This is a genomic window from Bradyrhizobium sp. IC3195 (assembly GCF_020193585.1).
GTDB classification, from domain to species: Bacteria; Pseudomonadota; Alphaproteobacteria; order Rhizobiales; family Xanthobacteraceae; genus Bradyrhizobium; species Bradyrhizobium yuanmingense.
Genome location: NZ_JADYVG010000011.1, coordinates 112,373 through 227,715, shown reverse-complemented (window position 1 = coordinate 227,715; position 115,343 = coordinate 112,373). Strand labels below are relative to the sequence as shown.

91 protein-coding genes (1 of these 91 cut by a window edge) are annotated in these 115,343 nt (G+C 64.6%); 45 read left to right on the top strand and 46 right to left on the bottom strand.

What is annotated here, in order from left to right; all coding sequences use genetic code 11:
- A protein-coding gene (locus tag I6F09_RS22070; protein WP_225189035.1) for a hypothetical protein crosses the window boundary here: on the top strand, positions 1-132 show its end. 639 nt of this gene lie to the left of the window's left edge; only the last 132 of its 771 coding nucleotides appear in the window; the start codon falls outside the window, past its left edge; the stop codon is at positions 130-132.
- Positions 133-312: 180 nt separating this feature from the next.
- On the opposite strand, the gene sseA is transcribed toward I6F09_RS22070, so the two are convergent.
- The 3 genes from sseA to I6F09_RS22055 all read right to left on the bottom strand — a co-directional run bounded on the left by sseA (position 313) and on the right by I6F09_RS22055 (position 3,028).
- Positions 313-1,170 (bottom strand): 3-mercaptopyruvate sulfurtransferase, encoded by an 858-nt coding sequence (sseA, locus tag I6F09_RS22065; RefSeq protein ID WP_036028518.1) that lies wholly within the window; start codon positions 1,168-1,170, stop codon positions 313-315.
- Positions 1,171-1,308: 138 nt separating this feature from the next.
- Positions 1,309-1,722 carry a rhodanese-like domain-containing protein gene (locus tag I6F09_RS22060; protein WP_036013188.1) on the bottom strand — a complete coding sequence of 138 codons (414 nt, stop codon included), beginning with the start codon at positions 1,720-1,722 and terminating at the stop codon, positions 1,309-1,311.
- A gap of 130 nt (positions 1,723-1,852) precedes the next feature.
- A complete protein-coding gene (locus I6F09_RS22055) occupies positions 1,853-3,028 on the bottom strand; it encodes a VWA domain-containing protein (protein WP_225112151.1) in 1,176 nt (391 codons plus the stop codon).
- A 123-nt stretch (positions 3,029-3,151) separates the two neighbouring features.
- Here I6F09_RS22055 and I6F09_RS22050 point away from each other — a divergent pair, with 123 nt between their 5' ends.
- A complete protein-coding gene (locus I6F09_RS22050; protein ID WP_036028526.1) occupies positions 3,152-3,397 on the top strand; it encodes a GlsB/YeaQ/YmgE family stress response membrane protein in 246 nt (81 codons plus the stop codon).
- Between the two features lie 105 nt (positions 3,398-3,502).
- Positions 3,503-4,345 carry a MoxR family ATPase gene (locus I6F09_RS22045; RefSeq protein WP_036013181.1) on the top strand — a complete coding sequence of 281 codons (843 nt, stop codon included), beginning with the start codon at positions 3,503-3,505 and terminating at the stop codon, positions 4,343-4,345.
- 1,351 nt (positions 4,346-5,696) lie between these two features.
- Here the strand turns inward: I6F09_RS22045 and I6F09_RS22040 are convergent.
- The 4 genes from I6F09_RS22040 to I6F09_RS22025 all read right to left on the bottom strand — a co-directional run bounded on the left by I6F09_RS22040 (position 5,697) and on the right by I6F09_RS22025 (position 9,969).
- The gene (locus tag I6F09_RS22040) at positions 5,697-7,343 is read right to left on the bottom strand and encodes a GMC family oxidoreductase N-terminal domain-containing protein (RefSeq protein ID WP_225189034.1); all 1,647 of its coding nucleotides are present in this window, start codon (positions 7,341-7,343) and stop codon (positions 5,697-5,699) included.
- Positions 7,344-7,359: 16 nt separating this feature from the next.
- A complete protein-coding gene (locus tag I6F09_RS22035) occupies positions 7,360-7,953 on the bottom strand; it encodes a GNAT family protein (protein ID WP_225189033.1) in 594 nt (197 codons plus the stop codon).
- A gap of 119 nt (positions 7,954-8,072) precedes the next feature.
- Positions 8,073-8,999, bottom strand: a complete 927-nt coding sequence (locus I6F09_RS22030; protein WP_225189032.1) for an SMP-30/gluconolactonase/LRE family protein — start codon at positions 8,997-8,999, stop codon at positions 8,073-8,075.
- A gap of 136 nt (positions 9,000-9,135) precedes the next feature.
- Positions 9,136-9,969, bottom strand: a complete 834-nt coding sequence (locus tag I6F09_RS22025) for an AraC family transcriptional regulator (RefSeq protein WP_225189031.1) — start codon at positions 9,967-9,969, stop codon at positions 9,136-9,138.
- Positions 9,970-10,141: 172 nt separating this feature from the next.
- Between I6F09_RS22025 and I6F09_RS22020 the strand changes: the two genes are divergently transcribed.
- Positions 10,142-11,245, top strand: a complete 1,104-nt coding sequence (locus I6F09_RS22020; RefSeq protein WP_225189030.1) for a mandelate racemase/muconate lactonizing enzyme family protein — start codon at positions 10,142-10,144, stop codon at positions 11,243-11,245.
- Positions 11,246-11,254: 9 nt separating this feature from the next.
- Here the strand turns inward: I6F09_RS22020 and I6F09_RS22015 are convergent, their stop codons facing one another.
- Positions 11,255-11,611, bottom strand: a complete 357-nt coding sequence (locus tag I6F09_RS22015) for a hypothetical protein (protein ID WP_036028535.1) — start codon at positions 11,609-11,611, stop codon at positions 11,255-11,257.
- A gap of 183 nt (positions 11,612-11,794) precedes the next feature.
- Between I6F09_RS22015 and I6F09_RS22010 the strand changes: the two genes are divergently transcribed.
- On the top strand, positions 11,795-12,019 hold the full coding sequence (locus I6F09_RS22010; protein ID WP_024339451.1) for a hypothetical protein: 225 nt from the start codon (positions 11,795-11,797) through the stop codon (positions 12,017-12,019).
- A 280-nt stretch (positions 12,020-12,299) separates the two neighbouring features.
- Here I6F09_RS22010 and I6F09_RS22005 read toward each other — a convergent pair whose 3' ends face one another.
- Positions 12,300-12,956 carry a glutathione S-transferase family protein gene (locus I6F09_RS22005; protein ID WP_109144728.1) on the bottom strand — a complete coding sequence of 219 codons (657 nt, stop codon included), beginning with the start codon at positions 12,954-12,956 and terminating at the stop codon, positions 12,300-12,302.
- A 165-nt stretch (positions 12,957-13,121) separates the two neighbouring features.
- Between I6F09_RS22005 and phaZ the strand changes: the two genes are divergently transcribed.
- Entirely contained in the window at positions 13,122-14,345 is a 1,224-nt protein-coding gene (gene phaZ, locus I6F09_RS22000) for a polyhydroxyalkanoate depolymerase (protein ID WP_081492994.1), read from the top strand.
- A 31-nt stretch (positions 14,346-14,376) separates the two neighbouring features.
- Here phaZ and I6F09_RS21995 read toward each other — a convergent pair whose 3' ends face one another.
- The 11 genes from I6F09_RS21995 to I6F09_RS21945 all read right to left on the bottom strand — a co-directional run bounded on the left by I6F09_RS21995 (position 14,377) and on the right by I6F09_RS21945 (position 32,589).
- Complete coding sequence (locus tag I6F09_RS21995; protein ID WP_225189029.1) at positions 14,377-16,281, bottom strand: diguanylate cyclase; 1,905 nt, start codon at positions 16,279-16,281, stop codon at positions 14,377-14,379.
- A 172-nt stretch (positions 16,282-16,453) separates the two neighbouring features.
- Positions 16,454-18,646: a glycosyltransferase gene (locus I6F09_RS21990; RefSeq protein ID WP_225189028.1), complete on the bottom strand. Its 2,193-nt coding sequence runs from the start codon at positions 18,644-18,646 to the stop codon at positions 16,454-16,456.
- A gap of 12 nt (positions 18,647-18,658) precedes the next feature.
- Entirely contained in the window at positions 18,659-19,939 is a 1,281-nt protein-coding gene (locus tag I6F09_RS21985; RefSeq protein WP_225146884.1) for an HlyD family secretion protein, read from the bottom strand.
- Between the two features lie 316 nt (positions 19,940-20,255).
- Positions 20,256-23,585, bottom strand: a complete 3,330-nt coding sequence (locus I6F09_RS21980) for an adenylate/guanylate cyclase domain-containing protein (protein WP_225189027.1) — start codon at positions 23,583-23,585, stop codon at positions 20,256-20,258.
- Positions 23,586-23,888: 303 nt separating this feature from the next.
- A complete protein-coding gene (locus I6F09_RS21975; RefSeq protein WP_225189026.1) occupies positions 23,889-24,404 on the bottom strand; it encodes a hypothetical protein in 516 nt (171 codons plus the stop codon).
- Between the two features lie 442 nt (positions 24,405-24,846).
- Complete coding sequence (locus I6F09_RS21970; RefSeq protein WP_085972359.1) at positions 24,847-26,715, bottom strand: ABC transporter ATP-binding protein; 1,869 nt, start codon at positions 26,713-26,715, stop codon at positions 24,847-24,849.
- Positions 26,716-26,724: 9 nt separating this feature from the next.
- Entirely contained in the window at positions 26,725-27,651 is a 927-nt protein-coding gene (locus I6F09_RS21965) for a glyoxylate/hydroxypyruvate reductase A (protein WP_225189025.1), read from the bottom strand.
- A 7-nt stretch (positions 27,652-27,658) separates the two neighbouring features.
- Positions 27,659-28,987: an FAD-binding oxidoreductase gene (locus I6F09_RS21960; RefSeq protein WP_225112140.1), complete on the bottom strand. Its 1,329-nt coding sequence runs from the start codon at positions 28,985-28,987 to the stop codon at positions 27,659-27,661.
- A gap of 52 nt (positions 28,988-29,039) precedes the next feature.
- Positions 29,040-29,915 (bottom strand): ABC transporter permease, encoded by an 876-nt coding sequence (locus I6F09_RS21955; protein ID WP_225189024.1) that lies wholly within the window; start codon positions 29,913-29,915, stop codon positions 29,040-29,042.
- A gap of 4 nt (positions 29,916-29,919) precedes the next feature.
- Positions 29,920-30,870 carry an ABC transporter permease gene (locus I6F09_RS21950; protein ID WP_036013130.1) on the bottom strand — a complete coding sequence of 317 codons (951 nt, stop codon included), beginning with the start codon at positions 30,868-30,870 and terminating at the stop codon, positions 29,920-29,922.
- A 27-nt stretch (positions 30,871-30,897) separates the two neighbouring features.
- Positions 30,898-32,589 (bottom strand): peptide ABC transporter substrate-binding protein, encoded by a 1,692-nt coding sequence (locus I6F09_RS21945; RefSeq protein ID WP_225189023.1) that lies wholly within the window; start codon positions 32,587-32,589, stop codon positions 30,898-30,900.
- Positions 32,590-32,808: 219 nt separating this feature from the next.
- Between I6F09_RS21945 and I6F09_RS21940 the strand changes: the two genes are divergently transcribed.
- On the top strand, positions 32,809-33,441 hold the full coding sequence (locus I6F09_RS21940; RefSeq protein WP_225142245.1) for a cupin domain-containing protein: 633 nt from the start codon (positions 32,809-32,811) through the stop codon (positions 33,439-33,441).
- A gap of 29 nt (positions 33,442-33,470) precedes the next feature.
- Here I6F09_RS21940 and I6F09_RS21935 read toward each other — a convergent pair whose 3' ends face one another.
- Positions 33,471-34,496, bottom strand: coding sequence for an AraC family transcriptional regulator (locus I6F09_RS21935; RefSeq protein WP_225189022.1), 1,026 nt, complete (start codon positions 34,494-34,496; stop codon positions 33,471-33,473).
- A 188-nt stretch (positions 34,497-34,684) separates the two neighbouring features.
- Here I6F09_RS21935 and I6F09_RS21930 point away from each other — a divergent pair, with 188 nt between their 5' ends.
- The 6 genes from I6F09_RS21930 (at position 34,685) to I6F09_RS21905 (ending at position 43,455) form a co-directional block, all read left to right on the top strand.
- Positions 34,685-35,134, top strand: a complete 450-nt coding sequence (locus I6F09_RS21930) for a cupin domain-containing protein (protein ID WP_036027225.1) — start codon at positions 34,685-34,687, stop codon at positions 35,132-35,134.
- A 97-nt stretch (positions 35,135-35,231) separates the two neighbouring features.
- Positions 35,232-36,722 carry an NAD(P)/FAD-dependent oxidoreductase gene (locus I6F09_RS21925; RefSeq protein WP_225189021.1) on the top strand — a complete coding sequence of 497 codons (1,491 nt, stop codon included), beginning with the start codon at positions 35,232-35,234 and terminating at the stop codon, positions 36,720-36,722.
- A gap of 82 nt (positions 36,723-36,804) precedes the next feature.
- Positions 36,805-37,878, top strand: a complete 1,074-nt coding sequence (locus I6F09_RS21920; RefSeq protein ID WP_225142243.1) for a hypothetical protein — start codon at positions 36,805-36,807, stop codon at positions 37,876-37,878.
- A 67-nt stretch (positions 37,879-37,945) separates the two neighbouring features.
- The gene (locus tag I6F09_RS21915) at positions 37,946-38,926 is read left to right on the top strand and encodes an NAD-dependent epimerase/dehydratase family protein (protein WP_225189020.1); all 981 of its coding nucleotides are present in this window, start codon (positions 37,946-37,948) and stop codon (positions 38,924-38,926) included.
- Positions 38,927-39,093: 167 nt separating this feature from the next.
- Positions 39,094-40,290, top strand: a complete 1,197-nt coding sequence (locus tag I6F09_RS21910) for an efflux RND transporter periplasmic adaptor subunit (RefSeq protein ID WP_057026060.1) — start codon at positions 39,094-39,096, stop codon at positions 40,288-40,290.
- Positions 40,291-40,302: 12 nt separating this feature from the next.
- Complete coding sequence (locus I6F09_RS21905) at positions 40,303-43,455, top strand: multidrug efflux RND transporter permease subunit (protein ID WP_225142238.1); 3,153 nt, start codon at positions 40,303-40,305, stop codon at positions 43,453-43,455.
- Here I6F09_RS21905 and I6F09_RS21900 read toward each other — a convergent pair.
- Positions 43,452-45,719: a cation:proton antiporter gene (locus I6F09_RS21900; protein WP_225189019.1), complete on the bottom strand. Its 2,268-nt coding sequence runs from the start codon at positions 45,717-45,719 to the stop codon at positions 43,452-43,454. The two genes, I6F09_RS21905 and I6F09_RS21900, sit on opposite strands and share 4 nt — an antisense overlap.
- Positions 45,720-46,110: 391 nt before the next feature.
- Positions 46,111-47,283: an MFS transporter gene (locus I6F09_RS21895; protein WP_225189018.1), complete on the bottom strand. Its 1,173-nt coding sequence runs from the start codon at positions 47,281-47,283 to the stop codon at positions 46,111-46,113.
- 61 nt (positions 47,284-47,344) lie between these two features.
- On the opposite strand from I6F09_RS21895, the gene I6F09_RS21890 reads away from it, so the two are divergent.
- Together I6F09_RS21890 and I6F09_RS21885 are read left to right on the top strand one after the other, a co-directional pair.
- Complete coding sequence (locus I6F09_RS21890; protein WP_036027245.1) at positions 47,345-48,196, top strand: helix-turn-helix transcriptional regulator; 852 nt, start codon at positions 47,345-47,347, stop codon at positions 48,194-48,196.
- Positions 48,197-48,420: 224 nt separating this feature from the next.
- Entirely contained in the window at positions 48,421-49,773 is a 1,353-nt protein-coding gene (locus I6F09_RS21885) for a malonyl-CoA decarboxylase (protein WP_225189017.1), read from the top strand.
- Between the two features lie 308 nt (positions 49,774-50,081).
- Here I6F09_RS21885 and I6F09_RS21880 read toward each other — a convergent pair whose 3' ends face one another.
- The 6 genes from I6F09_RS21880 to I6F09_RS21855 form a co-directional block, all read right to left on the bottom strand.
- On the bottom strand, positions 50,082-50,369 hold the full coding sequence (locus I6F09_RS21880) for a GIY-YIG nuclease family protein (protein ID WP_036007372.1): 288 nt from the start codon (positions 50,367-50,369) through the stop codon (positions 50,082-50,084).
- Positions 50,370-50,728: 359 nt separating this feature from the next.
- Positions 50,729-51,898 (bottom strand): D(-)-tartrate dehydratase, encoded by a 1,170-nt coding sequence (gene tarD / locus I6F09_RS21875; protein WP_225189016.1) that lies wholly within the window; start codon positions 51,896-51,898, stop codon positions 50,729-50,731.
- 161 nt (positions 51,899-52,059) lie between these two features.
- A complete protein-coding gene (locus I6F09_RS21870; protein ID WP_036007363.1) occupies positions 52,060-52,302 on the bottom strand; it encodes a DUF3297 family protein in 243 nt (80 codons plus the stop codon).
- Between the two features lie 11 nt (positions 52,303-52,313).
- A complete protein-coding gene (locus I6F09_RS21865; RefSeq protein WP_036007360.1) occupies positions 52,314-52,790 on the bottom strand; it encodes a glutathione peroxidase in 477 nt (158 codons plus the stop codon).
- A 2-nt stretch (positions 52,791-52,792) separates the two neighbouring features.
- Positions 52,793-54,193 (bottom strand): amidase family protein, encoded by a 1,401-nt coding sequence (locus I6F09_RS21860; RefSeq protein ID WP_225123999.1) that lies wholly within the window; start codon positions 54,191-54,193, stop codon positions 52,793-52,795.
- Between the two features lie 232 nt (positions 54,194-54,425).
- Positions 54,426-54,683: a hypothetical protein gene (locus I6F09_RS21855; protein ID WP_036007354.1), complete on the bottom strand. Its 258-nt coding sequence runs from the start codon at positions 54,681-54,683 to the stop codon at positions 54,426-54,428.
- A 262-nt stretch (positions 54,684-54,945) separates the two neighbouring features.
- On the opposite strand from I6F09_RS21855, the gene pqqA reads away from it, so the two are divergent.
- The 10 genes from pqqA (at position 54,946) to I6F09_RS21805 (ending at position 64,940) form a co-directional block, all read left to right on the top strand.
- Positions 54,946-55,026 carry a pyrroloquinoline quinone precursor peptide PqqA gene (pqqA, locus tag I6F09_RS21850; RefSeq protein WP_007595659.1) on the top strand — a complete coding sequence of 27 codons (81 nt, stop codon included), beginning with the start codon at positions 54,946-54,948 and terminating at the stop codon, positions 55,024-55,026.
- A gap of 130 nt (positions 55,027-55,156) precedes the next feature.
- Positions 55,157-56,086 (top strand): pyrroloquinoline quinone biosynthesis protein PqqB, encoded by a 930-nt coding sequence (pqqB, locus tag I6F09_RS21845; protein WP_225189015.1) that lies wholly within the window; start codon positions 55,157-55,159, stop codon positions 56,084-56,086.
- On the top strand, positions 56,083-56,862 hold the full coding sequence (gene pqqC / locus I6F09_RS21840; protein ID WP_036007348.1) for a pyrroloquinoline-quinone synthase PqqC: 780 nt from the start codon (positions 56,083-56,085) through the stop codon (positions 56,860-56,862). The genes pqqB and pqqC overlap by 4 nt, the downstream gene beginning before the upstream one ends.
- Positions 56,863-56,874: 12 nt before the next feature.
- On the top strand, positions 56,875-57,186 hold the full coding sequence (pqqD, locus tag I6F09_RS21835; RefSeq protein ID WP_025034414.1) for a pyrroloquinoline quinone biosynthesis peptide chaperone PqqD: 312 nt from the start codon (positions 56,875-56,877) through the stop codon (positions 57,184-57,186).
- Entirely contained in the window at positions 57,183-58,364 is a 1,182-nt protein-coding gene (gene pqqE / locus I6F09_RS21830) for a pyrroloquinoline quinone biosynthesis protein PqqE (protein ID WP_225189014.1), read from the top strand. The genes pqqD and pqqE overlap by 4 nt, the downstream gene beginning before the upstream one ends.
- On the top strand, positions 58,354-59,340 hold the full coding sequence (gene pip, locus I6F09_RS21825; RefSeq protein WP_109144748.1) for a prolyl aminopeptidase: 987 nt from the start codon (positions 58,354-58,356) through the stop codon (positions 59,338-59,340). Before pqqE ends, pip begins: the two co-directional genes overlap by 11 nt.
- 13 nt (positions 59,341-59,353) lie before the next feature.
- A complete protein-coding gene (locus tag I6F09_RS21820) occupies positions 59,354-60,031 on the top strand; it encodes a DUF4286 family protein (protein ID WP_225189013.1) in 678 nt (225 codons plus the stop codon).
- Positions 60,032-60,271: 240 nt separating this feature from the next.
- Positions 60,272-62,071, top strand: coding sequence for an FAD-dependent oxidoreductase (locus tag I6F09_RS21815; protein WP_036007315.1), 1,800 nt, complete (start codon positions 60,272-60,274; stop codon positions 62,069-62,071).
- Positions 62,041-63,888: a 2-oxoacid:acceptor oxidoreductase subunit alpha gene (locus I6F09_RS21810; RefSeq protein WP_225112121.1), complete on the top strand. Its 1,848-nt coding sequence runs from the start codon at positions 62,041-62,043 to the stop codon at positions 63,886-63,888. The genes I6F09_RS21815 and I6F09_RS21810 overlap by 31 nt, the downstream gene beginning before the upstream one ends.
- Positions 63,885-64,940, top strand: coding sequence for a 2-oxoacid:ferredoxin oxidoreductase subunit beta (locus tag I6F09_RS21805; protein ID WP_036027279.1), 1,056 nt, complete (start codon positions 63,885-63,887; stop codon positions 64,938-64,940). Before I6F09_RS21810 ends, I6F09_RS21805 begins: the two co-directional genes overlap by 4 nt.
- On the opposite strand, the gene I6F09_RS21800 is transcribed toward I6F09_RS21805, so the two are convergent.
- Complete coding sequence (locus I6F09_RS21800) at positions 64,941-65,387, bottom strand: DUF4399 domain-containing protein (protein ID WP_225134507.1); 447 nt, start codon at positions 65,385-65,387, stop codon at positions 64,941-64,943.
- Positions 65,388-65,404: 17 nt separating this feature from the next.
- On the bottom strand, positions 65,405-66,970 hold the full coding sequence (locus I6F09_RS21795) for an SUMF1/EgtB/PvdO family nonheme iron enzyme (RefSeq protein WP_225134506.1): 1,566 nt from the start codon (positions 66,968-66,970) through the stop codon (positions 65,405-65,407).
- A 305-nt stretch (positions 66,971-67,275) separates the two neighbouring features.
- On the opposite strand from I6F09_RS21795, the gene I6F09_RS21790 reads away from it, so the two are divergent.
- The 6 genes from I6F09_RS21790 (at position 67,276) to I6F09_RS21765 (ending at position 70,062) form a co-directional block, all read left to right on the top strand.
- Positions 67,276-67,908 carry a hypothetical protein gene (locus I6F09_RS21790; protein ID WP_225189012.1) on the top strand — a complete coding sequence of 211 codons (633 nt, stop codon included), beginning with the start codon at positions 67,276-67,278 and terminating at the stop codon, positions 67,906-67,908.
- Positions 67,909-67,947: 39 nt separating this feature from the next.
- Positions 67,948-68,397: a DsrE family protein gene (locus I6F09_RS21785; RefSeq protein ID WP_225189011.1), complete on the top strand. Its 450-nt coding sequence runs from the start codon at positions 67,948-67,950 to the stop codon at positions 68,395-68,397.
- 221 nt (positions 68,398-68,618) lie between these two features.
- Positions 68,619-68,942: a metalloregulator ArsR/SmtB family transcription factor gene (locus I6F09_RS21780; RefSeq protein WP_225189010.1), complete on the top strand. Its 324-nt coding sequence runs from the start codon at positions 68,619-68,621 to the stop codon at positions 68,940-68,942.
- A complete protein-coding gene (locus I6F09_RS21775) occupies positions 68,939-69,367 on the top strand; it encodes an SRPBCC domain-containing protein (RefSeq protein WP_036007293.1) in 429 nt (142 codons plus the stop codon). The genes I6F09_RS21780 and I6F09_RS21775 overlap by 4 nt, the downstream gene beginning before the upstream one ends.
- A 39-nt stretch (positions 69,368-69,406) precedes the next feature.
- Positions 69,407-69,610 carry a hypothetical protein gene (locus I6F09_RS21770; RefSeq protein ID WP_036007290.1) on the top strand — a complete coding sequence of 68 codons (204 nt, stop codon included), beginning with the start codon at positions 69,407-69,409 and terminating at the stop codon, positions 69,608-69,610.
- A gap of 11 nt (positions 69,611-69,621) precedes the next feature.
- On the top strand, positions 69,622-70,062 hold the full coding sequence (locus tag I6F09_RS21765) for a DUF1801 domain-containing protein (RefSeq protein ID WP_225189009.1): 441 nt from the start codon (positions 69,622-69,624) through the stop codon (positions 70,060-70,062).
- A gap of 213 nt (positions 70,063-70,275) precedes the next feature.
- On the opposite strand, the gene I6F09_RS21760 is transcribed toward I6F09_RS21765, so the two are convergent.
- The 3 genes from I6F09_RS21760 to I6F09_RS21750 are packed head-to-tail and all read right to left on the bottom strand — an operon-like array spanning position 70,276 to position 75,062.
- Entirely contained in the window at positions 70,276-71,814 is a 1,539-nt protein-coding gene (locus I6F09_RS21760; protein ID WP_225112114.1) for a SpoVR family protein, read from the bottom strand.
- Positions 71,811-73,088, bottom strand: a complete 1,278-nt coding sequence (locus tag I6F09_RS21755; RefSeq protein WP_193374965.1) for a YeaH/YhbH family protein — start codon at positions 73,086-73,088, stop codon at positions 71,811-71,813. The genes I6F09_RS21760 and I6F09_RS21755 overlap by 4 nt, the downstream gene beginning before the upstream one ends.
- Positions 73,089-73,118: 30 nt before the next feature.
- Positions 73,119-75,062, bottom strand: coding sequence for a PrkA family serine protein kinase (locus tag I6F09_RS21750; RefSeq protein WP_036007284.1), 1,944 nt, complete (start codon positions 75,060-75,062; stop codon positions 73,119-73,121).
- Between the two features lie 851 nt (positions 75,063-75,913).
- On the opposite strand from I6F09_RS21750, the gene I6F09_RS21745 reads away from it, so the two are divergent.
- Genes I6F09_RS21745 through I6F09_RS21720 form a run of 6 tightly spaced genes read left to right on the top strand, consistent with a single transcriptional unit; the run spans position 75,914 to position 83,399 of the window.
- Positions 75,914-78,763, top strand: a complete 2,850-nt coding sequence (locus I6F09_RS21745) for a bifunctional transaldolase/phosoglucose isomerase (protein WP_225189008.1) — start codon at positions 75,914-75,916, stop codon at positions 78,761-78,763.
- A 13-nt stretch (positions 78,764-78,776) separates the two neighbouring features.
- The gene (gnd, locus tag I6F09_RS21740) at positions 78,777-79,775 is read left to right on the top strand and encodes a phosphogluconate dehydrogenase (NAD(+)-dependent, decarboxylating) (protein WP_057026081.1); all 999 of its coding nucleotides are present in this window, start codon (positions 78,777-78,779) and stop codon (positions 79,773-79,775) included.
- A gap of 28 nt (positions 79,776-79,803) precedes the next feature.
- Complete coding sequence (gene zwf, locus I6F09_RS21735; protein WP_036007281.1) at positions 79,804-81,315, top strand: glucose-6-phosphate dehydrogenase; 1,512 nt, start codon at positions 79,804-79,806, stop codon at positions 81,313-81,315.
- The gene (gene pgl / locus I6F09_RS21730; RefSeq protein ID WP_225112110.1) at positions 81,315-82,064 is read left to right on the top strand and encodes a 6-phosphogluconolactonase; all 750 of its coding nucleotides are present in this window, start codon (positions 81,315-81,317) and stop codon (positions 82,062-82,064) included. Before zwf ends, pgl begins: the two co-directional genes overlap by 1 nt.
- Positions 82,051-82,590: a gluconokinase gene (locus I6F09_RS21725; protein ID WP_225189007.1), complete on the top strand. Its 540-nt coding sequence runs from the start codon at positions 82,051-82,053 to the stop codon at positions 82,588-82,590. Before pgl ends, I6F09_RS21725 begins: the two co-directional genes overlap by 14 nt.
- Positions 82,587-83,399 carry a Cof-type HAD-IIB family hydrolase gene (locus I6F09_RS21720; protein WP_225189006.1) on the top strand — a complete coding sequence of 271 codons (813 nt, stop codon included), beginning with the start codon at positions 82,587-82,589 and terminating at the stop codon, positions 83,397-83,399. Before I6F09_RS21725 ends, I6F09_RS21720 begins: the two co-directional genes overlap by 4 nt.
- 209 nt (positions 83,400-83,608) lie before the next feature.
- On the opposite strand, the gene I6F09_RS21715 is transcribed toward I6F09_RS21720, so the two are convergent.
- Positions 83,609-85,411 (bottom strand): glycoside hydrolase family 15 protein, encoded by a 1,803-nt coding sequence (locus I6F09_RS21715; protein ID WP_225189005.1) that lies wholly within the window; start codon positions 85,409-85,411, stop codon positions 83,609-83,611.
- Between the two features lie 30 nt (positions 85,412-85,441).
- Positions 85,442-87,403: a 4-alpha-glucanotransferase gene (gene malQ / locus I6F09_RS21710; RefSeq protein WP_225189004.1), complete on the bottom strand. Its 1,962-nt coding sequence runs from the start codon at positions 87,401-87,403 to the stop codon at positions 85,442-85,444.
- A 204-nt stretch (positions 87,404-87,607) separates the two neighbouring features.
- On the opposite strand from malQ, the gene I6F09_RS21705 reads away from it, so the two are divergent.
- The 6 genes from I6F09_RS21705 to treY are packed head-to-tail and all read left to right on the top strand — an operon-like array spanning position 87,608 to position 101,608.
- A complete protein-coding gene (locus I6F09_RS21705) occupies positions 87,608-89,554 on the top strand; it encodes a maltotransferase domain-containing protein (protein ID WP_225189003.1) in 1,947 nt (648 codons plus the stop codon).
- A gap of 11 nt (positions 89,555-89,565) precedes the next feature.
- Positions 89,566-92,859 carry a maltose alpha-D-glucosyltransferase gene (gene treS / locus I6F09_RS21700; RefSeq protein WP_225189002.1) on the top strand — a complete coding sequence of 1,098 codons (3,294 nt, stop codon included), beginning with the start codon at positions 89,566-89,568 and terminating at the stop codon, positions 92,857-92,859.
- Positions 92,852-94,990: a 1,4-alpha-glucan branching protein GlgB gene (glgB, locus tag I6F09_RS21695; protein WP_036007258.1), complete on the top strand. Its 2,139-nt coding sequence runs from the start codon at positions 92,852-92,854 to the stop codon at positions 94,988-94,990. The genes treS and glgB overlap by 8 nt, the downstream gene beginning before the upstream one ends.
- A gap of 3 nt (positions 94,991-94,993) precedes the next feature.
- Positions 94,994-97,072, top strand: a complete 2,079-nt coding sequence (gene glgX, locus I6F09_RS21690; protein WP_225189001.1) for a glycogen debranching protein GlgX — start codon at positions 94,994-94,996, stop codon at positions 97,070-97,072.
- The gene (gene treZ, locus I6F09_RS21685; RefSeq protein WP_225189000.1) at positions 97,069-98,820 is read left to right on the top strand and encodes a malto-oligosyltrehalose trehalohydrolase; all 1,752 of its coding nucleotides are present in this window, start codon (positions 97,069-97,071) and stop codon (positions 98,818-98,820) included. Before glgX ends, treZ begins: the two co-directional genes overlap by 4 nt.
- A 1-nt stretch (position 98,821) precedes the next feature.
- Positions 98,822-101,608 (top strand): malto-oligosyltrehalose synthase, encoded by a 2,787-nt coding sequence (gene treY, locus I6F09_RS21680; protein ID WP_225188999.1) that lies wholly within the window; start codon positions 98,822-98,824, stop codon positions 101,606-101,608.
- 2 nt (positions 101,609-101,610) lie between these two features.
- Here the strand turns inward: treY and I6F09_RS21675 are convergent, their stop codons facing one another.
- Entirely contained in the window at positions 101,611-101,928 is a 318-nt protein-coding gene (locus I6F09_RS21675; RefSeq protein WP_036007246.1) for a polyhydroxyalkanoic acid system family protein, read from the bottom strand.
- 180 nt (positions 101,929-102,108) lie between these two features.
- On the opposite strand from I6F09_RS21675, the gene I6F09_RS21670 reads away from it, so the two are divergent.
- Positions 102,109-102,273 carry a DUF3309 family protein gene (locus I6F09_RS21670; protein ID WP_009798696.1) on the top strand — a complete coding sequence of 55 codons (165 nt, stop codon included), beginning with the start codon at positions 102,109-102,111 and terminating at the stop codon, positions 102,271-102,273.
- Between the two features lie 131 nt (positions 102,274-102,404).
- Here the strand turns inward: I6F09_RS21670 and ligD are convergent, their stop codons facing one another.
- On the bottom strand, positions 102,405-105,080 hold the full coding sequence (ligD, locus tag I6F09_RS21665; RefSeq protein WP_225188998.1) for a DNA ligase D: 2,676 nt from the start codon (positions 105,078-105,080) through the stop codon (positions 102,405-102,407).
- A 118-nt stretch (positions 105,081-105,198) separates the two neighbouring features.
- On the opposite strand from ligD, the gene I6F09_RS21660 reads away from it, so the two are divergent.
- Positions 105,199-106,083, top strand: coding sequence for a Ku protein (locus tag I6F09_RS21660; protein WP_036027319.1), 885 nt, complete (start codon positions 105,199-105,201; stop codon positions 106,081-106,083).
- A 120-nt stretch (positions 106,084-106,203) separates the two neighbouring features.
- Here the strand turns inward: I6F09_RS21660 and I6F09_RS21655 are convergent, their stop codons facing one another.
- The 8 genes from I6F09_RS21655 to I6F09_RS21620 form a co-directional block, all read right to left on the bottom strand.
- Complete coding sequence (locus I6F09_RS21655; protein ID WP_036027320.1) at positions 106,204-106,893, bottom strand: response regulator transcription factor; 690 nt, start codon at positions 106,891-106,893, stop codon at positions 106,204-106,206.
- Positions 106,890-109,613, bottom strand: coding sequence for a sensor histidine kinase KdpD (locus I6F09_RS21650; RefSeq protein ID WP_225188997.1), 2,724 nt, complete (start codon positions 109,611-109,613; stop codon positions 106,890-106,892). Before I6F09_RS21650 ends, I6F09_RS21655 begins: the two co-directional genes overlap by 4 nt.
- 40 nt (positions 109,614-109,653) lie before the next feature.
- The gene (locus I6F09_RS21645; protein WP_109144773.1) at positions 109,654-110,259 is read right to left on the bottom strand and encodes a K(+)-transporting ATPase subunit C; all 606 of its coding nucleotides are present in this window, start codon (positions 110,257-110,259) and stop codon (positions 109,654-109,656) included.
- A gap of 111 nt (positions 110,260-110,370) precedes the next feature.
- Positions 110,371-112,488, bottom strand: coding sequence for a potassium-transporting ATPase subunit KdpB (gene kdpB / locus I6F09_RS21640; RefSeq protein ID WP_225188996.1), 2,118 nt, complete (start codon positions 112,486-112,488; stop codon positions 110,371-110,373).
- A 24-nt stretch (positions 112,489-112,512) separates the two neighbouring features.
- On the bottom strand, positions 112,513-114,216 hold the full coding sequence (gene kdpA, locus I6F09_RS21635) for a potassium-transporting ATPase subunit KdpA (RefSeq protein ID WP_225188995.1): 1,704 nt from the start codon (positions 114,214-114,216) through the stop codon (positions 112,513-112,515).
- Between the two features lie 113 nt (positions 114,217-114,329).
- Positions 114,330-114,419: a K(+)-transporting ATPase subunit F gene (locus tag I6F09_RS21630; RefSeq protein WP_035698142.1), complete on the bottom strand. Its 90-nt coding sequence runs from the start codon at positions 114,417-114,419 to the stop codon at positions 114,330-114,332.
- Between the two features lie 11 nt (positions 114,420-114,430).
- Positions 114,431-114,586 carry a hypothetical protein gene (locus tag I6F09_RS21625; RefSeq protein ID WP_156446730.1) on the bottom strand — a complete coding sequence of 52 codons (156 nt, stop codon included), beginning with the start codon at positions 114,584-114,586 and terminating at the stop codon, positions 114,431-114,433.
- Positions 114,587-114,750: 164 nt separating this feature from the next.
- Positions 114,751-115,332: a TetR/AcrR family transcriptional regulator gene (locus I6F09_RS21620; protein ID WP_036007209.1), complete on the bottom strand. Its 582-nt coding sequence runs from the start codon at positions 115,330-115,332 to the stop codon at positions 114,751-114,753.
- Between the last annotated feature and the right edge of the window lie 11 nt (positions 115,333-115,343).

The window sequence follows — 115,343 nt, the reverse complement described above, 5'->3', positions numbered from 1 at the left end:
CGCAAGGCGAAAGCCAAGAAGCGAGCCCGCGTGGTGCGGCGCCCGCCGCCTCAGCAGTTGCAGCAGCAGCTCGATCCGTTCGGTCAGCAGCAGCCGGCCTTCGCGACAACGACGACCGCACGCACGCGGTGATCTTACTTCTTCACCTCTCCCCGCTTGCGGGGAGAGGTCGGAATTTCGCGCGTCGCGCGGATTCCGGGTGAGGGGGTACAGGTCCGTCGATAGTCTCATCGTGTGGAGAGAGGCCCCTCACCCCAACCCTCTCCCCGTAAGAACGGGGCGAGGGAGCGCACCGTCATCGTGGCTGCAACCTCAAGCCGGGCCGGTCGCGATGGCCGGGCCGCCGGCCTGGCCCCATTCCGACCACGAGCCGTCATAGAGCGCGGTGTCGGTGATGCCGAGGCGGTAGAGCGCGAGCGTCAGCACGCCGGCCGAGACGCCGGAGCCGCAGCTCGTCACGATCGGCGCATCCAGCTCGACGCCGGCATTGGTGAAGGCGGCGCGGAGCTCGTCGAGCGGCTTCATCTCGCCGGTCGCGGCGTCGAACAGCAGATTGTAGGGCACGTTGCGGGCGCCGGGGATGTGACCGGAGCGGATGCCCGGGCGCGGCTCGGGCGCGCGGCCTTCGAAGCGATCGGCGGCGCGCGCGTCGATCACCTGCTCGTTGCGGCTTTCGACATTGGCGATCAGTTGCTGCATGCTGCGCACGCGGTTTGCGTCATAGCTCGCCGTGAAGGTCGTCGGCTTCGGCTTGACCTCGCCGCTCTCGGTCGCGCGTCCCTCAGTGCGCCACTTCTTCAGACCGCCATTGAGAATGCGCACGTTGCTGTGGCCATAGGACAGGAACATCCACCACGCACGCGGCGCTGCGACCCAGCCGCCGGCATCATAGAGCACGACGGTGTCCGCGTTGGAGATGCCGAGATTGCCGACGTCGCGGCCGAACTGCTCGGCGCTCGGAAACATGTGCGGCAGCGGGTTGGAATGATCCGACACCGCATCGACGTCGAAGAACACGGCGCCCGGCAGATGCGCGGCGAGATAGTCGTCCTTCGGCAGCGGCAGCACGCCCGGCAGCTTGAAGCTGGCGTCGAGGATCTTGACGTTGGCATCGCCGATGTGAGCGGCGAGCCATTCGGTGGAGACGAGGGGGTCGGTGGCGGTGGTCATTGAAGCATTCTCCGTTGGTCATTCCGGGGCGTGCGAAGCACGAGCCCGGAATCCATCGTGCCTCAGACTCTGTGGATCAATGGATTCCGGGCTCACGCTTCGCGTGCCCCGGAATGACGGGTGGAGAGGGCAAGGCCCTCACCCCTTCTTCTTCGGCTCCCACTTCTCCGTGGGCCCGCCGGCATCGCGCCAGGCGGCGTAGCCGCCGGCGATGTGGGCGACGGGCTTGAGGCCCATGTCCTGCGCGGTCTTGGCGGCGAGCGCGGAGCGTAAGCCCCCGGCGCAGTGGAACACGAACTTCTTGTCTTCCTGGAAGATCGGTTTTGCGTACGGGCTCTGCGGGTCGATCCAGAATTCGAGCATGCCGCGCGTGCAGGCAAAGGCGCCGGGGATGCGGCCGTCGCGCTCGATCTCGCGGGGATCGCGGATGTCGACGATGACGACGTCGCCGTTCCTGGATATCTCGATGGCGTCCTTGGCGGTGAGCGTCTCGATCTCGGCATTGGCCTCGTCGATCAGCGCCTTGATGCCGCGGGTGATGGTCTGGGGCACGTGCTTCTCCCTCTTGTTGTCATTCCGGGGCGCGCGTAGCGCGAGCCCGGAATCTATTCCTCTACATGCACTGCGGCCCGATGGATTCCGGGTTCGCCCTTCGGGCGCCCCGGAATGACGACGGGAGGCATCAATGCGTCAATTCCTTCATCGCAGCTTCCAGCCCCTCGATCGTGATCGGATACATCCGATTGGCGAAGATGCGCTTGATGATGGTGGTGGATTCCGAATAGTCCCAGTGCTTCTGCTGCACCGGGTTCAGCCACACCGTATGCGGATAGGTGCGGATGATGCGGTCGAGCCAGACCGAGCCGGGCTCCTCGTTGACGTGTTCGACCGAGCCGCCGGGCACCATGATCTCGTAAGGCGACATCGAGGCATCGCCGACGAACACGACCTTGTAGTCGTGCGGGTATTTGTGCAGCACGTCCCAGGTCGGCGTGCGGTCGGTGAAGCGGCGCTTGTTCTGCTTCCACACGCCCTCATAGAGGCAATTGTGGAAGTAGAAATACTCCATGTGCTTGAACTCGCTCTTCGCCGCCGAGAACAGCTCCTCGACCTGCTCGATATGCGCATCCATCGAGCCGCCAATGTCGAAGAACACCAAGAGCTTCACTGCATTGCGCCGCTCGGGGCGCATGTGCACGTCGAGGTAGCCGTGATTGGCGGTCTCGCGAATGGTGGTGTCGAGATCGAGCTCATCGGGCGCGCCGGTGCGCGCGAACTTGCGCAGGCGCCGCAGCGCCACCTTGATGTTGCGGATGCCGAGCTCGACATTGCCGTCGAGATCCCGAAACTCGCGCTTGTCCCACACCTTCACGGCGCGGTTGTTGCGGTTCTTCTCCTGGCCGATGCGCACGCCTTCGGGGTTGTAGCCGTGCGCGCCGAACGGCGAGGTGCCGGCGGTGCCGATCCATTTCGAGCCGCCCTGGTGCCGGCCCTTCTGCTCCTCGAGGCGCTTCTTCAAGGTCTCCATGAGCTTGTCCCAGCCCATGGCCTCGATCTGCTTCTTCTCTTCTTCGGTCAGGTATTTCTCGGCGAGCTTCTTCAGCCACTCCTCGGGGATCTCCGCCTTGTCCATGGCCTCGAGCAGGCTTTCCAGCCCCTTGAACACCGTGCCGAAGACGCGATCGAACTTGTCGAGGTTGCGCTCGTCCTTCACCAGCGAGGCGCGCGACAGGTAATAGAAATTCTCGACCGTATAGTCCGCAAGGTCAGCGTCGAGCGCCTCCATCAGCGTGAGGTATTCGCGCAGCGTCACGGGGACCTGCGCATCGCGCAGAGAGGTGAAGAATTGCAGGAACATGGGTAACAGATTGCCCGTCGGGTGGCGAACGTCAAGGGGCGCAGACCGTCGCGGGACGCTGGACCGGCAGGCTTTTTGCTCTAGAATTGGCGACAATGAGGGGTTGTTTGGGGGACGTTTGCAATGGGAATTCTCGCAGCGCTGATCATCGGTGCCATCGCCGGCTGGCTTGCGGGCAAGATTGTCCATGGGGCGGGATTTGGGCTGATCGGCAACATCGTCGTCGGCATCATCGGCGCGCTGGTGGCGAGCTGGGTTCTGCCACAGCTGCACATCCAGCTGGCAACGGGCACAATCGGCGCCATCGTCGATGCCACGATCGGCGCGGTGATTGTGCTCGTCATCCTTTCGCTGATAAAACGGGTCTGAAAGCCTGACCGAACCAGGAACGGCCGCCTCGAGCGGCCGTTCGCTTGTCGTGACCAGGGCATGAAATTGGCGATGCCCGGCGACGACGACCAACAAGGACGAGCAATGAAGTTTACCGGCACCAAGGACTATGTTGCGACCGACGATCTCAAGGTCGCCGTGAATGCGTCGATCGTGCTCGAGCGTCCGCTCCTGGTGAAGGGCGAGCCCGGCACCGGCAAGACGGTGCTGGCGGAGGAAGTGGCGAAGGCGCTGAACGCGCCGCTTCTGACCTGGCACATCAAGTCCACCACCAAGGCGCAGCAGGGCCTCTACGAATACGACGCGGTGTCGCGCCTGCGCGACAGCCAGCTCGGCGATGCGCGCGTATCCGACATCCGGAACTACATCAAGCGCGGCAAGCTGTGGGACGCCTTCACCAGCGAGCAGCGCCCGGTGCTCCTGATCGACGAGATCGACAAGGCCGACATCGAATTCCCCAACGATCTGCTGCTCGAGCTCGACCGCATGGAATTCCATGTCTACGAGACCGGCGAGACGATCAAGGCGAAGCAGCGCCCGATCATGATGATCACCTCCAACAACGAGAAGGAGCTGCCCGACGCGTTCCTGCGCCGCTGCTTCTTCCACTACATCAAGTTCCCCGACGCCGACACGATGGGCCGCATCATCGACGTGCACTTCCCCGGCATCAAGAAGCGCCTGGTCGAGGAAGCGCTGCGCATCTTCTTTGAGGTGCGCGAGGTCCCGGGCCTGAAGAAGAAGCCGTCGACCTCGGAGCTGCTCGACTGGCTCAAGCTGCTGCTCAACGAGGACATGAGCGCCGAGCAGCTGCGCGAACGCGACCCGCGCAAGCTGATTCCACCGCTGCACGGCGCGCTGCTCAAGAACGAGCAGGACGTGCATCTGTTCGAGCGGCTGGCGTTTTTGAGCCGACGGGAAGTGTAGGCTGGGGCTCACTCACGATAACGCTCCGCTGTCGCTCAAAACATTGGTGTCATTCCCCGCGAAGGCGGGGAATCCAGTACGCCGCAGCCTTTCGATTCCATCCCAGCCGCCTCTGGAATACTGGATCGCCCGGTCAAGCCGGGCGATGACAGTGAGAATGTGGCACGCACCTGCTTCCACATCGTCATTGCGAGCGCAGCGAAGCAACCAGAATCCCTCCGCGGAAACAGTCTGGATTGCTTCGCTGCGCTCGCAATGACGGAGCAAGGAGCAACGGCGTCGTTCTCCGCTGGCAATTCAATTTGCAGACACACCTTCGCAGCCTCGCGGCTCATCTCGCCCGAGCTTTGCTTCATTCCGTCGCCCCAAAAGAAAGAGGGCGCAGGGAAGACCGGGTGCCGACGGGCACCCGCGGTCCGCTGCGCGAAAAGCACACGCAGAGAAACCGCACAGCAGCATACAGGTGTCGCCGATCACTCGGCCTTCCCTGCGCGATGGTCGGACGGCTTATGCCGTGCTCTCCCGGGAGCCGAATTCCTTCTGGCCTCCCTCGCCCCGCGAATTGACGATGCCGTCCGCCCGGTTGGGCTCGCGCGCATCTCCGCGGCCAGCTTGACCGTAGCAACGACGGCCAGGACCACACGGTTTTGCCGTACGCAGCTCATCCGGCTTCGCCAAGAGGCTTCGCCGGACTTCAGCGCCGTTCGTCTGCACGCGGCCTCGGGCTCACAGGGACTACCCGCCCTGCCCGCACCCATCGTGCCGACGCTGCCGCGTCCACCGCAACCCGGCCCGCGTTTCGAACGACTCGCGAACCGCCCCTCTTTCGTGAGCCGGGCTGGTTCGATCTATGCCGCAATTCCGAATTTCGGTAAAGCGGAATATTTTATGGAGAGGGGTTGACGGGGTGACGGGGTGTTTTGCCCGACGGGCTACGGGCCGTGAAGCGTCGCCGCCCACTCCAGCGCCGGCAGCACCGTGCCTACGAGCAGACCATATGAGAAGGCCTTTTGAACTGGTGTGGGCCGAGGAAACCATCCTATTCCGCCCATGAAGTACATTATCGCCCAGAGGCCGGCAAGGAGGGTCCAATCGCGCCAGCCCACGCGGAGCAGCAGACCGAGCGGAATAGCGGTGCAGAGAAAGACGATGCCGCAGATGGCAATCTGGCCAACGGATTGCCGCTCAGCGCCGGATTGGGGCATTTGGCGTTTTGCCTATCGGTGAAGCGCGTAGGGCGGATTGGCCGAAGGCGTAACCGCCACGGCTCGTTTTCACATCGAAAGAAACGGTGGGTTACGCCTACGGCCGCGCTTCGCGCCGCCGCTGGCTAACCCACCCTACGAAGATATCACGCCACCGCTGCGTCCGGAATCCTTGCGGCTTCCAGCGGCTGCTTGCCGCGGATGAGGTCGGAGGCGCGGTCGGCGATCATCATCGTCGACGCATTCAAATTCGCCGAGATCATGCGCGGCATCACGGAGGCGTCAATGACGCGGAGGCCTTCGAGGCCGTGGACGCGGAGCTGGTCGTCGACGACCGCCCACGTCGAGTCCGCCGGGCCCATGCGGCAGGTGCAGCCGGGGTGGAAGGTGGTGGTGCCGCGTTGGGTGGCGGCGGCTAGGAATTCGTCGTCGGTGTTGACGTTGGGGCCGGGGAAATCCTCGTAGGCGTAATAGGGCGAGAGCGGCGCACTCTTCAAGAGGCGCCGCGCCAGCTTCATGCCGCCGACGATGACGCGGCGGTCGAGCTCGGCGTCGAGATAATTGGTCTGGATGATCGGCGGCGCGAACGGATCGCTGGAGCGGATCCGGACATAGCCGCGGCTCTCGGGACGCTGCTGCCAGGACGCCACGGTCATGCCGGGCTCGTCCTCGAGCTGGCCCTGCACGCCTTCTTTGTAAGAAGCCGGCGTGAAGGTGAGCTGCAGGTCGGAGCTCTCGGCGCTCTCGCCGGAATGCCAGAAGCAATAGACCATGGTCGGCGACAGCGACAGCAGGCCCTTGCGCTGGGTCGCCCATTTCAACGCCTCGATCCACAGCGAGAAGCCGCGGCGGAGCTCGTTGATGGTCTTGATGTCCTTGACGCGCGCCACCGTGCGCGGGGCGTAATGGTCCTGCAGGCCTTCGCCGACCGGCAGCGCGTGACGCACGGCAATGCCGTGCTGCTGCAATAGGTCCGGCGAGCCGATGCCGGAGAGCTGCAGCAGCTGCGGCGAATTATAGCTGCCGCCGGACAGGATCACCTCCTTGTTGGCGCGCACTTCGACCGGCTGGCCGCCGCGGCCGCCCTTCATGTAGCGCACGCCGACGGCGCGCTTGCCCTCGAAGATGATCTCGGTCGCGTGCGCATGGGTGTGCACATGCACGTTGGGCCGCTTCATCGCCGGCTTGAGGAATGCGGTGGCGCCGGAGACGCGCAGGCCGTTGTTGATGGTGCGCTGGCAGTAGGAGACGCCTTCCTGGGTCTTGCCGTTGTAATCGGGGTTGCGGGGAATGCCGAGCGAGACCGCCCCTTCCATGAAGGCCTCGCAGAGCGGATCGCGCCAGTTCATGGTGGTGACGATGAGGTTGCCGTCGCGGCCGCGATAGGTGTCCTCGCCCTCGCCGATCCGCTTCTCCAGTCGGCGGAAATAGGGCAGCACGTCGGCATAGCCCCAGCCGCGATTGCCCATCTGCGCCCAGGTGTCGAAATCCATGCGCTGGCCGCGATTGTAGATGTGGCCGTTGATCGAGGACGAGCCGCCCAGCGTCTTGCCGCGCGGCGCATAGATGCTGCGCCCGCCGGTCCACGGACCGGGCTCCTGCTGATAGGCCCAGTTGATGCTCTTCATGTGGAAGGTCTTGATGAAGCCGGCCGGCAGATGGATGTAGGGGTGCCAGTCGGACGGGCCCGCCTCGAGCACGCAGACACTGGTGTTCGGATCCTCGCTGAGCCGGCTGGTGAGCACGCAACCGGCGGAGCCCGCGCCGACGATCACATAATCAAATCTATCCATGGTCCCTCGGCCGCCCCTAGCGCGGCTTGTCGTTGAGTTGAAATTCGAGATGCGCCTGCACCGTCGGCCATTCGGCCGCGGTGATGCTGTAAACGACGGTATCGCGCAGCGTGCCGTTCGGCGCGATCTGATGGCTGCGCAGGATACCGTCCTGCTTGGCGCCCAGGCGCTCAATGGCGCGGCGGCTCTGGTGGTTGAAGAAGTGCGTGCGGAACTCGACCGCTATGCAGTTCAGCGTCTCGAAGGCATGGCGCAGCAGCAGCAGCTTGCACTGCGTGTTGAGCGGGCCGCGCTGCGCGCTCTTGCCATACCAGGTCGAGCCGATCTCGACGCGGCGGTTGGCGGCGTCGATGTTCATGTAGGTAGTCATGCCGACGATCCGGCCGCCGGCATCGAACACGGTGAAGGGCAGCATCGAGCCCGCGGCCTGCAGGCCTAAGCGGCGGTCGATCTCCTTGCCCATGTTCTCCGGCAGCGGGATTGCGGTGTACCACAGCTTCGACAGCTCGCCGTCCTTGACCGCCTCGACCAGCCCTTCGCGATGGTCATGCGACAGCGGCTCGAGACGGGCATGCTGTCCGCGCAGGGTGACGGGATCGGGCCAGGGCATTCTGTCGTTCCTTATGATTGTCATTCCGGGGCGGCTTGAAGAGCCGAACCCGGAATCTCGAGATCCCGGGTTCTATGCTCCGCATAGCCCCGGGATGACAATCGCGTTTTACGCGATTGTCACTTGCTCAGAAAATTCAACGGCAATCCGGCGCGCGGCCAGTCCATGGCGATCAGCTCGCCCTTGCCCGACAGCGTGATGTAGGCGGTCTTCAGCTCGGGGCCGCCGAAGGCGATGTTGGTGGTGACGCGGTCGCCGGTCGGAACCTGTTCCACCAGGGTGCCGTCGGGCGCGATCACCGAGATGCAGCCGGAGACGAGCGTGGCGACACAGACATTGCCGTTCGCTTCCACCGCGAGCGAGTCGAACATCTGGTAGCCGCCAAGGCCGCAGATCGGCTGGCCGCGCTCGCCGCGATAGATCGGATCGCGCGGCTTGAGCGTGCCCGGCGCCGAGAGCTCATAGGCCCAAAGCCGCCCGGTCGGCGTCTCCGCGATGTAGACCGTATTCTCGTCCGGCGACAGGCCGATGCCGTTCGCCGGCAATACGCCATGCACGATTTCGACGATCTCGCTCATGCCGGGCTTGAGGTAATACATGCCGCCGACATCCATCTCGCGCGCGCGCCGCTTGCCGAGGTCGGAGAACCAGAGACCGCCGTGCTTGTCGAAGACGAGGTCGTTCGGCCCGCGCAGATCGTGCGCGCCACATTTGGTCACGACGGTCTCGACCTTGCCGGACTGCAGGTCGACGCGCTGGATCGCGCCGCCGAGATAATCGTCCGGCTGCGGGCCGGGCATGATCATCTTGCCGGCCGGAATCCAGGAGAAGCCGCCATTGTTGCAGACGTAGATCTTGCCGTCGGGTCCGAGCGCGGCGCCATTCGGGCCGCCGGGAATCTTCGCCACGATCTCCTTGCGGCCGTCGGGATAGACGCGCGTCAGGCGCTGTCCCCGGATCTCCACCAGCACCACCGAACCGTCCGGCATCACGACCGGCCCTTCGGGAAATTCGAGGTCGGTGGCGAGAACGCGGACGCTGGACATTGGAGACCCTCCCGGCGGCTTGTTATGGCTTGCACGGGATGTCCGGCTCGGGCCCCCGCAGGCAAGATTTGCCTGCGGTTATGGCAAAGTCGCCGGGGCTTGCCAAGCAAGCGGGACGGTATGCCAGCGTTGCGTGTTATTCTCGCACCGGTATCCAGATTTCAAAGCCGCCATGGCCGGTCGCGGGATCGAATTTCTCGTCATAGCGCTCGAAGTTGGGCGCGTCCGCGGCTTTCAGGCCAGACGCTGGCAGCCATTGATTCCAGATCGTGTTGACGGTGCGCCGGATCGAGGCGACGTGATCCTTGTGCGTGAACACCGCATAGCGCTGCTCCGGAATGCGGATGCGACCGAAGCGGCGCGGCAGGTCGGAGAAATCGGCGACCTCGACGCCGGCAATGTAATCGAAATTGCCGGCATCATCGCCGTTGCAGCAGACGCCGTAGGCGACGTGACCGACCCGCGCGGGGATGTCGGCGACCTCCTGATTGAAGCGCTGCCACAGACCAGGGATCATGGCACCGTTGTCGCAGGAGATGCGCTCGGCGGGGCCGGCGACGAGGAAGGCCTTTGCGGTCTCGAAACGCGGTGGGGCAAGATGGTCGAGCATGGTGGAATCCATGAGGATCGGCTCCTGTAGCCTGAGCTGGTTGACGCACGCTGCCGCCCTCACCGCTTCGGGCGTGGTGCCGAATTGGTCGCGGAACGCGCGGGTGAAAGCTTCGTGCGAGCCGTAATCCGCCTCCAGTGCCAGCGACAGGATGTCAGGTGCGCCCTTTGCCAGACTGCGCGCCGCCTCCGTCAGCCGCCGCGCGCGCACGTAGCGCATCACCGGCAGACCGACGGCTGCGGCAAACGCACGCACAATGTGGAACCGCGACACGCCCGAGATCGCAGCGATCTCGTCCAGCGTCATCGGCTCGGCCAGATGGCTCTCGATATACCAGAGCGCGCGCTGGGCTGGATTCATGGCGGTTCAGGCTCTCGTTCGTAGCGCGGTGATGATGCGCCGATCGGCATCACTTTGCTTGATCGGCATTGCTGTCGTTTGCATGAGGATAGCCGGTCAATGGAAGCTGGCAACGCCCCGGTGTTCGTGGCTACACTCGCCGAAACCGCTCACGAGAAAGAGGAACCGGGTCATGGAAATCACCGATGTGCGGGCGCACCATATCCGCATCCCCTATGATGCCGGTGTCGCGAGCTTCCGCCAGGGCGCGTCCGCCATCACCGCACTCGACATGGTCCTCGTCGAGGTCACGACCGATGCCGGGCTGACCGGCTGGGGCGATGCTTTCGCCTATGTCTGCCCGCGCACGACGCGCAGCGCCGTCGAGGAGATGATCGCACCGCAGGCCCGCGGGCTGGAGGTGCCCGATGCGGCCGGCATCCCCGCCGTGATGGAGCAGATCCAGCGCAATTTGCATCTGTTCGGCCGCTACGGCATCACCATGTTCGCGATCTCCGGGCTCGATATCGCATTGTGGGACCTCGCCGCGAAGGTCGCGGGCGTGCCGCTGCACCGCCTGCTGGGCGAGATCAGGCGCACGGCGATCCCGGCTTACGCGAGCCTGCTCCGGATCGGCTCGCCCGACAACATCGCCGCCGAATGCAGGAAGGCGCTCGCGCTCGGCTATGGCGCGATCAAGCTGCACGAGACCACGACGCCTGCGGTGCTTGCCGCGCGCGAAGCGATCGGTCCGAGGATTCCACTGATGGTCGACATGAACTGCCCGCTGACCGGGGACCAGGCGATCGCGTTCGCGGCGACATGCCGCGACGCGCAGCCGATGTTCCTGGAAGAGCCGGTCTGGCCGCCGGAAGACTTCGCCACGCTTGCCGAGGTGCGCAGCAAGAGCGGGCTCGGAATTGCCGCCGGCGAGAATGCCTGCACCGAATATCAATTCCGCCAGATGATGGAGGCGGGCGCGGTCAGCCACGCCCAGCCGTCAGTCATCAAGGTCGGCGGCATCACGGAATTCCTGAAGGTCGCAGGCTTGGCCGACCGGTCCGGCGTCAAGATCGTGCCGCACTCTCCTTACTTTGGCCCGGGCCTGCTGGCGACGCTGCATCTGCTCGCGACACGCGACGACGGGCTGGTCGAGATGTTCTATTTAAAGCGCGAAGCCTGCCTCTGGGGCGGCCGCGCCGATGTCGATGCCAGCGGCCATGTCGCGGTGCCGGCGGGACCCGGACTCGGCTACGAGCCCGATCGTGGCGTGATGGAGCGCTATCGCGTGGCGTGATCGGCGCGCCTATTTCGCAGCATCCTTCGCCGGCGGCGCGTCCTGCTTCTTCTTCAGATCCTCAGTGGTCTTCGCCTGCGCGGCCTGGAGATCGAGAAGCGTCTTCTGCAGGCCGGCGATGGCTGTCTTCAGCGCATCGATCTGGCGATTGGCAACATCCAGCTTTTGCTGATGGTCGAGGCTGAGCTTGGTGATCGTCTTCTGCAGGAAGTCGACATTGCTCTGGAGGCAGCTGGTGCGGCGCTCCATGGTTTTCTCGACCGTGCAGATCTCGATGCCGGGCACGTCCTGCGCGAGCACCGGCAGAGGCGCCAGCGTGGCGAGCAGCAACATTGCGAAACAAATTCCGGCGTTTCGAAGCAGCATGAAAGTTCCTCGGCCAGTCGATCACATCAATGTGCGCTGTTTGCGCGCTGCAGCGTGAGGCTACCACACTCGCACCGCATTCTCGCGTTGAGCTTGGGCCCGTTCCCCTGGGACGGGGAGCAGTGAACCGCATGCGGGAGAAGTGGGCGCTCTCCGCGGCTTTGTTTAGGGGAGATTTTTGGAATGGCAACGCGCGATAGACGTTTGGCGGAATTCGACGGCGCCGGAGAACCACCGCCGGGCCTGCCACTTGAAGTGCTGTGCGAGGATCACAGCGGGACGTATCAACTGCCGTTCGCCTGCCGCTATGTCGAAGGACGCTGGCAAAACCACGAGGCCGGGATTGCGGTGGAAGCAACCGTGATCGGCTGGCGCCTGCCGCGCGTGAAGCAGCGCGGGGCCGCCTGAAGGCGGTGTCTGTTTCAAAACGCGACGGGGCCGCGCTGCGCTTTAACCTTCGGAACGCGGCCCGAACGAATCACGTCCGAATCAGCCGAAACGCCTTGTACGCACCTGTTCACGGCTAGATCTCGCTGCGGTTCGGCAGGCGCGCACAATATCTGCGCAGCCGGCCGGATCGCAGGCGCCTGTCGCCGGGTCCAAAGGTTAATTGTTGCAAGGGCATAGCGCCGCGGTCCGCAGCGGAGGGCCGCCGCCCTCGAAACAGGCACAGCCGTGCAACGCCTGCCTAATATTCGACCTCGAGCTCCTCGATCTCGGCCGGCTCCTCCTTCGCCGCCGCGACCCATTCCTGCATCTCGGGCATGGCCATGATGGTGTCGGCATAGGCCTTGAGCGGCGGTGCGAGCTTGACGTCATAGGTCACGAAGCGCGTTACGACGGGAGCGTACATCGCGTCCGCCATGGTGCGCTTCTCGCCAAACAGGAAGGGACCGCCCGATTTCTCCAGGCAGTCGCGCCAGATGAACCAGACCCGGTCGATATCGGCCTGCGCCCGCGACCAGATCTTGAAGCCGGGAAAGTGCCCCTTCAGGTTGACCGGCAGCGAGGCGCGCAGCGTGGTGAAGCCGGAATGGATTTCGCCCGAGATCGAGCGGCAATGGGCGCGCTGGATGCGGTCGGCCGGCAACAGGTCGGCGTCCGGCATGACCTCGTTGAGATATTCGGCAATCGCCAGCGTGTCCCAGACCACGGCGCTCTCGTGCCGCAGGCACGGCACCAGGATCGAGGACGACAGCAGCAGGATCTCCGCACGCGCCGACGGATCGTCCGGCGCGGTGACGATCTCCTCGAAATCGAGCCCGGAGAATTTCGTCAGCAGCCAGCCACGCAGCGACCAGGACGAGTAGTTCTTGCTGCTGATGGTCAGTGTCGCCTTCGCCATAGAGCCCTTCCCTCACGCCTGGGCAACGCACCGCCGCGCGTGCGTGCCCGTGATCTGTGCCTACCCGACCGGGGCGCAGCAAGCGACGTGCCAATTTTCCGGGCGGTCCGGCTCCCGTCTGGCTTCGATATTGCATCACGACAGGAGGCAAGTGGGCGCTTCAGTATGATGTCGATGTATTATCAGGCTTTTCAGAACCACATGGACCTGACGGCGCCATGGCGCGCGGGGGCTTCGTCCGCACTCAAATTCCTCAATCTGGTGCCTCAGGGCTCATCGGACCAAGTGGTCGGCCGGCTTTCGGCCGCGCTGGAGCTGATCTCGCGCTCCACCCTCACCTATGACCGTCCCGCCTACGGCATCGACAGCGTCATGGTGGGCAACCGCGACGTCGCGGTCAGCGAGGAGATCGCCTACGCGACGCCGTTCGGCTCGCTGCTGCACTTCAGGAAACACGGCGTGGCCGAGCAGCCGCGCATGCTGCTGGTTGCGCCGATGTCCGGACACTTTGCCACGCTCCTGCGCGGCACCGTGAAGACGCTGCTGCAGGACCACGACGTCTACATCACCGACTGGCACAATCCGCGCGACATCCCGCGCAGCGAGGGCCGCTTCGGGCTCGACGACTACACCGAGCACCTGATCGACTTCCTCGGGCAGCTCGGGCCGCGCCCGCACATGGTGGCGATCTGCCAACCGTCCGTCTCCGCGCTCGCGGCCGCCGCGATCATGTGCGAGGACAACCATCCCTCGCGCCCGGCGACGCTGACGCTGATGGCCGGCCCGATCGACACGCGGATCCAGCCGACCAGGGTCAACGAATTCGCCAAGAGCAAGCCGATCGAATGGTTCGAGCGCAATCTGATCAACTACGTGCCGGTGCAGTGCCGCGGCGCTCTGCGCAAGGTGTATCCCGGCTTCGTGCAGCTCACCGCCTTCGTCTCGATGAATCTCGAGCGCCACATCAAGCAGCATCTCGACCTCGCCAACCACATCGCCAAGGGCGAGAAGGAGAAGGCCGCGACCATCAAGACCTTCTACGACGAATATTTCGCCGTGATGGATCTGCCGGCCGAATTCTACATCGAGACCGTGCGCGACGTGTTCCAGGAGCATCTCCTGCCGCAAGGCAAGCTGATGCATCGCGGCCGTCCGGTGAACACCAGGGCGGTCAGCCGCATGGGGCTGATGACGGTCGAGGGCGAGAAGGACGACATCTGCTCGATCGGCCAGACGCTCGCCGCCCAGGACCTCTGCACCGGCGTACGCGCCTATCGCCGCGTCCACCACATGCAGGCCGGCGTCGGCCATTACGGCGTGTTCTCCGGCAAGCGCTGGAACAACGAGATCTATCCGCTGCTGCGGGATTTCGTGCACGTGAATTCGTGAGGCGCACGCCGCGGCGCACGAGAGCTACTCTTCAAGCTCGTATCGCGCTGGGCCACGCGATGACTTGCCCTGACATCACAAGGCGGTTGCGCCCGCTCTCCTTGGCGGCGTAGAGCGCCTTATCCGCGGCCGCTATCAACGACGTGAAATCAGCATTATCGCCGAACGACATATGTGTGGCGCCACCAATACTGAGGGTGACCTGCTTGGATGGCGGGTTGAGCGCGTGCAGGATGCCGAGGTCTTGAATCGCTTGCCGGATTCGCTCGCCGACCTGCTCGCACCCTCCCGTGTCCGTATTTGGTAGCAGCAAGGCGAATTCCTCACCACCATACCGAGCGGCCAAGTCTGCTGGTCGCCGGGCCTGTTCTGCCAGGACCCCGGCGACCGAGCGGAGACATGCATCGCCCGCCTGATGCCCGTACTGATCATTGAAACTCTTGAAATGATCGACATCCATCAGCAACAGTGACAGAGGCCTTCCTTCGCGCCTGGCTCGATCCCATTCCGCCTCTAGCCGCTCGTCGAAGTGTCTGCGGTTTGCCAAGTCCGTCAGGCCATCCGAACTGGCGAGAGCCGCCAACTTATCCTCCAGGTCCTTACGTTCGGTCATGTCGCGCGAGATCGCCACCACGCCGTTGATGTCTCCACTCTGCGCACTCCTGGCGACGCGCAGCGCGGTTTCGATCCAGACCTCGCCTTTCTCGCGATGCCGAGTGCGATAAGTGATTCTCGCCTCCTCGGCTTCGCCGTTCATCAACGCGGAGATCGTCTCCTCAACCCGCGCCAGATCCGCCGGATTTATGCCGGCGAGGGCCGACGTATCCACCAATTCGTTCGGAGCCCAGCCGAGGACTCGCGCGCTGGACGGCGACGTATAGAGAATCCGTCCATCGACCGCTATACGCATGACCATGTCTCCCGACTGCTCCGCGAGGAGACGAAAATCCGCCTCCTTGGCGATCAGAGCAGCGGCCATCTTCTGCCGCATGTGCAACTGGCGCACCAGCCAAACCCCCGCAACAGCGAGCCCTCCTATCAGTCCCAGCACCGCAACCACGCGCGTCAGCGCCGCTTTGCGCCAGGGGGCCAAGACGTCGTCTTCCGATTCCGTCGCAACCACGACAACAGGGTAGCGACTGCTGAGTTGATAAAAGCTCAGACGCCGAACGCCGTCGAGAGGCGACGTGAAGTAGTAGACGTCCGCACTTGGCCGCTCGCGGAAATTCCTAAAAAGCGGTGCATTCGACAGATCGCGACCCGTATATCCGTTGTCCGGGCTACGCGCGAGGACAACGCCCTTCGCGGTCGCCAGTGCAATTGAGCCGTTCTGGCCAACGTCGAATCCGCGATAGAATTGCAAAAAATAGTCGACATCGATCGTGGTAAGAGCCACTCCGGCAAAACTGCCGTCAGGATGATCGAAGCGCCTTGACGCTGTGATGATCCATTGCCCCCCCGATCTGCTCCTCACTGGACCCCCAATGAAGGTTCCTCGCTCAGCCACGGCGCGATGATGCTGGAAATACTCGCGGTCGCTGTTGTTGAGGCCGGCGAAATCCACGGGCTCGCTGGTTGCGAGCCAGCGGCCGGTCTCGTCATAGACGAACACAGCTCGAATCCGGTTCGCGGCTTTGCGCCGGGAAAGAAAGGTCTGAATCTTCGCGATCGCCGCCGGGCTGGTCCCCTCGAGTTCGAGTTGGCCGACCACCACATTGAGAACGGTGTCCGCGAGTTCGAACGTATCGTCCGCGTGTTGCGTCACCGACCGGGCCAGATTGGCCACGTCTGTTTCGGAGCCCTTCAGCAGCGTCTGTCGCTGGGACCACTCCCGCCAGCCGCTGAGCGCGACAATCGCCAAGCAAGCGACCGCCACGAATGCGGAGGCCCAGAGCGTCAGACGCCCCTTCCGAAGATCGCTGCGGTGATCGATCAAGAGATGCTCCCTGCACCCTCAACCCCGTAAACGCCTTGGGCTAAAGGATGGTTGCTCGTTCCGCTTGTGATTTTTTGGGAGAACACCGGAAGGAGATTGACGGCATCGATGAGCGGCTTGACCGTCGATCGATAGCGCATGGACTGGTCCGGCGAGAAGGACAACACAGCAATCAACTCGGCGCGACGGCTTCGATTACTGTGCCGGCCACTCGGCCAAAGCCAGGTTCAGTAAAACTCGTCGGATGCAGGCTTCGAGCTCCGGCAAGAAGTGCAAAATCGTCTGTCCGCGGTTGAGGCCGAATGACCATGCTCTCTGCCGGCAGACGCTCGGTCGGCGAGACCGACGCGGGCTTCGCGCCGCCTGCAACAATGTGGGGCAACGGTGCGGCCATCAACCAGATGTTCTTAAGCATCGCCCTATTCACCGAGCACGCGACGACACCTTTCCGCTTCAGACGGGCGACGGTAAAGAGCTTGCGGATCAGCAGGTCTCGTTCAAGCGACTGCGGCAATTTGAACTGCACCCCGATGAGCCGGCCCCTTTGTTGCGCAATCACCGCATCGACCCATCCGACCTGCATGATGTGCACGCGCAGCGGTTCTCCGGCGCGAGGAAAGTCAATACCGGAGCCAAGCAGAACGCCGGCGCCAGAGAGGGAGATGTTGCTCACGCGTCCAGAAAGCTGCTCGCCGGTCACGGTCTGGATCAAGATAGTTTCGTCGATGTCGAAACGCTCCTCGGTACGTCCCATCCGCGCCTGCAGCGAGGTCATGCAGACGAAGAAAAGCACGACGATGTTCACGACCGACCAGAAGGCGACCATCGGTAGAGCGGCCGGATGATCGATGATGCGCCATTCCGGGATCGTGTTCAGAACCACACCGACAACCGTCAACGCCATCAAGACCGCCGACGGCCAGAATATCTCCGCAGCGTAACTTGCGCGCCGCGCGGCAGCCCCCTTCGGCGTCACCCTGAACGCATGTCCCGCCGGCTTGACGAGAGTCCCCAGCACCGTCGGCAATATCTTGAAGCTCTGGATCGTCGCCGACACCTGAGCGGCGAGCGGAAAATGCACGTGCGGCGCGAACCAGGAGATGCCGCCGTTGAGCGCCAGGATCGCGGGGAACAAGTAGTAGAACACCGATTCGGGGGTGACATCGACGACAGGCGCCAAGCCGGTCCACATGAACACGATCGGAACCACCACGACCATGAGCGCCCGCAAGCCCAATGAGAGCCAATGCGTCGGAAAGAAGAGGAGCCGATGCATCAAGCCCAGTCCGGGGCCGAGCGGACCGGCGGCGAGGTACAGCGTCTGAATCGCGCCACGCGCCCAGCGTTGCCGCTGCACGAAAAAGGCATCAAGGCTTTCCGGCGCCAGTCCAATCGCCAGCGGTTCGCAGAGATAGCGGGTGACGTATCCCTTGCGCAGCAGGACGAGCGTCAGCAGGATGTCTTCCGTAATGGACTGGGTCGGCAAGGCATCGCCTACCGCGCGGAGTGCTGCGCGACGCGTGACGGAGTTGGAACCACAACAAAAGGCACCATCCCAGCCGTCGCGCGCGGGCATGATGGAATCGAAGAAGAACCGTTGCTCGTCCGGCAATCCCCTGTGCAGGCCGAGATTCGCCTGCATCGGGTCCTCATTGTAGAAGGCGTGCGGGATCTGAACGATTCCGACCTTTGGATCAGCGAAGAAGCCCATCGTGCGCATCAGGAAATTGCGCTGCGGCACGAAATCCGCATCAAAGATCGCGAAGAACTCGCCGCTCGTCTTGGTCAGGGCATGATTGATATTGCCGGCCTTGGCATTCAAATTGTCGGCGCGCGTGAGATAGCCGGCGCCCTTTTGCGTGCAGAGTGCCCTGAGCCAAGGCCTGCGACCATCATCCAAGACCCACACCTGGACGTTCGGATAGTCCAGGCACAGCGCGCCGGTGATCGTCTTTTCCAGCACCTCGAATGGCTCGTCGTAGGTCGGAATAAAGACGTCGACCGAGGGCAGCTCATCATCCGGCAGGCTGCGAAGCCGACGCTCGTGCTGATCTGCTTCGCTTCGGCGATCGGTCCTGCGAAGGAACGTCAGATAGAGAATGAACTGATCTGTGAAAGTCAGAAGCTCGACGAACAGACAGAACCAGATCCAGCCGACCTGATACCAGGTCCCGCTTGCCGGGAGCACGGTGCTGAAAATACGCCATTCGAGATAGTGGGCCACCACAAGCCAAACCACAACAAAGACCGCAAGACGCGCCCAAGGGCGCGCGACCGGAAAGGTCGGCGCCAACAGATACATCGCAGCAAAGATGCCCAGCATCGGCGCGAACAGCTGAGAGAGAGGCAGAGTCATGGCTTGCATGGACCATCTCGCTCACAGGGGCGATTGGTCGAGTTCCAGGCGAGCGGTCAGCCATTTCAACTTCGAGCTGACCAATCGTAGCAGGCCGTCGGCTCTGCGCTCGAAGCGCACCTCAGCCAATCGTCCGATATCGCAGGAGCCGTTGCGGTCGGCCGACGTCTCATTGGGCGGAAGCGAAATCTCAATGGTAATGTTGCCCGGATCAGGCCGCGGCACCCGAGCCGCAAGCAGCCGATCATCGCCGTACGCGGCCGATCCGCGGACCTGCCGGATCTGGCCGCTCTTCCATTCGCGACTCCCAATCAGACGGACGGTAGCCGCATCTCCGGCCTTGATCTTCTCGAAATCGCGCTCGGGTAGTTCAACGACGATAAACCGGCGTTTGCAATCTGCGAAATCGAAGACCGACTGCCCTTCCGTGACCATCGAGCCCGGGCTGGCCGCGACCGACCAGACCACATGGGCTGCGGGCAAGGACAGATCGTAGTGATCGAGACGATCAAGTCGAGTGCGTTCCTCTGCAATTTCCGCGGCCAACTGCGCGGCACGTGAGCTGTTCTGCAACAGGTCTGTCTCGAGCTCCTGGCGGCGGAGGACAAGCCGCTCGCGCTGCTGCTGAGAATAGGGCACGTCGTTGGCATCGCCACGAAGATAAATGCCCTTGTCGGCCGCCCCCAATTCCGTCTTGAGGCGCCGCAGGCGTTCATCGGCCATCTGGCACCGCGTTGCGGTTGCCTCCTGCGAGGCCTGGGCCTCACCGGAGCGGATCTGCGAACTGATGCCGAGCTTCACGAGCCTCTCCATCCGGCCCGCGACATCGTTCCGCTGCCGCGCCTCAGCGAGACAGCCGCCTTTTTCAACTTCCGTTTCACCTATCTCGTGGCGCAGGCGCGCTACCATCCCCGAACGATAGTCCTCGCTTCGCTCGCGGAGCTTGCGATCGAGCTCGGCGATTTCCTCGAGTTGCCGGCGTGCGAGCTCGGCGCGTTTGGTGGACATGGCCAGCTGCTGATCAAGGTCCATGAGGTGCCGGCGATCCGGCGAACGCGCCTCGACCAGCGGCACCATCCGGGTGTGCTCGAAATATTCGCCCTTGCGGGGAAGATCTGACGAGAGCTGACCCGCCATCGGCGCAGTCACCCGCATGAGCTCGGCATTGACATAGGCGGAGGGCGCGATTCGGTAGGTCACATACGGCAACAGGGCCCATCCGCTGAGAGCGATGATCCCGAGCGCCAGGGACCGCCGAGCGATCCGGCTGCGAATGAAACGTTCGACATGCAGGCGAACCACGACTGGATCTCCAAATGGGCTTTGGTCGCTCCGCCTGCCCTTGCGAAGGCAAGCCTATCACCGCATGGCCCAGGTGTTGGCATGAAGCCTGCGCCTTGAGACAATGAGCAATCCGACAACAGCTGCTTGCCGAAATCAGGATTCGCCGCCGCAGCAGACTCCCCCTCGCAACCACGAGAAGCATATCTAGCTTTCACCACAGCAGGTTAAGACGTGTCAAAACCGGAGAACTACGGCTCGGGAATCGAGAACAAGATGCCGACCTATTCTGGCTTGAAGTCGGCGCGGCGCTTGTACTGATCGAATGGCGGCGCGGCTAACGCCCATTCCTAAGCAGCTCTTTCGCTTCCGCGAATTCGGGAAGACCATGCTCCGCCTCGAATTGAGCGACCACGGGCGCAAGCACTTCGGATAGCGTACGCGCTCGGCCATTTGTCTTGTACAGGCGTGCAAGTTCAAGAGCGCTGCGCAGCTCAAAGGTCTTGGTCTGCTGATGTTGTGCGATGTCCAGCGCCCGCTTGAGGGCGTCTTCGGCACTGGATTCGTCCGAAGGATTATGGCGCGATAAGAGTTTACCGCGGACACGATGCAGCTCGGCATCAAGCCAATGCTGGCCGGATTGTCCCGTCCCGGCGATCAATTCGTCCAGGATTTCCAGCCCGGTCTCGACGTCGCCTAAATCTGCAATCGCCAGGGCGACATGCATCCCCCAGAACGGTTCGCAGAGGTAGCAATCGTTCTCGTGCAGGAAGGTCCAGCCGTGACGCATGTCCGCCAGTCCGGTCATTCGGTCTCCCGCACGCCACTTGGCGAGGCCGTTCAGGTAGGTGCCGGCGGCCACGTACAGCGGCATCGTGTGGTCGCGCGCGAGACCGAGCGCCAGGATCGTTTCTGTCTGCTGCAACATGCCCCCGCATACTCCGTCGAACACCGCGCGATGAACCAGCGCATTGGCCTGGGACAGCGCCCGTTTTTCTCCCGGAGTACCCACCGCTTCCGCGGCGAGCTTGCGCGCACGAGCGATGTCGCCAAGCGGCCAGAGCACCAAAGCGAGAAATCGCATGATCACGAACGGGAGATCCAGCGCCGAAGCCCTGAAGGTCGCGGGATTCGGTTCGGCCCGATAGATCGCCAGCGCCCGCTCAAGATGCGTACGCGCGTTCAAATACTCGCCGGCGAACCAGCAGGTCACGCCCCCAGTCCAATGGGCCACGACGGCGGCCACCGGCGAGTCCGGCCGTCGCTCAGCGGCGCTCCTGATGGCATCCGCCAGCTCCCGCATCGGAGCAAGTTCGCCATGGGTCAGGCAGGCATTGAAGAGGCCGGAATGGACCGGCGCAAGTTCAACGGGATCATCGATACCGGTTCCGAATTGTCGCGCGCGCGTCCATGCGGCGACCGTTTCCGGAGCACTGTGGCCGAGGCTGCCCCGCAAGGCACGGCCATATGCGATTTGAAGATGCAGCCTGCTCATCATCCGGTGGGGCTCGCCAGGCAATTGATCGGCGATCGCGATGGCCTTGCCGAGATGCGCGATCGCCTCGGAATAGGCCGAGCGTTTCAACGCCTGCTGGCCCGCCTTGCGCCACCATTCGAGGGCGATCTCGCTCAGCCCCGCCTCGGTGAAGTGGTGCGCGAGAACTTCCGGCTCGGTCTCGGCGACGATTGGAAACTTGTCGCGCAGGACATCGCCAATCCGTGTGTGAAGCACCTGCCGTTTGCTCTTGAGCAGGCTCTCGTAGGCCGCTTCTTGAACAAGGGCATGCTTGAAACTGTAATTTGCTTCGGGCGGTGTCCCACGACGCAGCAGCAGTTCGGCCTCTTCAAGTTGTCCCAGCGCCGCGCCCAGCGTCAGATCGTCGCGTCCCGCCACGGTTTTCAGCAGCGCGTACGAGAAGTCGCGGCCAATGGCGGCTCCTATCTGGGCCACCTCCTTGACCGGAGCGAGCCGATCAAGCCGCGCCATCAGCGAATCCTGCAGCGTCGCAGGGATAGCAAGCGGCGGCAGCGGATTATTCAGGCGGTAGCGCCCGGCATCCTCAACGAGCAGCCCGGACTCCAGCACCATCTTGGTCAATTCCTCGACGAATAGCGGAATGCCATCGGTCTTGTCGATGATCTGCTCCATCATCTCGCGTGGCAGCTGGCGACCGACGACAATCTGCTCGACGAGCGCGCGCGTGTCCTGCCGATCGAGCCGGTCGAGCCGCAACAGACTGACGTTGGCAAGGCCCGACCAGGAGGGCTCGAACTCCGGCCGGGACGTCAAGAGCACGAGTATCGGCAGTCCCCTGATCCGATCGACCGCGAGATCGAACAGTTCAAGTGTCGTGGCATCGGCCCAATGCATATCCTCGCAGATGATCAGCAGCGGCTGGCCTCGCGCCAGTCCCTCAAGCTGATCGAGAAGGGCGGCAAAAGTCTGCCGCCGCTGCTGCGCCGGGCTCAAGCCGAGGGGCGGGCAATGGTCGCCGGTGGGAATCGAAAGCAGAGCCGCAATGAGCGGTGTTGCCCGGGCGACCTGCTGGGTTCCTATTGCGAGCATTGCCTCGAGCTTGTCGAGTTTTTGATCCGCCGTGTCGTGCGAGCGAATTCCGGCGGCGCGCTCGAGCTGCGCGACGAAGGGATGAAGCGCACTATTGGTGTGGTAAGGCGAACACTGATATCGCACGCGACGGTGCAACCCCAACGAGGGGCTTTCCGACAGCGTTGCCACAATACGGGACTTGCCGATGCCCGCTTCGCCGGAAATCAATACGAACTGGCGCCGCCCCTGCCATGCCTCCCGCTGGCGCGAGAGGATGAACTCGATCTCGTTCTTGCGGCCGACAAAGCCGATCGAGCGCGCGGCACGGACTGCCTCGAAGCGACTCTCGGATGCGGTCACGCCTTCCACCGCCCAGACCGCGATGGGGTCTGCCATTCCCTTGACCTCCCGACGGCCGAGATTGCGCAGGGAGAACAGATCGCCAAGCAGCCGGCGCGTCGATGAAGCAACGACGACGACCCCCGGCTCCGCCAGGCTCTGGAGCCGGGCGGCGAGGTTTGGTGTGTCGCCGATGGTTGCGTGCTCCTCCGACGCATCTCCGCTGATGAGGTCGCCGACCACCACAAGTCCGGTCGCAATTGCGATCCGCAGTTCAGCTCGTTCGTCGGTCCCTGTCTTGAGCTGGCGTATCGCGGAGATCATGTCGAGGCCGGCGCGCACCGCGCGCTCGGCATCATCTTCGTGGGCGCGCGGATAGCCGAAATAGACGAGTATTCCGTCGCCGACGAATCTGGCTATCCTGCCATCATAAGCAGCAACCACGCTCGCGCAGGCAGCGCGATAGGCCCGGATCACCTCCCACATATCCTCGGGGTCCAGACGCGCCGAGAGCGCAGTCGAGCCGACCAGATCGCAAAACATGACCGTGAGGTGACGCCGCTCGGCGTCCTGAGGACGAGCGGGAGATGCGATCAACGCGGCCGGATCGAGGTCAGCGATAGCACGCAGCATCTTGCGGCGATGGCCGAGCAGGACTCCGAGCTTATCGAAGTCCTCATCCATCAGTTCGGGAAGGACGCCTATGTCGATCCCATTTTGGGCAAAGCGCTCCGCGTATTGCGCAAGCCCCAGCTTCTCGAGCCACTCCGCAATCTGCATTGGCTCCACCGATCGTGTGGTTAGCAGTTAGCAGAAGTTTTGGACCACGGCGCACGGGAACAATATACCAACACCACCATGATGGCACGTCTTGTTTGTTGCGCGATAACCTGGGTTTCTCAATGCCGATATCGCTTTCAAGCGGTGACACTGCTCGATGCGAACGGCTTTGCTACCAAACATCGTTAGCGCGCAGCATTGGACGGCAGAGGTTGCGAAGAGTCGTCGCGCTCGTTTCGAACCGGAACCGAACCAACACTGCGGCTTGTGCCGAGCGGATTGTTATCCGCGACCGGAGCTCCTTCATTGCTCGCTGACAGGCGCTTCATAGCTGCGAGCCATCGTGCCCGCCGCAACCTGGAGCGAAGAACCGATTACCCAGCAGCCGGCAACAAAGCCGATCAGGCCGTTAGGCAGATTTTGATCAAGGACAAGAATGCTGACGGACAGAGTCGCAGCGATTGCCGCACCGAACGTGCCAGCCGCACTCATAATCTCGACCGGCTCGGAACCGTTCCATTCTTCCGAGATGCTCGATGTCGACCTCTGTGCGCCATGGCCAGCCATATCAATTCCGACGTAATAGCCGACAGCTCCGTAGAGCATTGTTATCAGGACGATCCAGCCGCTTTCGAATAGTCCGGCTTTCTGACGTAACAGGGCCGCCCCAACATAGAGGCCGCCAGATGCACCAACGGCGGCCAGCCCGATTCTTTCAAGAAGATGAGCCGATTTGATCAGACTTGAACGGGCGATCCGAAGATTGCCGACGCGCCTTGTTGCAGAAAAGGCGCTGAAAATTGCGCTGCTTATCTTCATAGGAGCTCCTTCTGAGTAAGTAGCAGCCTACCGGCCGACCCCGAACAGAAGCTGCGTGAGTTGCGCGATGCCCTTTCATTCCAATTTCTGAAGAATCTTTGCTGAGTGATGGGACTGGCTTTGCTCGTGAGCGAGACGGAACCAATCCAAAGCTGCGAGCATGTGGCTGCGCAGGCATTGCATCTCACCCGTGTTTCAAATGATCCGGGTGCGGCAATTTTCGTTGCGAGAGTGGTAATTCAGAAAGAGAGCGAGCGCGTATGAAGCGGTTCACACACGGTCCTCCCTGTCGCTCTATTCGGTCACAATTTCCGAAGGACGCATCTCATTTCGCGATAACGGACGGCGAACATGCTGGATCTGCAACGCGCGGTTGGTCAGCACGCTGCCCGCGTCTGGCCGAAATCAAAGATACGCGCTTGGTTTCGTGAAGCTCGCAGCCTCAGGCCGACCATTCCTCGCCCCACATCTGCACGACGTGACCGGGCGACACTTCGCGATAGCGCCGCACGGGGGGCTGATAATCCGGCGCGCGGACCGGGCTTCTGATCTCGTCGTTGGAGGTTGGACGCGGCGTGCCGCGGCGTGACGGATCGGGCACCGGCACGGCGGCCATCAGCTTTTTGGTGTAGGGGTGCTGGGGGTTGCCGAACACCGACGCGCGCGGGCCGATCTCGACGATCTCGCCGAGAAACATCACGGCGACGCGGTGGCTCATGCGCTCGACCACGGCGATGTCGTGGGAAATAAAGAGATAGGCGAGGCCCATGCTGGCCTGGAGGTCGAGCATCAGGTTCACGACCTGCGCCTTCACCGAGACGTCGAGCGCGGAGACAGCTTCGTCGGCGACGATCAGCTTCGGCCCGAGCGCGAGCGCGCGCGCGATGCAGATGCGCTGCCGCTGGCCGCCGGAGAATTCGTGCGGGAAGCGCGCGGCCATGTCAGCGGAGAGGCCGACGCGGACGAGCAGGTCGGCGACCTTGTCGCGCGCCTGCGACGCCGTTGCCAGTCCGTTGGCAAGCAAAGGCGCAGCGATCGCCGTTCCCACCGACATGCGCGGATTGAGGCTCGCGAACGGATCCTGAAACACGATCTGCATGTGCTTGCGGACATCGCGCAAAGCCCGGCCGTTCATGGCCAGCACATCCTGGCCGTCGATCAGGACGGTGCCGCTGTCCGGCTGCGTCAGCTTCAGGATGGAGCGGCCGGTGGTCGACTTGCCGCAGCCGGATTCGCCGACCAGCGCCAGCGTCTCGCCGGCGCGCAAGGTGAAGGAGACGTTCTCGACCGCATGGACGCGGCCCGAGACCTTGCCGAACAGGCCCGAGCGGATCGGAAAGCGCGTCGTGAGGTTTGAGACTTCCAGCAGAGGCCGCTCGGCGGGCGAGACGGTATCGGGCGTCTCGGCCGGCTCGTCCGACGTGCCCGTCACCTTGTCGACGATCGGAAACCGCATCGGCCGCATCCGCCCGTCCATCGAGCCGAGCCGCGGCACCGCCGCGAGCAGCGCGCGCGTATAGGGATCCGCAGGCGCAGCAAAAATGCGCGCGGTGGCGTCCGTCTCCACCGCCTGCCCGCCATACATCACCACGGTGCGGTCCGCGATCTCGGCGACCACGCCCATGTCGTGGGTGATGAAGAGGATCGACATGCCCTCCTCCTGCTGAAGTTCTTTGAGCAGTTCCAGGATCTGGGCCTGGATGGTGACGTCGAGCGCGGTGGTCGGCTCGTCCGCGATCAGAAGCTTCGGCTTGCAGGCCAGCGCCATCGCGATCATCACGCGCTGGCGCATGCCGCCGGAGAAGCGATGCGGGTGCTCGTGGAAGCGCGACGCCGCCGCAGGGATGCGGACGCGATCGAGCAGGCGGACGGTCTCCGCCTCCGCCGCCGCGCGCGACAGGCCGCGATGCTGGATCAGCGCCTCCGCGATCTGGAAGCCGATGGTGAGCACCGGATTGAGGCTCGTCATCGGCTCCTGGAAGATCATGGCGACGTCATTGCCGCGGATATCCTTCATATCAGCCTCGGGCAGCGCGAGCAGATCGCGCCCCGCCAGCATGACGCGGCCCTCGACCCGGCCGATCTCGCTCGGAATGAGCCGCATGATCGACAGCGCGGTGACGCTCTTGCCCGAGCCGGACTCGCCGACGATCGCGACGGTTTCGCGGGCTGCGATGTCGAACGAGACCTTGCGAACGACGGGAATCCATTGCCGCTCGAGCATGAAGGAGGTGGTGAGGCCGGAGACCGAAAGCACGGAGGACTGTGCTTCGGCAACGGCCTGATCAGATCTTCTTCTGTCGATGCTCATGCGATTGCCCTAATAGCCCCGCCTGCGATCGACCAGCCCCGGCAGCTCCTCGCCGCGGCGGTGACGCGCGATGACGTCGAGCACGAAATCGACGGCCGTGTCGGGCGTGGTCATGCTGGCGTTGTGCGGCGTCAGCAGGATACGCGGATGGCTCCAGAACGGGTGGCCTACCGGCAGCGGCTCGGGATCGGTGACGTCGAGCACCGCACCTGATAGCGCGCCGCTGTCGAGGGCTGCGAGGAGATCGGCCTCGACGAGATGCGGGCCGCGTCCGACATTGACGAGCCCTGCCCCGCGCGGCAGGCGCGCGAACAGCTCGGCATTGAGAATGCTGCGCGTTTGATCCGTCAGCGGCAGCAGGCAGACGAGAATGTCGGCCTGCGCCAGAAATTCTGGCAAGGCATCGGCCCCCTCATAGCAGGTGACGCCTTCGATCTCGCGCGGCGAACGATTCCACCCAAGAAGCGGAAAGCCGAACGTCTTGAGCCGTTCCAGCACGGCCTGGCCGAGCTGGCCGAGCCCCATCACGCCGACGTGCCGGCGCCTGGCCGGCGTGATCCGGATCTCGCGCCAGACCTGCTGCCTCTGCTGGCTAATGAAATCGAGGAGATCGCGATGCAGGGCAAGCACGGCCATGGTGACGTATTCGACCATGGTCTCGGCAATGCCGGGCTCCAGCATGCGGACCAGCGGGATGTGCGCCGGGACTGTCGTGGTGTCGAACTGATCGACGCCCGCGCCCACCGAGAAGACCAGCTCGAGATTGGGAAAGGTCGTCGTGATGTCATCCGGCGGCACCCAGGCCACGAGATAACGCACCGCGGCGGGATCGCCGATGTCGGGCCAGAGCCGGAACGGCACATCAGGCGCGCGCTCCGCGAAGAAGCGCGCCCACTCGGCGCCGCGCACCATATTGGCCTTGTAGAGAACCGTCATGCCGCCCTCAGAACGGGCTGACTGGCGCGAGCCGGCGGCCGTCGATCATGCGCTTGTGGCTGTAGGCGGCCGGATCGACAAGCGGCGTCGCGCCGGTCACGAGGTCGGCGGCGAGCTTGCCGGCGGCGGGACCGATGCCGAAACCGTGGCCGGAGAAGCCGGTCGCGAGGAAGAAACCCGGCAGCGCATCGACCGGTGAGATCACCGGTATCGTATCGGGCGTGCAGTCGATGGTGCCGCCCCAGGCTTCGGCGATCTCGATGTCCTTCAATTCCGGATTCGACTTGATCAGCGCCGCCAGCGCCGAGTTGACCAGCGACATGTCGGGCGCCGGATCGCGCACGCGCTCGGCCTCGAACGGCGATAGCTTGTCGAAACTCCAGCTGGTGCCGCGCATGAGCTGATCGAAGAACGACTTGCCGAACGAGAGCTTCAATCCGTTCTTGCGATGCTGATAGGTCGGCCAGAACGTGCGCGCGTAACGGAACAGGTCCGGCGACAGCTCGACCGTGCCGCGGTTGCGCAGCGCCAGCGTGAAGCCGCCGTCGAGGCGGCGGCGGATGCAGTAGAAATCGGTGCCGAGCGCGCCGGAGGTGATCTCCGGTCCCGGCGTGGTCCGGCACGCGGTGGCGTTGACGAGGCCGATCGGCAGCTCGATGCCGTGGCGGCGGCAGAACAGCGATGACCACGCGCCGCCCGCCAGCAGCACGGATTGCGTGCGGATGGTGCCCTTCTCGGTGACGACGGCGCTGACCCTCCCGCCCATCGTCTCCAGCCCGCGCGCGGCGCAGCCCTGGTGGATGGTGACGCCGTGCTTGCGTGCGGCGGTGGCGAGCGCAGGGACGGCCATCGACGGCTCGGCGCGGCCATCGCTCGGCGTGTGCAGGCCGCCGACCCATGTGTCGGCGTTGCCGGGCATGCGCTCGGCGACCTCGGCCGGCGTCAGCACGGTGGAGTGAACCTGCATCTCGCGCGCGACCGCGGCCCAGCGCTCCCAGCTGGCGAGTTCGTCCTTGCTCTTGGTCAGGAACAACACCCCGGTTCGCCGGAAGCCGGCATCGACGCCGGCATCGTTCTGCATGTCCTCCCACAGAAGCAGCGCCTCGCGCGCGAGCGGGATCTCCTCGCGTGCGCGGCCTTGCTGGCGGCACCAGCCCCAATTGCGGCTCGACTGCTCGCCGCCGACATGGCCCTTCTCGACCAGCGCGACGGAGTGCCCCTTCTTCGCCAGATGATAGGCGGCCGAGACGCCGATGACGCCGCCGCCGATGACGACGACATCTACCTGCGCCGGCAGGCGTTCGTCGCTGTTGATGCGGTTGAGCGGCGGGGACATGGGGCACTCCTGGAGTTCAGTTCGAAGTCTTGCGCGTCAGAGGTCTTGCGCGTTACGGGATGTTCATGCGCGGATCGAGCGCGTCGCGCAGGCCGTCACCGAGAAAGTTGAAGCTGGTCACCGCGAGCGTGATGGCGACGCCCGGCGCGATCGCAAGCCAGGGCGCGCTGGTTAGATAGATCTGCGCGTTGTTGAGCATGTTGCCCCAGCTCGCCGCCGGCGGCTGGATGCCGTAGCCGAGATAGCTGACATAGGATTCGAGCAGGATCGCCTTGGCGACGTTGAGCGTCGCGGCAACGACGATCGGTGCGATCGCGTTGGGCACGAGCTCGCGGAACATGATGCGCAGGTTCGAGGAGCCGAACGCGAGCGCGGCCACCGCGAATTCCCGCTCGCGCAACGAGCGCACCTGGGCTTCGACGACGCGCGCGACCGCCATCCAGGCCGTCGCCGCGATCAGCACGGTGGTGGTGACGAGGCCGGGCTCGGTGAGCGCTGCGAGCGCCAGCAGCAGGAAGATGGTCGGAAAGCACAGCACGGCGTCGACGAGCCGCATCAACACCGCGCCGACCGCGCCGCCATAGAACCCGGCAAAGGCGCCGACGACAATGCCGACCGCCATCGCGATCACCATCGCGACGATGCCGATCGAGAGCGAGACCCGCCCGCCCATCATCAACCGTGCCAGCACGTCGCGGCCGAGCTCGTCGGTGCCGAGAATATGCGCGCCGGAGAGCGGCGGCGCGAACCGCTTCATGATGTCGATGTAGGTGTCGTCGAACGGCAGCAGGTAGGGGCCGAACGTCGAACCGAGCACGAGCACGAGGATGATCAAGGCGCCCGCGAGCGCCAACCGATGCCGGCGAAAGCGCCGCCACGCGGCCTGGCCGGGCGCGAGCTGAACGGTGGAGAGGGCTGCGGTCGCCATCGCTTCAGCCCACCCGGATGCGCGGATCGACGACGGCATAGAGGATGTCTGCCAGCAGCGAGCCGATCAGCACCATCGTCGCCGAGAACATCAAGATGCCCATCACCACGGGATAGTCGCGGTAACCAATCGAATCCAGGAACAGGCGGCCCATGCCCGGCCAGGTGAACACGGTCTCCGCCACCAGCGCACCGCCCAGCAGCGTCGGAAACTGCAGGCCGGCGACCGTGATCATCGGCAGCAGCGCGTTGCGAAGCGCGTGCACCGTGAGAATGCGCCATTCCGGCATGCCCTTGGCGCGTGCAGTGCGGATGTAGTCCTGGTTGATGACCTCGAGCATCGAGGAGCGCATGAAACGGCCCCACATCGCGGTCTCGACCAGCGCCAGCACCATGGCCGGCGCGATCAGATGATGCAGCAGGTCGAGGAAGGAGCCGTCGCCAATGGTGTGCCGGTTGCCCGCCGGCAACCAGCCGAGCTTGACCGAGAAGACGTAGATGGTGACGAGGCCGAACCAGAAGGTCGGGATCGACAGCGCGATCATGGCGCCGACGGTGGCAAGCGTATCGAACAGCGAGTAGCGGCGTAGCGCGCCAAGGATGCCGATCCAGCAGCCGAGCAGCACGGCGATGATGGTCGCCGTCGCCATCAGCTCCAGCGTGGCGCCGAGATGCGAGGAGATCACCGACAGCACCGCCTCGCCGTCGCGATACGACTTGCCCCAATCACCCCGCACCATGCGGCCGAACCAGTCGAGATATTGGACCAGCAGCGGACGATCGAGGCCGAGCTGCCTGGTGACGCGGTCGAGATCCTCCTGCGTCATCTGGCTTGAGACGGCAAACTGCGACAGCGGCCCGCCGGGCGCCAGATGCAGGATGGCGAAGCCGATCCCCGAGACGATCACCAGCAGCATGATCGCCTGCGCCAGGCGATTGACGACGTAGCGGGCCATCTCAGGCGATCCGACCAGCCCGAGACATCAGGCCCAATACCATTCGCGGATGTTCCAGCAATTGATGGAGGTGTTGATGTTGGGACGGAAGCCTTGCAGCCCCTCCTTGATGCCCTCGGCGATGAAGCCCTGGAACAGCGGCAGGATGGCGAGGTCGTTGCGGATCAGCTTTTGCAGCTCGCCATAGGTGGCCTTGCGTTGCGCCAGGTCGAATTGCTTGGCGCCTTCAGACAACAGCCGGTCGGCCTGCGCGCTTTGATATTGATAAGTGTTGAAGCCGCGGCCGCCCTTGGCGGGAATGGCGCCGGAGCCGAAGCGCGGCGTCACGTCGGGGTCGCTGCCCAGCATGAAGTTCACGCCGACGATCACTGAATTGAACTTCGATTGCTGCCAGAAGTCGCCCCAGATCACGGCCGCCGGCATGTTGCTGACGCGCATCGCCGCGCCAATGGCCCGCCAGTCCTGGATCAGGAGCTGCTGGCACTGTTCGCGCACGGCACTGCCCGCCGTCGTCGAGTTGGTGAATTCGAGCTTGACGCCGCCCTTCTCGCGAATGCCGCCGGAGCCGCGAACCCAGCCCGCGGCGTCGAGCAGCGCGTTGGCCTTGGCAGGATCGTATTTGTGCTGCGGCAGACCCTGCTGGAACGACCAGGCCTGCTGCGGCACGAAGCTCTCGGTCTGCGTCGGCAGACCGTAATAGAGCGCGTCGATGATCGCCTGCTTGTTGATGCCGAGATAGAGCGCCTCGCGCACGGCACGATCAGTGAAAGGGCCAAAATCCAGGTTCGGCGCGATATGCTCTACCGAGGAGGTCGAAGAGACGAAGATCTTGCGGCCCTTCAGCGTCTTTGCCTCCTGCACGAAGTTCGGCAGGATGCCTTGCAGGCCGGTGTAGTCGACCTGACCGGTGCGGAACTGGGTGTAGAGCACGGTGAGATCAGGGATGTATTTGAAGACCACGCGTTCGAGGTACGGCCCCTTGCCATGATAGCCGGTGTGGGCGTTCAGCTGGATATGGTCGCCGGGCACGCGCTCGCCCCAGCGAAACGGGCCGGTCCCGACAGGCGCATTGTGGAACGGTGAGGCATTCGGATCGGACACCTTCTCCAGGATGTGCTTGGGCACGATGAAGGTGAACGACGCCAGGATCGACATATAGGGCGAATAGGGCGCTTCCATTCGCCAGTGGATCTCGTCGGACGCCACGACGGTGATGTCCTTGACGAGGCTATGGCCGACCCGGCTGCGCGCACGGAATGCGGGATTGTTGATCAGCTCGATGGAGAATTTGACATCCTCCGCCGTGAACGGCGTGCCGTCGTGCCACTTCACGTTATTGCGCAGCTTGATCTTCCAGGTCAGGCCTTCGGCGGAGAGGCCGCCATTCTCGATGGTCGGGACTTCGCGGGCGAGGTCGGGGACGAACTTGCCATCGGGCTCGATGTACCAGAGCGGCGAGAACACCTGCCACCAGATGCCCTGATCGACCTCGATGCCCGGCATCAAGGGATGAAAGACGGTCGGCTCTTGCGACAGCGCCGCAATCACTTGGCCACGCGGCTTGCCCGGCGGATTGGTGGGACGTTCGGTCTGCGCGGAAGCGTTCCCTGAAAGCGTCCAGCCTGCGGCCGCGCCCGCGCCGAGCTGGAAGAATTGACGGCGATTCGGAATGCCGAGATGTCCTGCCCCAACGCCGAACTTGCCGGTGTCGTCCGCCATGACCCACTCTCCGTTTCCGCACGCGGCACCGTCTCCCGCGCCCCCGAGACCCCGGCAAAGGGACAGGAGTGGGCTTTAGTGCTTCTAAATTTTTCTCCCAAAAGTTCATCACGACTAAATACAGCTGTCAATCGCATTGCTAGAATGCGCCAGCTTTTCACTCTGACTGAAGGCGCGGGGCTCGATCCCCGACGCTGAGATGATGCATGGGAGAGCGACATGGATGGTCGCGGCGACACGAACAGTCTGAAGGACGCTCCGACGACCGAGGCCGAAGATGCGGTCGACCAGCGCCTGGGTGAAACAGTGCGGCTGCTGCGTCAGCGCGCCGGCCTCTCGATCCAGGACGTCGCCAACAAGACCGGCCTGTCGACCGGCATGATCAGCCAGCTCGAACGTGCGCGCGCGATGCCGTCGATCCGCACGCTGCGCCTGCTCTCAATCGCGCTCGACGTTCCCATCTCCTATTTCTTCGAGAGCAGCGATCCTGCCGAAGCGCCGCGCTACACCGTGCGCAAGAACGCCAGGCGGCTGCTGCGGCTCACCGCCAGCGGCGTCGTCAAGGAAGCGCTGACGCCGGAAGGCAATGGCCAGCTCGAGCTCTACGAGCTCACGCTCAATCCCGGCGCCTCCTCCGGCACCGACTTCCTGCAGCACACCGGCGAGAAGGCGGGCTACATCCTCTCGGGCAGCCTGCGGCTGTGGCTCGACAACCAGGCCCATGTGCTGGAAGCCGGCGACAGCTTTCGTTTTCCGAGCATCGTGCCGCACATGTTCGACAACCCGACCCAGCAGGTGGCGCGCGTGATCTGGGTGACGACGCTGCGCCAGACCGACTCGCCGGCGGGTTGAGTCCGGCATCAAGGTCTGGCGAGACGGATCTAGCTCATCCTTCGCCGCAGCGTGGCTGACGGCGTCTCGCCGAATTTCTCGCGGTAGGCGCCGGCCATGCGGCCGAGATGGGTGAAGCCGAGATCGAAGGCCATCTCGGTGATGGAAACATCGGGTGCGGCTTGCGCGAGGCGCGCATTGAGGCCGGCGAGGCGCATGTCGAGCAGCATCTGCGAGATCGACACGCCGAAGTGACGGCGGAAGCCGAGCTGCAGCGCGCGGATGCCGATGCCGGAGGCGCAGGCGAGCTGCGCGAGGTCGAGCGGCTCGCCGGCATGGTCGGCAAGGTGGTCGCGCGCGGCGCGAAGGGCACGCGGCAAACGCTCGGCCTGTCCTGAGAAAGTTTCAATCGCATCCGACAGGCCATGCCGCTGCCGGTTGAGCAGATGATCGAGCAGCGCTTCGCGCCAATCGGCCATTGCGGCCGGCGACAGCCGGCCTGATGGTCCGAGACGCTCGGCGAGTGTCATCAGCTCGGCGAGCCTCGTCTGCAGGGCCCGCCCGGACGGCGCATCCAGCTCGATCACCGGATCGAACTCGACCACCCCGGTCGCCCTGCCCGACAAGGCCGCGGCGCGCTGCTCGACCATGCGGCGATCGAGCAGCAGGATCGCCTGCGCACAATCGCTCCACATCATCCGGGTCGGAATTGTCGGCGACAGCAGCGACGCGATCCGGTCCGGGGCCGCATCGAGCTCACGGCGACCGGCACGAATGCGGGCGCTGCCAGCAAGCGGGACCTGCACCAGGAAGAAGCGCTCGAGGCAGCCCGGATGGATGCTGACCGCTCCGCCATAGGCGACGTAGTTGATGGAGAAACCCTCGAACGCCGCGCAATTGTGCCGGGCCGAGAAGCCGGCCGCGCGCGCCTGTGTCGGCTTGAGTTCATGCGGGCAGAAGATGCGCCCGATCTGCTCGGCCGCCTCGTCGACGTCATCAGTGGTGACGCGGGCGAAGGCCGCAAGCCGTTCGGCTGCAGAGGCTGTTGCGCTCATTTCCAGCTCGGCTGCGGACATCGTCGACCATGCTTCGCGCCCGGAATTCCTTTAAGCCTATAATAGTTCCGCGGGGGCGAAAAGGGCCGGAGCTCGCAAATTCGTCGTGCTGCATGGCAATAGGTTCATCCGGATTCGTTTAGCGGATAGACAGGCGGTCCGTCCTCGGACGATGCTCCGTCCCCGCCGGAATCCATGAGGAGCAAGCCATGACTGCACTCGAAAAAGGCATCACCGCGAACGGGAAAGGCTACGGCGGCAAGAGCTGGAACATCCTTGGCCAGGTCTATTTCCCCAAGGCCGTCACCGACTCCACTTTCGCGTTCGAGACCAACAGCGATCCCGGCCAGTTCGTGCCGGTGCATATCCATCCGACCCAGGACGAGTTCATCCTGGTGCAGGAAGGCACGCTCGATCTCAAGCTCGACGGTCAATGGGTCAAGGCCAATGCCGGCGACCTCGTGCGCATGCCACGCGGCATCCCGCACGGCTATTTCAACAAGTCCGACAAGCCGTGCCGCGCGCTGTTCTGGGTCTCACCGATGCAGAAGCTGGAGGCGCTGTTCAACCAGCTGCACAATCTGACCGACCCGGCCGAGGTCGTGCGCATCTCGGCGCTGCATGAGGTCGACTTCCTGCCGCCCGAGGCCAACGACTAGCCGTCGCCGCTTCCTCCGCTTCCATCGGCTTGCAGTCCGGCCGGCCGCGCCTTGCGGCCGAACGCGGCCGCTTGCGCGCAACACATCGAGCAAACCCATGGTCAGCCCAAAACATGTCTGCGTGATCGGCGCCGGCGTCTCCGGCCTTGCCGCCGCGAAAGCATTCTCCACCCGAGGCCACCGCGTCACGATCGTCGAGCGCAGCTCGGATCTCGGCGGCGTCTGGGAGCCGGCGCGCTCCTACCCCGAGGTGCAGACCCAGAGCCCGAAGGAGCTCTACCGCTACACCGACCGTGCCATGCCGGATGCCTATCCGGAATGGCCGACCGGGCCGCAGGTCCACGCCTACCTCGCCGACTATGCCAAGAGTTTTGGCCTCGAGCGCATGCTGCGGCTCAACACCGAGGTCGCCGGCATGGCGCGCCGTGCTGACGGCAGGCGGGGATGGACGCTCGCCTTGAAGGACAAGAACGGCACGACCACGAACGAGGATTTCGATTTCGTTGCGGTCTGCACCGGGCAGTTCAACGAGCCGCGCGAGCTGCATTGCCCCGGCGAGGACGGCTTTCTGGCGCAGGGCGGCCAGATCCTGCACTCGTCGAAATACGGCGATCCGACCCTGGCGAAGGAACGCCGCGTCGTCGTGCTCGGCGGCTCGAAGTCCGCAACTGACATCGCCGTGAATGCGGTGAAGTCAGGCGCGCGCGAGGTCACCATCGTGATGCGTGAGCCGGTCTGGCGCATTCCCTATTTCATCGGCGGTCTCGTGAACTTCAAGCGCATCCTCTACATCCGCGCGCAGGAGGAGATGTTTCCGGGTTGGGGCATCAGCACGATGGGACGGCTCGCGCACCGCCTCGCCGCGCCGCTGGTCTGGGCCAATTGGCGCGGGCTGGAGAGCCTGTTGAAGGCGCAGCTCAAGCTCGGCCGCTGCAACATGGTGCCGAAGGAGCGCATCGAGGACGGCGTCAACTGCTCGGTGCCCATCGCAACGCCGGGCTTCTACCCGATGGTCGCCGACGGCCGCATCAAGGCCGTGTTCGGCACGTTCGACCATTATGAGGGCGACAGCATCGTGATGAGTGGTGGCGAGCGCGTGGGCGCCGACGTCGCCGTGCTCGCGATCGGCTACAAGCTCGGCGTGCCGTTCCTGCCCGAGGCCTACCGGCAGAAACTGGTCGATGCCGACGGGCAGTACCGGCTCTATCGCCTGATCGCCAATCCGGATCTGCCCGAGCTCGGCTTCGTCGGCTTCAACTCCTCGTTCTGCACCGTGCTCTGCGCCGACCTCGCGGCGAACTGGCTGGTGCGTTATGCCGACGGCCAGCTCGCGAACCAGCCGACGGCACAGGCGATGCGCGACAACATCGAGATGATGCTGCACTTCAAGCGCGTCGAGCGGCCGGCCGCGGGCGTCTATGGCGGCCTCTGCGTCGCCCCTTATCACTACCGCCATTTCGACGAGCTGATGGCCGATATCGGCGCGAAGAACCAGAAGACCGGCGGGCTCAAAGGACGCTTCCAACCTCCGGATGCGGATGCTTACGGCAAATTCCTCGCGACGGCGCCGGACTATCGGGCGGCGTGAGAGGAGAATTGCGGCAGCTCGCCTCCGGAGTCTACGATCTCGCTGGCCATCGAATCGACGGGAACCAGCCACAGGATCGGTCATGGGATCGAGACGACTTGCCGCCGCGGCCCTTGCGGCTGTTGCCATCTTCGGCGCGGTGCCCACCGTTGCGCAAAAGGCGGCGCCGACGCCACAGCAATCGGAGGCGCTCGCGGCTTACGAGCGCGCGCTCGGCGACTTCAAATCCATCCTCACTGAGCGGCGGCGCCAGATCGAGGCGAAGGAGCCGCTGCCGAACCTGCCGGGACAGGCGCTCTATCTCGCGCGCGTCGCTGTGATCAGCAGCTACAAGGACCTCACCGACGTCATGCCGTCGCGGATCGGCCGGCCGAACAAGTTCGAGATTCCTCCGGCCTATTTCGATGCCGAGATCGAGCCGCTGGTCGAGGAATACGGCAGGCTGTTCGACCTCATGGAGGCGCCGCCTGCCAACGCGCAGAGCTCGCCGACGCCGTTCGAGGACGTCGTCGATCTTGCGGTCGCGATTGCGCGCGCCAAGGGCCTCGCTCCCGAACACGCCGAAGCTGCCGGGCGGATCAGCCTCGGGCTGTTCTTTGCGGAGACCAACGGCAAGCAGAATGTCCGCAATGCACGCTCGAACACCTATATGGGCAGCTTCCAGACAGGCCCCTCCGAAGACCGCAACGGCCGGCGGAAATGGGAGAAGATCAAGGGCGACGTAGCTGCGATCGACCCGGGCTTGAGCGCGCGAGACGACAAGGAGGAGGCGCGTGCCCGCGGCACCGATCAGCGCTTCAACCACTGGACCAACGTCCGCAACGGGTTGATGAACGCGCACTCCGATCTGTTCCGCGAGATTCCGGGTATCGTCAAGACGCTGCCTGATACGATCGACCAGATGAAGCTTTTCCAGCTGATCCAGATCGTTCCAACCCCGACGCGGTCCGCGCTCAAATCGGGCGATCTCCTGAATTACCGGGTGTCAAGCCCCAGAATCATGGGATACCTGCGCAACAACAGCATCTTTGCCTTCGGACGGGCCGACCGGGCGAAAACCTCGGCAAGCTATCGCGAAATCTTCGCCGCGATGTGGCTGTTCAACCGGAAGTTCGAGAAAGCGATGGCGAAATACGCCGAGATCAGGACACGCTGAGAAAGCGGGTTGCAACTGCCAGCGCAGGTTGTAGTCTCGCGGTGGCATCGACCCCACGGACCATTTCATGCGCATTCTCGTTCTCGGCGGCAGCCAGTTTCTCGGCCGGGCGATCGCAAGCCATGCCTCCGCTGGCGGGCATGACGTGACCTGCGCGGCCCGCGGCCTTGCGGGGCCGATTGCCGCCGGCGCCCGCTTCCTGCGGATCGACCGCGACGTGGCCGACGGACTTGCGCCGCTCGCGGGTGAGACATTCGACGCCGTGGTCGATGTCTCGCGTCATCCCGGCCAGGTCCGTCGCGCAGTCGCCGCGCTGAAGCGGCCGGGCGTGCATTGGACCTTCGTCTCGACGATCAGCGTCTACGCCGACAACCGCATCCCGGGGCAACGCGCCGACTCCGCGCCGCTGCGCGAGCCTGTTGCGGGAGAGATCGAGCACAGCACCGAGGCGATCTACGGCGCAGCCAAGGTCGCCTGCGAACAGGCGGTCGGCGATGATGCCTTCATCTGCCGCGCCGGACTGATCGCAGGCCCCGAGGACCCGACCGGACGGTTCGCCTATTGGCCGGCGCGGCTTGCGCGCGGCGGCGAGGTGCTGGCGCCGGGATCGCCGGAGGATGCGGTCCAGTTCATCGACGTGCGCGATCTCGCGCCATGGATCGTGCATGCGGCAGAGAGCGGTCTCGTCGGCATCTATGACGGGATTGGGCCGATCCGCACGCGCGGCGGATTCCTGAGCGAATGCGCTTCCGCGCTGAACGCGTCCTGCACCTTCACCTGGATCGATCGCGCCTTTCTGGAAGCGCATGACGTCAGGCGTTGGGCGGGCCCGCGGTCCTTACCGATGTGGCTGCCATTGCCGGACTACGCCGGCTTCCTGACGCGCGATACCTCGCCGGCACGCGCGGCCGGATTGACCTCGCGACCGCCGGGAGACACCGCGCGCGATACGCTTGATTGGCTCAACGCCGTCAACGGGCCCGTCGTCGGTCTCACTGCCGAAGACGAGAAGGATGTGCTCGCGGCGTGGCATGCGCGCCAGCTCTAGGTGCGGACGGGCCAATCGTTCGCAAAGCGCCTTGTCGTGACAAATCTGTCAAAGGCCACACTGCCGTTTTCGGTGCAAGACCCGTGACCGCCATGGCTATGGTGTTCCACGACTGCCCGTTTGTTGGTAGCCTGCCGCACCGACAGACAGCAATCGGGGACCACCGAATGAGCCGCGCAAATCCCGCATCTCCCGCACGACGCAATGGAGCAGCGAGGAAACATATCGGTCGGGCACTCGCCGCAACCGCGGCATTGGCTGTGCTCGCCGGCTGCGAGGACAAGAACACGTTCGTGGCGCCGCCGCCGCCCAAGGTCGACGTCGCGACGCCGGTGCAGCGTCCGGTGACGCGCTACATCGAGGCGACCGGCAACACGGCACCGATCAAGAGCGTCGATCTCGTCGCGCGCGTGCAAGGCTTTCTGCAAACGATCGACTATCAGGACGGCACATTCGTGAAGCAGGGCACCCAGCTGTTCACGATCGAGCCTGAGACCTACAAGCTCAAGCTCGAGCAGGCGCAGGCGGCCGAAGTCGGCGCGCAGGCCTCGCTCCGGCAGGCGGAGGCCGACTACAAGCGACAGGCCGAGCTGGTGCAGCGCCAGGCGGTCTCGCAAGCCACGCTCGACACCTCGACCTCGAACCGCGACAACGCCCAGGCCAATCTGCAGCAGGCCCAGGCCAACACCAAGCTCGCCGAAGTCAATTACGGCTACACCAAGGTCACGGCACCGTTCGACGGCATCGTCAGCGCGCACATGGTCTCGATCGGCGAGCTCGTCGGCGTCTCCTCGCCGACCCAGCTCGCCACCATCGTGGCGATGGACCCGATCTATGTGAACTTCACCGTCAACGAGCAGGACGTGCTGCGCATCCGCGCCGAGGCGACCCGTCGCGGACTGACGCCCGCGGACATGAAGCACTTCCCGATTCAAGTGGGGCTGCAGACCGATACCGGCTACCCTCATGAGGGCAAGCTCGACTACGTCTCGCCGACCCTCAACCAGTCGACCGGCACGCTGGCCGTGCGCGGCCTCGTTCCCAACGACAAGCGGGTGCTGCTGCCTGGCTATTTCGTCCGGGTCCGCGTGCCCTTCGACCAGGAGAAGAGCGCCCTGCTCGTTCCCGACACCGCGCTCGGCAGCGACCAGGGCGGCCGCTATCTCCTCGTCGTCAACAGCGACAACGTCGTCGAGCAGCGCAAGGTACAGATCGGCCCGGTCGACAACGGCCTGCGCGTGATCGAGAGCGGCCTGAAGCCAGAGGATCGCGTCGTGACCGCGGGGCTCTTGCGCGTCATCCCGGGCCAGAAGATCGACCCGCAGGTGACGAAGATCGAGCAGACGCAGGCCTCGAGCAAGTAGGGGCTGCCAGCCATGATCTCAAAGTTCTTCATCGAGCGGCCGGTCCTCTCGAACGTCATCGCGCTGTTGATGATCCTGATCGGCGGCGTCGCGCTGTTCAATCTCGCCATCGCGCAATATCCCGACGTGGTGCCACCGACCGTGCAGGTCACCACGCGCTATCCCGGCGCCAGCGCCAAGACCGTGATCGATACCGTGGCGCTGCCGATCGAGCAGCAGGTCAACGGCGTCGAGGACATGCTCTACATGCAGTCCTACAGCGGCTCCGACGGCACCTACACGCTGACCGTGACCTTCAAGATCGGCACCGACCTCAACTTCGCGCAGGTGCTGGTGCAGAACCGCGTCTCCAGCGCATTGTCGCAATTGCCGCAAGCCGTGCAGAACCAGGGCGTCACCGTGCAGAAGCGGTCGACCTCGATCCTGCTGTTCGTGACGCTCACCTCGCCGGATGCGAGGTACGACAGCCTCTACTTGAGCAACTACGCCACCATCAACATCCGCGACGAGCTCTCGCGCCTGCCCGGCGTCGGCAACGTCACCGTATTCGGCGCCGGGCAATACTCGATGCGGATCTGGCTCGATCCCAACAAGCTGCAGGTGCGTGGCCTGGTGCCGCAGGACGTGATCCAGGCAATCCAGCAGCAGAGCCAGCAGGTCGCCGCCGGTCAGGTCGGCGCGCCGCCGACGCCGCCGGGACAAGCGTTCCAGTACACGCTGAACGTCAACGGACGGCTCGACGATTCCGGCCAGTTCGAGAACATTATCGTCAAGACGGGCACGAGCGGCGACGTCACGCGGGTGCGCGACGTCGGCTGGGTCGAACTCGGCGCGCAGACCTACAGCCAGATCTTCTCGCTCAACAAGCAGCCCGCGGTCGGCATCGGCGTGTTCCAGTCGCCGGGCGCCAACGCGCTGCAGGTCGAGCAGGCCGTCGAGAAGAAGATGGCGGAGCTCGCCAAGCGCTTCCCCGAAGGCATCAAGTACGACACGCCGTTCGACACCACCAAGTTCGTCGAAGCCTCGGTGCACGAGGTCTATATGACCCTGATCGAGGCCGGCCTGCTGGTGCTGGTCGTGATCCTCATCTTCCTGCAGGACTGGCGCGCGATGCTGGTGCCGGCGACGACCGTGCCTGTCACCATCATCGGCGCCTTCGCCGCGATGGCGGCACTCGGCTTCACCATCAACATGTCGACGCTGTTTGCGATCGTGCTCGCGATCGGCATCGTGGTCGACGACGCCATCGTCGTGGTCGAGGGCGCCGCCCACAACATCGAACAGGGCATGAACGGCCACGACGCCGCGATCCGCGCGATGGACCAGCTGTTCGCGCCGATCGTCGGCATCACGCTGGTGCTGATCTCGGTGTTCCTGCCCGCTTCGTTCCTCGCCGGACTGACCGGGCGCATCTACTCGCAATTCGCGCTGGTGATCGCCGCGACCGCCCTGCTCTCCGCCATCAACGCCGCGACCTTGAAGCCGACGCAATGCGCGCTGTGGCTGCGGCCGGCCGTGCCGCCGGAGCAGCGCAATTTCTTCTATCGGGGCTTCAATGCGGTCTACAACCGCGTCGAGCGCGGCTACACAAGGCTGATCACGTTCCTCGTGAAGCACGCCACCATCTCGGTCGCGTTCGCACTGCTGATCATCGCCGCCAGCGGCTATGGCCTGTCGCGGGTGCCGACCGGCTTCCTGCCGATCGAGGACCAGGGCTATCTGATCGCCGCGGTGCAGCTGCCCGACGGCGCCGCGCTGGAGCGGACGCAGGCCGTGCTCGACAAAGCGAGCGGGCTGATCAAGGACACGCCCGGCGTGGCGCAGGTCATCACCATCGCCGGCATCTCCGCGCTCGACAACAGCGCCAGCCTCGCCAATGCCGGTGTCGCCTACATCATCCTGAAGGATTGGGACGCGCGTAAAGGGCCCGGTGAGGATCTGCGCTCGCTGGTCTTTGGCCTGAACGACAAGCTCGCTGATATCATGGAGGCGCGCACCATCGTGTTGCCGCCGCCGCCGATCCAGGGCATCGGCAACGCCGCCGGCTTCTCGATGCAGGTCGAGCTGCGCGACGGCAACAGCGATTTCGCCAAGCTGCAGGCCATCACCGGCGCGATGGTCACCAACGCTCAAAGCCAGAGCGCGCTGCAGCGCGTGCAGTCCTCGTTCCGCTCCTCGGTGCCGCAATTCAACGTCGAGATCGACCGCGTCAAGACTCAGACGCTTCATGTCACCACGGATCAGGTGTTCTCGGCGCTGTCGACCTATCTCGGCTCATCCTATGTCAACCAGTTCAACAAGTTCGGCCGCGTGTTCCAGGTCTACACCCAAGCCGATCCCGCGTTCCGCGTCACCGAGCGCGACATCGCCAACATGCAGGTGCGCAACTCGAACGGCGACATGATCCCGCTCGGCACCGTCGCCAAGATCACGCCGGCCACGGGGCCGTCGCTGATCAGCCTCTACAATCTCTATCCGTCGTCGACCGTGATCGGCCTGCCGGCGCAGGGCTATTCGTCGGGCCAATCGCTGAAGCTGATGGAGGAGATCGCGGACAAGACGTTGCCGCCGGGCACCGGCTATGAATGGACCGCGATGTCGTATCAGGAGAAGGCGGTCTCGAACCAGATCTACTGGGTGTTCGGGCTCGCCATGCTGCTGGTCTATCTCGTGCTCGCCGGCCAGTACGAGAGCTGGTACGCGCCGATCTCGGTGATTCTCGCCGTGCCGCTGTCGCTGCTCGGGCCGATGCTGATCCTCTCCGCCCTCAAGATCGACAACAACCTCTATTGCCAGATCGGCCTGATCCTCCTGATCGCGCTGTCGGCCAAGAACGCCATCCTGATCGTCGAGGTGGGGCTCGAGCTGCACGGCCGCGACGGCAAGCCGATCATCGAATCCGCGATCGAGGCCGCGCGCGCCCGCTTCCGGCCGATCCTGATGACCTCGTTCGCCTTCATCCTCGGCGTCGTCCCGCTGGTGCTCGCCACCGGCGCCGGCGCCAGCGCGCGCAAGTCGATCGGCATCACGGTATTCTCGGGCATGCTGGCCTCGACCTGCCTTGCGGTGCTGTTCGTGCCGGCCTTCTTCGTCGTGGTGCAGCGTTTCGAGAACTGGCGGTCGTCGAAGAAGAAGCCGCAGGCGGTGGCGGAGGTGAAGCCCTAACCCTGCTCCGCCGGCGCCTGCCGCGCCTCGCCGCTCGAGACCAGGAGCACCGAGACCTTCGACTGTCGCAGCACTGCATCGGCGACGCCGCCGAAGGAGAGATGGTCGGCCTGGATCCGGTCAACGCCCATGACGACGAGGTCGACGTCGGTGGTGTCGATCTCGCGCAGAATCGCCGCCTCCGGCGCGCGGTTCACGCGCAGGGTCGTGGTGATGTCGACGTCGTAGCGGGCGGCGAGATCGCTGGTGTCCTTGAGGATGCCTGTCTCCTGGCTCAACCCGCGCGAGCTACCGCGCTGCGCACCCTTGTCGCGCGTCGTCGCTACATAGACCACCCGAAGAGAACCTGAGCCGGCCTGCGCCAGCGCCACGGCGACCTCGGCACCGCGCTTGGAGACGGCGCTGCCGGACACGGGAACGAGGATGTTGAGCGCCTCGGGCATCGGCTGTTTCAGGTGCTTGCCCTTGGCGGCCACGATCGCAAGCGGTCCTTCGAACTTCGCGGCAATATCCTCGACCTTGCGATCGAAACGGTCCTTGGTGGCGGCGACCTTGGCGATGCCGACGACCAGGAGATCGAAGCCCTTGCGCGCCTCGTCGGCAATGGTCTCGCCAAGCTCCGCGCGCCTGGTGCGGCTGATGACATCGACGCTGCCGGCATCGTTGTCGCTGTTGGCGGAGACGGTTTCGGCCGCCTTCTTCACCACGGCTTCGTGGCTCACTTCCTCGCCGCGCCCCTTCTCTTGTTCCTCGGCGCGCTTGCCGATATGCAGCACCGTGATCGGCAGGCCGCGCATGCCGGCGATCAGTCCGGCGACATGCGCGGCGAAGGTGGCGTTGACGCTCTCGTCCACGGCGAGCAAGGGACGTTCGAGATTGGCGACGAAGCCGCGCCTCTCGAACTCCTCGCGCTCCAACCGCTCCTTCTCCTCCGCGCTCATCGGCAGCCTGGCCAGCGCCGCGCGCAGCATCGGCGGCATCGCCATCGTGGTCACGATCGCCATCGTCACGATCATCGTGAACAGGTTCTGGCTGAGCACGCCGATCGACAGGCCAATGGTCGCGATGATGACCTCGGTCGAGCCGCGCGCGTTCATGCCGCTGGCGAGGGCCAGCGACTCCCTCCCGTTCAACCCGCCCACGGTGCCGCCGACGAACGCGCCACCGAACTTGCCGACGCTGGCGATCACGACGAGCAGGCCGGTGAGCATCAGGAGGTTGGGATCGCGCAGCACCGTGAGATCGGCGCTTAGCCCGGCGAGACCGAAGAACACCGGCATGAAGAAGCTTGAGATCAGCCCGCGCAGGCGCTCGTCGATCTGCCGCGTCAGGATCGGCGATTCCCCGACCAGGATGCCGGCGACGAAGGCACCTAATACGGTGTGGACGCCGATCAGATGCGTGATCATCGCCATGACGCTCATCAGCAGCAGGATCACGGAGATGACCGCGGCCGCGCTGACGAGATTGTCGTTGGCCCAGCGGATCAGCTGGAACACCAGGCGGCGGCCGATGGTGAAGCTGACCGCGAGGAAGGCGAGCGTTCCCAGCACCGACTTGGTCACGGAAGCGATGTCGAGCGAGCCTTGCGAAGCGAGGCTGAAAATGACGGCGATGATGATCCAGCCGATGGTGTCGTCGATCACGGCGGTCGCGACGATGATCTGCCCAACGTTGCGGCGCATGAAGTTCATCTCGCGCACGACGACCGCGACGATCTTCACCGAGGAGATCGACAGCGCCGTGCCCATGAACAGCGACGCCACCAGGCGCTCCTGCGGATTGGGCAGCAGCGCATCCGGCAGGAACTCGCCGAGTGCGAAGCCGCAGGCGAACGGCACGACGATGCCAGCGATCGAGATCGCGATCGCGGCCCTGCCCACCTTCCGGACCAGCTTGAGGTCGGTTTCCATGCCGGTCAGCAGCAAAAGCAGCAGGATGCCGAACTGGGCGATGCCGGCGATCATCGCCTTCTGCTCGGGCGTGTTGGGAAAGATCGCGGCTTGCGCCTCGGGCCAAATCCAGCCGAGCAATGACGGCCCCAGGATGATGCCGGCGAGCAGCTCGCCGATCACTGAGGGTTGGCCGACGCGCATCATGATCTCGCCGAGGCCGCGACCCACCGCGATCAGCAGGACGATCTGCGCCACCAGCAGGAATTCGGACGGGCCGGCCGATTTGCCCGCTTCGGCGCCGGCCGCAATGGTGGTGAGGATGAGCGCCGCGGGGACGAGGCCGACCGGCCGGAGCAAGGTCCACAGCATGCAGGCGTCATTTCCCCTTTACCCGGCCCCGCTGTCGGGGCCACGGGGATAGAACCCGCGGGAGGCGGCGGGAGTTCCTGCCGCGCACGACGGGACGGAGGGGGCAAAAACGCCAAACGCGAAAACAACCCCATGCACAGTAGGGATGCCGTTGAAAACTTTCAAAAAGTTCGGCTTTGCCGAAACGGCTTGCTCCGTCGGGCAAAACACTGGCAGAATGGCATCGTGGGTGGCATGGCGAGGGTGCCTCCTCATTCTCCGTCATTCCGAGCGCAGCGACTTGTCCGCCGAAGCCTTGGCGAAGGCGGAAGCAATCCAGAATTTTTCCGCGGCGGCAATTTGGATTGCTTCGTCGCAAGGGCTTCTCGCAATGCGGTGGAGAGAGTCTCCCTCACACCACCTGCGGCGTGCGGATCTCGCGCGGCAGGATCAGCGCGGCGGCGATGGCGAGCAGGCAGAGGGCGGCGAAGGCGTGCAGCATGGTGACGAATCCGCCCCGCTCATAGAGCCAGGCGACCAGACCGACGGAGGCGCCGGCCGCGGTGAAACCGACGAAATAGCGCACGGCATAGGCGCGCGAACGCCACTCTTCCGTGGTGTATTTGCCGACCATGGCGTCGTTGACCGTCACCTGCCCGAACGCACCCATGACGATGCCGATCGAAACGACGATCAGCGGCAGGTTGGACAGGCTCGCGGCCAGATACAGGAATGGCGCCAGCATGAAGGAAAGTGGCAGCGCCACCGTCTTCAGGGAGTAGCGGTCGAGCAGCCGGCCGATCGTGTACTGCGTCATCGCGCCGAACACGTAGACGCCGGCGGCGATGACCCCGAGCAGCGCCGGGCTTTTGGTCAGGTCCGCAAGCCGCTCGGCGAACAGCTTTGGCAGCGCCACGGTGACGGCGTTGAAGGTCGTGGAGATCGCGATCACCACGATCAGCAGCGCCAGGATCACGCGCCACATGTCCCGTTTGGCCACCCGCGCCTGCGCCGCCGCTTGCTTCGAGCCCTTGCGGTCCTCATGTACGATGGTCAGCGCGAAGGCGATGCCGATCAGGACCGTAACCGCGCCAGGAACGATGAACGCAAAACGCCAGCCGAGATATTGGCCGATCACGCCGGTGACCAGGGCCGACGACGCCACGCCGAGATTGCCCCAGACGCCGTTGATGCCCATCTCGCGGCCGAGCCGATCGGCGTAGGACACGATCATGGCGGTGCCGACGGGATGATAGATCGACGCAAAGATGCCGATCGCAAGCAGCGCGGCGCCGAGCTGCACGGGGGTCTGCAGGAAGCCGACCGCGATCATCGAAAGGCCGATGCCGACGAAGAAGATCAGCATCATGTGCCGGCGGCTCCAGCGATCGCCCAACCAGCCGGTGAGCAGCGAGCCGGCGCCGAAGGCGACGAAGCCCGGCGTCGCGTAGGGCAAAAGTTCCGAATAAGCCATGCCGAGCGCCGGGCCCATGATGATGACAGCGGCGGCGAAGATCAGCATCGAATAATGGTCGATGAAATGACCTGCGTTGACGAAACCGATGACCCGACTGGGGCTGTTCATTCCCGAATCCTCTCCTGCTCCGAAATGAGTTATATGTCCTCCCCATGACGGGATGCTGCCAATGACTGTCTTGGAAACGCCAATCCTGCGGGAGGTCCGGAGCAACCACCGCTCGCCCGCGGGCGTGCACCTGGTCGCCCGCGACTATCCCAAGGGGATGCGGATCGATCTGCACATGCACCGCGAGGCGCAGCTGATCTATGCGGCAAAGGGCACGATGCAGGTGACGACGCCCGCCGGACGCTGGCTGGTGCCGCCGGACCGCGCGGTCTGGGTGCCGGCCGGGCTCGAGCATGCCATCGACCTGCTGGCCGACATCGAGATGCGCACGCTGTATTTCGACCTGTCCTGGCTGAAGCGCGAGCAGCGCTATGACGGCCTGACCAGGGAATTCGTAGTGCGGGTGTCGCCGCTGCTCAATCAGGCGATTCTCGCGCTGTTCGACGGGCGCAACACCGAAGAGCGCACCGAGCTCCTGGTGCGCCTGGTGATGCTGGAATTGCACCAGGCCGAGGATTCCGCGACCTTCGTGCCGCTGCCGCGCGAAGCGCGCTGCCGCCGCGCGGCGATGATCGTGCTCGACGATCCCACCGGCCTGCACGACATCGACACGCTGGCGCGCGCGGTCGGAACCTCCGCGCGTACGCTGTCGCGGCTGTTTTCGAGCGAGACGCAGCTGAGCTTCAAGAGCTGGTGCCAGCGCGCGAGGATTGCGGCGGCGATCGAGCGGATATCGACGGATGCGAGCGTGTCGGTGAAGCAGCTCGCGACCCAGCTCGGCTATGCCAGCGTGCCGGCGTTCTCGGCCGCATTCCGCCAGGTGACGGGTCGGACGCCGACGGAGTTTGCAGCACACGCGGTGTCGTCGCCCGGCTTGACCGGGCGACCCAGTACGCCGAGACGGCTCGGCTAGAATCGAGAAGCTGCGGCGTACTGGATGCCCCGGTCAAGCCGGGGCATGACAGCGCGTTGGAATGAGCACTGCCCGGCACATCATCGACCCGTTCCGGCATGCCCTCATTCTCCAAACGCACGGCGGAGCGAAAGATGCCGCATTCGCCTGCTTGATTGTGATCGGCTTGCACCCAAATCCCGTGTAAGCTTGCCGCATCGCACAGACCTGATACGAAAGCCCCGATGGCCAACGCCTTCTTCTCCGACCTGCTTGCCACCATCTCCGAGCGCGGCCGCACGTTGCTTCGCCGGGGGGACGCCGCCGATACCAAGCATGATGCCGACGGACTGCTCGAGCTCTGCGATGCGCTGCTGTCGGGCCGGGGCGAAGCCTCGGGCACGGCGATGGCGCGCGAGGTGCTCGACATCTACCGGGAGCTGGACGCTGCGGGACGCCGCGCCTTCTTCGAGGGATTGGTGCGCGATTTCGGTCCCGACCGGGAGCGCCTGTCCAAGGCGATCGAGACATGGCGGGCCGCGCCCAGCGACGAGGACGCAAGCTCGCTGCACTTCGCTTCCGAGCCGCGCCGGCAGGAGCTGATCCGGCGGCTCAACCGCGCGCCCGGCGGTACCGGCGATCTCGTCAACATGCGCGCCGATCTGCTCGGCATGATGAACGGGCACACCGATCTCGCCGCGCTCGACCGCGACGTCTCGCATCTTCTTTCTTCGTGGTTCAATAGGGGGTTTCTCGTGCTGCGCAGGATCGACTGGTCGACGCCGGCCAACATCCTCGAAAAGATCATCCGTTATGAGGCCGTGCACGAGATCTCGGACTGGGATGATCTGCGCCGCCGCATCGATCCGGTCGACCGGCGCTGCTACGCCTTCTTCCATCCTGCGATGGTGGACGAGCCCTTGATCTTCGTCGAGGTGGCGCTGACCGAGACGATCCCCGGCGCGATCCAGCCCCTGCTCGCAGTCGACCGCCAGCACCTGCCGATCGAGCGCGCGCGCACCGCCGTGTTCTATTCGATCTCCAACACCCAGCGCGGCCTGGGCGGCATCTCCTTCGGCAGCTTCCTGATCAAGCAGGTGGTGGAAGAGCTGCGCCGCGAGTTGCCGAAGCTCGACACCTTCGTCACGCTGTCGCCGGTGCCGGGCTTCATGGCCTGGGTTAAGCAGGACAAGGATCTGCCGCTGTCGGACGAGGACCGCGAGGTGCTGAGGCGCCTCGACGATCCCAGATGGTTCGAGAGCCCGGAGACGGCGGCGCTGCTCCGCGCCGTGCTGGAGCCGCTCGCGGCGCACTATTTCCTCAAGGCGCGCACGCCGAAGGGCAAGCTGATCGATTCCGTCGCCCGCTTCCATCTCGGCAACGGCGCTCGGCTGGAGCGCATCAACTGGCTGGGCGACCTCTCGCCCAAGGGAATGCGCGAGTCCGCCGGCGTCATGGTCAACTACCTCTACCGCCTCGACGACATCGAGAAGAACCACGAGGCCTATGCCAATGACGGCGAGGTCGTGGCGTCGAATGCGGTGAAGAAGCTGCTGAAGGGCGAAGGGCGAAGGCTGCTGGATATGAGGCTGTCGTAGGGGGCGGACGCTTACCACATCGTCATTGCGAGCACAGCGAAGCAATGCCGCCGTGGAAAGATTCTGGATTGCTTCGCTGCGCTCGCAATGACGGAGTGTGGGGCGACAGCTTGCGAAACCCAACGACCGCCCGCTGCAGGCTCGGACGACGACCGGATGACTTCCGCTCCCTCCCCGTCGTTGCGAGGAGCCCTTGCGACGAAGCAATCCAGACTGCCTCCGGGGAGAGATCCTGGATTGCTTCGCTACGCTCGCAATGACGGAGGACGTGGCAGCGGCTCGCCGAGTAGCCGCAGATCTCCTGCCGGTCAGATCAGCGTCTCGTACAAATCGTCCCAATTCGGATTGAGGCTCTCAATGAGCGCAAGCTTCTTCGCCCGGCTGCCACCTTTGATCTGCTTCTCGCGCACAATCGCGTCGGACATGGTCGCGTTCAGCTCGTACCAGACGAGGAGCTTGCAGCCGTACTTCGATGAAAAACCCTTTACCAGTCCTTCGCGATGCTCGAACGCGCGGCGCGGCGGATTGGAGGTGACGCCCGTGTAGATCGTTCCGTTGCGACGATTGGCGAACATGTACACGCAGGGTTGCTTCATAATCGTACTCGGCTGAGGACAGCTTCTACAATAGCACAACCAGGAGATGACTACGAGGCTTTCGCCAGCGTCATTGCGAGGAGCCGTTGCGACGAAAGCAATCCAGACTGCCGAAGCGGAAAGACCCTGGATTGCTTCGCTGCGCTCGCAATGACGGAGTGTGTGGCGACAGCTCGCGCAATTCGGCACATTGGGCTGCGGGCCAGACGCCCGCGAGCGGCAGTGGCCCCTCCACCGTCATTGCGAGGAGCTCTTGCGACGAAGCAATCCAGACTGCCTCCGCGGAAAGATTCTGGATTGCTTCGCTGCGCTCGCAATGACGGAGTGTGTGGCGCGGACGTCGCGCTCCAACGATACTCCTACTCCGCCAGCGCCTGCATCTCCTTGTAGAGATCGGACTTGCCTTCGAAGCCGATGCCTGCAAGCTCGGGCATGGTGATGTGGCCGTTCTCGACGCGGACGCCGTCGGGGAAGCCGCCATAGGGCTGGAACAGGTCGGGATAGCTTTCGTTGCCGCCTAAGCCGAGGCCGGCGGCGATGTTGAGCGACATCTGGTGGCCGCCGTGCGGGATGCAGCGGCTCGGCGACCAGCCGTGGGTCTTCAGCACCTCCAGCGTGCGCTGGTATTCGCACAGGCCATAGGACAAGGCGCAATCGAATTGCAGCCAGTCGCGGTCGGGGCGCATGCCGCCGTAGCGGATCAGATTGCGGGCGTCCTGATGGCTGAACAGGTTCTCGCCCGTCGCCATCGGGCCCGGATAGAATTCGGCGAGCGCGGCCTGCAGCGCGTAGTCGAGAGGATCGCCGGCTTCCTCGTACCAGAACAAGGGATAGTCACGCAGCATCTTGGCGTAGGCGATGGCGGTCTCCAGGTTGAAGCGGCCGTTAGCATCGACGGCGAGCTGCGCGTCCTTGCCGATTTCCTTCAGCACTGCCTCGATGCGCCTGCGGTCCTCGTCGATATCAGCGCCGCCGATCTTCATCTTGACGACATTGTAGCCACGATCGAGATAGCCGCGCATCTCGGCCCGCAGCATCGAGAGATCCTTGCCGGGATAATAGTAGCCGCCCGCGGCGTAGACGAAGACGCGCGGATTGGCTTTGACGCCGTGGCGTTCGGCGAGCAGACGGAACAGCGGCTTGCCCGCGATCTTCGCCACCGCGTCCCACACCGCCATGTCGATGGTGCCGACCGCCACCGAGCGCTCGCCATGGCCGCCCGGCTTCTCGTTGGTCATCATCGCGGCCCAGACCTTGTCGGGGTCGAGATTATCGCCTGATACGTTCAGCAGCGACTTGGGATCAGCTTCCGTGATGCGGGCGGCAAAGCGCTCGCGGATCAGGCCGCCCTGCCCGTAGCGGCCGTTGGAATTGAAGCCGTAGCCGACGACGCGCTTGCCATCGCGGACGACGTCGGTGACGACGGCGACGAGGCTGGTCGTCATCTTCGTGAAGTCGATATAGGCGTTGCGGATCGGCGAGGAGATCGGTTTTGTAATTTCGCGGACGTCGACGATGCGGACGGACATGGGGTGGGCCTTCAGTGGTTTTGCGAGGAGCGAAGCGACGAAGCAATCCAGACTGCCTCGGCGGAAAGATCCTGGATTGCTTCGCTGCGCTCGCAATGACGAGGAGAGAGTGCGCGCTCCTCGCAATGACGAGGAGCGAACGGCGCGCGCTCAGGTCAAGCCTATTTCTTATCCCTGAAATACGGCTCCACCGGACCGTGCACCTTGATGGTCAGCGGGTTGCCGTGGCGGTCCTTGGCGTTCCCTGCGGTGACGCGGACCCAGCCTTCGCTGATGCAGTACTCCTCGACATTGGTCTTCTCGATGCCCTTGAAGCGGATGCCGACGTCGCGCGACAGGATCTCCGCGTTGTAATAGGGGCTGTTCGGGTCGACCGACAGGCGGTCCGGAAATTCGTCGCTCATGATTGTCTCGCTCACAACAGTGTTTCGATTTGATTGCGCAATCCTTCGGGCCGGGCGGTCGGCGCGTAGCGCGCGACCACGCGGCCCTCACGGTTCACCAGGAATTTGGTGAAATTCCATTTGATGGCGGCGCCGAGAAGCCCGGATTGCTGGCGTTTCAGGTACTCGTACAGAGGATGCGCCTTCGGCCCGTTGACGTCGATCTTCTCGAACAGGGGGAAGGTGACGTCGTAATGGGTCGAGCAGAATTCCTGGATCTCGCTCGCCTGCCCTGGCTCCTGCGCGCCGAACTGGTTGCAGGGAAAGCCGAGCACCGAGAAGCCGCGGGGAGAGAGGTCGCGATGGAGATCCTCGAGGCCGCGATATTGCGGCGTGAAACCGCATTTGCTCGCGGTGTTGACGATCAAGAGCACCTGCCCCTCGAAACGCCGCAGGGCGACCTCCTCGCCGGCCAGCGAGTTGGCCTTGAAGTCGTAGATGGCGGTCATCGCTAGCCCACGGGATCGATCGGCGATGGCGGCACGCCGCCGGCCTCGATCGCTTCGCCGGCGAGCAGGCACAGATCCTCGCGATAGCGGCCAGAGACGATGTGCACGCCGACCGGCGCCCTGCCGACGAGACCTGTGGAGACCACGAGGCCCGGCAATCCCATGAAGGGAATCGCGATCTGCGGCAGCTGCGCTTCCCAGACCCGCTTGAAGGAATCCTCGTCCTTGCGGTCGAGATGGTCGGGGAACGGCAATTCGCCGGAGACCGGCGTCAGCAGCACGGCGTATTTTTCGAAGAACAGCATCCAGTCGCGGGTCAGCGTGGCTCGCCGGGTCAGCGCCTTGGCGTAATTGGCCTGATCCATCGGCGTGACCCTGGCGCGGTTGCCGCGCAGGCAGGCCAGTGCGCCGGGATCGCCCTCGCGCTCGGCCATCTCCAGCTGCGCCTCATAGCCGTCACCGAGCCAGAGCTTGATCTGCCATTCCACCGCTTCGCGCATCGGCGGCGTGTCCTCGATCACATCGACGGTCCAGCCCGCACGCTCCAGCCGCTTGCCGGCATCGCTCACCGCGGCCTTCACCTCCGGTGCGGTGGCAAGGCCACTCGGATTGAGGCACAGCGCAGCGCGCTTGTCCCGTGCGGGTCCTTGCAGCGGCACCGGCGCGAACCAGGGATCGCGGATGTCGCGGGCCGACATCGCTTCAAGCGAGATGCGCAAATCGTTGACCGTGCGCGCCAGCGGGCCCGAGACCGCCATGATCTGCGGACCGATCGGGCGCTCCGGCAGCGCCGGGTTGAAGGCGGGAATGCGTCCGAGCGTCGGGCGCAGACCGTGCACGCCGCAGGCATAGGCGGGATAACGGATCGAGCCGGCGATGTCGGTGCCGTGCGCGATGTGGCCGATGCCGGCCGCGACCGCCGAGCCGGCGCCGCCGGACGAGCCGCCCGGCGTCAGCGAAGCGTCGCGGGGGTTCTTGGTGTCGCCGTGGATGAGATTGGTGGTGAACCAGCGGTAGGAGAAGGCCGGGCAATTGGTGCGGCCGAGCAGGATGGCGCCCGATTTCCGGAAATTGGCGACCACCGGATTGTCCTCGCGCGCGATCAGGTCGCGCTGCAGCTTGAGGCCGTTGGTGGTGGCAAAGCCTTCCTGGTCGACATTGGCCTTGATGGTGACGGGCACGCCCGCGAGGACGCCGGGGTCCTCGCCCCGGCTAATTGCGGCATCGACGGCATCGGCCTGCTTGAGCACGTCATCCGGCCGGTGGTCGATCACCGCGTTGAGCTGGGGATTGACGGCATCGAGCCGCGCGAGACCGGCCTTGGCGGCCTCCCTGGCGGAGACTTTTTTGGACCTGACGAGGGTGGCGAGGTCGGCGGCCGACAGGCGCCAGAGATCTTGCATGGCTTGCTCCGTATGACAGGCGTCTTTTAGCGCCGGGAACGCGGCAAAGCCATGCGGATTTCGGGGGGTGAAAGGCGGGTTTTGCGCCGGGCGTTGCCTCATTCTCCGTCATTGCGAGGAGCCCTTGCGACGAAGCAATCCAGGCTGCCTCCGGGGGAGGGATTCTGGATTGCTTCGCTACGCTCGCAATGACGTGGAGAGAGCGGTGAGCCCGTTACCCTACCGCGTCCGGCTAATGCCTCGTCGCGGACTGGTCCGGCATGTCGAGCAGCGCTTCGGTGAAGGGAAACTCCAGCACGATCTCGCCGTCGGCGTCGGTGACCTCGATGACGGCCTCCAGCAGCGCCGGCTGGGTTCCTTCCGACTTCACGACCTCAAGGATCATCTGGCGCGCGACCTCCCAGGCGCGATCGGGGTTGCGCAGGTCCTCGCCGTCAGGATCCACGATCAGTTCGTCGCCGATGCGGGTGTTGAAGAAATATCTGGGCATGCCTGATCCAATGGGGTCGTCTGTCGCCGATGAGAAGCCGGTCCTTACTCACAACTGGTTTATCCCGACAGGGATCACGACCTATCGGCAATTTTGCGTATCTGATCCGCTCATCTTTGCGGCCGCAATACGCCATCTTTGCAGTGCAACAATTCCCGCAGCCTACTACCTAGGTCGGGAAAATTTCACTGGCGAACTTTGCCGTCCGCACTAATTTGTCCAATGGGCGGATACGTCCGAATTCGCGAAAATGGAGAGCCAAATGGCCTGGAAAGCCCCTAAGATCGTCGAAGTGCCCTGCGGCATGGAAATCAATATGTATGTGAGCGCCACCCGCAAGTAAGCGGCTGGTGGAAACGCGTTCTGCGCAGGTGGTTCTTTCCGTCACGATACGTTTCCGGCAGAGAGAAACCTTGTCCGAAACTGTCTCGGCCTGAGATCCACCTCGCCAATTCGCCTCCAGGAGACGGATCATGCTTCGCGTCGTCGTCCTGGGCGCCGGGGCCGGCGGCGGAGTTCCGCAGTGGAATTGCGGCTGCGAAGGCTGCCGCGCGGCTCGTGCGAAGGGACAAGAGCTGTTTCGAACCCAGGCTTCTGTCGCCTTCAGCGGCGACGGCGAGCACTGGTTCCTGATCAACGCCTCACCCGATCTTCGCCAGCAATTGAACGCCACGCCGCAGCTGCACCCAAAGGCGGGCGCGCTGCGCCACACGCCGATTGCGGGCGTGATCTTGACCAACAGCGAAGTCGATGCCGTGGCCGGCCTGCTGTCGATGCGCGAAGGTTCGCCCTTCACGATCTATGCGCACGAGAAGGTGCTGGCGATCCTCAGCTCCAACAGCATCTTCAACGTGCTGAACGAGAAGAACGTGCGACGCCAGCCGATTGCTCTCCGCGAGCCGTTCGAGCCGCGGCTGCCCGACGGTGCGCGCTCAGGGCTCGAGGTGCTGCCCTTTGCCGTGCCGGGCAAGTCGGCGTGGTATCTCGAAGGCAAGGCGCATCCGGGCGGCGAGAGCGGCGACGGCGACACGCTGGGCCTGAAGATCACCGACAAGGCCACGGGCAAGTTCTTCTACTTCATCGCGGCCTGCGCCGAGGTGACCGACGCGCTCAAGGCCGAGATCGACGGCGCTTCACTGGTGTTCTTCGACGGCACCGTCTGGCGCGACGACGAGATGATCAGGGCTGGCCTCGGCCACAAGACCGGCAAGAGCATGGGCCATGTCGCCATGTCCGGCGAGGACGGCGCCATCGCCCGGCTGGCCGATCTCAATATCGACAGGAAGCTGTTTCTGCATATCAATAACTCGAATCCGGCGCTGCTGCCCGGCTCGCCCGAGCGCAAGCTCACTGAGGAGGCGGGCTGGCAGATACCCGCGGATGGAACGGAGATCGTGCTGTGAACGCCGCATCACTGACTGGAATGACCGCACTCTCGATCGGCAAGGACTTGAAGCTCAACTCCGCCGAGGAGCTGGAGGCAACGCTGCGCCACATCGGCGCCACGCGTTATCACAGCCTGCACCCGTTCCATAAGCTGCTGCATGGCGGCAAGCTGAACAAGGGCCAGGTGCAGGCCTGGGCGCTCAACCGCTACTATTACCAGAGCACCATTCCGATCAAGGACGCGGTGGTGATCTCCCGCTTCCGCGACCGCGCCACGCGGCTGGAATGGCGCCATCGCATCGAAGACCATGACGGCGATGTCGACAGCGAGGGCGGCATCGAGCGCTGGATCAAGCTGACCGAAGGGCTCGGGCTCGACACCGCTTACGTCGAATCCACCGAAGGCATTTTGCCGGCGACGCGCTTCGCGGTGGAAGCCTATGTGCACTTCTGCCGCGAAAAAAGCCCGCTGGAGGCGATCGCCTCCTCACTGACCGAGCTGTTCGCGCCCAACCTGCATGAGGAGCGCATCGCCGGCATGTTGGAGCACTACGACTTCGTCAACCCGGATATCATGAGCTACTTCAAGCGCCGCCTGACCCAGGCGCCGCGCGACGCCAATTTCGCGCTCGATTATGTCAAGAGGCACGCCACGACGCCGGAGCAGCGCGCGCAGGTCTGCAACGCGCTGATCTTCAAGACCAACGTGCTGTGGGTGCAGCTGGATGCGCTCCAGCACGCCTATGTCGAGGGCCACATTCCGCCGGGCGCGTTCGTGCCCAAAGCGAGCTAAGGATTAAAAGCAATGGCCGGGCCGCGGAACATCAGCGTCAGCGAGGCGAGCCGCCCCGTGCTGCCGCGGCATGCCAAGCTCAGATATGACGAGACCCGCAAGGTCTGGGTGATCCTGGCGCCGGAGCGCGTGCTGGCGCCGGACGAGATTGCGGTCGAGGTCTTGCAACTCTGCAACGGCGAGCGCAATGTCGGCGACGTCGCCGATCAGCTCGCCGCAAAGTACGCAGCGCCGCGCGAGGCGATCCTGGCCGACGTCATCGCCATGCTGCAGGATCTCGCCGACAAGGGCTTTCTCACCGAGATCAGGGAGAAGACGTCATGAGCGACGTGACCATCCCGCCCAGCGACAGCCTCGCGGTGCTTGAGAAGCAGCGCTCGACGGCGGAGACGTTCGGCATTCCGCTCGCCGTGCTGCTCGAGATCACCCATCGCTGCCCGCTGCAATGTCCCTATTGCTCCAACCCGGTCGAGCTCGACCGCTCCGGCAAGGAGCTGACGACCGAGGAATGGAAGAAGGTCTTGAGCGAGCTCGCCGAGATCGGCGTGCTCCAGGTGCATTTCTCCGGTGGCGAGCCGACGGCACGGAAAGATCTCGTCGAGCTGGTCAAGCATGCCAGCGACGCCGGGCTCTATACCAATCTCATCACCTCGGCCGTGCTGCTGACGCGCGAGAGGCTCAGCGATCTCGCAGATGCCGGGCTCTGCCATGTGCAGATCTCGTTCCAGGGCATCGAGGACGGCCTCGCAGATCGCGTTGCCGGCTACAAAGGCGGCCACCGCAAGAAGCTCGAAGTCGCGAAATGGACGCGCGAGCTCGACCTGCCGCTCACCGTGAACGCGGTGATGCACCGGCAGAACCTGCACCAGCTGCCCGACATCATCCAGATGGCGCTCGATCTCGATGCCGACCGGCTCGAGGTCGCCAATGTGCAATATTACGGCTGGGCGCTGAAGAATCGCGCCGCGCTAATGCCGACCGTGGCGCAGCTCGATGAGTGTACCCGCCTCGTTGAGGAGGCGCGCGAGCGGCTGAAGGGCCGACTGACGATCGACTACGTGGTGCCGGATTATTACGCGCTGCGGCCGAAGAAGTGCATGGGCGGCTGGGGCCGGCAGTTCTTCAACATCTCGCCCGCCGGCAAGGTGCTGCCCTGCCATGCCGCCGAGAGCATCACCGGGCTCGATTTCGAATCGGTGCGCTCCAACCATTCGATCGCCTGGATCTGGCAGAACTCGGAGGCCTTCAACCGCTATCGCGGCACCGGCTGGATGAAGGAGCCGTGCAAGTCTTGCGAGTTCCGCGAGATCGATTTCGGCGGCTGCCGCTGCCAGGCCTTTGCACTGACCGGAGACGCCGCCAATACCGACCCGGCCTGCGCGCTGTCGCCGCTGCACGAGACCATCTTCAAGCAGGCGGAAGCCGAAGCCGAGGGCGAGACCAGCCGCTTCCTCTATCGCAACTTTGCCGGCGGCACCCTGGAATCCGAGAATGACGCCTGACGCCGACGCGGGCACAGCGGCCAAACGCACTGATCCCTTTGCGCCGCTGACCTCCGATATGCTCGACGTCGGCGACGGCCATGAGCTCTATGTCGAGAGCGTCGGCCGCAGCGACGGCATCCCCGCGGTCTATCTGCATGGCGGGCCCGGCAGCGGCTGCCAGCCCGACCATCGCCGGCTGTTCGATCCCGACCGCTTCTGCGCCGTGCTGTTCGACCAGCGCGGCTGCGGCCGCAGCCGGCCCAAGGGATCACGCGAGCACAACACCACACAGCATCTGATCGCGGACATGGAAACGATCCGCGAAAAGTTTGGCTTCGAACGCTGGATGGTGGTCGGCGGCTCCTGGGGCGCGACGCTGGCGCTGGCTTATGCAGAGGCGCATCCCGAGCACGTCTCGGGCATTGCGCTGCGCGCGACGTTTCTCGGCACGCGAGCAGAAGTCGAGACGGCCTTCACCTCGCGCCTGTCGCAATTCCATCCGGCGCTGTACGAGGATTTCCTCAGCGTGCTGCCGCCAGAGGAGCGCGACCGGCCGGTGGATGCCTATTGGCGCCGCATCCTCGATAGCGACCCTGCCGTGCATGGCCCGGCGGCGAAGGCCTGGCACGACACCGAGCGCGTCTTGTCCGAGCACAAGCCGGCACGGACGCGGCTCGACCTCGCCGGGCTGAACGTCTGGCGCACATTGCCGGCGACGCCGTTCATGGAAGCGCATTATTTCATCAACGACAGCTTCATGAACGAGGACCAGCTGCTGCGGAACGCGGGCCGGCTCGACGGCATTCCCGGCATGATCGTGCAGGGGCGCTATGATCTGTTGTGTGCTCCCGCGACAGCGCAGGCCCTTGCGAAAGTATGGCCCGGTTCCGAGCTTCGCATCGTGGAAGAAGCCGGGCATTCGCTCTATGATGGCGGCGTGAGGGACGCGGTCATGAAGTCGATCGCGGACCTTGCGTCGAAGATCGGGCGATGAGAGGACAAGAAGAATGCCGCTCGCCGGAAAGGGCATGCTGCTGACGTCGATGAACATCGACGCTGCGGACGAGGCCGATTTCAACCGCTGGTACGATCGCGAGCATCTGGAAGAGCGTGTCGCAATCGACGGATTTCTCGAAGCGCGGCGCTATGTCGCGCATGCCGCCAACCCCAAATATCTCTCGCTGTACTCGACCGAAACGCTCGGCGTGCTCGACAGCCCCGCCTACCGGGCACGCCTCGCCGACCAGACCGAATGGTCGCGGCGATCCATGGCGCGCTTCAGGGACATGCTGCGCGTGGTCGCGCGCATCACGATCAGCAAGGGTACTGGCCGCGGCGCGTCGCTCGGCCTGGTGCGGCTGCGGCCGACGCCCGACAACGCCGGTGCGTGGCGTGATGCGCTGCAAGAAAAGCTGGCGCCGCAGGACCGCGACGGCATCATCTCGATGCACCTGCTCGAAAGCGAGCCGGAATTGTCGGGCGCAACGGCGGGAATTCCGGCGGTGCGCAACGAGGGCGCGCGCGACTGGTTCGTGCTGATCGACGGCACGCATGTCAATGCGGTCTCCGCCGTCATCGCAGAGCGCTTCACCGGCCCGGCTGCGGCGCCCTTCCCGCTCCCCATCTCCGTCGGCACCTACTGCCTGATGTGGGACCTCGCCAAGAGCGATATCTCGCGCGGCTGAACGGCATCCGCATCGCAGCATATTGCACCGCACGCATTTCGTGCGCCGCGCGTTAATGCCGTGCACGCGTAGCTCCCATGAAAGCGGTGACGCGCGCAAATTTGCCGTTGTACTTCGGAACGGTTCTAATAAGCTAACCCAATGACGTCATTCAGAAACCAGATCGAAGCGCGTTAAGCGCTCGCCAAGCTCAAACAAAAAAGGCCGCGGGGTCTTCGGGCCTGCGCGGACAGGGTAGGAATGAAACCGACCGACATCGCGGCCCCCGACTACTTTCACAAAGTGGTCGATTGCCAATGGGCCTGTCCTGCGCACACCCCGGTTCCCGAATACATCCGATTGATCGCCCAAGGCCGCTACAGCGATGCCTACATGATCAATTGGAAATCGAACGTATTTCCCGGCATTCTGGGACGCACCTGCGATCGTCCCTGCGAGCCGGCGTGCCGGCGCGGACGCGTCGAGGAAAACCCTGTCGCGATCTGCCGCCTCAAGCGCGTCGCCGCGGATTTCAAGGACGACATCAGGCAGCGGCTGCCGAAGCCCGGGCCGAAGAACGGCAAGCGCGTCGCGCTGGTCGGCGGCGGTCCCGCTTCGCTGACGGTGGCGCGCGATCTCGCGCCGCTCGGCTATCACTGCACCGTATTCGATGCCGACCCGGAAGCCGGCGGCATGATGCGCACGCAGATCCCGAAATTCCGCCTGCCCAATTCGGTGATCGACGAGGAGACCGGCTACATCCTGGGTCTCGGCGTCGAGTTCAAAGGCGGCCACCGCATCGACAGCATGAAGGCGCTGCTTGCCGAGAAATACGACGCCATCTTCGTCGGCTCCGGCGCGCCGCGCGGCCGCGAGCTCGAGCTTCCCGGCCGGAAAGAGGCCGCCGCCAACATCCATATCGGCATCGAATGGCTGGCCAACGTGTCGTTCGGCCATGTCGACAAGATAGGCAAGCGCGTCATCGTGCTCGGCGGCGGCAACACCGCGATGGATTGCTGCCGCACCGCGCGCCGGCTCGGCGGCGAGAAAGTCACGGTGGTCGTGCGTTCCGGCTTCGACGAGATGAAGGCCTCGCCCTGGGAGAAGGAAGACGCGATCCACGAGGATATCCCGATCCTCAACTACATGGTCCCGGTGGCCTTCAAGCATGTCGCCGGCAAGCTGATCGGCGTCACCTTCCAGCACGTCAAAGCCGAATACGACGCCAAAGGCCGCCGCAATCTGGTGCCTTCGGGCGATCCCGATCAGACCATTCCCTGCGACGACGTGCTGGTCGCGGTCGGTCAGGAGAACGCCTTCCCCTGGATCGAGCAGGATTGCGGCATCGAGTTCGACAAATGGCACATGCCGAAGGTCGATCCGAAGACCTTCGCCTCGACCAATCCGAAAGTGTTCTTCGGCGGCGATGCCGCGTTCGGCCCGAAGAACATCATCTGGGCGGTCGCGCACGGCCATGACGCCGCGCTGTCGATCCACAAGATGCTCTCGGGCGAAGCGGTCGACGAACGGCCGCTGCCGGAGGTGCAGATCTCCTCGCAGAAGATGGGCATCCACGAATGGAGCTATGACAACGACATCTCGCCCGACAAGCGCTATAAGGTACCGCATCGCGACAAGGTCGTTGCGCTGAAGGACATCCGCGCCGAGGTCGAGCTCGGCTATGATGTCAAGCTGGCGCTCGGCGAAGCGCATCGCTGCCTGAACTGCGACGTGCAGACCGTGTTCTCGACCTCGCTCTGCATCGAGTGCGACGCCTGCGCCGACATCTGCCCGATGGATTGCATCACCTTCACCGCCAACGGCGAGGAAAGCGATCTGCGCCAGCGCCTGAAGGCGCCCTCCGCGCATCCGGACCAGGACCTCTACGTCTCCTCGGACCTGAAGACCGGGCGGGTGATGGTGAAGGACGAGGATGTCTGCCTGCATTGCGGGCTGTGCGCCGAGCGCTGTCCCACCGGCGCCTGGGACATGCAGAAATATTTCATCGAGATGACCCACGCAGGTTCGACATGTCCGACAAAAAGCCGATCAGCAGCGTAAACGACTTCGTCGTCCGCTTCGCCAACGTCAACGGCTCGGGCTCGGCCAGCGCCAACGAGATGTTCGCGCGCGCGATCCTGCGCCACGGCGTGCCTGTCAGCCCACGCAACATCTTCCCCTCCAACATCCAGGGCCTGCCGACCTGGTACGAGGTGCGCGTGACGGAAGCCGGCCATCTCGGCGCACGCGGCGGCGTCGACATGATGGTGGCGATGAATCCGCAGACCTGGGACAAGGACGTCGCCGGCATCGAGCCCGGCGGCTACCTGTTCTACGATTCCACCAAGCCGATGCCGTCGACCAAATTCCGCGACGACATCACAGTGATCGGCGTGCCGCTGACTGCGATCACCAACTCGACCTATACCGATCCGCGTCAGCGACAGCTGTTCAAGAACATCATCTATTTGGGCGCGCTCAGCGCGTTGCTCGACATGGACCCCAAGCTGATCGAGCAGCTGATCGGCGAGCAGTACAAAGGCAAGGAGAAGCTGCTCTCCTCCAACGTCCATGCGCTGCATCTCGGCCGCGACTGGGCGCTGCAGAACCTGAAATGTCCGATTGGGCTGCGCGTGAAGAAGTCCGACAAGGTCGGCGACCGCATCTTCATCGAGGGCAACAGCGCCGCCGCGCTCGGCGCGGTCTATGGTGGCGCCACCGTGTGTGCCTGGTATCCGATCACGCCGTCCTCGTCGGTGGCCGAGGCTTTCACCGCCCATTGCAAGAAGTACCGGCACGATCCTGAAACGGGCAAGGCGAAATACGCGATCGTGCAGGGCGAGGACGAGCTCGCGTCGATCGGCATCGTGATCGGCGCGTCCTGGAACGGCGCCCGCGCCTTCACGGCGACCTCCGGCCCCGGCATCTCACTGATGACGGAGTTCATCGGCCTCTCGTACTTTGCCGAGATTCCGGCCGTGATCATGAACATCCAGCGCGCCGGCCCCTCCACGGGCATGCCGACCCGCACCCAGCAATGCGACATCATCGCCTGCGCCTATGCCTCGCATGGCGACACCAAGCATGTGCTGCTGTTCCCCGAGGACCCGGCCGAGGCCTTCGAGTTCGCGGCCGCCGCCTTCGATCTCGCCGAGCGGCTGCAGACGACGATCTTCCTGATGCTCGATCTCGACATCGGCATGAACCACCGGCTCTGCCGCCCGCTGAAGTGGGACGATGCCAGGCAATATGACCGCGGCAAGGTGATGACGGCGGCGATGCTGGAGGAAGGCCGCGACTTCGGCCGCTATCTCGACGTCGACGGCGACGGCATTCCCTACCGCACCTATCCCGGCACGCATCCGACCAAGGGCTCCTACTTCACCCGCGGCACGTCGCGGGACCGCTATGCGCGCTACTCCGAGGAAGGCACGGTCTACGCCGACAACATGCAGCGCCTGATGCGCAAGTTCGAGACCGCGCAGGACCTGGTGCCGCGTCCGCTGCAGGCCAATGCGGAACGGCCGACCAAATATGGCGTGATATATTTCGGCTCGACCTCGCCGGCGATGGACGAGGCGATCGGACTTCTGGAAGCGCGCGGGCATCAGCTCGACCGTCTGCGCATCCGCGCCTTCCCGTTCCACTCCAGCGTGGCGAGCTTCCTCGCCGAGCACGATTTCGTCTACGTCGTCGAGCAGAATCGCGACAGCCAGCTGCGCCAGCTCATCGTCAACGAGAACGGCATCGATCCCGTCCGGCTGGTGCCGATCGTGCATTACGACGGCACGCCGATCACCGCCCGTTTCATCGCCAAGGCCATTGGCGACCACCAGGACCACCTCAAGGTGACCCCGCTCCGCAAGGCCGTGTCATGACCTACATCGCAAAACCGAAATTCCATCATCCGGGGCTGAAGAAGAACGCGCTCGGCTACACGCATCGGGACTACGAGGGCAAGATCTCGACGCTGTGCGCGGGCTGCGGCCACGATTCGATCACGGCCTCGATTATCGAGGCCTGCTACGAGCTCTCGATCGAGCCGCACCGGGTGGCGAAGATCTCCGGCATCGGCTGCTCGTCAAAGACGCCGGACTATTTCCTCGGCAATTCGCACGGCTTCAATTCCGTGCACGGCCGCATGCCATCCGTGCTGACAGGCGCCAATCTCGCCAACCGCGATCTGATCTATCTCGGCGTCTCCGGCGACGGCGATTCCGCCTCGATCGGCTTCGGCCAGTTCGCGCATTCGATTCGGCGCGGCGTCAACATGACCTACATCGTCGAGAACAACGGCGTTTACGGCCTGACCAAGGGTCAGTTCTCGGCCACCGCCGACCGCGGCTCGAAGAGCAAGAAGGGCGTCACCAACACTGACAACGCCATCGACCTCGTCGCGATCGCGCTGCAGTTAGGGGCCACCTTCGTGGCGCGCTCGTTCTCCGGCGACAAGAGCCAGCTGGTGCCGCTGATCGCAGCCGCGATCGGCCACAAGGGCGCGTCCTTCATCGACGTCATCAGCCCCTGTATCGCCTTCAACAACCATGCCGGCTCGACCAAGAGTTTCGACTATGTCCGCGAGCACAACGATGCCGTGAACCGGCTCGACGTGCTGGTCGGCCGCGATCCCATTGCGGTGGACTATGCGCCCGGCACGGTGCAGGTGGTCGAGCAGCACGACGGCAGCAAGATCGCGCTGCGCAAGATCGACGCCGATTACGATCCGCACGACCGGCTGGGCGCCCAGACCTTCCTCGCAAGGCACGCCGCCAAGGGCCAGATCGTCACCGGTCTTCTGTACGTCGATCCTGAGGCCGAAGACCTGCACGAGCATCTCAACACGGTCGAAACCCCGCTCAACGCGCTGGAAGCGGATACGCTCTGCCCGGGCTCCGCGGTCCTGGACAAGATCAACGCCAGCCTGCGGTGATCATCTTCGCGCTGATGCCGCCGGCCTGACGCGTATCGTGATCTTCTCCGACACGACGGGTGGTTCGAACGGATAGTGCTTGGCGTCGCCAAGCACCAGTTGCAGCGTGTGCGTGCCCGGCGGAAGCTCGAGGAACGTTTCGGTTTGTCCGGCTCCGAAATGCAGATGGGACTTGTCCTGCGGAATCGGCTCCTTGACATCGATGGGGTCTTTCACATCGATCAACAGATGATGGTGGCCGGCATTGTGGTAGTCGTCACCGGCATGCGTCACGCCCATGTTGCGCAGGCCGAAACGGACCCAAAACCCACCACGTATCTTCTGGCCGTCATACGGCGAGATGAAATAGAGCTTGGCGTCCTTTGGCGCAGTTTTGCCTTGCGGATAGGCCGCGCCGGGGAGCAATGCGATGGCGGCCGCCAGCGCGATACAGGAAACGATCTTCATCAAATTGACTCCAGTACCTACGGACTGAGCGCGATCCGGAATCCATGCGTGGGGTAACGAACACCGGTGTCGTATCCACCGCGGTTTGACGGCCGCACATATCTCGCATCGTTCTTCCAGGAGCCTGAGCGCAGGACATGAGAGCCGCAGTCAGGGCTAGTCCACGCCGAGCCGTCGCTGGGCGCTCCCTGATACGTCCGGTGCCAGCAGTCTGCGACCCACTGATCGATGCCGCCGCCCATGTCGTAAAGCCCGAATGGATTGGGCTTGAAACTGCCGACCTTGGCCGGCTGCTCGGCCGCAAGTTCACCGCAATCCTTGCAGCCCGCCATGCCCGGCTGGAGCTTGTCGCCCCACCAATATTTGGTCTGTGTCCCGCCGCGTGCCGCATATTCCCATTCGGCTTCGCTGGGAAGCCGGTAGGGCTTCTTCGTCGCTTGCGCGAGCCAGGCGACATATTGCTGCGCATCGGTCCAGCTCACATTGCTGACCGGAGCATCGTCCTTGCCGGTGGCCGTGAATCCGCACGCCTTGGCGGCAGCGCATTCGTTCCACTCCTGCACCGTCACCGGATATTTTCCGATCGAGAACGGCTTGATCGTGACCTGATGGACGGGTCGTTCGGTCGGATCGTCATTGCTTCCCATCGCGAAGCTGCCGCCACGAATGGCGATCATTTCGGGTTCCCGGACCGGCGTCACCGATGGACTGGATGCCGGAGACGGTGAAGGCGATGCTGCGGGCGGTGGCACCGTTGTGGGCAACGGAGAAGCCGCGGGTGCGGCTTGTGGCGCCGGTGCTGCCGGGCTCGGTAACGACGGAACGGACTGCGGCGTCGGCGAAGCCAACGGCGCCGCGATCGGGGGAGCGGCAGCCTGTTGCCCCACCTGGCTGCGGTGCTGCACCAGCACGTACCAAAGCACGTAGCCGGCAATCACCAGCAATGCCGTGATCAGAAGAAAGAGCAGGACGTTCTCGCGCCGGCTTCGTGTCTTGCCGACGGCATCCGCGTCCGGCAGCACGCGATACACGCGCACGGGATCGGTAATGTTCTTGACCTTGCGGTCGCCGAGTGACTCATAACCGCACACGATCTTGTGCTTGATCTGCTCGTAGATCGCGCCGGATATGTAGACCTGCCCCGGCTGCGCGATGCCCTCGATACGCGTGGCGATATTGACGCCGTCACCATAGATGTCGTCCGGCTCCACGATGACGTCGCCGAGATTGACGCCAATCCGATATTCGAGCCGGGAATGCTTGGGAATCGAGGCGTTGCGGCCGACGAGATTCTGCTGGATGACGATGCTGCATCGAACGGCTTCCACGGGACTGTCGAAAACGGCGATGAAGCCGTCGCCGGTCGTCTTCACCAGACTTCCATGGTGCTCGATGATGCTGGGCTGGATGATGTCGCGCTCGATCCGCTTGACGCGGGCGTGCGTGCCTTCCTCGTCGGCCTGCATCATGCGGCTGTACGAGGCGATGTCACCGACGATGATCGCGGCGAGGCGACGAGGCATTCCGCTGTGCGGCGGCGGCTCGTCGTGATTTCCGGGTCTGAAGTTGCGAATTTCGCCCATGCGGGGGACTCCACAAACTTGCAAGGCAGCCCCAGCCTACGAGCGCCAAAGGCGGTCGTCTGTGAAGGCTACCACATTGACGAACCGAGACAATGTCGCGGCACGCACCGACGTTCGGGTTCCCGGCAATCAAGTCGTCACACCCCTTGAACCTTCTTGATCGGAGCAGTGACTAAGTCCCGCCGTGTCCGCTGCCCGACAACGAGCGACGTGCGACGGTTGAACGCGCTCCACTTCGCCTGCGACCAATTGGCAGACCAGCCCGCGGATGGCGGGCGGATGCCCATCAGGCGCTCGGTGCGACCATGAAGCTTGCCCTTGTTCTTCCACTTGTTCTTCCCCTTGCCTTGGCTGCATTGACCGGCGCTGCCCGGGCCGATGACGGCGATGATATTCGTGAGGCCAGCAAGGCCGAGGCCGAGACCTTCAATACGCGGATGTATGCGAAGCCTCCCGGCGACAAGGCCTATGCCTGCTTCGTCCGCCGCTACGATGCCGACCATCTGGCGCGGCATCCGAAGCAGAAGGTTGCCGCGATGAAGCTGCTGATCTCCGCGGAGTTCGACAAGGAGGACAAGGAGCTGCACCACTCGTTCCGCCTCGGCTTCAGGTACCGTCACCGCAGCGGCGATTTCGACTCCAGCGGCTCGTGCAACCACGCCGTATTCACAAGGAGCGGCGACGAGGTGCGCCTCGGCTGCGGCGTCGACTGCGATGGCGGCGGCATCGGCGTTGCGCTCTCCAAGGACGACAGATCGGCGATCGTGCGGCTCGAACGTGTCAGGGTCTGGCAGAACAACAAGCCGGACGATGACGCCGAGCATTCGCTGACCGCCGGCGCCGACGACAAGATTTTTCGCCTCGACCGCGCCGACAATCGCGAGTGCGCCTCACTGGTGACCGACCGCAAGGAACTCGCGGCGCTGCGCCACAAGTGATATGCCTGAGGCAATGTCAGGCAATCCAGGGAGAATGCCATGAACCGCCGCAGCATCTTGTGGAGCGCCGTCTCGGCTTTGGGTGCGGCGCTTGGCGCCTCCAGCGCGAAAGCCACGACCGCCACCGCGCCGTCGAACAAGCTCAAGGTGGTCTATCACCTCAGCGACGCCGAGAAGGTCCATTTCGTGCTCGGCAACATCCAGAACCACTTCGACGGCGTCGGCGGCCCAGAACATGTGACGATCGCGCTGGTGATCCACGGCCCGGCACTGAAGGCGTTTCACTCGGCGCAGGCCAACCCCGACGTCAGCAAGCGGATCAGTGATTTCTCCAAGGGCGGCTTCGAGCTCGCGGCCTGCGGCAACACGATGAAGGCGCAGAACGTGACGCTGAGCGAGCTGCTGCCAGGCTTCGTCAACGCAGAGAACGGCGGCGTGGTCCGGCTGGCCGAGCTGCAGTCGCAGGGGTATCTGTATTTGCGGCCGTAGCGTTTCGCGGGGCGCCTCCACATTCTCCGTCATTGCGAGGAGCCCTTGCGACGGAGCAATCCAGACTGTCTCCGAGGAGGGATTCTGGATTGCTTCGCTGCGCTCGCAATGACGGCGGAGGACGTTGCGCGAGCGACAGCCATTTCCCTCCAAGTCCACTTGACTCACCCATAACTCTACAGTTATGAGTTAATTCATAACTTCACAGTTATGGATCCTTCATGCCTCCCACCCCCGACCTTCTGTTCAGGACGCTCGCCGACCCGACCCGGCGGGCGATCTTCGAGCGGCTGTGCCGTGAGGGGGAGCAGACGGTCGGGGCGCTCACGGCGCGATCCGGCGTATCGCAGCCGGCGGTGTCGAAACATCTTGGCGCCCTGAAGCACGCGGGCCTGGTTCGCGACCGGCACGAAGGACGGCAGACCCATTACAGCGCGCAGCCCGGTGCGCTCAATCCGCTGATCGACTGGACCGGCCAGATGGCCGGGTTCTGGCAGAAAAGGTTAGATGCCCTCGACGATCTCCTGAAGAGGATGGACCAATGAACGCCCCCGCCGAGACGCGCTCCGTCGTGATCGAGCGCGAATTTGCCTATCCCGCCGAGCGGCTCTGGCGCGCGTTGACGCAGCCGCATCTGATCGAGGAATGGCTGATGAAGAACGACTTCAAGCCGGTCGTCGGCCATCGCTTCAATCTGCGCGGCGAATGGGGCGGCGTGCTGGACTGCGAGGTGCTCACCATCGAGCCGCAGAGGACGCTGGCCTACACCTGGAATTTCTCGCATGAGGACGCCGCCTTCGACCTCAAGAGCATCGTCACCTTCACGCTGACGCCGACGAGCGCGGGCACGCATCTGCGCGTCGAGCAGGCGGGCTTCCGCCCGACGCAGAAACAGGCGTTCGGCGGCGCGCATGCCGGCTGGAAGCAGTTTTTGGCCAAGCTGGACGATTTGCTGGCGCGGGCGAGCTAGCTCCACCACCCATTCCGATCATTCTCAAAGGAGGTCCCAATGAGCACGCCTATGTGGATTCGGCAGATTCATCGCTGGCTGTCGATGGCTTTCACGCTTGCCGTCATCGCCAACATCGTGGCGATGACGATGCAAGTCGAGGCCGTGTGGATCGGCTTCCTGGCGCTGGTGCCGCTGATTCCGCTGCTCGCGACCGGGCTCTATCTGTTCGCGCTGCCTTATCGCGGCCGCAGCAACGCGTGAACGAGGCGGTGATGAAGAAGCCCGTGACGGCGAAGACGAGCAGCGCGAAGCAAGCAGGTACCGCCTCGCCATCCAAGCTGATCGACGGCCGGATCAAGGAGCTCGGCGACTGGCGCGGCGAGATGCTGGGGCGGGTTCGCGCGCTGATCAAGGAGGCCGACCCTGATGTCGTCGAAGAGTGGAAATGGCGCGGTGTTCCCGTCTGGGAGCACGACGGCATCATCTGCACCGGCGAGACCTACAAGGAGGTCGTGAAGCTGACCTTCGCCAAGGGCGCCGCGCTGGCGGATCCCGCAGGTCTCTTCAATTCCAGCCTCGACGGCAATGTGCGCCGCGCGATCGATATTCGCGAGGGCGAAACGATCAACGAGAATGCGTTGAAGGCGCTGATCCGCGCGGCGGTCGAGCTGAATGCGAGCAAGAAGAAGCCGGGGAAGCGATCAGCCTCGTAGACGCGATGGGCCGCCACAAGTGCCTTCCTTCTCCCCTTGCGGGAGAAGGTGGCGCGAAGCGCCGGATGAGGGGTCTCCATCGGCATGGGAGAGTGCGGAGAGATACCCCTCACCCCAGTGAGCTTATGTCTGCCGGCGTCGCTGCCCTCTCCCGCAAGGGGCGAGGGCACATCAATGCGCATCTCGCGTGGTGCCCCATGTAGGCAGCCCCCGTCACGCCACCGCCGCCGCGATCGGGCGCGGGCTGACGACGTATTCGCGCAGGACCTTGTCGTTGGCGTCAACCTCGATCAGTGCGACGTCGTAGGTCCAGAGATCGGCCAGGTGCTGGAGCACGCGCTTGGCGTCGGTCTCGTTGAGCTGCGAGCCCTTGATGACGTGGTGATGCAGGATCAGGCGGCGGTCGCCGGAGAGATCGACGTCGACCACCTCGATATTGGCATCGATGAAGCCGACATCGTGCTGCCGCGCCAGCTCGCGGCGGACGCGGCGGAAGCCGCGCTCGTCGTGGATTGCGTCGACCCGGATGCCGGCGCGCTCCTCGGGATCGTCGTGCAGGTGGAACATGCGGAAGTGCCGCATCAATTTCGGGCTCAGGAATTGGCCGATGAAGCTCTCATCGCGGTAATTGGCCCAGACGTCGCGCAGCACGCCCATGACGTCGCCCTTGCCGGCGATGTCGGGAAACCACTCGCGGTCCTCGTCTTCGGGATTGGCGACGATGCGCTCGATGTCCTGCATCACCGCGAAGCCGAGCGCGTAGGGGTTGAAGCCGGAGAAACGCGGGTCGTCGAATTCGGGCTGGAACACCACATTGGTGTGCGACCCCAGAAATTCGAGGAAGTTGCCGTCGCTGATGCGACCCTGCTCGTGCAGCTTGGTCATGATGCGATAATGGACGTAGGTCGCCGTCCCCTCGTTCATGACCTTGGTCTGGCTCTGCGGATAGAAATATTGCGCGATGTGGCGAACGATGCGGAGCAGCTCGCGCTGCCAGGGCGCCAGCCGCGGCGCGCTCTTCTCCAGGAAATAGAGCAAATTCTCCTGCGGCAGGCCGAGCAGCTTGCGGCGGCGCTCGATGCTGAGCGTGGAGCGGCTCTTGGCGGCGCCCTTCGGCACGGTGCGCCAGAGATCGTTGAAGACCTCCTCCTCGTGCTGGCGGCGACGCCCTGCCCGCTTCTCCTCGGCGCGCAGATCGAGCTTCTTCTTGCCGGGATAACGGTCGATGCCGTGCGACATCAGCGCGTGCGCGGCGTCGAGCGTGCGCTCGACCTCGATGCGGCCGTAGCGATCCTCGCACTGCATGACGTAGTTCTTGGCGAAGTCGAGATAGTCCAGGATGCCGTCGGCATCGGTCCACTGCTTGAACAGATAATTGTTCTTGAAGAAATGGTTGTGGCCGAAGGCGGCGTGCGCGATCACCAGCGTCTGCATCGTCGCCGTGTTCTCCTCCATCAGATAGGAGATGCAGGGCGAGGAGTTGATGACGATCTCGTAGGCCAGCCCCATCAGGCCCTTGCGGTAGGACGCCTCATGGAACGCGAAGTGCTTGCCGAACGACCAGTGCTTGTAGAACAGGGGCATGCCGACCGACGAATAGGCGTCCAGCATCTGCTCGGCGGTGATGACCTCGATCTGGTTCGGATAGACGTCGAGGCCGAGATCCTTCAGCGCCACCTCCTCGCAGGCATCGGTGATGCGCTGCAAGGTGTGGAAATCCCAATCGGCGCCTTCGAACAAACGTTCCTTCATGGAGCGGCCTTCTCCTGGGCAGTGTCGCGGCGCTGGAACAGATCGTGGAATACCGGGAAGATCTCGCTGCGCTCCGAGACCTTGCGCATCGAGAGCGGGGCGCCGCTGTTGCGCAGGCGTTCGTAGAGGCTCCAGAGCGAGGAGTCGGAGAGATCGAAGGCGCTGCCGCCGGCCTCGCCGACCTCGAGATAGGCGAAGAACTGGCAGACCGGCAGGATCTTCTCGGTCAAGAGGAGCCCCGTGAGCTCGCCGTCGGAATAGGAATTGTCGCCGTCGGAAGCCTGCGCGGCGTAGATGTTCCAATCCGACGGGTTGAAGCGCTCGCGCACGATCTCGTGCATCGCCTGCAGCGCACTGGAGACCAGCGTGCCGCCCGAGGCCGGACCGTAGAAGAAAGTCTGCTCATCGACCTCCTCGGCGCGGTCGGTGTGGCGGATGAAGACGATCTCGACGTGCTTGTAGCGCCGCTTCAGGAACACGTAGAGCAGCATGTAGAAGCGTTTCGCCAGGTCCTTCATGTGCTCGGACATCGAGCCGGAGACGTCCATCAGGCAGAACATCACGGCCTGCGCGACGGGCTTGGGCACCGTCTCGAAGCGCCGGTAGCGGATGTCGAGCGGATCGATGAAGGGGATGCGCTTGGACTTCGCCTTCAGCGTTTCGAGCCGGGCCACGAGAGCCGCACGCTCGTCCTCGTCCGTGCAGGCTTCGATCGCGGCTTCCAGCTCCTCGATCTCGTCCTTGCGCGGACGCTTGAGCGCGATGCGGCGGGCGAGCGCGAGCTTCACCGTCCGGCTCACCGAGATGTTGGCGGGCGAGCCGGTCATGGTGTAGCCGGCGCGCTGGATGCCTTCGCTCTCGGTCTGTGCGATCTTGCGCTTGGCGAGATCCGGAAGCTCGAGGTCGTCGAGGAATAGATCGACGAACTCGTCACGGCTCAACACGAAACGGAAGGCATCCTCGCTGTCGCCTTCGCCGGGACCGGAATCCTTGGCGCTGCCCTGCCCGGAGCGCTGGAGATAGTCGCCTTCGATGAACTTCTTGTTGCCGGGCAGGACCATGTCGCGCGTCCCGCCTTCACGGCGGAAACGCGGCTCGTGCATGCCGTCGAGTGGAATCGTGACCTCACCACCCTCCAGGACGTCCTTGATGTCGCGTTCCTGCGAGGTCTTCTTGACGGCGCCCTGCACCAGGGATTTGGCCCGACGCAAGAACCGCTGGCGGTTCTCAAGACTCTTGCCGCCTGGATTCAGGCGCCTGTCAATAATGTGAATGGGCACTTTACCATTCGCCTCCCATCCGCCTCAACCGGCCTGCTTCACGCGCATGTACCATTCGACGAGCCGGCGAACCTGACGTTCGGTATAGCCGCGCTCAACCATGCGTGCGACGAACTCGCCGTGCTTCTTCTCCGTCTCGCCGTCCTTCTTCGACCCGAAGGAGATGACCGGAAGCAGGTCCTCGACCTGGGAGAATATCCGCTTTTCGATCACATCGCGAATCTTCTCGTAGGAGGTCCAGGTCGGGTTTTTGCCGCCGTTCTGGGCCCGGGAGCGTAACGAGAATTTGACGACCTCGTTGCGGAAATCCTTGGGGTTGGCGATGCCCGCCGGCTTCTCGATTTTCGTCAGCTCCTGGTTCAAAAGCTCGCGATCGAGCAGCTGGCCGGTATCGGGATCCTTGAAGTCCTGGTCCTCGATCCAGGCGTCGGCATAGTCGACGTAGCGATCGAACAGGTTCTGCCCATAATCCGAGTAGGATTCGAGATAAGCCTTCTGGATCTCGTTGCCGATGAACTCGGCGTAGCGCGGTGCGAGCTCGGCCTTGATGAACTCGAGATAGCGTTTCTCGGTCTCCTCAGGCAGCTGCTCGCGGCGGATCGCCTGCTCCAGCGCGTACATCAGATGCACGGCGTCGGCGGCCACCTCCTGCGGATCGTGGTTGAACGTCGCAGCCAGGATCTTGAAGGCGAAGCGGGTCGAGGCGCCATCCATGCCTTCGTCGACGCCGGCGGCGTCGCGATATTCCTGGACGCTGCGCGCCTTCGGATCGGATTCCTTCAGGCTCTCGCCGTCGTAGACCCGCATCTTGGCGAACAGGGTGGAGTTCTCGTGCTTGCGCAGGCGCGACATCACCGAGAACCGCGCCAGCGTCTCCAGCGTCGACGGCGCGCAAGGAGCCGAGGCGAGCTCGGAGCCCTGGATCAGCTTCTCGTAGATCTTCTGCTCCTCGGTGACCCTGAGGCAGTAGGGCACCTTGATGACGCAGATGCGGTCGATGAAGGCTTCGTTGTTCTTGTTGGCCTTGAAGCTCGCCCACTCGGCCTCGTTCGAGTGCGCCAGGATGATGCCGGTGAACGGGATCGCGCCGATATTCTCGGTGCCGATATAGTTGCCTTCCTGGGTTGCGGTCAGCAACGGATGCAGCATCTTGATCGGCGCCTTGAACATCTCGACGAACTCGAGCACGCCCTGGTTGGCGCGGTTGAGGCCGCCGGAATAGCTGTAGGCGTCGGGATCGTTCTGGGCGTAGGTCTCGAGCTTGCGGATGTCGACCTTGCCGACCAGCGAGGAGATGTCCTGGTTGTTCTCGTCACCGGGCTCGGTCTTGGCGATCGCGATCTGGCGCAGCCGCGACGGCTGGATCTTGGCGACCCGAAACTGGGAAATGTCGCCGCCGAACGCTTCCAGCCGCTTGTAGCACCACGGGCTCATCAGGCCGGTGAGGCGACGGCGCGGAATGCCGTACTTCTCCTCCAGCATCGGACCGAGCTGATCGGGATCGAACAGGCTGAGCGGGCTCTCGAACACGGGCGAGAGCTCGTCGCCGGCCTTGAGCACGTAGATCGGCTGCACTTCCATCAGCGACTTGAGCCGCTCGGCGAGCGAGGACTTGCCGCCGCCGACCGGGCCGAGCAAATAGAGGATCTGCTTGCGCTCTTCGAGACCTTGCGCCGCATGGCGGAAGAAACCGACGATGCGCTCGATGGTTTCTTCCATGCCGTAGAAGCCGGCGAAGGCTGGATAGGTGCGGATGGTGCGGTTCAAAAAAATACGGCCAAGGCGTGGGTCCTTGGCCGTGTCAATCGTCTGAGGCTCACCGATCGCCGCTAGCAGTCGTTCAGCCGCGTTCGCGTATTTCATGGGATCGCTTCGACACGATTCCAGATATTCCGCCATCGACATGTCGTGCTGGCTTCTCGCCTCGAACGACCGAGCGAAAGCGTTGAATAGAGAATCGTTGTACATGATCCCTCTCCGCGTGAGTTCCGCTACAAGCTGAAACGAAAGCAGTTACCGGACCGTTCCTCAGGCCGTTTCGAATCAGCGTGAGCACATGACAATCATTGGACACCCGGGTGGCGACTCGACGCAACGCACAACGTAGGCACTCCATGAGTTACGAACAGGCACCTGCCTGTAATTTGTGCGAATCTCTGTCTATTCTGGCTCATTTCCAGAAAATGTCACTCGGTCGCCACATCCGGGCGTTCCCGGGGATGGCCCCATCCGGCGGTGCAGCATAGCGATCGGGGAGCGGCGATCTTATGACGCTTGTACGGCGAAGCCTTGCGGTCCCCGTTCATCTTCCTGCTGCAATGCGGTGTGCTGGCGGCCTGTACGTCGCGGCAACGCGCAGCACCGTGTCACAGTCGCTGCCAGGCCAGGCCCACCCCGACGGATGACAACGCGATCGTTCTGTGCGTAACGGCCAGCTTGGGATGCTGCGGAGCTCTTCGCATGTCCGGCGTTGGCCTCAGCACGATCATTTCGTGACCGCGGCAATCTTCGAGCAAGATTTCCGCTATCGAACCCCGTGGCAGAAATTCATTGTCGATACGGAGAGCGCGGATGCGAAGGAGTGGATGACGACGACATGCCCGCTGGACAGCGAGGCGCTAAGATCGGCCGGATGGTGAACGACCTTTACGCAACAGCAAGCTGCCCGTCTGGATCGCCATGATCGCGACGGAGTTACACTGGAGGGTATGACTCCTGCACCCTTGATTGGTTCCCTCCCGGGTGCATGTAGGCTAGAGGATAGCGCGTCAGACCTTCGCGAAAACCCCTCGTCCGCAGGCTTGGAGATAATAAGCATCATGAATCCCGTCAAAGAACTGGAAAAGCACGGACAGGCGGTCTGGCTCGACTTCCTGGCCCGCGGCTTCATCGCCAAGGGCGACCTGAAGCGGCTGATCGACACCGACGGCGTCAAGGGCGTCACCTCCAACCCGTCGATCTTCGAGAAGGCGATCGGCAGCTCGGACGAGTATGACGCCCCGATTGGCAAGGCGCTGAAGCGCGGCGACCGCACCGTGGCCGACCTGTTCGAGGCCGTTGCGATCGAGGACATCCAGAACGCCGCCGACGTGCTGCGCCCGGTCTACGACCGCCTCAAGGGCGGCGACGGCTATGTCAGCCTGGAGGTCTCGCCCTATCTCGCCATGGACACATCGGGCACGATCGCGGAGGCGCGGCGGCTCTGGAAGGACGTCGGTCGCAAGAACCTGATGGTGAAGGTGCCGGCGACGCCGGAGGGCCTGCCGGCGATCGAGCAGCTGATCAGCGAGGGCATCAGCATCAACATCACGCTACTGTTCTCCAAGGCCGTCTATCTCGAGGTGGCCGAGGCCTACATCGCCGGTCTCGAGACCTACGTCGCCGGCGGCGGCGATCCGTCGCATGTGGCCAGCGTCGCCAGCTTCTTCGTCAGCCGGATCGATTCGGTGGTCGACAAGCAGCTGGACGAGAAGATCGCCCGCGCCAACGATCCGTCCGAGAAGGAACGTCTCGCCGCGCTCAAGGGCAAGGTGGCGATCGCCAACGCCAAGCTCGCCTACCAGGACTACAAGCGCCTGTTCGCAGGCCCGCGCTGGGAGAAGCTCGCCGCCAAGGGCGCCAAGCCGCAGCGCATGCTGTGGGCCTCCACCGGCACCAAGAACAAGGATTACAGCGACGTCCTCTATGTCGAGGAGCTGATCGGCCCAGACACCATCAACACCGTGCCGCCTGCAACGCTGGATGCGTTCCGCGACCACGGCAAGCCGCGCGACAGCCTGGAGGAGAACGTCGAGGACGCGAAGCGCGTGCTGGACGAGCTGGAGCGCTCCGGCATCTCGCTCGATGCGATCGCCGAGGAGCTGGTCAAGGACGGCGTCAAGCTGTTTGCGGATGCCGCCGACAAGCTTTACGGCGCCGTCGCCCACAAGCGCGCCGTCGTGCTCGGGCCCGCACTCGACCGCCAGCAGCTCTCGCTGGGCGACGGGCTCGGCAAGGCGCTGGCCAAGACCGCGGAGGAATGGCGGGCGTCGGCCAAGATCCGCAGGCTGTGGCAGCGCGACAAGTCGGTCTGGACCGGTGCGGACGAGGACAAATGGCTCGGCTGGCTCGACAGCCCGCACCAGGCCGACATTGCCGATTACGAGGACTATGCGGGCCGCGTGAAGGGCCAGAAATTCTCCGACGCCGTCGTGCTCGGCATGGGCGGTTCCAGCCTCGGCCCCGAGGTGCTGGCGGAGACCTTCGGCAAGAAGCCCGGCTTCCCCAAGCTGCACGTGCTCGACTCCACCGATCCGGCACAGGTGCGGGCGATGGAGGCGAAGATCGACATCGCCAACACCGTCTTCATCGTCTCCAGCAAGTCCGGCGGCACCACCGAGCCGAACGCGATGAAGGACTATTTCCACGAGCAGGTTGCCAAGGCGGTGGGTGCAAAGGTGAAGACCGGGCATCGCTTCATCGCGGTGACCGACCCCGGCTCGTCGCTGGAGAAGGCGGCGAAGCAGCTGAACTACGCCCGCATCTTCCATGGCGAGCCCTCGATCGGCGGACGCTATTCGGTGCTCTCGCCCTTCGGCTTGGTGCCGGCGGCAACCGCGGGCATCGACGTCAAGAGCTTCGTCAAGCATGCGCTGGCGATGGCCCGCTCCTGTGGCCCCGATGTGCCGCCGTCCGAAAACCCGGGCGTGCAGCTCGGCCTTGCCATAGGTCTCGCGGGACTCGAAGGCCGCGACAAGGTGACGATCCTGGCGTCGAAGAAGATCGCCGATTTCGGCGCCTGGGCCGAGCAGCTGATCGCGGAATCGACCGGCAAGGAGGGCAAGGGCCTGATCCCGATCGAGGGCGAGCCGCTGGGCGATCCCTCCGTCTACGGCAACGACCGTTTCTTCATCGACATCCGCGTCGAAGGCGAAGCGGACGCAGCACACGATTCCCAGCTTGCAGCGATCGAGGCGGCGGGTCACCCCGTGGTGCGCATCGTCATGAAGTCGATCGAGCATCTCGGCCAGGAATTCTTCCGCTTCGAGATGGCAACCGCCGTGGCCGGCAGCATTCTCGGCATTAACCCGTTCGACCAGCCGGACGTCGAAGCGGCCAAGATCAAGACCCGCGAGCTCACCGCCGCGTTCGAGAAGACCGGCAAGCTGCCGGCGGAAGAGCCGGTGGTCAGCACCAAGGAAGCCGATCTCTACACCGACGAGGCCAATGCCACGGCGCTACGCGCCGCCGGCGCCAATGGCGATCTCGGCTCCTGGCTGAAGGCGCATCTGTCGCGATCCAGCGACGGAGACTACGTCGCCCTGCTCGGCTACATCGCGCGCGACAAGGCCACGATCGACGCGCTTCAGGCCATGCGCCTCGAGGTGCGCGAGAAGCGGCATGTCGCAACCTGCGCCGAGTTCGGCCCGCGCTTCCTGCATTCGACGGGACAGGCCTACAAGGGCGGGCCCGACAGCGGCGTCTTCCTCCAGATCACCGCCGATGACGCCAAGGACCTGCCTGTGCCGGGCCAGAAGGCGAGCTTCGGCGTGATCAAGGCGGCGCAGGCGCGCGGCGATTTCGACGTGCTGACGGAACGCGGCCGGCGTGCGCTGCGGGTGCACCTGAAGGGTGGGCTCAAGAAAGGCCTTGCCGCGCTCAATGCAGCGCTCAACGACGCGCTGAACTAAAGGAATAATGCAGATGCAACTCGGCATGATCGGCCTCGGCCGAATGGGCGGCAACATCGTTCGCCGCCTGATGCGGCACGGGCATTCGACCGTGGTCTACGACAAGGACGCCAAGGCCGTCGCGGGCCTTGCCGCCGACGGCGCGGTCGGCTCGGCGACGCTGGAAGAGTTCGTCGCCAAGCTGGAGCGGCCGCGCACGGCCTGGGTGATGCTGCCGGCAGGACGCATCACCGAGACCACGATCGAGACGATCGCCGGCGTGATGCAGGAAGGCGACGTCATCATCGACGGCGGCAACACCTTCTGGCAGGACGACGTCCGCCGCGGCAAGGCGCTGAAGGCGCGCGGCATCCATTACGTCGATGTCGGCACGTCAGGCGGCGTCTGGGGGCTCGACCGCGGCTATTGCATGATGATCGGCGGTGAGAAGCAGGTGGTCGACCGGCTCGATCCGATCTTCGCGGCGCTCGCGCCGGGCGCCGGCGACATTCCGCGCACCCCGGGGCGCGAGGGCCGCGATCCCCGCGTCGAGCAAGGCTACATCCACGCCGGGCCCGTCGGCGCCGGCCATTTCGTCAAGATGATCCACAACGGCATCGAATACGGCCTGATGCAGGCCTATGCCGAAGGTTTCGACATCCTCAGGAATGCCAATATCGAGGCTTTGCCGGCGGATCATCGCTACGATTTCGATCTCGCCGACATCGCTGAAGTGTGGCGGCGTGGCAGCGTGATTCCGTCCTGGCTGCTCGACCTCACCTCGACCGCCCTCGCCGACAGTCCGCAACTGTCGGAATATTCCGGCTTCGTGGAGGATTCCGGCGAAGGCCGCTGGACCGTGAATGCGGCGGTCGACGAGGCCGTGCCGGCCGAGGTTTTGACCGCGGCGCTCTACACACGTTTCCGTTCCCGCAAGGAACACACCTTCGCCGAAAAAATTCTTTCGGCGATGCGTGCAGGGTTCGGCGGGCACAAGGAGCCGACGCAGCCGGGCGCGGCGAAGCCGAAGTAACGAGTAACCAAGCGAAGGCCGACCATTCGTGACAAAAGACCCGCAGCCAAAGCGCAAGCCGGAAAATTGCGCCTTCGTCATCTTCGGCGTCACCGGCGATCTCACCCATCGCCTGGTGATGCCCTCGCTCTACAACCTGGCCGCCGAGCATCTTCTGCCGGAGAAATTCTGCGTCGTCGGCGTCGCCCGCAGGGGCCAGTCGGATGAGGAGCTGCGCGACAGCCTGCTGAAGGGCTTGCGGCAATTCGCGACGCGCCCGGTGGACGACGACATCGCGACGAGGCTTTTGGAATGCGTGACCTTCGTCGAGGCCGACGCAAAGGATCCGCCCTCCTTCGACCGCCTGCGCCAGCATCTGGATTCGCTGGAATGCGCGCAGGACACCGGCGGCAACCGGCTGTTCTATCTGGCAACGCCGCCGGCCGCGTTCGCGCCGACCGCGCGGGAGCTCGGCCGCACCGGCATGATGAGGGAGAACGGCGCCTGGCGGCGGCTCGTGATCGAAAAGCCGTTCGGCACCGATCTGGCCTCGGCCCGCGCGCTGAATGCCGAACTCTTGAAGATCATGGACGAGCACCAGATCTACCGGATTGATCATTATCTCGGCAAGGAAACGGTGCAGAACATCCTGGTGCTGCGCTTTGCCAACGGCATGTTCGAGCCCATCTGGAATCGCAACCACATCGACCACATCCAGATCACCGTGGAAGAGAAGCTCGGGGTCGGCCACCGCGGCGGCTTCTATGATGCCACCGGCGCGCTGCGCGACATGGTGCCGAACCACCTGTTCCAGCTGATGTCGCTGGTCGCGATGGAGCCTCCCGCCCGCTTCGACGCACATTCCGTACGCTCCGAGAAGGCGGACGTGCTGACATCGATCCAGCTGCCCAGCCGGGAGGACGCACTGAAGAATTCGGTGCGCGCGCAATATCTCGCGGGCCGCAGCGGCGACGACGAGATCACGGACTATCGCAAGACCGCGGACGTCAAGCCCGACAGCACCACCGAGACCTTTGTCGCGCTCAAGCTGATGATCGACAATTGGCGCTGGGCCGGCGTCCCGTTCTACTTGCGCACCGGCAAGGCGCTCGGCCACAAGCGCACCGAAGTCGCGATCAAGTTCAAGCAGGCGCCGCTGTCGATGTTCTCAGGGACGGACGTCGACCGGCTGTCGCAGAACTTCCTCACCATCGGCATCGCGCCGACTGAGACCATCGAGCTGCAGTTCAACGCCAAGATCCCGGGGCCGAGCATCACCATCGACGGCGTCGAGATGAAGTTCCGCTATGGCGACTATTTCCGCGCCGATCCCTCGACCGGCTATGAGACGCTGATCTACGACTGCATGATCGGCGACAACATCCTGTTCCAGCGCGCCGACGGCATCGAGGCCGGCTGGCAGGCCGTGCAGCCGTTCCTGGATGCCTGGAAGGGCGCGGGCAGCAACGGCATCGAAACCTATGAAGCCGGCAGCGACGGCCCTGCCTGCGCCGACGAGCTGCTCCGGCGCGACGGGCGAAGCTGGCGGAAGTTCTCGTGATGGCTCAGGCCGAGCAGCCGAAGCTGATCGTCGAGGCCGATGCCGAAGCTCTCGCCCGCGCCGCGGCCGAACGCGTGCTGGCGCGGATCGCGGCCAATCCGGGCCGGATTGCGATCTGCCTCACCGGCGGCTCCAGCCCGAGGACGCTGTATCAGTTGCTCGGCAGCGAGGCCGGGCGCGGCAGGATTCCGTGGGAGCGCGTGCATTGGTTCATCGGCGACGAGCGTTTCGTGCCCGACAGCGATCCCCTCAACAACATGGCGGTCGCCCGCGCGACCTTTCTCGATCGCCACGCGCCCGCCGGCCATATTCACCCGATCCCGACCACAGCCGACAATCCCGATGCCGCTGCGGAAGCCTACGCGCGTGAGCTGCAGGCCTTCTATGGCGGAGACCAGCTCGATCCCGCACGTCCGCTGTTCGATCTCGTCCTGATGGGCGCAGGACCGGACGGCCACACCGCCTCGCTGTTTCCCGGTTACCCCGAGATCGAGGAGACCCGACGCTGGGTCGTCGGCGTTCCCAAGGCGAACGTTGCGCCGTTCGTGCCGCGGGTCTCGCTCACCCTGCCCGCTTTGGCCTCCTGCCGCGAGATGCTGTTCGAGATTGCCGGGCACGACAAGCGGCCGATCTTGACGCGCCTCTGCAATGGCGAGAATCTGCCGGCCTTGCGCGCGCGCTCGAACGGCGAGACCGTCTGGCTGGTCGACAAGGCCGCGCTTCCGGAGGACATTCGTGGGCCGCGCTGAAGCACCCTGTGCATTGATCGTGATGGGCGTGTCGGGCTCGGGCAAGAGCACGGTCGCGAAGGCGCTCGGCGAGCGCCTCGGCTGGCGGTTCGAGGACGGCGACAGCTTCCATCCCGCCAGCAATGTCGAGAAGATGCGGGCCGGACATCCCCTCACCGACGAAGACCGCTGGCCCTGGCTGAATGCCATCGCCGACGAAATCGCGCGGGTCTGCGGCCGCGGCGAGCACGTCATCATCGCCTGCTCGGCGCTGAAGCACGCCTATCGAGACGTGCTGCTGCGCGGACGCGATGACGTCCGCTTCGTGTTCCTGAAGGGCACCAAGGAGCTGATCGCCGAACGGCTCGCGCAGCGCAAAGGGCACTTCATGCCGCCCGGACTGCTCGCCAGCCAGTTCGAGACGCTGGAGCCGCCGGAGCCGGGCGAGCACGTCATCACCGTCTCGATCGACGAGACCGTCGAGGCGATCGTGGACGGCATCGTGCGGCAGCTCAAACTCGGCGCAACACCCAAGGTCCTGCCATGACCCAAATCTCACTCGTGGTCTCCGACGTCGACGGCACGCTGCTGACCAAGGACAAGACGCTGACGGAGCGCGCGAAGAACGCCGTGCAGCGGCTGCACCAGGCTGGCATCGGTTTCACCATCACCTCCAGCCGTCCGGCGATCGGCATGCGCTTCTTGATCGAGCCGCTGGCGCTGTGGCTGCCGGTTGGGCCGTTCAACGGCTCCTCGATCGTCGATCCCGAGATGCGGCCGGTCGAGCAGCACCTGATTCCCGCGCGTGCGGCCGAGCGCACCTGGCAGATCCTCCGCGACTACGGCGCCGACGTCTGGCTGTTCACCACCGACAAATGGCTGATCGACAATCCCAGCGGCAGCTACGTCGCGCACGAGCGGCACACGATCCGCTCCGATCCGACGATCGTGACTGACTTCACGCCCTACCTTGCCAGCGCCTGCAAGATCGTCGGCGCCAGCGCCGACGCGGCCCGGCTCGAGGCGTGCGAGAAGGTGATGCAGGAAGCCCTCGGCAGCGCGGCGACCGCGGTGCGCTCGCAGACCTATTATCTCGACATCACCCCGCCGGGCTTCAACAAGGGCACATTCGTGCAAGCGATGGCCAGGCGCCTCGGCATCTCCACCGACGCGGTCGCCACCATCGGCGACATGCAGAACGACCTCGCCATGTTCCGCGTCAGCGGCACCTCGATCGCCATGGGCAACGCCGCCGACAACGTCAAGGACGAGGCGACGCACGTCACTGCGACCAACGAGCAGGACGGCTTTGCCGAGGCGATGGAGATGATCTTGACGCGGAATGGGGTGGGCTAAAGCGGAATGGCTTAGATTGACTCGATTGCCACGGGCTCGGTGCAACCTCTCCCGCTCGCGGGAGAGGTCGCGCCGAAGGCGCGGGTGAGGGCTTTCTCCTCTAGGGGGCTATCCCATTGCGGAGACACCCTCTCCCCAACCCTCTCCCGCAAGCGGGAGAGGGAGTGCACCGTGCTCGTGGGGGCAAAAGCGCCTGACGGCTCTTCCTACTACTTCGACCGCTGCACCGCCGGCTTCTCGCTGCCTTGCCTTGCCGCCGACAAATTGTGCGCCGTGTTGATCAGCGCGATGTGGGTCAGCGCCTGCGGGAAATTGCCGGTCTGGCGGCGGGCCACGGAATCGTATTCTTCGGCCAGTAGCCCGACGTCGTTGGCGATGCCGACCACGCGGTCAAGCAGAACTTGCGCCTTGTCGAGATCGCCCGACAGCACATAGGCATCGGCGAGCCATAGAGTACAGGCCAGGAAGGCGCCTTCGAGCGGCGGCTGGTCCGGGGGCAGCTCGCGCGGGTCGTGCCGCAGCACGAAACCGTCGCGCATCAGGCATTTTTCGGCCGCGGCGATGGTGCCGCGGATGCGCGGGTCGTCCGCCGGCAGGAAGCCGACGGCGGGCAGCAGCAGCACGCTGGCGTCGAGCATCTTCGAGCCGTAGGACTCGACGAACGCATTTTCCTCCGCATCGAATCCCCTGTTGCAGACATCGCGATGGATGGCTTCGCGTAGCGCTCGCCAGTGCAGCAGCGGCGCCTTGAAGCCGAAGGTCTCGGCGCTCTTGATGCCGCGGTCGAAGGCGACCCAGGTCATCACCTTGGAGAAGACGTAGTGCTTGGGCTGGCCGCGCCGCTCCCAGATGCCGTGGTCGGGCCGGTCCCAGACTTCGGCCAGATGATTGAGCACGGCGCATTCCAGCGCCCAGGTCGTCTCGTCGTCGAGCTTGAGCCTCGCCATGCGCGACTGGTGGAAGGCGTCGATCAATTCGCCGTAGACATCGAGCTGGAGCTGCGCGTGGGCGGCATTGCCGACGCGCACCGGCTGCGCGCCCTCATAACCGTTGAGCCAGCCCGCCTCCCATTCCAGGAGGCGCCGCTGGCCCCAGATGCCGTACATGATCTGCATGTTCGCCGGGGAGCCGGCGGCCGCGCGCAGCAGCCAATTGTGCCAGGCCAGGGCTTCCTCGGTGTAACCCGAGTTCATCAGCGCCAGCAGCGTGAAGGTGGCATCGCGCAGCCAGCAGAAGCGATAGTCCCAGTTCCTGCTGCCTCCGAGCTTCTCCGGCAAGGAGGTGGTGGGTGCCGCGACGATGCCGCCGGTCGGCGCGAAGGTCAGCGCCTTCAGCGTGATCAGCGAGCGCAGGACCAGCTCCTGATAGTCGCCGTCACGGGTGCAATGGCCGCACCAGTCCTCCCAGAATTTTTCGGTCTCCTGGAGCGCCAGCTCCGCATCGATCGGCGCAGGCGGGGCGAGATGCGAGGGACCGTAAGTCAGCACGAATGGCACGGTCTCGCCTTCCTTCACCTCGAAGTCCGAGACGGTGGTCAGATCCTCGCCGCGGGTCTCGACCGGCGTGCGCAGCACCGTCATGTCCTGGCCGGCGATGGCCATCAAGGAATGGTCGATCCGCCGCACCCAGGGAATATCCGCGCCGAAGCCGAAGCGGATGACGAGCTCCATCCGCATCTTCACGGTGCCACGGATGCCGCGGACCAGCCGCACGATGTCGGACGCCTTGCCGCGTAGCGGCATGAAATCGATCAGCGCGACGGTGCCTTTCTTCGTCTCGAACCGCGTTTCGAGGATGAGGGTGTTGCCGAGATAGCGCCGCGAGATGGAGGTTGCGGCCTCGCTCGGCGCGACCAGCCAGCGGCCGTTTTTGTGGGTACCGAGGATGGCGGCGAAGCAGGCGTCGGAATCGAAGGCCGGCCAGCACAGCCAGTCGATCGAGCCGTTGCGCCCGACCAGCGCCGCGGTCTCGCAATCGCCGATCAGCGCATAGTCCTCGATCCTCTGAGCCAATGTCGTGCGAGCCTGGCAAGTCCCGGCGGCTCAATTCCCGCCGGGCAATGAACGTTCCCGTGTCGCAGCCTTCAAAGCTGCGAGATCGATCTTGGACGCGATCTTGTCGAGCGCGACCGGCAGGCGCTGGCGCCAGTTCGGATGCTCGTCGATCGTGCCGGGAATGTTGGGCTGGTCGATCACGCCGAGCAGATCCTCCATCGACACCGCGAGCAGCCGCGACGGCGTGCGCGACAGGAAGGCCAGCACAGAGTAGAGATCGTTGGCGCTGATGCCGTTCTGGCGCAGGATCTCGTCGAGCCTGCCGAGCGCATCCCAGCGCGCCTGGTCGTTCTCGCCGGGATCGAGCCCGAGCGAGCGCTTCATCTTGAGATCGCTGAAGGAGCGCCAGCCGGCATAGGTCGACAGGTCATGCGTGTTCAGCGTCACCAGCGCATTGGGCCGGTAATGGTCGACATTGCGGAAATGGCCGGCATCGTCGCGCTCGAACATCATGACGAGATAGGACCAGATGCCGAAATCCTGCATCATCTCGCGGAAACCTTCCGGCACGGTGCCGAGGTCCTCGCCGATCACGATGCATTTGTGGGCTGCGCTCTCGCGCGCTACGGCGGCCAATAGCGCCTCGAACGGCATCTGCACATAGGCGCCGTTGTCGGGCTTGAAGCCGCGCGGCACGAGATAGAGCCGTTTCAGGCCGAGCACGTGATCGAGCCTGATGGCGCCGGCATGGCGCATCGACGCCGCGAGCATGTCGGCGAACGGGACGAAGGATTGCGCTTCCAGCCCACCGGCATTGAAGCCGGCAAGGCCCCAATCCTGGCCGATCGTGTTGAGCACGTCGGGCGGCGCACCGACCGCGAGATGACGCGAGATCGCCGTCTGCTCGTTCCAGGCATCGAAGCCGTTGGACTGCACGCCGACGGCGACATCGAGATAGAGCCCGACCCGCATGCCGAGCTGGCTGGCCAGCTCCTTGGCCGCATGCAGCTGGCTGTCGGCGGTCCATTGCACGAATTCGACGAACTCGACCTCGCGCTTGTCGGGGCCGTTGCGCAGCTCGGCGAATTTCGCCTCGTCCGGCTGCTGCCATTCTTGCGGCCATTCCCACCAGGGTCCGGTGAAACGATGCCGCATCACCTCGAAACAGGCAAAGCGGGACAACAGCGGCGCGCGCTCCGCACGGAAGGCGTCAAACGCCTTGCGACGCGCCTCGCTCGCGCTTGTCACGAAGCTGTTAAAGGCGGCGCGCAGGCCCAGCCATTTCAGCGCCGCCATGTCGGTATAAGGGACGCGGTCGCCCTCGCGCAGACGGGCGGCCGTTGCGGCCGCGTCGGGCACGAGGTCGGCCGAAAATTCAGGGATCGCCTCGACGTCGATATAGAGCGGGTTGAGGAAAAGCCGGCTGTTCGGCGAATAGGGGCTGCAATCGGCCGGGTGATCGTCGAACAGGACATGCAGCGGATTGAGCCCGACGCCGTCGGCCCCGAGCTGCTTGGCGAGCCGGAAGAGGCCGGCGAGATCGGTGAAATCGCCGATGCCCCAATTGCGGTCGGAGCGGACGCTGTAGAGCTGCACGGCGAGCAGCCAGCCGCGGTCGAAATCGCCGCCGAAACAGCGCTCGGGCGCCACGATCATCGGCACGTCTTCGCTCGCACCTTCGGCATCGGTCAGCGTCAGGCGGTGATACCCGAGCGCTAGGCCCGCGGGCCAGGCGATCACGGGCTCCCGCGTCTCGCCTGCCGCGATCACATTGCCGTTGCCGGCGATTTTCCATTGCAGCGGCGGCGCGCCAACCGACGCCAATTCCGTGCGCGGGCGTCCGAGCGCACGGACCACGACCGGCCCGCTGACGAAGCGATAGACCCGCTTCTCCGGCAGGGCGTCGAGGATGGATTTGAGGGCCTCGGGCGCGGTGACCCGCAGCTTGCCGAGGGCATCGATGAATTCGGATTGAACGCCCTTGATCCGGGCTTGAGCTAAAAGATCCATTCGGCACGCAGCTTGCAGGCCATTGTTTGGCCAGGGGCATCGAGAATAACGAGATCGCGGAAGAGGTTAGTCAGGGGTAACTCGCAAACTGCGCTTGCCGTTCCCAAGGGAACCAATGACACACAAGCGGCTTTCTATCATGGTACCAAGCGTGGGTTCCCGACAAGGGAAACGGGCTCCTGCTTTCTTGTCAATGGCATCACCGTGAACAAGACAATTCAAACTGTCGAGAGTGCCGCGGCCGGCAGCGCTTTCCTGATCGAGGACGTCTATCCCGCTATCGACGGCGGCCGTTTCGCCGTGAAGCGGATCGCGGGCGAGCCGGTCGAGGTCTGGGCCGACATCTACCGCGATGGCGAGGCCGTGATCTCAGCCGCGCTGATCTGGCGAGGAGAGCAGGAGCGCGAATGGCGGAGCGAGCCGATGACCCATCACGGCAATGACCGCTGGTCCGGCGCGTTCACGCCCCCCGAGCCCGGCCAATATGTCTACGCGATCGAAGCCTGGACCGACGAGTTCGCTACATGGTCGCACGCCGCCGCGCGAAAGCGGCGCACCGGGGCCGATGTCAGCCTCGATGCGATCGAGGGCGCCGGCCTTTTGACCAAGGCGCATGGCGCGCGGCAGGACGCCGCAGCTATCATCATCAGGCAGTGCGAAGATTACCTGAGGAACGGCGACATCACCTCGCTGCTCGCGACCGAGCTCGGCGAAGCCATGGCCGAGAGCCAGTCGCGGCCGGACCTGACGCGTTCGCCATTCTTCCCGCTGACTGCCGACCGCGACAAGGCCCGCTTCAGCACCTGGTATCAGATGATGCCGCGCAGCCAGAGCGCATTGCCGGGCCGGCATGGCACGCTGCGCGACTGCATCGCGCGCGTGCCTGACATCGCCGCGATGGGCTTCGACGTGCTCTACTTCACGCCGATCCACCCGATCGGCAAGACCAGCCGCAAGGGGCGCAACAATGCGCCGGTGGCCCGTGAAGGCGATCCCGGCTCGCCCTATGCGATCGGCTCGGCCGAGGGCGGCCACGATGCGCTGCATCCGGAGCTCGGCACGATCGAGGACTTCCGCGCGTTGGTCGCCACATGTCTTGAATACGGGCTCGAGCTTGCGCTGGACTTCGCGGTGCAGTGCTCGCCGGATCATCCCTGGCTGACGCAGCATCCGGAATGGTTCAAATGGCGGCCCGACCGCTCGGTGAAGACGGCGGACGGCCCCTATTCCGACATCGTTATCCCCGACTTCAATTCGGTCGATCGCGTCGGGCTGTGGAATGCGTTTCGCGACGCCATGCTGTTCTGGATCGACAAGGGTGTAACCATCTTCGCCATCGACAATCACGACACCGCGCCGCTCGCGTTCTGGGAGTGGCTGATCCGCGACATAAGCCGCCGTCATCCCGACGTGATCCTGTTCTCCAAGACGTATGCACGGCCAAAGCTGATGAAGGGCCTCGCCAAGCTCGGCTTTTCGCAGTCCTTCACATACTTTCCCTGGCGCACGGAAAAGTGGGAGCTGGAGCAATATCTCGGCGAGCTGACGCGCTATCCCGAACGCGATTTCTACCGTCCGAACATGTTCGTCAACACGCCTGACCTGTTGCCCTTTCACCTGCAGAGCGGAGAGGCCTGGGCCTTCAAGTCGCGGATCGCACTGGCTGCAACGCTCTCGGGCAATTACGGCATCTACAGCGGATTCGAGCTGCTGGAGCACGACGCCGTTCCCGGCCGCGAAGAATATCTGGATTCCGAGAAGTACCAGATCAGGCAGCGCGACTGGGACAGATCGGGCAACATCAAACCCTACATCGCCGCGCTCAACCGCATCCGCAACGAGAACGCGGCGCTCCAGCAGACCGCGAATTTGCGCTTTCTCGCCATCGAGGACGGCCAGACGATCGCCTTCGCCAAGGAGGCGGCCGATCCGGCCAGCATTGTCGTCGTCGTGATCGCGCTGTCGGGCCACGTGCGGGAATGCTGGCTGCCGCTCGGCGATCTCACAGTTGACGCCGGCGGACGGCGTCACCATGTGACGACACTCGAAAACCTCCTCACCGGCGAACAGTCCCGCATCGAATGGGGCGGCATCAAGTTGCGTATCGATCCCGACCGCGATCCGGCACTTCTGTTCCGCTGCCTGGCGTAAGGGGTCACGCCATGAATGTTCTGTCTTCCGTCGATACCAAGAAGGCTGAGGCTGCCGAGGTCGTAGATGAGCTCTGGTACAAGGACGCCATCATCTACCAGCTCCACGTCAAAGCCTTCGCCGACAGCAACAATGACGGCATCGGCGACTTCGCCGGGCTGACCGAGCGACTGCCCTATCTGCAGGAGCTCGGCGTCACCGCGCTGTGGCTGCTGCCGTTCTACCCCTCGCCCGGCCGCGACGACGGCTACGACATCGGCGATTACGGCACGGTCAATCCCGATTTCGGGACGATGAAGGACTTCAAGCGGTTCATCCAGGAAGCGCAGAAGCGGGGCTTGCGCGTCATCACCGAGCTCGTCGTCAACCACACCTCGGACCAGCACAAATGGTTCAAGCGCGCGCGGCGCAGCCATCCGGGCTCGAGCGCGCGCAACTGGTATGTCTGGAGCGACACGGACCAGAAGTACCAGGGCACGCGGATCATCTTCACCGACACCGAGAAGTCGAACTGGACCTGGGATCCGGAGGCCGGCGCGTTCTACTGGCACCGCTTCTTCTCGCACCAGCCCGATCTCAATTTCGACAATCCGCGCGTTGTCAGCGCCATCATCCAGGTGATGAAGCGCTGGCTCGATGCCGGTGTCGACGGCTTCCGCCTCGATGCCATTCCCTATCTGTGCGAGCGCGAGGGCACCTCGAACGAGAACCTGCCCGAGACGCATGCGATCATCAAGCGCCTGCGCCAGGAGCTGGACGCGTATTCCAAGGGCAAGCTGCTGCTGGCCGAGGCCAATCAATGGCCGGAGGACGTGCAGGAATATTTCGGCCGTGGCGACGAGTGCCACATGGCCTATCACTTCCCGCTGATGCCGCGCATCTACATGGCGATCGCCCAGGAAGACCGCTTCCCGATCACCGACATCCTGCGCCAGACGCCGGATATCCCGGCGAGCTGCCAATGGGCGCTGTTCCTGCGCAATCACGACGAGCTCACGCTGGAGATGGTCACCGACGTCGAGCGCGACTATCTGTGGACCACCTACGCCAACGATCCCCGCGCGCGCATCAATGTCGGCATCCGCCGGCGCCTTGCGCCGCTGATGGACAACGACCGGCGCAAGATCGAGCTGATGAACTCGCTGCTGCTGTCGTTCCCGGGCACGCCGATCATCTATTACGGCGACGAGATCGGGATGGGCGACAACATCTATCTCGGCGACCGCAACGGCGTCCGCACGCCGATGCAGTGGAGCCCGGACCGCAACGGCGGCTTCTCGCGCTGCGACCCCGCCCGCCTCTACGCGCCGCTGATCATGGATCCCGTTTACGGCTATGAATCCGTCAACGTGGAGGCGCAGTCGCGCAGCCTGTCCTCGCTGCTCAGCGCCACCAAGCGGCTGATCTCGGTGCGGAAGTCGACGCTCGCCTTCGGCCGCGGCACCATGACCTTCATCCGCCCGGCCAACCGCGCCGTGCTCGCCTATGTCCGCCAATACCGCGACGAGGTGATCCTCTGCGTCGCCAATCTGTCGCGCGCCGCGCAGGCCACCGAGCTCGACCTGTCGCCGTGGAAGGACCGCATCCCGCAGGAGATGCTCGGCCGCACGCGCTTTCCCGCGATCGGCGAATTGCCCTACATGATCACGCTGGGGCCCTACGGCTTCTACTGGTTCCAGCTTCAGGAGCGCGACAAGTCCGAGCCGGTTGTGCCGCGCGCGGTGCCGGAATTCGAGACGCTGGTCGTGCCGGTGAACTCGAACTGGGTCTCGCTCGCCCGCGAGCGCGGCGTGTTCGAGCGCGACGTGCTGCCGGGCTTCCTGTCACGGACGCGCTGGTATCCCGAGAACAATCCCAAGCACATCCGGACCACGCTGACCTCCGCGGTACCGTTCAGCGACATCGGCGACAACAGACCCTGGATCGCGTTCTTCGAGACGACGCGGGACGAGGTGACGACGCGGTACGTGATGCCCATGCAGATCGAATGGGTGCGTTTCGACCGCGAGCGCTTCAACCCGAAGGCGCTCGCCGCCGTCCGCCAGGGCGCACGCGAAGGCACGCTCCTCGACGTCGCGACCGAGCAGATCTTCATCGGTCTGTTCTTACGAGGGCTGTCGCAAAACCTGGTCGTGGACGAGAACAATCTGCGGCTCGAGTTCAAAGCGACCAGCCGTTTCGCCGACTACACCATCAAGGAGCCCGAACGCATCCGCGCCATCGAACAGTCGAACAGCACCGCGCTGGTCGACAACAAGTACGTTGCCAAGATCTATCGGCGGCTGGAGAGCGGCATCAGCCCCGAGATCGAGATCGGCTACTATCTCACCGAGGTCGCCCGCTTTGCCAACACGCCGGCACTGCTCGGCAGCGTCGAGCTGGTCGACGGCAACCAGCGCAGCGCGCTCGGCGTGCTGCATGCCTATGTCGAGAACCAGGGCGACGGCTGGACCGTGACGACCGGATATCTCGACCGCTATATCGACGAGCAGCGCGTGGCGCCCGCCGATGAGATGCCGCGCGAAACCCAGGAGCAGGCGCCCTATCTGCATTTCATCGCGCAGATCGGCCGGCGGCTCGCCGAGCTGCATGTCGCTCTCACCGCGGCAGAGCCCGCCGATCTCGCCCCGGAGCCGATCGACTCCGCCCAGATCAAGGCTGCGCTCTCCGACCTCAAGGCGCGTGCCGAGCGGATTCTCGAGCTGCTTGCCGACAGCCGCGACGGGCTGCGGGAGATGGACCGGCCCCTGATCGACCGGCTCATCGCTGCACGCGCGGACCTGTTCGACCGCCTCAATGCGCTCTTGCCATCCGAGATCGGCGGGTTGAACATCCGTCATCATGGCGACTTCCGGCTCGGGCAAACTCTGATCGTGAAGGACGATATCTTCATCATCGACTTCGACGGCGATCCGCGTGTGCCGCTGGCCAACAAGCGCCGCAAGGCGCCGGCCGCGCGCGACGTCGCCGGCCTGATCCATTCCATCGACCTTTCTGTGAACGTGGCGCTGAGCCGCGCGCTCACGGGTGCTTCCGACGAGCAGGACCGGCTCGCGGCCGCCCTCGACGAATGGCGCGAGCGCGCCACCGCGACCTTCCTGTCCGCCTACCGCGAAGCCATGACCGATCGGAGGCTGTGGCCGGACGATCGGTCCTGCGCGGAAGGCCTGTTGAGATTTTTCCTGCTGGATCGAGCGTTCCACGACGTAGAGTACGAGCTGTCCCGCCGGCCTGAGGGACTCCATGCGCCGCTGACCGGACTGCTTCGCATTCTGTCAAGTGCCGAGAGCGAAGCCCATGCCTAAACTGCCTGCAGAAGCCTACGCGATCATCGAAGGCCGCCACTCCGACCCCTTCCACTATCTCGGGCTGCATCCTGAGGGCGGAAAGAGCGTTGTCCGCGCGTTTCTGCCCGAGGCCACCAATGTCGAGGCGGTCGGCGACCACGGCGAGGTCGCGCCGCTCGACCGCGTCCACGATTCCGGCCTGTTCATTGGCGCCCTGCCCAACGGTTCGAAGCACTACCAGCTGCGCGCGAAGTTCGGCAACGACGTGGTCGAGTTCGAGGATGCCTACCGTTTTCCGCCGATCCTGACCGATTTCGACCTCTATTTGCTCGGCGAAGGCACCCATCAGCGCCTCTATGACAAGCTCGGCGCGCATCCGATGCGGCTCGAGGGCGTCGATGGCATCGGCTTCGTCGTGCTGGCGCCGAACGCGCGGCGCGTCTCCGTGGTCGGCGACTTCAACTACTGGGACGGGCGGCGCCATCCGATGCGGGTGCGCGGCAACGGCTATTGGGAATTGTTCATCCCGCATGCGAAGGCCGGCGATCACTACAAGTTCGAAATCGTCGGACCGCATGGTCATCTGCTGCCGCTGAAATCCGATCCGATGGCATTTGCCAGCGAGCTGCGGCCGAAAACGGCCTCGATCGTGTTCGACGAGGCGCGCCTGCCGCGGCCGCGCCCGGCGCCTGAAGGCATCAACGCATTGTCGGCGCCGATGTCGATCTACGAGGTGCATCTCGGCTCGTGGCGGCGCAAGGACAACAATGAATGGCTGACCTATCGCGAGCTGGCCGAGCAGCTGCCGGCCTATGCCCGCGACATGGGCTTCACTCATCTCGAATTCCTGCCCGTGAACGAGCATCCGTTCGATGGCTCCTGGGGCTATCAGCCGACCGGCCTCTATGCGCCGACCAGCCGTTTCGGCGGCCCCGAGGATTTTGCGGCGCTGATCGATGCCTGCCACCGCGAAGGCATCGGCGTGCTGCTCGACTGGGTGCCGGGTCACTTCCCCGACGATCCGCACGGGCTCGGCCATTTCGACGGCACCGCGCTCTATGAGCACGCCAACCCGCTCCAGGGCCGCCACCTCGACTGGGGCACGCTGATCTACAATTACGGCCGCACCGAAGTGACGAACTTCCTGGTGTCGAATGCGCTGTTCTGGATGGAGCGTTACGCCATCGACGGTCTGCGCGTCGATGCGGTCGCCTCCATGCTCTATCTCGACTACAGCCGGCCGCCCGACGCCTGGATCCCGAACCAATATGGCGGGCGGGAGAACATCGAGGCGATCAACTTCCTGCGCCGCTTCAACACGGAAGTGTTCGCCCGCTTCCCGCAGGCAACCACCGCCGCCGAGGAGTCCACCGCCTGGCCCCAAGTCTCGCGCCCGGTCGAGTTCGGCGGGCTCGGCTTCGGCTACAAGTGGAACATGGGCTGGATGCACGACACGCTGAACTACATCAGCAAGGATCCGATCCACCGCAAGCATCACCACGGCGAGATCCTGTTCGGCCTGCACTATGCGTTCTCGGAGAACTTCATCCTGCCGCTGTCGCATGATGAGGTCGTGCACGGCAAGCGCTCGATCCTCGGCCGCATGCCCGGCGACGAGTGGCAGCGCTTTGCCAATTTGCGCGCCTATTACAGCTTCATGTTCGGCCATCCCGGCAAGAAGCTCTTGTTCATGGGCGCCGAGATCGCGCAGAGCCGCGAATGGAATCACGACCAGTCGCTCGACTGGCACCTGCTCGAATACAAGGTCCATTCCGGCGTCCAGGCCTTGATCCGCGACCTCAATCGGCTCTATCGCGCGGTTCCGGCGCTGCACCAGATGGATTGCGAGCAGGCCGGCTTCGAATGGCTGATCACCGATGATGCCAACCGCAACGTCTTCGCCTGGCTGCGCAAGGGATTCGACGAGCACGCGCGGTGTCTCGTCATCGTCAACTTCTCGCCTAACGTCTACCAGAACTATCGCGTTCGCGTGCCCTTCGGCGGCAAGTGGAAGGAAGTTCTCAACTCCGATTCCGCCCATTACGGCGGCAGCAATGTCGGCAATGTCGGCGAGGTCCATGCCGAGGGCGGCGAGCTGCGCCTCACCATTCCGCCGCTGGCTGCGATCTTTCTCGTTCCGGAAAGCTGATCGATGCGCCTGACTGCCGGATCGCCCGCACGGCTCGGCGCAAGCTGGGACGGACGCGGTACCAATTTCGCGCTGTTCTCCGCCAACGCGCAGAAGGTCGAGCTCTGCCTGTTCGACACCCAAGGCCGCCGCGAGCTCGAGCGCATCGAGCTGCCCGAGAAGACGGAGGATGTCTGGCACGGCTATCTCAACGACGTCGCGCCGGGCCAGCTCTACGGCTTTCGCGTGCACGGCCCCTACGAGCCCGAGCACGGCCATCGCTTCAACGCCAACAAGCTGCTGCTCGACCCCTACGCCAAGCGGCTTGCCGGGCGCCTGGTCTGGAGCGATGCGCATTTCGCCTACCGCACGGGAAGCCCGCGCGAGGACCTGTCCTTCGACCGGCGCGACAATGCGCGCGGCATGCCCAAGGCCGTCGTGGTCGACGAGACCTTCAACTGGGGCCGCCGCGAGATCCGGCCGAATATTCCCTGGGAAGACACGATCATCTACGAGGCCCACGTCAAGGGCCTGACGCAGAAGCGCGAGGACGTTCCGCCGAATCTGCGCGGCACCTATGGCGGCCTGTCATCGCCCGCGATGATCGAGCACCTCAAGAAGCTCGGCGTCACCACGGTCGAGCTGCTGCCGGTGCACAGCTTCGTCGACGACCGCATCCTGGTGGAAAAGAAGCTCGCCAATTACTGGGGCTACAACACGCTGTCGTTCTTTGCGCCTGAGCCACGCTACGCCCAGGACAACGCACTCGATTCCTTCCGCACCACGGTGGCGCGGCTGCACGATGCCGGCATCGAGGTGATGCTCGACGTCGTCTACAACCACACCGCCGAGGGAAATCATCTCGGTCCGACGCTGTGCTATCGCGGCATCGACAACGCCTCCTATTATTGGTTGAACCGCGAGAACCCGCGCTATTACGACGACTTCACCGGATGCGGCTCGTCGGTGAACCTCGCCCATCCGCGCGTGCTGCAGATGGTGATGGATTCCCTGCGCTACTGGGTCGAGGTCTGCCATGTCGACGGCTTCCGCTTCGACCTCGCCACCACGCTGGCGCGCGGGCCGAACGGTTTTGACCGCGGCAGCTCGTTCCTCACCGCGATCCGGCAGGATCCGGTGCTGGCTGCCGTCAAGCTCGTCGCCGAGCCGTGGGACCTCGGCCTCGGCGGCTACCAGGTCGGAGCCTTTCCCTCGCAATGGTCGGAATGGAACGACCGCTATCGCAGCGCCATGCGCCGCTACTGGAGCGGTGAAGGCAGCCTGATCGGCGACATCTCCAGCCGAATGACCGCATCCTCCGACTTGTTCAACCACGACGGACGGCGGCCGCGCGCCAGCATCAACCACATCACCGTCCACGACGGCTTCACGCTCGCCGACCTCTTCAGCTACAACGAGAAGCACAACGAGGCCAACGGCGAGGACAATCGCGACGGCTCCAACGACAATCACAGCAACAATTGCGGCGTCGAGGGCCCGACCGATGATCCTGGCATCATCAACCTGCGCCGCCAGCTGCGCAAGAACGTGCTGGCCTGCCTGATGCTGGCCCAGGGCGTTCCGCTGATCCTCGCCGGCGACGAGGTCGGCAACTCGCAATCCGGCAACAACAACGCCTATTGCCAGGACAACGAGGTCGGCTGGGTCGGCTGGGACAATCTCGGCAAGGACGGCGACGACATGATCGACTTCGTTGCCCATCTCGCCGACATCCGCCGCCGTTTCTCACAGTTGCGCAGCCATCGCTGGCTCGACGGCCGCCCCAAGGACGGCGTCTCCTACGGCGCATTGTGGCTGACGCCCGCCGGCAACGAGATGACGGAGAGTGACTGGACATTCCCGGATGGGCGGTTTCTCTCCTATGTGATGGGCCCGATGGAACCGGGTGGGGCTGCGATCTTTATCGTACTGAACGCCGCTCCCGAAGAGATCGCATTCAAATTGCCCAAAATGACCGAATACAAGAGCTGGCAGCAGCTGCTGAACACGACCGATGCCAAGCTGAATACGATCGACTTCCTGCCCGGGAGCGACAGCAAGGCGCCGCCACGCTCCGTGCTCGCCTTCGCAGGCGCGCTATGAGGCCATCCTTCGGGGCGAGGCCGACCAAGGACGGCGTGTCGTTCCGGCTGTGGGCGCCGGCCGCGCGCCGCGTCGATCTCCTGCTCGACCGCAGGCACGCGATGCAGCGCCGGCAGGATGGCTGGTTCGTCGCCGAGATCGCCGGCTTGTCATCTGGCAGCAAGTACAAGTTCAGGATCGACGACGACATCGACGTGCCGGATCCCGCTTCGGCCTTCCAGCCCGACGACGTGTTCGGCCCGAGCGAGGTGATCGATCACGATGCCTTCGTCTGGCGCGCACGCGATTGGCGCGGCCGTCCCTGGGAAGAGACGGTGCTGGTCGAGACCCATGTCGGCACCTTCACGTCCGAAGGCAGCTATCGCGCCATGATCGACAAGCTCGATCACCTCGCCGCGACCGGCATCAATGCGCTGGAATTGATGCCGCTCGCCGATTTCGCAGGCCGCCGCGGCTGGGGCTATGACGGCGTGCTGTGGTACGCGCCGGACAGCGCCTATGGCCGGCCCGAAGACCTGAAGACGCTGATCGACGAGGCGCATCTGCGCGGGCTGATGGTGTTCCTCGACGTCGTCTACAATCATTTCGGACCGGAAGGAAACTACCTCGGCCGTTACGCGCCGACCTTCTTCACCGATGCGCACACGCCGTGGGGCAGCGCGATCGATTATCGCGTGCCGCAGGTGCGAGCCTTCGCCGTGGAGAACGCGCTGTCCTGGCTCGGTGACTACCGCTTCGACGGCCTCAGGCTCGACGCCGCCAACCACATCATGGCTGTCCCGGGCGAGCAGTCCATGCTGCAGGACCTCAGCGTTGCCACCGGCGAGCTCGCCAAGGCCACGGGACGTCACATCCATCTCGTGCTGGAGAACGGCGACAACCTCGCCAGCCTGCTCGATGCCGCGCAGGATCCGCCGAACGGCAAATATCGCGGGCAGTGGAACGACGACTATCATCACGTCTGGCACGTGATGCTGACCGGCGAGCATGCCGGCTACTATGGCGATTACCAGACGCCGCGCATGGATCTGGCGCGCGCGCTCGCCTCCGGCTTCGTCTATCAGGGCGAGATCTCGGAATTCTGGGGCAAGAAGCCGCGCGGCGAGCCGAGCGGCCAGCTGCCGCCGGCGACCTTCGTCAATTTCCTGCAGAACCACGACCAGATCGGCAATCGCCCGCTGGGCGAGCGGCTGGAAAGCCTGGCATCGCCACAGCAGATCGAGGCCGCGCTCGCGGTCACCCTGCTCGCGCCGATGGTGCCGATGCTGTTTCAGGGCGAGGAATGGGGCTCGACGGCCCCCTTCCCGTTCTTTTGCGATTTCCAGGGCGAACTCGCCGATGCCGTGCGCAAGGGACGCAAGCGCGAATATGCCTGGGCTTACGAGAAATACGGCGAGGAGGTGCCCGATCCGCTCGATCCGGCAACGCTGCAATCGGCCGTGCTCGACTGGACCGGCCGCACGCCGCAACAGGATGCGCGGCTCGCGCTGGTGCGGGAGTTGCTCGGCGTCCGTCGCAAGCAGATCGTGCCGCGCCTGAAGGGCGCAAGCTTCGGTGATGCCGAGGCGGCGGACAACGGCATCGTCACCGCACATTGGCGCATGGGCGACGGCACCACGTTGCGTCTTGTCGCCAATCTGTCGGATCACGAGATCACCTCCAGCGTCAGCGCGGGCACGCCGATCTGGGGCGGCGGCGCCGGCGAGCGGCTCACGCCCTGGTCGGTGGTCTGGCGCCTCGGAGGTTAGAATGCCTCCCGCCATTCCGCTCGCGACCTACCGGCTCCAGCTCACCGCGGATTTCGATTTCGACAAGGCCGCCGCGGTCGTTCCGTATCTCAAGGCGCTGGGCATCACGCATCTTTACGCCTCGCCGGTGATGAAGGCCCGCAAAGGCTCGACCCATGGCTACGACACGGTCGATCACGGCCAGTTCAATCCCGAGCTCGGCGGCGAGGCCGGCTTTACGCGGCTGAGCCAGGCGCTTCAACAGCACGATCTCGGGCTGATCATCGATTTCGTCCCCAACCATGTCGGCGTGCATTTTGCCGACAATCCGTGGTGGCTCGACGTGCTGGAATGGGGCCAGGCCTCGCCGCACGCGGCGTCCTTCGACATCGACTGGGACCAGCTGGCCTACCGCGCCCGCGGCGGCGTGCTGCTGCCGATCCTCGGCGCGTCCTACGGCGAGGCGCTGGAGCGCGGCGATATCGAGCTGCGCTACGACCCGGACGAAGGGACTTTTTCCGCCTGGTATTTCGAGCACCGCTTACCGATCGCGCCGGAGCGCTATGGCGAGATGCTGCGGATCGTCGTCAAGGAGGCGGACGCGGCGGAAACGGAGCCCGGCAAGCGCCTGCTGTCGCTCGCGACCCGCTACACGGGGCTGCGGCGCCCCAATCGCAAGGAAGCTCCCGGCTTCAAGTCCGAGCTCAAGGAGATCGCAGGCGCCGCCGACATCATCAAGCGCGGCCTTGCCGCCTATCGCGCCGGCAAGGACCGCCCGGCACAGACGTTGACGCTGCATCATCTCCTCGAGCGCCAGCACTACAAGCTCGGGCACTGGCGGCTTGCTTCCAGCGACATCAATTATCGCCGCTTCTTCGACGTCAACGGCCTCGCCGGCCTGCGCGTCGAGGACGCGAGCACGTTTGCCGCCACGCACCGGCTGGTGAAGCAGCTCATCGCCGACGGCAAAATGCAGGGAATCCGGCTCGATCACATCGACGGCCTGCGTGACCCGGCCCAATATTGCCAGCGATTGCGCCGCCTGGTGCGCGACGCGCAGGGCAACGCAAAGCCCTTCTATACCGTGATCGAAAAAATCCTATGCGAGCACGAGCGCCTGCCGCATTTCGCCGGCGTCCAGGGTACCACCGGCTACGAGTGGATGAACGTCATCACCCACGTGCTGGTCGATCCCAGGGGACTGGAGGCGCTGGACGAGACCTGGCGGCAGATCAGCAACCGGTCGCCGCGGCTTGTGCCTTACGTCAAGGACGCCAAGCGGCGCGTGTTGGAGACGCTGCTCACCAGCGAATTCACCGTGCTGACGCGCCTGCTTGCGCGCATCGCCAACGGCCATTATTCGACGCGCGACTTCTCGGCCGACAGCCTGCGGCAGGCGCTCGAACTCTATGTGTTGCATTTCCCGGTCTATCGCACCTACCTGACGCATAGTGGCCCGACCGCAGCGGACCGCAAGCTGATCGACGACACCATTGCGCGCGCCCGCCGCGACTGGTTCGCCGCCGACGAAGGCATTTTCGACTTCCTGCGCGATGCCTTGACCATGGACCTGCTCAAGCCGGGCCGTCCGCCGCACAGCGCCCCGCGCGTGCGCCGCTTCGCGCTGAAGGTGCAGCAATTCACCGGCCCGATGATGGCAAAGTCGCTGGAGGACACCGCGTTCTATCAATTCCACCGGCTGCTGGCGCTGAACGAGGTCGGCGGCGACCCCGCCAGCACCGGCCTCAGCATTCCCGCCTTCCACCAGGCCATGCTGGCCCGCGCCAGGGAATGGCCGCAAGGCATGACCGCAACCGCCACCCACGACACCAAGCGTGGTGAGGATGCGCGCACGCGCATCGCATCGCTCAGCGAGATTCCCGGTGAATGGACCAGCGCAGTGGCGCGCTGGAAGGTGCTGAACGCGCCGCACCTCACGCTGCACGGCAATTTCCGCGCGCCGTCGGCAACGTTCGAATACATGCTCTACCAGACCCTGCTCGGTGTCTGGCCGGTTCAAGCGCCGGCCGATGCTGGCTTCATCGAGCGCATCCAGGCCTATGCCCTCAAGGCCGCGCGCGAAGGCAAGGAGGAGACGAGCTGGCTCAACCCTCATGAAGCGTATGAGAACGGGATCCGCCATTTCATCGCGAAGATCCTCGACCCCGACCAGTCCGCGGAATTCCTTCAGGCCTTGCAGACGCTGGCGCGCCGCGTCGCGCTGCTCGGCACGCTGAACTCGCTGAGCCAGCTCACGCTCAAGGCGACGCTGCCGGGCGTGCCGGACTTCTATCAAGGCACCGAATTCTGGGACCTGTCGCTGGTCGATCCCGACAACCGCCGCCCGGTCGACTTCGCCGCACGCCACGCGGCGCTGACATCACTGGAAGCGCCGGACTGGAGCGGCCTGATCAAGAGCTGGCCGGACGGCAAGCTCAAGCTGGCCTGGACGCGGCATCTGCTCAAGCTGCGCAACGAGCTGGCCGACGTCTTCGCGCAGGGCGACTACCAGCCGCTTGAGGTACGGGGCGCCCATGCCGACCATGTCATCGCCTTCGCGCGTCGTCATGGCCGCGCCGCCGCGATCGTCGTCGTCGGCCGTCATTTCGCGCCGTTCACCCAAGCCGGCCGGGAATGGCCCGCACCCGAAGCTATCGACGCCACCATCGACATCACGGGCTATGCCGTGCCCGGCCTTGCCGGCAACGACTTGCCGCTCGCGCAGGCCTTCCGTGACTGTCCTGCCTTGGTCATCGCGGCCCGAACGGCGAACGCCGTCAGGGCGCCGCGGCAACGCGTGCGCGCCTGAAGTTACTTCTCCCCGTCCTTGGTCAGCAGCAATTGGCCGCGCTTCCTGATCGTGGCCTGCGCCATCTCGGCGAACCGCTGCAGCAGCCAGGGCAGCACCACCTCGACCCGGACCTGATCGTCGCCGACATCGACCTGCCCCGTCGCGACCTGGCCGAGCGCGCGGATGCGGAAGGCCATAGTGTCGCCGCTCCAGCGTTCCTCCTCGACCTGCATCACCGGAATGCTCGCCGCGGCGCGGCCGAGCCCCGTCTTGAGCCGGCGCACCGCCTCCTCACGGCCGAGACGATGCGGAATCGAGACGACGAGCGGTGCTGACATGGTCCTGCCTCTTCTGACTGACGTCACATAATCATGCCGGGTCGACCATCAAAGGTTCCATGCAAGTTGATCCCCCGGCCGTGTTTCAAGGCCGGAACTTTACAACCTACGGCAAGTTGCTCCCGCACAACGGGACAGGTTTGCAATGACCCTTCTTACGAAGGGCTGGAGGAGATTCGTATGTCAATCGGCACGATCATTCTGATCATCTTGATCATCGCCCTGCTCGGCGGCTTCAGCGGCATCGGCGGCGGGCCGTTCTACGGCACCGGTTATTACGGCGGCGGCGGCCTCGGGCTCGTCATCGTCATTCTGCTGATCCTGATCCTGATGGGAAGGATCTAGATGCAGACTTCGTAGGATGGGCAAAGGCGCAACGCGCCGTGCCCACCTCTTCGTTCGAACGAAAGAAGGTGGTGGGCACGCTTCGCTTTGCCCACCCTACGAGACCTGCCTTCGCCGCAACAGCGGCAGGCCTACTTCACCTTCCCCGCCAGCTTCTTGATCGCGGCCTTGATCGACACGGCTGCATCCTCATACCCCTCCCACGCCTTTGATCGCGCCAGCAGGGCCGGCACGCTGCGCAGCGTGTAGCGCTTGGGATCGAGGTCGCTCTTCACCTGCGCCCAGGTCACCGGCATCGACACGGTCGCGCCGGCGCGCGCGCGCGGCGACAACGGGGCCACCGCCGTCGACATGCGGTCGTTGCGCAGATAATCCAGGAAGATCTTTCCCCTGCGCAGCTTCTTCGACATGTTGAGCAGATAGCGTTCGGGCTCGTCGTCAGCCATCCACTGGCAGACGCCTTGCGCAAACGCCTTGGCCTCCTTCCAGTTCACCTTGTCGCGCGCGCCGTGGAGCAGCGGCACCACGACGTGAAGGCCCTTGCCGCCCGTGGTCTTGCAGAAGCTGTCCATGCCGATATCGGCGAGCCGCTGCCGCATCTCCTTGGCCGCCTCGACCACGTCGGGAAAGTCCACGTCAGGCGCGGGATCGAGATCGAACACCAGGCGGCCCGGGGTATCGTAGGCATAGGGCGCGCAGTTCCAGGGATGCAGCTCGACGCCGCCGATCTGCGCCACCGCGGCGAGCCCTTCGATCCGGTCGATCTGAAGATACGGCTTGCGGTCACCGGAGACCCGCGCGAGCTCAAGAAGGTTCGACGTTCCCTGCATCGCATGGCGCTGGAAGAAGCATTCGCCCTTGATTCCGTCGGGCGCGCGGATCAGCGAACAGGGCCGGCCCTTGAGATGCACGATCATCCATTCGCCGACGGCTTCGAGGTAGCGGGCAAGATCCAGCTTGGTGACGGCACCACCATCGCCGTCATCCGGCCAGAGCTCCTTGTCCGGCTTGGAGATGACGACACCCATGACCTCGGCATTTTGAGCGGCCTGCTTCGAGCGCCCGCCCGCCTTGGTGCGCGCCGTCTTCCTGGCCCGGGGCTCGGCGAGCTCGGTGTCGACGGGCGTCTCGGCCTCGACCTCATCCGCCGCCTTGTCCTGCCGCAAGCCCTTGAAGGCCGCCTGGCGAATATTGCCGTCGGCCGTGAAGCCCGCGAACTCGATTTCGGCGACGAGCTCCGGCTTCAGCCAATGCACGTCCCGCGTCTTCTTCGGCGCGTTCTTGCCGCCGAACGGGCTTTCCTTGCTCTCAATCGCCTTCAGCGCCGGCATGATGCGCTTGACTTTATCAGCGCCAAAGCCGGTACCGACCATGCCGACGAAGGCGAGATGATCGCCGCGCTGCACGCCTGCCATCAGCGAGCGGAATTTGCCGTTGGTGGTCTTGTAGCCGCCGATCACCACCTCGTGGCCGGCGCGGCATTTCGACTTGACCCAGCTCTCGGTGCGCCCGGAACGATACGGCGCGTTCAGCTTCTTCGACACCACCCCTTCGAGCTCGAGCTTGCAGGCCGATTGCAGCACCGCATCGCCGCCGCTCTCGAAATGCTCGACATAGCGGATCTGAGTCGATTTCCGCTTGCGCGCTTCCAGCAGCTTCTTGAGCTGCGCCTTGCGCTCCCCAAGCGGCAGCCGACGGTAGTCCTGCCCTTCCGCGAAGAGCAGATCGAAGGCGAAGAAGATCAGGTCGTCGGTCTTGCCATCGGACAGCGCAGCTTGCAGCGAGGAGAAGTTCGGCGCGCCGTTATGGTCGAGCGCGACGATCTCGCCGTCGATCATCACGTCCGGCAGCGCGGCGGCTTCCTCGGCGATGGAGGCGAACTTGCTGGTCCAGTCGAGACCCTTGCGCGTCTTCAGCGCCGCCTCGCCGTCCTCGACCCGGAGCTGGACGCGATAGCCGTCGAATTTGATTTCGTGGCACCAGCCCTCGTCTCCGGGCGGCCGCTCGACCAGCGTGCAGAGCTGCGGCGCAACGAAATCCGGCATCTCAGACACCGTCTTAGCCCTCGTCGCGGTCGCGGCAGTTTTCTTCGCCGCTTTGCCGCCCTTCAACGCGGTGCGCGGCGACGGCTTCACCGTCCGCCCTTTCGTCTCTTCCGCGCGGTTGGACTGCCAGACCGCGTCGGCCTTGCCCTTGGTCCCCTTCGCCAGCATGAACGGCTTCGGCGCGCGGCCCTTTCCCTCCGCGATCTGTTCCATCGCCCGGCCCGAGGCGACGGACTTGTCCTGCTCGAGAATATCGTTGTCCGCGCCTTCGCGGACATACTCGTCACGATGCTTGATCAAGAGCCAGTTGGTCCGCTTCTCGCCGCCGCGGTTGCGCATCCGCACCAAGACCCAGCTTCCCTGCAGCTTGTCGCCATGGAGCGTGAACTTCAGGTCGCCTTTCTTGAAGCCGGCTTCCGGATCGTCCGATTCCCAGGTGCCGCGGTCCCACAACATCACGGTGCCGCCGCCGTACTGGCCTTCCGGAATCGTGCCTTCGAAATCGCCGTAATCGAGCGGATGGTCCTCGACTTCGACGGCCAGCCGCTTGTCGTGGGGATCAAGCGAAGGCCCCTTCGTCACCGCCCAGGACTTGAACACGCCGTCGAATTCGAGCCGGAGGTCGTAGTGCAGCCGGGTCGCATCATGCTTCTGGATGACGAAGCGCCGCTGTTTCGATGGCGCCACGGCGGTCTTGCCCGAAGGCTCCGGCGTCTTCTCGAAGTCCCGCTTCTGTCGGTAGGTGGAGAGTTTCTGCAGCACGTCCAGTCCCGCTTCTCGTTCGGCACTTGAAGCCTATCACGGCGAAAGTCCCGCCCGGAACCAAAACCCGATGGGACGGTTGGGGTTCCAAAACGCCTTGAAAACGTTGGAGAATGGAATGGCCCCGCGCGCCTACTGGAAGGGAACGTTGAAGCTGTCGCTGGTCAGTTGCCCGGTCGTGCTCTATCCGGCGACCACCGCGGCCGAGAAGACGCGGTTTCACCTGATCAACCGCGAGACCGGGAACCGGCTCAAGCAGCAGATGATCGATTCCGAGACCGGCGACGTCGTCGAGAGCGACCAGAAGGGCCGCGGCTACGAAGTGCGCAAGGGCAAATACGTCGAGATCGAACCGGAGGAGCTCGAGGCAGTCCAGATCGAGAGCAATCACACCATCGACATCGAGAGCTTCGTGCCGCGCGAGGAGATCGACCAGCGCTTCCTCAACCACCCCTACTACATCGCCCCCGACGGCAAGGCCGCGGTCGACGCCTTCGCGGTGATCCGCGACGCGATGAAGGACCAGGAGCGCGTGGCGCTCGCTAAGATCGTTCTGACCAATCGCGAGCACGTCATGGCGATCGAGCCGCGCGGCAAGGGCCTGCTCGGCACCACGCTGCGCTTCCCTTACGAGCTGCGCGAGGAGGACCAGTTCTTCGACGACATCAAGAGCCCGAAGATCACCAAGGACATGGTCGAGCTCGCCGGCCACATCCTGCAGACCAAGGCGGCGCATTTCGATCCCAGCAAGTTCAAGGACGAATACGAGGACGCGTTGAAGGCCCTGGTGAAGCGCAAGGCCAGCGGCAAGAAGATCGAGCTGCCCGAGCCCGAGGAACGGCCGAGCAACGTCGTCAGCCTGATGGACGCACTGAAGCAGAGCCTGAAGGGACGCGGCGGGAAGAAGTCGGCGGCGAAGTCGCACGCGCGGCGCGCGACCGGACGGCACCGCAGCGCGAAGAAGGCGCACCGGTCGACGGCAAGGCACAGGAAGGCGGGTTAGTTCGTCATTCCGGGGCGATGCGAAGCATCGAGCCCGGAATCCATCGTGCCAAGCGCGACGGGCAGAGAAATGGATTCCGGACCCGCGCCAACGGGCGCGTCCCGGAATGACAGCCGGGGTCTATTCCCCCGCCTTCAGCCGATACCCGATCCCCGTCTCCGTCAGCACGTATTGCGGCTGCTCCGGATCGGCTTCGATCTTCTGGCGAAGCTGGCGGACATAGACGCGCAGATATTGCGCGTCGGTCAATTCGTCCCACAGCTCCTTCAGCAGGAAGCGGTGGGTGAGCACCTTGCCGGCGTGCTGCACCAGCACCCGCAACAGATCGTATTCCTTCGGCGAGAGCTTCACCTCGCGATCCCCGACCTTGACGATGCGACGAACGAGATCGACCGAGAGATCGCCGGTGCGGAACACCGGACGCTCGCCCTTGACCTGAAGCTGGTGACGCAGCGCGGCGCGCAGGCGCGCCAGCAGCTCCTCCATGCCGAACGGCTTGGTGAGATAATCGTCGGCGCCGAGATCGAGCGCCTGGACCTTGCCGGCTTCGTCGCCGCGGCTCGACAGCACCACGATCGGCACGCCGTCGTTGCGGGCGCGGATGGTGCGGAGCAGCTCATGGCCTTGAACGTCGGGCAGGCCGAGATCGAGAATGATCAGCGCCGGCTCCTCGCCAAGTTTCTCCAGCGCCGTCTTGCCGTTCGGCGCTTCCAGGATTTCGTAGCCCTGGGTCGTCAGCCCCATTCGCAGCAATTTGCGGATCGGCGGCTCGTCGTCGATGACCAGGACCTTGATCGGAGCAGCGCTCATGCGGCGGTATCCAATGCGTGGCTCTCTGCCGGAACCGGCAGGCGAATGGTGAGGACCGCGCCGCTCCGCTCGCTGCGATTGGCGGCGGAGATCGTGCCGCGCATCGCCTCGACGAAGCCGCGCGAGATGGCAAGCCCGAGCCCGGTGCCGGGACGGACGTGATCGCCCTTCTGCACGCGATAGAACTTGTCGAACACGCTCTCGAGCTCGTCCGGTGGAATGCCGGCGCCCTCGTCGGCGACCTCGAGCACGACATGAGCGCTGTCGCGCCGGCCGCGGATCGAGATCGTGGTTTCGGGGGGCGCGTATTTCGCGGCATTGTCAAGCAGGTTGAACAGCACCTGCTCGAACAGCACGGCGTCGAGCTGGAGCATCGGCAGATCGGCGGCCAGCACCAGCTCGACCTTGTGGCGGCTGAGGATCTTACTGGCGCGCCGGAGCGCGCTGCCGACGATCTCGCTGAGATCGTGCAGCGCTGTGTTGGGCACGATGGCGCCGGATTCGAGCTTGGTCATGTCGAGCAGATTGGCGATGAAGCGGTTGAGCCGCTCGGATTCGTCGATCACGGTGGCGAGCAAATCGCGCTTCTCGGTGTCCGAGAGCGCGCCGGCGAGATCGCGCATGGTGGAGGCCGCGCCGAGCACCGAGGCGAGCGGCGTCTTCAGATCGTGCGAGATCGAGGTCAACAGCGCCGAGCGCAGCCGCTCGGATTCGACGGTGCGCTTGACGCGGTCCATGTCCTCGACCAGCAGCACACGCTCGATCGCGAGCGCGCCCTGGTCGACCAGCGCATCGAGTAGCCGCCGCTGGTCCGGCGTCAGCAGCGGGCCGGTGCGATCGTTGTCGATGCCGATCACACCGATTGGGCCCCGCCCGGTGCGCATCGGCAGGAACAGCCGTTTTGCGCCGGGCAAGGTGTCCGAGCCGCGGCCGGCGGGGCGATCGTTGCTCCAGGCCCAGTTGGCGGCGGCAAGATCGGCCTGGTCGAGCTCGTCCTCGGGCGGATAGCCTGATTTCACCGTGAGCAGGCCTTCATCCGGCAACAGCAGCACCACGCGGACCTTCAGCATCAATGCGGTCTGGTAGGCACTGGCCCACAAGACGTCGTCCAGCGTGGCGGTGCCGGCGAGCTTGCGGCTGAAGGCATAGAGCTGCTCGGTCATCCTGATCCGGCCGATCGCGGTGTCGGCCTGGATGCGCACGCGCGCCGCGACATTGGAGACGATCATCGCCACCACCATGAACAGCACGAAAGCGGCGACATTGGTCGGGTCGGTGATCGTGAAGGTGTAGATCGGCGGGATGAAGAAGAAATTGTAGCAGAGCGAAGCCGCCACCGTGGCCAGCAGCGAGGGCCACAGGCCGTAGCGCACGGCAACCGCGACGACCGAGGTCAGCAGCACGAGATCGACGTTCTCGATGCCGAAATAGGGCTGGATCAGCTTGGCAGCGCCGAGACCCACAAGCACGATCCCAAGCGCCTTGAGAAAAGGCAAGGGATCGAACGGCTCGGATCGTGCGGCGGTCTGCACCGCCATCTTGGGCGCGGCCTCTCCGGAAAGCTCGCTGCCGGGAATGACGTGAACGCTGATATTGCCCGCACGCCGTACCAGGTCGTGCACGACCGAGCCGCGCGTCATCTCGAACCAGCGCGAGCGCGTCGACTTGCCGATCACGATCTGGGTGACGTTGTTGCCTTGCGCAAAACTGACGACGTCGTCGGCGATGCGGCGGCCGACGGCGGGAATGGTCAAGGCTTCGCCGCCGAGCGATTCCGCGAGCCGCAGCGTATCGGCCAGCCGATCGCGCTCCTCGTCGGACAATTGCAGCGATCGCCGCGTCTCGATCGAAATCGCGGTGAACGGCGCATGCAGCCGGTCGGCCAATCGCTTGGTGTAGCGCACGAGGCCGGCCGCGCGCGGGTCCTCGCTGACGCAGACCAGGATGCGCTCACCCGCGGCCCAGGGCCCCGGAATCGCATTCGCCTGCATGTGGTTGAGCAGCTGCTCGTCGACCCGCTCGGCGGTGCGCCGCAGTGCGAGCTCGCGCAGCGCCGTGAGATTGCCTGGCGAGAAATAATGCTCCAGCGCCCGCTCGGCCTGCTTGGGCACATAGACCTTGCCCTCCTTCAGGCGCTGGATCAGGTCGTCGGGCGTGAGGTCGATCAGCTCGATCGCGTCGGCGCGGTCGAACACCGAATCCGGCACGGTCTCGCGCACCCGGACATGGGTGATCTGGGCAACGACGTCGTTCAGGCTCTCGATGTGCTGGATGTTGACGGCGGTATCGACGTCGATGCCGTGCGAGAGCAGCTCCTCGACGTCGAGATAGCGCTTGGGATGGCGGCTTCCGGACGCATTGGTGTGGGCGAGCTCGTCGACCAGCGCAATCTGCGGCCGCCGCGCGATCACCGCGTCGAGGTCCATCTCCTCGACGATCTGGCCGCGGTAGTCCAGCCTCTTGCGCGGGACCACTTCGAGGCCGCGCACCAGCGCCTCGGTCTCGGCGCGGCCATGAGTCTCGACGAAGCCGACCACGACATCGATGCCGGCCTTGCGCTTGGCCTGGGCGCTTTGCAGCATCTCGTAGGTCTTGCCGACGCCGGGAGCGGCGCCGACGAAGATCTTCAGCCTGCCGCTCGCACCCTCCTCCCGGCGCGCCGCTTCCAGCAGGGCCTCCGGTGACGGACGTTGTTCGGGATCGCGACGCTCTCGGACCATCTTGCCAGTATAATCACCCGTCCACTGCGAGCCTAGACGGCTACTTCGCGGCCATGCGATCGAGCGCGAGATTCAATGCCAGAACGTTGACCCTGGGTTCGCCGAGCAGGCCGAGCAGGCGGCCTTCGGTGCTGGCGGACACGAGCTGCTTGACCTGATCCTCGGGCAGATTGCGCGCCTTCGCCACGCGCGGCACCTGGAATTGCGCCGCTTCCGGCGAGATGTTCGGGTCGAGGCCGCTGGCCGACGTCGTCACCAGGTCGACCGGCACCGAGGCGTTCGGATTCTCGCGCCTGAGCTTGTCCACATCTTCCTTCAGCCGGTCGGCCAGCGCCCTGCTGGTCGGACCGAGATTGGAGCCGCCCGAATTGGCGGCGTTGTAGGGCGCGGGCACCGTCTTGGTCGAATCGTTCGGGTCCGGCGCCAGCGTCGCCGAGCGGCGGCCGTGGAAGTACTTGTCGTCCTTGAACTCCTGCCCGATCAGGGCGGAGCCAATCACCTTGCCGTCTTTCTCGATCAGGCTGCCTTGCGCCTGCACGGGAAACAGCGCGCCGGCAATGCCGGTCATGGCGAGCGGATAGGCAAGGCCCGTGATGGCGGTGAGCGCCAGCAAGAGGACGATGGCGGGGCGGATTTCTCTGAGCATGTGCGTTCTCCAATTTCTCCCGTCATTGCGAGGAGCGAAGCGACGAAGCAATCCAGGCTATCAACTGCTGAGATATTTCTGGATTGCTTCGCTTCGCTCGCAATGACGAATTCAAGCCAAATGCAAGGCGGTCACCGCGAGATCGATCGCTTTGATGCCGATGAAGGGAATGACGATGCCGCCGAGCCCGTATATCAGGAGGTTGCGGCGGAGCAGTGCGCCGGCACCGACGGCGCGATAGGCGACGCCCTTCAGCGCGAGCGGGATCAGCGCGATGATGACGAGCGCGTTGAAGATGATCGCCGACAGGATGGCGCTCTGCGGGCTCGACAGGTTCATGACGTTGAGGACGTTGAGCTGAGGGTAGAACGCCAGGAACATCGCCGGGATGATCGCAAAATATTTGGCGACGTCGTTGGCGATCGAGAACGTCGTCAGCGCACCGCGCGTCATCAGGAGCTGCTTGCCGATCTCCACCACCTCGATCAGCTTGGTCGGGTTGGAGTCGAGATCGACCATGTTGCCGGCCTCGCGGGCGGCCTGAGTGCCGGTGTTCATGGCGACGCCGACGTCGGCCTGGGCGAGCGCCGGCGCGTCGTTGGTGCCGTCGCCGCACATCGCCACCAGCTTGCCCTTGGCCTGCTCGTCGCGGATCAGCTTCAGCTTGTCCTCTGGCGTTGCCTGCGCCAGGAAGTCGTCGACGCCGGCTTCGGCGGCGATGGCCGCCGCAGTCATCGGGTTGTCGCCGGTGATCATGATGGTGCGGATGCCCATTCGGCGGAGCTCGGCGAATCGCTCGCGAATGCCGCCCTTGACGATGTCCTTGAGCTGGACGATGCCGAGCAGCCTGCCGTCCCTGGCGACAGCCAGCGGCGTGCCGCCCGATTTGGCGACCTCGTCGGCAATGGCGCTGATCTCGCGGCCCGCCTCGGACAGTGCCGCAGGCTGCATCCCCCGTGCCGTATTGCCGGAGGCGATCCTGGTCGGCGCCCCGCCGCCGATATAGTTGAGGATGGCATCGACCGCGCCCTTTCGAACCGACGAGCCGCCGGCGTCGACGCCGCTCATGCGGGTCTGCGCCGTGAACGGAACGAAGGTCGCGCCAAGCTCGGCCATATCGCGGCCGCGGATGCCGTACTTCTCCTTGGCCAGCACGACAATGGAGCGGCCTTCCGGCGTCTCGTCCGCCAGCGAGGCGAGCTGGGCGGCATCCGCCAAGTCCTGCTCGGCGACGCCGCGCACGGGACGGAAGGCGGTCGCCTGCCGGTTGCCGAGGGTGATGGTGCCGGTCTTGTCGAGCAGCAGCGTGTCGACGTCGCCGGCGGCCTCGACCGCGCGGCCCGACATCGCCAGCACATTGAAGCGCACCAGGCGGTCCATGCCGGCGATGCCGATCGCCGACAACAGCGCACCGATCGTGGTCGGGATCAGCGTCACGAACAGGGCCACCAGCACGACCACCGAGATCGAGCCGCCGGCATAGGCGGCGTAGCTCGGGATCGTCACGGTGGCGAACACGAAGATGATGGTGAGGCCGGCGAGCAGGATGTTGAGCGCGATCTCGTTCGGCGTCTTCTGCCGCTCGGCGCCCTCGACCAGCTTGATCATGCGGTCGATGAAGGTCGATCCCTGCGCGGCGGTGATGCGCACCCGGATCCAGTCCGACAGCACCTGCGTGCCGCCCGTCACCGCCGAACGGTCGCCGCCGGATTCGCGGATCACGGGCGCGGACTCGCCGGTGATGGCGGCCTCGTTGACGGAGGCGACGCCCTCGACCACCTCGCCGTCCGAGGGGATGGTGTCGCCGGCCTCGACCAACACGAGATCGCCGACCTTCAGGCTCGTGCCTGACACGAGCTTGTAGTCCCGGCCCGCGCCGCTCAGGAGCTTGGCCTGGCTCTCGGTGCGGGTCTTGCGCAGTGTCTCGGCCTGCGCCTTGCCACGGCCCTCGGCCACGGCTTCGGCGAGATTGGCGAACAGCACGGTGAACCACAGCCAGAGGATGATCTGGAAGGTGAAGCCGAGATTCTCCCCGCCGGTGACGAGGTCGCGCAGGAAGATCACGGTCGTGAGCGCGGCCACGATCTCGACCACGAACATCACAGGGTTCTTGATCATGGCGCGCGGATCGAGCTTGGTGAAGGCAGCGCCGATCGCCGGCACGACGATTTTGGGATCCAGCATCGCCGAGACCGGCGTGCGCTTGTGGGATTTGTGGACAGGTTCCATGGAGGTCACTCCGAAAAGCGAAAATCAGAAGACGTTGCCGGCGTTCATTGCGAGATGCTCGACGATGGGGCCGAGTGCGAGCGCCGGGAAGAAGGTCAGGCCGCCCATGATCAGGATGACGCCGACGACGAGGCCGACGAACAGGCCTCCGGTGGTCGGGAAAGTGCCCATCGACGGCGGGATCGATTTCTTGGCCGCGAGCGAGCCTGCGATCGCCATCGCCGGCACGATCATGAAGAAGCGGCCGACGAACATCGCGGATGCGCCCGTCAGGTTGTAGAACGGGGTGTTGCCGGTCAGGCCGGCGAAGGCGGAGCCGTTGTTGGCGGTCTGCGACGTATAGGCGTAGAGCACTTCCGAGAAGCCGTGCGGGCCCGCATTCGCCATCGAGGCAACGCCGGTGGGAAGCACGACCGCGACGGCCGACCAGCCCAGGATCATCAGCGGCAGGATCAGGATCGCGAGCATCGCCATCTTGACCTCGCGGGCCTCGATCTTCTTGCCGACATATTCCGGCGTACGGCCGACCATCAGGCCTGCGACGAAGATCGCGAGAACGACGAACAGCAGCATGCCGTATAGGCCGGCGCCGACGCCGCCGACGATGATCTCCCCTAACTCCATGTTGATCAGCGGGATCATGCCGCCGAGCGCGGTGAAGCTGTCGTGCATGGCGTTCACGGCGCCGCAGGACGCGGCGGTGGTGATCACCGCGAACAGCGAGGACGCAACGATGCCGAAGCGGACTTCCTTGCCCTCCATGTTGCCGCCGGTCAGGCCGAGTGCATGCAGGGTCGTGGTGCCGTTGGCTTCCGCCCAATAGCAAACGGCGACGCCGGCGACGAACAGCACGCCCATCACGGCGAGGATCGCCCAGCCCTGGCGCTGGTTGCCGACCATGCGGCCGAACACATTGGTGAGCGCCGCGCCGAGCGCGAAAATCGACAGCATCTGCACGAAGTTCGACAGCGCGGTCGGGTTCTCGAAGGGGTGAGCGGCATTGGCATTGAAGAAGCCGCCGCCATTGGTCCCTAGCATCTTGATTGCGACCTGCGAGGCGACCGGGCCGACCGCGATGGTCTGCTTGGCGCCCTCGAGCGTGGTCGCTTCGACGTAGTCGCCAAGCGTTTGCGGGATGCCCTGCCAGACCAGAAACAGCGTGAACACGACACAGATCGGCAGCAGGATGTAGAGCGTGCAGCGGGTCACATCGACCCAGAAGTTACCGATTGTGCGCATGGACGCGCGGGCAAAGCCGCGGATCAGGGCAACCGCGAGCACGATGCCGGTAGCCGCCGACAGGAAATTCTGGTGCGTCAGGCCGACCATCTGGGTCAGATAGGACAGCGTGCTCTCGCCGCCGTAGTTCTGCCAGTTGGTATTGGTGATGAAGGAGATCGCGGTGTTGAAGGACAGATCCTCGGCGACCGCGGATTGGCCGGCTGGATTGAACGGCAGCACGGCCTGCAGCCGCATCAGGCCGTAGATGATGAGGAAGCCGCCGACATGAAACAGCAGCATCGCGACCGTGTAGGTCAGCCAGTGCTGCTCGCGCTTCTCGTCGACGCCGGATATCCAGTAGATGCCGGCCTCGATCGGGCGCAGGACGGGCGACAGGAAGGTGCGCTCGCCGTTGAACACGCGCGTCATGTACCAGCCCAGCGGCTTGGTCAGCGCGACGATAGTCGCACAATAGAGAATGATCTGGAACCAACCGATCATAGTCATGGCATTAACCCTTCAGGCTTTTGGTCCGGCGCAAAAGCGGCAGGAGCAGCGCGAGCAGGCCCGCGACGAGCGCAGCCTCGGCCAGCAGCAATTTTGCGAGCAGCAGCACGGCGTCAGAACCGCTCGGGCCGCAGCAGTGCATAGGTGAGATAGATCAGGAGGCCGAACGAGACGGCGCCGGCGAGCGCATAATCGAAGATCATGGTCCGCTCCCTCACAGCCGTTCGCAGGCGTAGGTGTAGCCGATCGCGAGGGCAAAGAAGAAGAAGCCCAGCGCCAGCATCAAAAGGTCCATCATGGCGATACTCCTTGGTACGACACGATCGCCGGCCGAGTTCAATGCAAGCGCATCGCCAGCCGGAAACTTCACCGCTGACGTGCCACTGCGCGCATAGCTTTTCGAGGTGAAGGCTATGGTAACGTTATAGGAATCTCATAAAGGCCGGCGGGAGCCAGCGGCTATGCGCACCCGCAATGCGTCCCCCGCGGTCGCTCCGGACGGGGCGGAGGCCTGGTGGTGCCCGGCCTCGGCGTCTAGCTCCTCACCTCCGCCTCGATCAGTCGCGCCAGCTCCGACGCGGTGACCTCGATCGGCCGGCCGCTGCGCTCGACGCGGGCCTGGATCAGCGCGCCCTGGAGCGCCGACGTGCAGAGCACCGCCAGCGCCTCCGCCCGCGGCCTGGCAAACCCATCGGCGACGAGCTTGTCACGCAGGATCGATAGCCGTGCCGCATAGGCCTTGCGACCGGCCTCCGACACGGCGCGCTCGCGCGGCGCCAGCTCGAGCAGCACGGTCGTGATCGGGCAGCCATTGCGGAAGCCGGAGCCCTGCATCCAGCCTGCCAGCAGTCTGGCGTGGGCGCGCAAGAGCTCGCCGGTCGAGCCGCACTCTGCCGCGAGCTCGGCGACCGTCGCCGCGACGCGGCGGCCCGCCTCCTCCACCGCCGCCACCGCGATCGAGGATTTTCCGTCCGGAAAGTAATGATAGAGCGACCCCTTCGGCGCGCCGCTGACGTCGACGATGTCGTTGAGGCCGGTGCGGGCAAATCCCTGGCGGCGGAATAGCGTCACCGCGGCATTGATGATGGGCTGACGGTGCTTCGGCACGGCCGGCATGGCACTCTCCT

What these genes read in the sequence shown, in the direction of transcription:
- I6F09_RS21890 (WP_036027245.1), top strand. Translation starts at nt 47,345, where the DNA reads ATGACTGTCTTGGAAACGCCAATCCTGCGGGAGGTCCGGAGCAACCAC.
- I6F09_RS21650 (WP_225188997.1), bottom strand. Translation starts at nt 109,613, where the DNA reads ATGGTCCGAGAGCGTCGCGATCCCGAACAACGTCCGTCACCGGAGGCC.
- I6F09_RS22005 (WP_109144728.1), bottom strand. Translation starts at nt 12,956, where the DNA reads ATGGCGAAGGCGACACTGACCATCAGCAGCAAGAACTACTCGTCCTGG.
- treZ (WP_225189000.1), top strand. Translation starts at nt 97,069, where the DNA reads ATGAGGCCATCCTTCGGGGCGAGGCCGACCAAGGACGGCGTGTCGTTC.
- gnd (WP_057026081.1), top strand. Translation starts at nt 78,777, where the DNA reads ATGCAACTCGGCATGATCGGCCTCGGCCGAATGGGCGGCAACATCGTT.
- I6F09_RS21745 (WP_225189008.1), top strand. Translation starts at nt 75,914, where the DNA reads ATGAATCCCGTCAAAGAACTGGAAAAGCACGGACAGGCGGTCTGGCTC.
- I6F09_RS21655 (WP_036027320.1), bottom strand. Translation starts at nt 106,893, where the DNA reads ATGAGCGCTGCTCCGATCAAGGTCCTGGTCATCGACGACGAGCCGCCG.
- I6F09_RS21760 (WP_225112114.1), bottom strand. Translation starts at nt 71,814, where the DNA reads ATGAAGGAACGTTTGTTCGAAGGCGCCGATTGGGATTTCCACACCTTG.
- I6F09_RS21670 (WP_009798696.1), top strand. Translation starts at nt 102,109, where the DNA reads ATGTCAATCGGCACGATCATTCTGATCATCTTGATCATCGCCCTGCTC.
- I6F09_RS21935 (WP_225189022.1), bottom strand. Translation starts at nt 34,496, where the DNA reads ATGTCCGCAGCCGAGCTGGAAATGAGCGCAACAGCCTCTGCAGCCGAA.
- I6F09_RS21855 (WP_036007354.1), bottom strand. Translation starts at nt 54,683, where the DNA reads ATGCCCAGATATTTCTTCAACACCCGCATCGGCGACGAACTGATCGTG.
- I6F09_RS21940 (WP_225142245.1), top strand. Translation starts at nt 32,809, where the DNA reads ATGGATGGTCGCGGCGACACGAACAGTCTGAAGGACGCTCCGACGACC.
- pqqB (WP_225189015.1), top strand. Translation starts at nt 55,157, where the DNA reads ATGCTTCGCGTCGTCGTCCTGGGCGCCGGGGCCGGCGGCGGAGTTCCG.
- I6F09_RS21785 (WP_225189011.1), top strand. Translation starts at nt 67,948, where the DNA reads ATGAACCGCCGCAGCATCTTGTGGAGCGCCGTCTCGGCTTTGGGTGCG.
- kdpB (WP_225188996.1), bottom strand. Translation starts at nt 112,488, where the DNA reads ATGGAACCTGTCCACAAATCCCACAAGCGCACGCCGGTCTCGGCGATG.
- I6F09_RS21770 (WP_036007290.1), top strand. Translation starts at nt 69,407, where the DNA reads ATGAGCACGCCTATGTGGATTCGGCAGATTCATCGCTGGCTGTCGATG.
- I6F09_RS21720 (WP_225189006.1), top strand. Translation starts at nt 82,587, where the DNA reads ATGACCCAAATCTCACTCGTGGTCTCCGACGTCGACGGCACGCTGCTG.
- I6F09_RS22015 (WP_036028535.1), bottom strand. Translation starts at nt 11,611, where the DNA reads ATGCTGCTTCGAAACGCCGGAATTTGTTTCGCAATGTTGCTGCTCGCC.
- glgB (WP_036007258.1), top strand. Translation starts at nt 92,852, where the DNA reads ATGCCTAAACTGCCTGCAGAAGCCTACGCGATCATCGAAGGCCGCCAC.
- I6F09_RS21645 (WP_109144773.1), bottom strand. Translation starts at nt 110,259, where the DNA reads ATGCTCAGAGAAATCCGCCCCGCCATCGTCCTCTTGCTGGCGCTCACC.
- I6F09_RS21895 (WP_225189018.1), bottom strand. Translation starts at nt 47,283, where the DNA reads ATGAACAGCCCCAGTCGGGTCATCGGTTTCGTCAACGCAGGTCATTTC.
- I6F09_RS21675 (WP_036007246.1), bottom strand. Translation starts at nt 101,928, where the DNA reads ATGTCAGCACCGCTCGTCGTCTCGATTCCGCATCGTCTCGGCCGTGAG.
- pqqE (WP_225189014.1), top strand. Translation starts at nt 57,183, where the DNA reads ATGAGCGACGTGACCATCCCGCCCAGCGACAGCCTCGCGGTGCTTGAG.
- I6F09_RS21660 (WP_036027319.1), top strand. Translation starts at nt 105,199, where the DNA reads ATGGCCCCGCGCGCCTACTGGAAGGGAACGTTGAAGCTGTCGCTGGTC.
- I6F09_RS21960 (WP_225112140.1), bottom strand. Translation starts at nt 28,987, where the DNA reads ATGTCCCCGCCGCTCAACCGCATCAACAGCGACGAACGCCTGCCGGCG.
- glgX (WP_225189001.1), top strand. Translation starts at nt 94,994, where the DNA reads ATGCGCCTGACTGCCGGATCGCCCGCACGGCTCGGCGCAAGCTGGGAC.
- I6F09_RS22030 (WP_225189032.1), bottom strand. Translation starts at nt 8,999, where the DNA reads ATGTCCAGCGTCCGCGTTCTCGCCACCGACCTCGAATTTCCCGAAGGG.
- I6F09_RS22010 (WP_024339451.1), top strand. Translation starts at nt 11,795, where the DNA reads ATGGCAACGCGCGATAGACGTTTGGCGGAATTCGACGGCGCCGGAGAA.
- I6F09_RS21975 (WP_225189026.1), bottom strand. Translation starts at nt 24,404, where the DNA reads ATGAAGATAAGCAGCGCAATTTTCAGCGCCTTTTCTGCAACAAGGCGC.
- I6F09_RS21630 (WP_035698142.1), bottom strand. Translation starts at nt 114,419, where the DNA reads ATGATCTTCGATTATGCGCTCGCCGGCGCCGTCTCGTTCGGCCTCCTG.
- tarD (WP_225189016.1), bottom strand. Translation starts at nt 51,898, where the DNA reads ATGTCCGTCCGCATCGTCGACGTCCGCGAAATTACAAAACCGATCTCC.
- I6F09_RS21930 (WP_036027225.1), top strand. Translation starts at nt 34,685, where the DNA reads ATGACTGCACTCGAAAAAGGCATCACCGCGAACGGGAAAGGCTACGGC.
- I6F09_RS21870 (WP_036007363.1), bottom strand. Translation starts at nt 52,302, where the DNA reads ATGAGCGACGAATTTCCGGACCGCCTGTCGGTCGACCCGAACAGCCCC.
- pqqD (WP_025034414.1), top strand. Translation starts at nt 56,875, where the DNA reads ATGGCCGGGCCGCGGAACATCAGCGTCAGCGAGGCGAGCCGCCCCGTG.
- I6F09_RS21965 (WP_225189025.1), bottom strand. Translation starts at nt 27,651, where the DNA reads ATGACGGTTCTCTACAAGGCCAATATGGTGCGCGGCGCCGAGTGGGCG.
- I6F09_RS21880 (WP_036007372.1), bottom strand. Translation starts at nt 50,369, where the DNA reads ATGAAGCAACCCTGCGTGTACATGTTCGCCAATCGTCGCAACGGAACG.
- I6F09_RS22050 (WP_036028526.1), top strand. Translation starts at nt 3,152, where the DNA reads ATGGGAATTCTCGCAGCGCTGATCATCGGTGCCATCGCCGGCTGGCTT.
- I6F09_RS22035 (WP_225189033.1), bottom strand. Translation starts at nt 7,953, where the DNA reads ATGCCCTGGCCCGATCCCGTCACCCTGCGCGGACAGCATGCCCGTCTC.
- I6F09_RS22040 (WP_225189034.1), bottom strand. Translation starts at nt 7,343, where the DNA reads ATGGATAGATTTGATTATGTGATCGTCGGCGCGGGCTCCGCCGGTTGC.
- pqqA (WP_007595659.1), top strand. Translation starts at nt 54,946, where the DNA reads ATGGCCTGGAAAGCCCCTAAGATCGTCGAAGTGCCCTGCGGCATGGAA.
- I6F09_RS21860 (WP_225123999.1), bottom strand. Translation starts at nt 54,193, where the DNA reads ATGCAAGATCTCTGGCGCCTGTCGGCCGCCGACCTCGCCACCCTCGTC.
- phaZ (WP_081492994.1), top strand. Translation starts at nt 13,122, where the DNA reads ATGATGTCGATGTATTATCAGGCTTTTCAGAACCACATGGACCTGACG.
- I6F09_RS21620 (WP_036007209.1), bottom strand. Translation starts at nt 115,332, where the DNA reads ATGCCGGCCGTGCCGAAGCACCGTCAGCCCATCATCAATGCCGCGGTG.
- I6F09_RS21815 (WP_036007315.1), top strand. Translation starts at nt 60,272, where the DNA reads ATGAAACCGACCGACATCGCGGCCCCCGACTACTTTCACAAAGTGGTC.
- pip (WP_109144748.1), top strand. Translation starts at nt 58,354, where the DNA reads ATGACGCCTGACGCCGACGCGGGCACAGCGGCCAAACGCACTGATCCC.
- pgl (WP_225112110.1), top strand. Translation starts at nt 81,315, where the DNA reads ATGGCTCAGGCCGAGCAGCCGAAGCTGATCGTCGAGGCCGATGCCGAA.
- I6F09_RS21810 (WP_225112121.1), top strand. Translation starts at nt 62,041, where the DNA reads ATGTCCGACAAAAAGCCGATCAGCAGCGTAAACGACTTCGTCGTCCGC.
- I6F09_RS21910 (WP_057026060.1), top strand. Translation starts at nt 39,094, where the DNA reads ATGAGCCGCGCAAATCCCGCATCTCCCGCACGACGCAATGGAGCAGCG.
- I6F09_RS21945 (WP_225189023.1), bottom strand. Translation starts at nt 32,589, where the DNA reads ATGGCGGACGACACCGGCAAGTTCGGCGTTGGGGCAGGACATCTCGGC.
- treY (WP_225188999.1), top strand. Translation starts at nt 98,822, where the DNA reads ATGCCTCCCGCCATTCCGCTCGCGACCTACCGGCTCCAGCTCACCGCG.
- I6F09_RS21800 (WP_225134507.1), bottom strand. Translation starts at nt 65,387, where the DNA reads ATGAAGATCGTTTCCTGTATCGCGCTGGCGGCCGCCATCGCATTGCTC.
- kdpA (WP_225188995.1), bottom strand. Translation starts at nt 114,216, where the DNA reads ATGACTATGATCGGTTGGTTCCAGATCATTCTCTATTGTGCGACTATC.
- I6F09_RS21805 (WP_036027279.1), top strand. Translation starts at nt 63,885, where the DNA reads ATGACCTACATCGCAAAACCGAAATTCCATCATCCGGGGCTGAAGAAG.
- I6F09_RS21865 (WP_036007360.1), bottom strand. Translation starts at nt 52,790, where the DNA reads ATGACCGCCATCTACGACTTCAAGGCCAACTCGCTGGCCGGCGAGGAG.
- I6F09_RS21820 (WP_225189013.1), top strand. Translation starts at nt 59,354, where the DNA reads ATGCCGCTCGCCGGAAAGGGCATGCTGCTGACGTCGATGAACATCGAC.
- I6F09_RS21780 (WP_225189010.1), top strand. Translation starts at nt 68,619, where the DNA reads ATGCCTCCCACCCCCGACCTTCTGTTCAGGACGCTCGCCGACCCGACC.
- I6F09_RS21920 (WP_225142243.1), top strand. Translation starts at nt 36,805, where the DNA reads ATGGGATCGAGACGACTTGCCGCCGCGGCCCTTGCGGCTGTTGCCATC.
- sseA (WP_036028518.1), bottom strand. Translation starts at nt 1,170, where the DNA reads ATGACCACCGCCACCGACCCCCTCGTCTCCACCGAATGGCTCGCCGCT.
- I6F09_RS21900 (WP_225189019.1), bottom strand. Translation starts at nt 45,719, where the DNA reads ATGCTGTGGACCTTGCTCCGGCCGGTCGGCCTCGTCCCCGCGGCGCTC.
- I6F09_RS21980 (WP_225189027.1), bottom strand. Translation starts at nt 23,585, where the DNA reads ATGCAGATTGCGGAGTGGCTCGAGAAGCTGGGGCTTGCGCAATACGCG.
- I6F09_RS21765 (WP_225189009.1), top strand. Translation starts at nt 69,622, where the DNA reads ATGAAGAAGCCCGTGACGGCGAAGACGAGCAGCGCGAAGCAAGCAGGT.
- I6F09_RS22025 (WP_225189031.1), bottom strand. Translation starts at nt 9,969, where the DNA reads ATGAATCCAGCCCAGCGCGCGCTCTGGTATATCGAGAGCCATCTGGCC.
- I6F09_RS21950 (WP_036013130.1), bottom strand. Translation starts at nt 30,870, where the DNA reads ATGGCCCGCTACGTCGTCAATCGCCTGGCGCAGGCGATCATGCTGCTG.
- I6F09_RS22045 (WP_036013181.1), top strand. Translation starts at nt 3,503, where the DNA reads ATGAAGTTTACCGGCACCAAGGACTATGTTGCGACCGACGATCTCAAG.
- treS (WP_225189002.1), top strand. Translation starts at nt 89,566, where the DNA reads ATGAATGTTCTGTCTTCCGTCGATACCAAGAAGGCTGAGGCTGCCGAG.
- malQ (WP_225189004.1), bottom strand. Translation starts at nt 87,403, where the DNA reads ATGGATCTTTTAGCTCAAGCCCGGATCAAGGGCGTTCAATCCGAATTC.
- I6F09_RS21955 (WP_225189024.1), bottom strand. Translation starts at nt 29,915, where the DNA reads ATGGCGACCGCAGCCCTCTCCACCGTTCAGCTCGCGCCCGGCCAGGCC.
- I6F09_RS21915 (WP_225189020.1), top strand. Translation starts at nt 37,946, where the DNA reads ATGCGCATTCTCGTTCTCGGCGGCAGCCAGTTTCTCGGCCGGGCGATC.
- I6F09_RS21790 (WP_225189012.1), top strand. Translation starts at nt 67,276, where the DNA reads ATGAAGCTTGCCCTTGTTCTTCCACTTGTTCTTCCCCTTGCCTTGGCT.
- I6F09_RS21905 (WP_225142238.1), top strand. Translation starts at nt 40,303, where the DNA reads ATGATCTCAAAGTTCTTCATCGAGCGGCCGGTCCTCTCGAACGTCATC.
- I6F09_RS21885 (WP_225189017.1), top strand. Translation starts at nt 48,421, where the DNA reads ATGGCCAACGCCTTCTTCTCCGACCTGCTTGCCACCATCTCCGAGCGC.
- I6F09_RS21795 (WP_225134506.1), bottom strand. Translation starts at nt 66,970, where the DNA reads ATGGGCGAAATTCGCAACTTCAGACCCGGAAATCACGACGAGCCGCCG.
- I6F09_RS21925 (WP_225189021.1), top strand. Translation starts at nt 35,232, where the DNA reads ATGGTCAGCCCAAAACATGTCTGCGTGATCGGCGCCGGCGTCTCCGGC.
- I6F09_RS21990 (WP_225189028.1), bottom strand. Translation starts at nt 18,646, where the DNA reads ATGCAAGCCATGACTCTGCCTCTCTCTCAGCTGTTCGCGCCGATGCTG.
- I6F09_RS22020 (WP_225189030.1), top strand. Translation starts at nt 10,142, where the DNA reads ATGGAAATCACCGATGTGCGGGCGCACCATATCCGCATCCCCTATGAT.
- I6F09_RS21750 (WP_036007284.1), bottom strand. Translation starts at nt 75,062, where the DNA reads ATGTACAACGATTCTCTATTCAACGCTTTCGCTCGGTCGTTCGAGGCG.
- I6F09_RS21775 (WP_036007293.1), top strand. Translation starts at nt 68,939, where the DNA reads ATGAACGCCCCCGCCGAGACGCGCTCCGTCGTGATCGAGCGCGAATTT.
- I6F09_RS22055 (WP_225112151.1), bottom strand. Translation starts at nt 3,028, where the DNA reads ATGTTCCTGCAATTCTTCACCTCTCTGCGCGATGCGCAGGTCCCCGTG.
- I6F09_RS21970 (WP_085972359.1), bottom strand. Translation starts at nt 26,715, where the DNA reads ATGAGCATCGACAGAAGAAGATCTGATCAGGCCGTTGCCGAAGCACAG.